The sequence below is a fragment of the Nonomuraea sp. NPDC049480 genome (genome assembly GCF_044465905.1).
Classification (GTDB): Bacteria; Actinomycetota; Actinomycetes; order Streptosporangiales; family Streptosporangiaceae; genus Nonomuraea.
In genome coordinates, this window is record NZ_JBITMD010000006.1 from 393,291 (window position 1) to 498,441 (window position 105,151).

General features: G+C 69.2%; 112 protein-coding genes and 5 pseudogenes (1 of these 117 running past the window's edge). 54 read left to right on the forward strand and 63 right to left on the reverse strand.

The window, feature by feature from the left end; translation table 11 throughout:
* On the forward strand, positions 1–719 hold the 3' portion of the coding sequence (locus ACIBX3_RS20405) for an NAD(P)/FAD-dependent oxidoreductase (protein ID WP_397119105.1). The gene continues 478 nt to the left of window position 1, outside the view; the window shows 719 of its 1,197 coding nt (coding positions 479–1,197); its start codon lies off the left edge, out of view; its stop codon occupies positions 717–719.
* 214 nt (positions 720–933) lie between these two features.
* Here ACIBX3_RS20405 and ACIBX3_RS20410 read toward each other — a convergent pair whose 3' ends face one another.
* Entirely contained in the window at positions 934–1,776 is an 843-nt protein-coding gene (locus ACIBX3_RS20410) for an LLM class flavin-dependent oxidoreductase (RefSeq protein ID WP_397119107.1), read from the reverse strand.
* A 95-nt stretch (positions 1,777–1,871) separates the two neighbouring features.
* Between ACIBX3_RS20410 and ACIBX3_RS20415 the strand changes: the two genes are divergently transcribed.
* Positions 1,872–2,351 carry a MarR family winged helix-turn-helix transcriptional regulator gene (locus ACIBX3_RS20415; protein WP_397119109.1) on the forward strand — a complete coding sequence of 160 codons (480 nt, stop codon included), beginning with the start codon at positions 1,872–1,874 and terminating at the stop codon, positions 2,349–2,351.
* On the opposite strand, the gene ACIBX3_RS20420 is transcribed toward ACIBX3_RS20415, so the two are convergent.
* Positions 2,274–2,957, reverse strand: a complete 684-nt coding sequence (locus ACIBX3_RS20420) for a hypothetical protein (RefSeq protein ID WP_397119111.1) — start codon at positions 2,955–2,957, stop codon at positions 2,274–2,276. The genes ACIBX3_RS20415 and ACIBX3_RS20420 overlap by 78 nt on opposite strands.
* 89 nt (positions 2,958–3,046) lie before the next feature.
* Between ACIBX3_RS20420 and ACIBX3_RS20425 the strand changes: the two genes are divergently transcribed.
* On the forward strand, positions 3,047–3,508 hold the full coding sequence (locus tag ACIBX3_RS20425; protein ID WP_397119334.1) for a Tn3 family transposase: 462 nt from the start codon (positions 3,047–3,049) through the stop codon (positions 3,506–3,508).
* A gap of 419 nt (positions 3,509–3,927) precedes the next feature.
* Complete coding sequence (locus ACIBX3_RS20430) at positions 3,928–4,167, forward strand: DinB family protein (RefSeq protein WP_397119113.1); 240 nt, start codon at positions 3,928–3,930, stop codon at positions 4,165–4,167.
* Positions 4,168–4,333: 166 nt separating this feature from the next.
* Here ACIBX3_RS20430 and ACIBX3_RS20435 read toward each other — a convergent pair whose 3' ends face one another.
* Both ACIBX3_RS20435 and ACIBX3_RS20440 read right to left on the reverse strand, forming a co-directional pair.
* Positions 4,334–4,981 carry a DUF4158 domain-containing protein gene (locus ACIBX3_RS20435; RefSeq protein WP_397119115.1) on the reverse strand — a complete coding sequence of 216 codons (648 nt, stop codon included), beginning with the start codon at positions 4,979–4,981 and terminating at the stop codon, positions 4,334–4,336.
* A 148-nt stretch (positions 4,982–5,129) separates the two neighbouring features.
* Complete coding sequence (locus tag ACIBX3_RS20440; protein ID WP_397119117.1) at positions 5,130–5,975, reverse strand: tyrosine-type recombinase/integrase; 846 nt, start codon at positions 5,973–5,975, stop codon at positions 5,130–5,132.
* A 242-nt stretch (positions 5,976–6,217) separates the two neighbouring features.
* Here ACIBX3_RS20440 and ACIBX3_RS20445 point away from each other — a divergent pair, with 242 nt between their 5' ends.
* The 3 genes from ACIBX3_RS20445 (at position 6,218) to ACIBX3_RS20455 (ending at position 9,547) form a co-directional block, all read left to right on the forward strand.
* Positions 6,218–7,777, forward strand: a complete 1,560-nt coding sequence (locus tag ACIBX3_RS20445) for a choice-of-anchor G family protein (protein WP_397119119.1) — start codon at positions 6,218–6,220, stop codon at positions 7,775–7,777.
* Between the two features lie 90 nt (positions 7,778–7,867).
* Positions 7,868–9,145 carry a hypothetical protein gene (locus ACIBX3_RS20450; protein WP_397119121.1) on the forward strand — a complete coding sequence of 426 codons (1,278 nt, stop codon included), beginning with the start codon at positions 7,868–7,870 and terminating at the stop codon, positions 9,143–9,145.
* A gap of 135 nt (positions 9,146–9,280) precedes the next feature.
* Positions 9,281–9,547 carry a hypothetical protein gene (locus ACIBX3_RS20455; RefSeq protein ID WP_397119123.1) on the forward strand — a complete coding sequence of 89 codons (267 nt, stop codon included), beginning with the start codon at positions 9,281–9,283 and terminating at the stop codon, positions 9,545–9,547.
* 187 nt (positions 9,548–9,734) lie between these two features.
* Here the strand turns inward: ACIBX3_RS20455 and ACIBX3_RS20460 are convergent, their stop codons facing one another.
* The 4 genes from ACIBX3_RS20460 to ACIBX3_RS20475 are packed head-to-tail and all read right to left on the reverse strand — an operon-like array spanning position 9,735 to position 11,780.
* Positions 9,735–10,718 (reverse strand): hypothetical protein, encoded by a 984-nt coding sequence (locus tag ACIBX3_RS20460; RefSeq protein WP_397119125.1) that lies wholly within the window; start codon positions 10,716–10,718, stop codon positions 9,735–9,737.
* Positions 10,688–11,089: an NAD(P)/FAD-dependent oxidoreductase gene (locus ACIBX3_RS20465; RefSeq protein ID WP_397119127.1), complete on the reverse strand. Its 402-nt coding sequence runs from the start codon at positions 11,087–11,089 to the stop codon at positions 10,688–10,690. Before ACIBX3_RS20465 ends, ACIBX3_RS20460 begins: the two co-directional genes overlap by 31 nt.
* On the reverse strand, positions 11,089–11,424 hold the full coding sequence (locus ACIBX3_RS20470) for a hypothetical protein (protein WP_397119129.1): 336 nt from the start codon (positions 11,422–11,424) through the stop codon (positions 11,089–11,091). The genes ACIBX3_RS20465 and ACIBX3_RS20470 overlap by 1 nt, the downstream gene beginning before the upstream one ends.
* Before the next feature lie 8 nt (positions 11,425–11,432).
* Complete coding sequence (locus ACIBX3_RS20475; RefSeq protein WP_397119130.1) at positions 11,433–11,780, reverse strand: LamG-like jellyroll fold domain-containing protein; 348 nt, start codon at positions 11,778–11,780, stop codon at positions 11,433–11,435.
* Between the two features lie 1,429 nt (positions 11,781–13,209).
* Here ACIBX3_RS20475 and ACIBX3_RS20480 point away from each other — a divergent pair.
* The 6 genes from ACIBX3_RS20480 (at position 13,210) to ACIBX3_RS20505 (ending at position 17,234) form a co-directional block, all read left to right on the forward strand.
* Positions 13,210–13,371, forward strand: coding sequence for a hypothetical protein (locus ACIBX3_RS20480; protein WP_397119132.1), 162 nt, complete (start codon positions 13,210–13,212; stop codon positions 13,369–13,371).
* A gap of 385 nt (positions 13,372–13,756) precedes the next feature.
* Entirely contained in the window at positions 13,757–13,960 is a 204-nt protein-coding gene (locus tag ACIBX3_RS20485; RefSeq protein WP_397119134.1) for a hypothetical protein, read from the forward strand.
* Between the two features lie 51 nt (positions 13,961–14,011).
* Positions 14,012–15,007, forward strand: coding sequence for a tyrosine-type recombinase/integrase (locus tag ACIBX3_RS20490; protein ID WP_397119136.1), 996 nt, complete (start codon positions 14,012–14,014; stop codon positions 15,005–15,007).
* Positions 15,008–15,244: 237 nt separating this feature from the next.
* Positions 15,245–15,598, forward strand: coding sequence for a hypothetical protein (locus ACIBX3_RS20495; RefSeq protein ID WP_397119138.1), 354 nt, complete (start codon positions 15,245–15,247; stop codon positions 15,596–15,598).
* Positions 15,599–15,948: 350 nt separating this feature from the next.
* Entirely contained in the window at positions 15,949–16,896 is a 948-nt protein-coding gene (locus ACIBX3_RS20500; protein ID WP_397119140.1) for an ankyrin repeat domain-containing protein, read from the forward strand.
* Between the two features lie 44 nt (positions 16,897–16,940).
* A complete protein-coding gene (locus ACIBX3_RS20505; RefSeq protein ID WP_397119142.1) occupies positions 16,941–17,234 on the forward strand; it encodes a hypothetical protein in 294 nt (97 codons plus the stop codon).
* Positions 17,235–17,477: 243 nt separating this feature from the next.
* Here the strand turns inward: ACIBX3_RS20505 and atpE are convergent, their stop codons facing one another.
* A complete protein-coding gene (atpE, locus tag ACIBX3_RS20510; RefSeq protein ID WP_397119144.1) occupies positions 17,478–17,711 on the reverse strand; it encodes an ATP synthase F0 subunit C in 234 nt (77 codons plus the stop codon).
* 503 nt (positions 17,712–18,214) lie between these two features.
* Here atpE and ACIBX3_RS20515 point away from each other — a divergent pair.
* Together ACIBX3_RS20515 and ACIBX3_RS20520 are read left to right on the forward strand one after the other, a co-directional pair.
* The gene (locus ACIBX3_RS20515; RefSeq protein ID WP_397119146.1) at positions 18,215–18,418 is read left to right on the forward strand and encodes a hypothetical protein; all 204 of its coding nucleotides are present in this window, start codon (positions 18,215–18,217) and stop codon (positions 18,416–18,418) included.
* Positions 18,419–18,565: 147 nt separating this feature from the next.
* Positions 18,566–19,063: a hypothetical protein gene (locus tag ACIBX3_RS20520; protein ID WP_397119148.1), complete on the forward strand. Its 498-nt coding sequence runs from the start codon at positions 18,566–18,568 to the stop codon at positions 19,061–19,063.
* Positions 19,064–19,243: 180 nt separating this feature from the next.
* On the opposite strand, the gene ACIBX3_RS20525 is transcribed toward ACIBX3_RS20520, so the two are convergent.
* A complete protein-coding gene (locus tag ACIBX3_RS20525; RefSeq protein ID WP_397119150.1) occupies positions 19,244–19,738 on the reverse strand; it encodes a hypothetical protein in 495 nt (164 codons plus the stop codon).
* Positions 19,739–19,840: 102 nt separating this feature from the next.
* On the opposite strand from ACIBX3_RS20525, the gene ACIBX3_RS20530 reads away from it, so the two are divergent.
* Positions 19,841–20,521 (forward strand): hypothetical protein, encoded by a 681-nt coding sequence (locus ACIBX3_RS20530; protein ID WP_397119152.1) that lies wholly within the window; start codon positions 19,841–19,843, stop codon positions 20,519–20,521.
* Between the two features lie 43 nt (positions 20,522–20,564).
* Here ACIBX3_RS20530 and ACIBX3_RS20535 read toward each other — a convergent pair whose 3' ends face one another.
* The 3 genes from ACIBX3_RS20535 to ACIBX3_RS20545 all read right to left on the reverse strand — a co-directional run bounded on the left by ACIBX3_RS20535 (position 20,565) and on the right by ACIBX3_RS20545 (position 23,285).
* Positions 20,565–21,734, reverse strand: a complete 1,170-nt coding sequence (locus tag ACIBX3_RS20535) for a sensor histidine kinase (protein WP_397119154.1) — start codon at positions 21,732–21,734, stop codon at positions 20,565–20,567.
* Between the two features lie 56 nt (positions 21,735–21,790).
* Positions 21,791–22,507: a response regulator gene (locus tag ACIBX3_RS20540; RefSeq protein WP_397119156.1), complete on the reverse strand. Its 717-nt coding sequence runs from the start codon at positions 22,505–22,507 to the stop codon at positions 21,791–21,793.
* Between the two features lie 523 nt (positions 22,508–23,030).
* Positions 23,031–23,285 (reverse strand): hypothetical protein, encoded by a 255-nt coding sequence (locus ACIBX3_RS20545; protein WP_397119158.1) that lies wholly within the window; start codon positions 23,283–23,285, stop codon positions 23,031–23,033.
* Between the two features lie 676 nt (positions 23,286–23,961).
* Between ACIBX3_RS20545 and ACIBX3_RS20550 the strand changes: the two genes are divergently transcribed.
* Positions 23,962–24,324, forward strand: a complete 363-nt coding sequence (locus tag ACIBX3_RS20550; protein WP_397119160.1) for a hypothetical protein — start codon at positions 23,962–23,964, stop codon at positions 24,322–24,324.
* A 540-nt stretch (positions 24,325–24,864) separates the two neighbouring features.
* Here ACIBX3_RS20550 and ACIBX3_RS20555 read toward each other — a convergent pair.
* From ACIBX3_RS20555 to ACIBX3_RS20610, 12 genes are all read right to left on the reverse strand, one after another.
* Positions 24,865–25,755 carry an alpha/beta hydrolase family protein gene (locus ACIBX3_RS20555; protein WP_397119162.1) on the reverse strand — a complete coding sequence of 297 codons (891 nt, stop codon included), beginning with the start codon at positions 25,753–25,755 and terminating at the stop codon, positions 24,865–24,867.
* Positions 25,756–25,854: 99 nt separating this feature from the next.
* Complete coding sequence (locus ACIBX3_RS20560; protein WP_397119164.1) at positions 25,855–28,596, reverse strand: ATP-binding protein; 2,742 nt, start codon at positions 28,594–28,596, stop codon at positions 25,855–25,857.
* 174 nt (positions 28,597–28,770) lie between these two features.
* Positions 28,771–29,466 carry a MerR family transcriptional regulator gene (locus tag ACIBX3_RS20565; protein ID WP_397119166.1) on the reverse strand — a complete coding sequence of 232 codons (696 nt, stop codon included), beginning with the start codon at positions 29,464–29,466 and terminating at the stop codon, positions 28,771–28,773.
* A 103-nt stretch (positions 29,467–29,569) separates the two neighbouring features.
* Positions 29,570–29,773, reverse strand: coding sequence for a hypothetical protein (locus ACIBX3_RS20570; protein WP_397119168.1), 204 nt, complete (start codon positions 29,771–29,773; stop codon positions 29,570–29,572).
* A 389-nt stretch (positions 29,774–30,162) separates the two neighbouring features.
* Positions 30,163–31,059 carry a LysR substrate-binding domain-containing protein gene (locus ACIBX3_RS20575; RefSeq protein ID WP_397119170.1) on the reverse strand — a complete coding sequence of 299 codons (897 nt, stop codon included), beginning with the start codon at positions 31,057–31,059 and terminating at the stop codon, positions 30,163–30,165.
* Positions 31,060–31,179: 120 nt separating this feature from the next.
* Complete coding sequence (locus tag ACIBX3_RS20580; RefSeq protein WP_397119172.1) at positions 31,180–32,175, reverse strand: ornithine cyclodeaminase family protein; 996 nt, start codon at positions 32,173–32,175, stop codon at positions 31,180–31,182.
* 482 nt (positions 32,176–32,657) lie between these two features.
* Positions 32,658–33,677 carry a protein kinase family protein gene (locus ACIBX3_RS20585; protein ID WP_397119174.1) on the reverse strand — a complete coding sequence of 340 codons (1,020 nt, stop codon included), beginning with the start codon at positions 33,675–33,677 and terminating at the stop codon, positions 32,658–32,660.
* Positions 33,678–33,920: 243 nt separating this feature from the next.
* Positions 33,921–34,301: an SDR family oxidoreductase gene (locus ACIBX3_RS20590; protein WP_397119176.1), complete on the reverse strand. Its 381-nt coding sequence runs from the start codon at positions 34,299–34,301 to the stop codon at positions 33,921–33,923.
* A 131-nt stretch (positions 34,302–34,432) separates the two neighbouring features.
* Entirely contained in the window at positions 34,433–34,588 is a 156-nt protein-coding gene (locus ACIBX3_RS20595; RefSeq protein ID WP_397119178.1) for an aldo/keto reductase, read from the reverse strand.
* Positions 34,589–34,682: 94 nt separating this feature from the next.
* Positions 34,683–35,783: a winged helix DNA-binding domain-containing protein gene (locus ACIBX3_RS20600; RefSeq protein WP_397119180.1), complete on the reverse strand. Its 1,101-nt coding sequence runs from the start codon at positions 35,781–35,783 to the stop codon at positions 34,683–34,685.
* Positions 35,780–36,085: a hypothetical protein gene (locus ACIBX3_RS20605; RefSeq protein WP_397119182.1), complete on the reverse strand. Its 306-nt coding sequence runs from the start codon at positions 36,083–36,085 to the stop codon at positions 35,780–35,782. The genes ACIBX3_RS20600 and ACIBX3_RS20605 overlap by 4 nt, the downstream gene beginning before the upstream one ends.
* 21 nt (positions 36,086–36,106) lie before the next feature.
* Positions 36,107–36,532: a VOC family protein gene (locus ACIBX3_RS20610; RefSeq protein ID WP_397119184.1), complete on the reverse strand. Its 426-nt coding sequence runs from the start codon at positions 36,530–36,532 to the stop codon at positions 36,107–36,109.
* Between the two features lie 95 nt (positions 36,533–36,627).
* Between ACIBX3_RS20610 and ACIBX3_RS20615 the strand changes: the two genes are divergently transcribed.
* Together ACIBX3_RS20615 and ACIBX3_RS20620 are read left to right on the forward strand one after the other, a co-directional pair.
* Positions 36,628–37,611: a helix-turn-helix transcriptional regulator gene (locus ACIBX3_RS20615; RefSeq protein ID WP_397119186.1), complete on the forward strand. Its 984-nt coding sequence runs from the start codon at positions 36,628–36,630 to the stop codon at positions 37,609–37,611.
* Between the two features lie 105 nt (positions 37,612–37,716).
* On the forward strand, positions 37,717–37,881 hold the full coding sequence (locus tag ACIBX3_RS20620) for a hypothetical protein (protein ID WP_397119188.1): 165 nt from the start codon (positions 37,717–37,719) through the stop codon (positions 37,879–37,881).
* A gap of 60 nt (positions 37,882–37,941) precedes the next feature.
* On the opposite strand, the gene tnpA is transcribed toward ACIBX3_RS20620, so the two are convergent.
* Positions 37,942–38,358, reverse strand: coding sequence for an IS200/IS605 family transposase (gene tnpA / locus ACIBX3_RS20625; RefSeq protein ID WP_397119190.1), 417 nt, complete (start codon positions 38,356–38,358; stop codon positions 37,942–37,944).
* A 22-nt stretch (positions 38,359–38,380) separates the two neighbouring features.
* On the opposite strand from tnpA, the gene ACIBX3_RS20630 reads away from it, so the two are divergent.
* A complete protein-coding gene (locus tag ACIBX3_RS20630; RefSeq protein ID WP_397119192.1) occupies positions 38,381–38,701 on the forward strand; it encodes a helix-turn-helix domain-containing protein in 321 nt (106 codons plus the stop codon).
* On the opposite strand, the gene ACIBX3_RS20635 is transcribed toward ACIBX3_RS20630, so the two are convergent.
* From ACIBX3_RS20635 to ACIBX3_RS20655, 5 genes are all read right to left on the reverse strand, one after another.
* Positions 38,617–39,753, reverse strand: a complete 1,137-nt coding sequence (locus ACIBX3_RS20635; protein WP_397119194.1) for a serine hydrolase domain-containing protein — start codon at positions 39,751–39,753, stop codon at positions 38,617–38,619. The two genes, ACIBX3_RS20630 and ACIBX3_RS20635, sit on opposite strands and share 85 nt — an antisense overlap.
* A gap of 270 nt (positions 39,754–40,023) precedes the next feature.
* Complete coding sequence (locus tag ACIBX3_RS20640; RefSeq protein ID WP_397119196.1) at positions 40,024–40,371, reverse strand: dihydrofolate reductase family protein; 348 nt, start codon at positions 40,369–40,371, stop codon at positions 40,024–40,026.
* A 227-nt stretch (positions 40,372–40,598) separates the two neighbouring features.
* The gene (locus tag ACIBX3_RS20645) at positions 40,599–41,426 is read right to left on the reverse strand and encodes a DUF899 family protein (protein WP_397119198.1); all 828 of its coding nucleotides are present in this window, start codon (positions 41,424–41,426) and stop codon (positions 40,599–40,601) included.
* A 210-nt stretch (positions 41,427–41,636) separates the two neighbouring features.
* Entirely contained in the window at positions 41,637–41,762 is a 126-nt protein-coding gene (locus tag ACIBX3_RS20650; RefSeq protein ID WP_397119200.1) for a hypothetical protein, read from the reverse strand.
* Between the two features lie 178 nt (positions 41,763–41,940).
* Positions 41,941–42,336 (reverse strand): hypothetical protein, encoded by a 396-nt coding sequence (locus ACIBX3_RS20655; protein WP_397119202.1) that lies wholly within the window; start codon positions 42,334–42,336, stop codon positions 41,941–41,943.
* A 494-nt stretch (positions 42,337–42,830) separates the two neighbouring features.
* Between ACIBX3_RS20655 and ACIBX3_RS20660 the strand changes: the two genes are divergently transcribed.
* The 3 genes from ACIBX3_RS20660 to ACIBX3_RS20670 all read left to right on the forward strand — a co-directional run bounded on the left by ACIBX3_RS20660 (position 42,831) and on the right by ACIBX3_RS20670 (position 45,523).
* Positions 42,831–43,085 carry a Tn3 family transposase gene (locus ACIBX3_RS20660; RefSeq protein WP_397119205.1) on the forward strand — a complete coding sequence of 85 codons (255 nt, stop codon included), beginning with the start codon at positions 42,831–42,833 and terminating at the stop codon, positions 43,083–43,085.
* A 469-nt stretch (positions 43,086–43,554) separates the two neighbouring features.
* The gene (locus ACIBX3_RS20665) at positions 43,555–44,406 is read left to right on the forward strand and encodes a phosphotransferase enzyme family protein (RefSeq protein ID WP_397119336.1); all 852 of its coding nucleotides are present in this window, start codon (positions 43,555–43,557) and stop codon (positions 44,404–44,406) included.
* Between the two features lie 250 nt (positions 44,407–44,656).
* The gene (locus ACIBX3_RS20670; protein ID WP_397119207.1) at positions 44,657–45,523 is read left to right on the forward strand and encodes an alpha/beta fold hydrolase; all 867 of its coding nucleotides are present in this window, start codon (positions 44,657–44,659) and stop codon (positions 45,521–45,523) included.
* Positions 45,524–45,648: 125 nt separating this feature from the next.
* Here the strand turns inward: ACIBX3_RS20670 and ACIBX3_RS20675 are convergent, their stop codons facing one another.
* The 3 genes from ACIBX3_RS20675 to ACIBX3_RS20685 form a co-directional block, all read right to left on the reverse strand.
* Positions 45,649–46,137: a hypothetical protein gene (locus tag ACIBX3_RS20675; protein ID WP_397119209.1), complete on the reverse strand. Its 489-nt coding sequence runs from the start codon at positions 46,135–46,137 to the stop codon at positions 45,649–45,651.
* Positions 46,138–46,384: 247 nt separating this feature from the next.
* Positions 46,385–47,191, reverse strand: coding sequence for a DUF899 domain-containing protein (locus tag ACIBX3_RS20680; RefSeq protein ID WP_397119211.1), 807 nt, complete (start codon positions 47,189–47,191; stop codon positions 46,385–46,387).
* Positions 47,188–47,619, reverse strand: coding sequence for a hypothetical protein (locus ACIBX3_RS20685; RefSeq protein WP_397119213.1), 432 nt, complete (start codon positions 47,617–47,619; stop codon positions 47,188–47,190). The genes ACIBX3_RS20680 and ACIBX3_RS20685 overlap by 4 nt, the downstream gene beginning before the upstream one ends.
* A 26-nt stretch (positions 47,620–47,645) precedes the next feature.
* Between ACIBX3_RS20685 and ACIBX3_RS20690 the strand changes: the two genes are divergently transcribed.
* The gene (locus tag ACIBX3_RS20690) at positions 47,646–47,852 is read left to right on the forward strand and encodes a hypothetical protein (protein WP_397119215.1); all 207 of its coding nucleotides are present in this window, start codon (positions 47,646–47,648) and stop codon (positions 47,850–47,852) included.
* A 276-nt stretch (positions 47,853–48,128) separates the two neighbouring features.
* On the opposite strand, the gene ACIBX3_RS20695 is transcribed toward ACIBX3_RS20690, so the two are convergent.
* The 3 genes from ACIBX3_RS20695 to ACIBX3_RS20705 all read right to left on the reverse strand — a co-directional run bounded on the left by ACIBX3_RS20695 (position 48,129) and on the right by ACIBX3_RS20705 (position 53,260).
* Complete coding sequence (locus ACIBX3_RS20695; protein WP_397119217.1) at positions 48,129–48,758, reverse strand: LysE family translocator; 630 nt, start codon at positions 48,756–48,758, stop codon at positions 48,129–48,131.
* Positions 48,759–49,335: 577 nt separating this feature from the next.
* On the reverse strand, positions 49,336–50,253 hold the full coding sequence (locus tag ACIBX3_RS20700) for an aminoglycoside phosphotransferase family protein (RefSeq protein ID WP_397119219.1): 918 nt from the start codon (positions 50,251–50,253) through the stop codon (positions 49,336–49,338).
* Between the two features lie 202 nt (positions 50,254–50,455).
* Positions 50,456–53,260 (reverse strand): ATP-binding protein, encoded by a 2,805-nt coding sequence (locus ACIBX3_RS20705; protein WP_397119221.1) that lies wholly within the window; start codon positions 53,258–53,260, stop codon positions 50,456–50,458.
* Positions 53,261–53,674: 414 nt separating this feature from the next.
* Here ACIBX3_RS20705 and ACIBX3_RS20710 point away from each other — a divergent pair, with 414 nt between their 5' ends.
* The 3 genes from ACIBX3_RS20710 (at position 53,675) to ACIBX3_RS20720 (ending at position 57,121) form a co-directional block, all read left to right on the forward strand.
* Entirely contained in the window at positions 53,675–55,297 is a 1,623-nt protein-coding gene (locus ACIBX3_RS20710) for an FAD-binding oxidoreductase (RefSeq protein WP_397119223.1), read from the forward strand.
* A gap of 772 nt (positions 55,298–56,069) precedes the next feature.
* Positions 56,070–56,426 carry a VOC family protein gene (locus tag ACIBX3_RS20715; protein ID WP_397119225.1) on the forward strand — a complete coding sequence of 119 codons (357 nt, stop codon included), beginning with the start codon at positions 56,070–56,072 and terminating at the stop codon, positions 56,424–56,426.
* Between the two features lie 83 nt (positions 56,427–56,509).
* Positions 56,510–57,121 carry a glyoxalase gene (locus ACIBX3_RS20720; RefSeq protein ID WP_397119227.1) on the forward strand — a complete coding sequence of 204 codons (612 nt, stop codon included), beginning with the start codon at positions 56,510–56,512 and terminating at the stop codon, positions 57,119–57,121.
* A 1,196-nt stretch (positions 57,122–58,317) separates the two neighbouring features.
* Here the strand turns inward: ACIBX3_RS20720 and ACIBX3_RS20725 are convergent.
* Positions 58,318–58,914 (reverse strand): helix-turn-helix domain-containing protein, encoded by a 597-nt coding sequence (locus tag ACIBX3_RS20725; protein ID WP_397119229.1) that lies wholly within the window; start codon positions 58,912–58,914, stop codon positions 58,318–58,320.
* Entirely contained in the window at positions 58,866–59,114 is a 249-nt protein-coding gene (locus tag ACIBX3_RS20730; RefSeq protein ID WP_397119231.1) for a hypothetical protein, read from the reverse strand. The genes ACIBX3_RS20725 and ACIBX3_RS20730 overlap by 49 nt, the downstream gene beginning before the upstream one ends.
* Between ACIBX3_RS20730 and ACIBX3_RS20735 the strand changes: the two genes are divergently transcribed.
* Positions 59,114–59,749, forward strand: a complete 636-nt coding sequence (locus ACIBX3_RS20735; RefSeq protein WP_397119233.1) for a class I SAM-dependent methyltransferase — start codon at positions 59,114–59,116, stop codon at positions 59,747–59,749. The two genes, ACIBX3_RS20730 and ACIBX3_RS20735, sit on opposite strands and share 1 nt — an antisense overlap.
* Positions 59,718–60,478, forward strand: a pseudogene (locus ACIBX3_RS20740) (DNA glycosylase AlkZ-like family protein). The gene ACIBX3_RS20735 and the pseudogene ACIBX3_RS20740 overlap by 32 nt, the downstream one beginning before the upstream one ends.
* An 86-nt stretch (positions 60,479–60,564) precedes the next feature.
* On the opposite strand, the gene ACIBX3_RS20745 reads toward ACIBX3_RS20740, so the two are convergent.
* Entirely contained in the window at positions 60,565–60,918 is a 354-nt protein-coding gene (locus ACIBX3_RS20745; RefSeq protein ID WP_397119235.1) for a hypothetical protein, read from the reverse strand.
* Between the two features lie 269 nt (positions 60,919–61,187).
* On the opposite strand from ACIBX3_RS20745, the gene ACIBX3_RS20750 reads away from it, so the two are divergent.
* The 4 genes from ACIBX3_RS20750 to ACIBX3_RS20765 all read left to right on the forward strand — a co-directional run bounded on the left by ACIBX3_RS20750 (position 61,188) and on the right by ACIBX3_RS20765 (position 63,035).
* Positions 61,188–61,616, forward strand: a complete 429-nt coding sequence (locus tag ACIBX3_RS20750; protein ID WP_397119237.1) for a MarR family winged helix-turn-helix transcriptional regulator — start codon at positions 61,188–61,190, stop codon at positions 61,614–61,616.
* A gap of 16 nt (positions 61,617–61,632) precedes the next feature.
* Positions 61,633–62,121, forward strand: a complete 489-nt coding sequence (locus ACIBX3_RS20755; protein WP_397119239.1) for a hypothetical protein — start codon at positions 61,633–61,635, stop codon at positions 62,119–62,121.
* Positions 62,122–62,321: 200 nt separating this feature from the next.
* A complete protein-coding gene (locus tag ACIBX3_RS20760; RefSeq protein ID WP_397119241.1) occupies positions 62,322–62,507 on the forward strand; it encodes a hypothetical protein in 186 nt (61 codons plus the stop codon).
* A 93-nt stretch (positions 62,508–62,600) separates the two neighbouring features.
* Positions 62,601–63,035: a GNAT family N-acetyltransferase gene (locus ACIBX3_RS20765; protein ID WP_397119243.1), complete on the forward strand. Its 435-nt coding sequence runs from the start codon at positions 62,601–62,603 to the stop codon at positions 63,033–63,035.
* Positions 63,036–63,069: 34 nt separating this feature from the next.
* Here the strand turns inward: ACIBX3_RS20765 and ACIBX3_RS20770 are convergent, their stop codons facing one another.
* The gene (locus ACIBX3_RS20770) at positions 63,070–64,008 is read right to left on the reverse strand and encodes an RNA polymerase sigma-70 factor (protein ID WP_397119245.1); all 939 of its coding nucleotides are present in this window, start codon (positions 64,006–64,008) and stop codon (positions 63,070–63,072) included.
* A 330-nt stretch (positions 64,009–64,338) separates the two neighbouring features.
* Entirely contained in the window at positions 64,339–64,599 is a 261-nt protein-coding gene (locus ACIBX3_RS20775) for a zinc ribbon domain-containing protein (protein WP_397119247.1), read from the reverse strand.
* Here ACIBX3_RS20775 and ACIBX3_RS20780 point away from each other — a divergent pair.
* The 3 genes and pseudogenes from ACIBX3_RS20780 to helR all read left to right on the forward strand — a co-directional run.
* A pseudogene (locus ACIBX3_RS20780) lies at positions 64,513–64,692 on the forward strand (transposase); the annotation flags it as partial. The gene ACIBX3_RS20775 and the pseudogene ACIBX3_RS20780 sit on opposite strands and share 87 nt — an antisense overlap.
* Before the next feature lie 336 nt (positions 64,693–65,028).
* Positions 65,029–65,223, forward strand: a complete 195-nt coding sequence (locus ACIBX3_RS20785) for a glycosyltransferase (protein WP_397119249.1) — start codon at positions 65,029–65,031, stop codon at positions 65,221–65,223.
* 188 nt (positions 65,224–65,411) lie between these two features.
* A complete protein-coding gene (helR, locus tag ACIBX3_RS20790) occupies positions 65,412–67,559 on the forward strand; it encodes an RNA polymerase recycling motor ATPase HelR (protein ID WP_397119251.1) in 2,148 nt (715 codons plus the stop codon).
* A gap of 137 nt (positions 67,560–67,696) precedes the next feature.
* Here helR and ACIBX3_RS20795 read toward each other — a convergent pair whose 3' ends face one another.
* On the reverse strand, positions 67,697–67,891 hold the full coding sequence (locus tag ACIBX3_RS20795) for a hypothetical protein (RefSeq protein ID WP_397119253.1): 195 nt from the start codon (positions 67,889–67,891) through the stop codon (positions 67,697–67,699).
* Positions 67,892–68,085: 194 nt separating this feature from the next.
* On the opposite strand from ACIBX3_RS20795, the gene ACIBX3_RS20800 reads away from it, so the two are divergent.
* Both ACIBX3_RS20800 and ACIBX3_RS20805 read left to right on the forward strand, forming a co-directional pair.
* On the forward strand, positions 68,086–68,442 hold the full coding sequence (locus tag ACIBX3_RS20800; protein WP_397119338.1) for an ATP-binding protein: 357 nt from the start codon (positions 68,086–68,088) through the stop codon (positions 68,440–68,442).
* Positions 68,405–68,650 (forward strand): annotated as a pseudogene (locus ACIBX3_RS20805) (response regulator transcription factor); the annotation flags it as partial. The gene ACIBX3_RS20800 and the pseudogene ACIBX3_RS20805, both read left to right, overlap by 38 nt.
* A 204-nt stretch (positions 68,651–68,854) precedes the next feature.
* On the opposite strand, the gene ACIBX3_RS20810 reads toward ACIBX3_RS20805, so the two are convergent.
* Together ACIBX3_RS20810 and ACIBX3_RS20815 are read right to left on the reverse strand one after the other, a co-directional pair.
* Positions 68,855–69,688 carry a polysaccharide lyase gene (locus tag ACIBX3_RS20810; RefSeq protein WP_397119255.1) on the reverse strand — a complete coding sequence of 278 codons (834 nt, stop codon included), beginning with the start codon at positions 69,686–69,688 and terminating at the stop codon, positions 68,855–68,857.
* Between the two features lie 116 nt (positions 69,689–69,804).
* Positions 69,805–70,287: pseudogene (locus tag ACIBX3_RS20815) on the reverse strand (IS5 family transposase); the annotation flags it as partial.
* Between the two features lie 27 nt (positions 70,288–70,314).
* Between ACIBX3_RS20815 and ACIBX3_RS20820 the strand changes: the two are divergent.
* Positions 70,315–70,440 (forward strand): annotated as a pseudogene (locus ACIBX3_RS20820) (LuxR C-terminal-related transcriptional regulator); the annotation flags it as partial.
* Between the two features lie 456 nt (positions 70,441–70,896).
* On the opposite strand, the gene ACIBX3_RS20825 reads toward ACIBX3_RS20820, so the two are convergent.
* Positions 70,897–71,718 (reverse strand): class I SAM-dependent methyltransferase, encoded by an 822-nt coding sequence (locus ACIBX3_RS20825; protein WP_397119257.1) that lies wholly within the window; start codon positions 71,716–71,718, stop codon positions 70,897–70,899.
* Between the two features lie 96 nt (positions 71,719–71,814).
* Here ACIBX3_RS20825 and ACIBX3_RS20830 point away from each other — a divergent pair, with 96 nt between their 5' ends.
* Positions 71,815–72,417, forward strand: coding sequence for a TetR/AcrR family transcriptional regulator (locus ACIBX3_RS20830; protein WP_397119259.1), 603 nt, complete (start codon positions 71,815–71,817; stop codon positions 72,415–72,417).
* Between the two features lie 151 nt (positions 72,418–72,568).
* Here the strand turns inward: ACIBX3_RS20830 and ACIBX3_RS20835 are convergent, their stop codons facing one another.
* Positions 72,569–73,021: a DNA glycosylase AlkZ-like family protein gene (locus ACIBX3_RS20835; RefSeq protein ID WP_397119261.1), complete on the reverse strand. Its 453-nt coding sequence runs from the start codon at positions 73,019–73,021 to the stop codon at positions 72,569–72,571.
* 100 nt (positions 73,022–73,121) lie between these two features.
* The gene (locus tag ACIBX3_RS20840; RefSeq protein ID WP_397119263.1) at positions 73,122–74,237 is read right to left on the reverse strand and encodes an epoxide hydrolase family protein; all 1,116 of its coding nucleotides are present in this window, start codon (positions 74,235–74,237) and stop codon (positions 73,122–73,124) included.
* Positions 74,238–74,299: 62 nt separating this feature from the next.
* On the opposite strand from ACIBX3_RS20840, the gene ACIBX3_RS20845 reads away from it, so the two are divergent.
* On the forward strand, positions 74,300–75,262 hold the full coding sequence (locus ACIBX3_RS20845; protein WP_397119265.1) for a helix-turn-helix transcriptional regulator: 963 nt from the start codon (positions 74,300–74,302) through the stop codon (positions 75,260–75,262).
* 534 nt (positions 75,263–75,796) lie between these two features.
* Positions 75,797–76,642 (forward strand): shikimate dehydrogenase, encoded by an 846-nt coding sequence (locus ACIBX3_RS20850; RefSeq protein WP_397119267.1) that lies wholly within the window; start codon positions 75,797–75,799, stop codon positions 76,640–76,642.
* 148 nt (positions 76,643–76,790) lie between these two features.
* On the opposite strand, the gene ACIBX3_RS20855 is transcribed toward ACIBX3_RS20850, so the two are convergent.
* The 7 genes from ACIBX3_RS20855 to ACIBX3_RS20885 form a co-directional block, all read right to left on the reverse strand.
* The gene (locus tag ACIBX3_RS20855) at positions 76,791–78,854 is read right to left on the reverse strand and encodes a PQQ-binding-like beta-propeller repeat protein (RefSeq protein ID WP_397119269.1); all 2,064 of its coding nucleotides are present in this window, start codon (positions 78,852–78,854) and stop codon (positions 76,791–76,793) included.
* A 100-nt stretch (positions 78,855–78,954) separates the two neighbouring features.
* Positions 78,955–79,656, reverse strand: a complete 702-nt coding sequence (locus tag ACIBX3_RS20860) for an ABC transporter ATP-binding protein (RefSeq protein WP_397119271.1) — start codon at positions 79,654–79,656, stop codon at positions 78,955–78,957.
* Positions 79,653–81,437 carry an ATP-binding cassette domain-containing protein gene (locus ACIBX3_RS20865; protein ID WP_397119273.1) on the reverse strand — a complete coding sequence of 595 codons (1,785 nt, stop codon included), beginning with the start codon at positions 81,435–81,437 and terminating at the stop codon, positions 79,653–79,655. Before ACIBX3_RS20865 ends, ACIBX3_RS20860 begins: the two co-directional genes overlap by 4 nt.
* Positions 81,434–82,303: a branched-chain amino acid ABC transporter permease gene (locus ACIBX3_RS20870; RefSeq protein ID WP_397119274.1), complete on the reverse strand. Its 870-nt coding sequence runs from the start codon at positions 82,301–82,303 to the stop codon at positions 81,434–81,436. Before ACIBX3_RS20870 ends, ACIBX3_RS20865 begins: the two co-directional genes overlap by 4 nt.
* A 2-nt stretch (positions 82,304–82,305) precedes the next feature.
* A complete protein-coding gene (locus tag ACIBX3_RS20875; RefSeq protein ID WP_397119276.1) occupies positions 82,306–83,448 on the reverse strand; it encodes an ABC transporter substrate-binding protein in 1,143 nt (380 codons plus the stop codon).
* A 98-nt stretch (positions 83,449–83,546) separates the two neighbouring features.
* A complete protein-coding gene (locus ACIBX3_RS20880; protein WP_397119278.1) occupies positions 83,547–85,358 on the reverse strand; it encodes a thiamine pyrophosphate-binding protein in 1,812 nt (603 codons plus the stop codon).
* A complete protein-coding gene (locus ACIBX3_RS20885) occupies positions 85,355–86,803 on the reverse strand; it encodes an aldehyde dehydrogenase family protein (protein WP_397119280.1) in 1,449 nt (482 codons plus the stop codon). Before ACIBX3_RS20885 ends, ACIBX3_RS20880 begins: the two co-directional genes overlap by 4 nt.
* A gap of 176 nt (positions 86,804–86,979) precedes the next feature.
* Here ACIBX3_RS20885 and ACIBX3_RS20890 point away from each other — a divergent pair, with 176 nt between their 5' ends.
* From ACIBX3_RS20890 to ACIBX3_RS20900, 3 genes are read left to right on the forward strand one after another with little or no spacing between them, the layout of a single operon-like run.
* Positions 86,980–87,756, forward strand: coding sequence for an IclR family transcriptional regulator (locus tag ACIBX3_RS20890; protein WP_397119282.1), 777 nt, complete (start codon positions 86,980–86,982; stop codon positions 87,754–87,756).
* A 9-nt stretch (positions 87,757–87,765) separates the two neighbouring features.
* Entirely contained in the window at positions 87,766–88,923 is a 1,158-nt protein-coding gene (locus ACIBX3_RS20895; RefSeq protein ID WP_397119284.1) for a CaiB/BaiF CoA transferase family protein, read from the forward strand.
* Positions 88,920–89,723, forward strand: a complete 804-nt coding sequence (locus ACIBX3_RS20900) for a citryl-CoA lyase (protein WP_397119286.1) — start codon at positions 88,920–88,922, stop codon at positions 89,721–89,723. Before ACIBX3_RS20895 ends, ACIBX3_RS20900 begins: the two co-directional genes overlap by 4 nt.
* Positions 89,724–89,890: 167 nt before the next feature.
* Here the strand turns inward: ACIBX3_RS20900 and ACIBX3_RS20905 are convergent, their stop codons facing one another.
* Positions 89,891–91,402, reverse strand: a complete 1,512-nt coding sequence (locus ACIBX3_RS20905) for an MFS transporter (RefSeq protein WP_397119288.1) — start codon at positions 91,400–91,402, stop codon at positions 89,891–89,893.
* Positions 91,403–91,912: 510 nt separating this feature from the next.
* Here ACIBX3_RS20905 and ACIBX3_RS20910 point away from each other — a divergent pair.
* The 3 genes from ACIBX3_RS20910 (at position 91,913) to ACIBX3_RS20920 (ending at position 94,595) form a co-directional block, all read left to right on the forward strand.
* Positions 91,913–92,383, forward strand: a complete 471-nt coding sequence (locus tag ACIBX3_RS20910) for a MarR family winged helix-turn-helix transcriptional regulator (protein ID WP_397119290.1) — start codon at positions 91,913–91,915, stop codon at positions 92,381–92,383.
* A gap of 97 nt (positions 92,384–92,480) precedes the next feature.
* Positions 92,481–93,572, forward strand: coding sequence for an NAD(P)/FAD-dependent oxidoreductase (locus ACIBX3_RS20915; protein WP_397119292.1), 1,092 nt, complete (start codon positions 92,481–92,483; stop codon positions 93,570–93,572).
* 108 nt (positions 93,573–93,680) lie between these two features.
* A complete protein-coding gene (locus ACIBX3_RS20920) occupies positions 93,681–94,595 on the forward strand; it encodes an LLM class flavin-dependent oxidoreductase (protein WP_397119294.1) in 915 nt (304 codons plus the stop codon).
* 132 nt (positions 94,596–94,727) lie between these two features.
* Here the strand turns inward: ACIBX3_RS20920 and ACIBX3_RS20925 are convergent, their stop codons facing one another.
* Positions 94,728–95,348: a maleylpyruvate isomerase N-terminal domain-containing protein gene (locus tag ACIBX3_RS20925; RefSeq protein ID WP_397119296.1), complete on the reverse strand. Its 621-nt coding sequence runs from the start codon at positions 95,346–95,348 to the stop codon at positions 94,728–94,730.
* 18 nt (positions 95,349–95,366) lie between these two features.
* Between ACIBX3_RS20925 and ACIBX3_RS20930 the strand changes: the two genes are divergently transcribed.
* The gene (locus ACIBX3_RS20930; RefSeq protein ID WP_397119298.1) at positions 95,367–95,504 is read left to right on the forward strand and encodes a hypothetical protein; all 138 of its coding nucleotides are present in this window, start codon (positions 95,367–95,369) and stop codon (positions 95,502–95,504) included.
* Positions 95,501–96,001: a hypothetical protein gene (locus ACIBX3_RS20935; protein WP_397119300.1), complete on the forward strand. Its 501-nt coding sequence runs from the start codon at positions 95,501–95,503 to the stop codon at positions 95,999–96,001. Before ACIBX3_RS20930 ends, ACIBX3_RS20935 begins: the two co-directional genes overlap by 4 nt.
* 68 nt (positions 96,002–96,069) lie before the next feature.
* Here the strand turns inward: ACIBX3_RS20935 and ACIBX3_RS20940 are convergent, their stop codons facing one another.
* From ACIBX3_RS20940 to ACIBX3_RS20965, 6 genes are all read right to left on the reverse strand, one after another.
* Positions 96,070–96,936 (reverse strand): sugar phosphate isomerase/epimerase family protein, encoded by an 867-nt coding sequence (locus ACIBX3_RS20940; RefSeq protein ID WP_397119302.1) that lies wholly within the window; start codon positions 96,934–96,936, stop codon positions 96,070–96,072.
* On the reverse strand, positions 96,933–97,724 hold the full coding sequence (locus tag ACIBX3_RS20945; protein ID WP_397119304.1) for an ATP-binding cassette domain-containing protein: 792 nt from the start codon (positions 97,722–97,724) through the stop codon (positions 96,933–96,935). Before ACIBX3_RS20945 ends, ACIBX3_RS20940 begins: the two co-directional genes overlap by 4 nt.
* A gap of 2 nt (positions 97,725–97,726) precedes the next feature.
* Positions 97,727–98,779 (reverse strand): ABC transporter permease, encoded by a 1,053-nt coding sequence (locus tag ACIBX3_RS20950; protein ID WP_397119306.1) that lies wholly within the window; start codon positions 98,777–98,779, stop codon positions 97,727–97,729.
* Between the two features lie 76 nt (positions 98,780–98,855).
* Positions 98,856–99,959 carry a sugar ABC transporter substrate-binding protein gene (locus ACIBX3_RS20955; protein ID WP_397119308.1) on the reverse strand — a complete coding sequence of 368 codons (1,104 nt, stop codon included), beginning with the start codon at positions 99,957–99,959 and terminating at the stop codon, positions 98,856–98,858.
* A gap of 240 nt (positions 99,960–100,199) precedes the next feature.
* The gene (locus ACIBX3_RS20960; RefSeq protein ID WP_397119310.1) at positions 100,200–101,192 is read right to left on the reverse strand and encodes a sugar phosphate isomerase/epimerase family protein; all 993 of its coding nucleotides are present in this window, start codon (positions 101,190–101,192) and stop codon (positions 100,200–100,202) included.
* A gap of 64 nt (positions 101,193–101,256) precedes the next feature.
* On the reverse strand, positions 101,257–102,456 hold the full coding sequence (locus tag ACIBX3_RS20965) for a Gfo/Idh/MocA family protein (RefSeq protein ID WP_397119312.1): 1,200 nt from the start codon (positions 102,454–102,456) through the stop codon (positions 101,257–101,259).
* Between the two features lie 168 nt (positions 102,457–102,624).
* Between ACIBX3_RS20965 and ACIBX3_RS20970 the strand changes: the two genes are divergently transcribed.
* The 4 genes from ACIBX3_RS20970 to ACIBX3_RS20985 all read left to right on the forward strand — a co-directional run.
* On the forward strand, positions 102,625–103,659 hold the full coding sequence (locus tag ACIBX3_RS20970) for a LacI family DNA-binding transcriptional regulator (protein WP_397119314.1): 1,035 nt from the start codon (positions 102,625–102,627) through the stop codon (positions 103,657–103,659).
* A 133-nt stretch (positions 103,660–103,792) separates the two neighbouring features.
* Complete coding sequence (locus tag ACIBX3_RS20975; RefSeq protein WP_397119316.1) at positions 103,793–104,233, forward strand: helix-turn-helix transcriptional regulator; 441 nt, start codon at positions 103,793–103,795, stop codon at positions 104,231–104,233.
* Between the two features lie 10 nt (positions 104,234–104,243).
* Positions 104,244–104,654: a VOC family protein gene (locus ACIBX3_RS20980; RefSeq protein ID WP_397119318.1), complete on the forward strand. Its 411-nt coding sequence runs from the start codon at positions 104,244–104,246 to the stop codon at positions 104,652–104,654.
* A gap of 222 nt (positions 104,655–104,876) precedes the next feature.
* A partial coding sequence (locus tag ACIBX3_RS20985; RefSeq protein ID WP_397119340.1) for a helix-turn-helix transcriptional regulator occupies positions 104,877–105,151 on the forward strand: 275 nt, incomplete at its 3' end.

A 105,151-nucleotide genomic window follows, 5' to 3' on the forward strand; every position in this document is an offset into this window, starting at 1 on the left:
TCGAGACCGCCACCGAGCTCGCCGAATCCCGGCCCGGCCTGTCGGTGGCGCTCATCGCCCGCGGCGAGCTGGGCGCCCGGCTCTCCGACGGAGCCCGCAGCCACTTGCGCCAGGCCTGCGACCGGCTGGGCATCACCGTCCTGGAGCACACCAGCGTCGAAGCCGTCGAAGCGACGCGGGTGCTGTGCGACGACGGCACCGCCCTGGCCTGCGACGCAACCGTGTGGACGGCCGGTTTCGCGGTCAACCCCATCGCCGCCGCCAGCGGGCTGGAGGTCACCGACAACGGTCAGATCGTCGTCGATCGCACCATGCGGTCGGTCTCGCACCCGAACGTCTACGCCGCCGGCGACAGCGCCTACGCCATCGGCGACAACGGCCGGCCGCTGCCGATGTCCTGCGCGTCGGCCGGCGCCACCGGCCGGCAGGCCACGGACGCGATCGTGGGCCGGCTTACCGGCCGCAAGATTGCGAAGAGCAAGCTGGACTACCCGGGCAACCACATCAGCCTCGGACGGCGGGACGGGATCTTGCAGATGGTCGACGACAAAGCGCAAGCGAAGCCGAAGTACGTGGGCGGCCGGAAGGCCGCGCGGATCAAGACGGGCATCCTCCAGATCTCGCTGTGGGGCATCTCGCACCCGACCTTCGGCCTGCCCAAGCGCAAGCGCCGCCTGGCCGCCGCGCCGGATGCGTCCGCCGAGAAGGCGCTCGCGTAGCCGCCTGGGGTGGTCCGCGTGGACAACACCGCCACTGATCGCTTCGACACCACCAGCCGGTAGACCAGTGAGACCAGGCCGAAGCCGGCTGGCCTCACTGGCCCCTCAGCCCTTCCTCTCAAAGGACCTCTGCCGAAGTGCGAGGAGTGTGGAGCGCATGGCAGTCGCCATGACGAGCGGAGAGCGGGCCTGGCGGCCGTGCCGTGCCCTTGAGTTATGGCGCCCGGAGGATGGGAACGACGTCCGACGCCAGGCGCTCCGCCTGCTGCCTGAAGTCCCCCACAGGCATAAGGTTCATCGAGGAGAACCCCAGGCCGGAGAACGTGAGCAGCCGCTCGGCCACCTCCTCGGCGCTCCCCGACACCACTCTTTCCGACACCTGGGACTCCCCCACGTGAACCGGAACGTTGTAGACGCAGGTCACCGTCCTTCCGCTCGCCTCGGCAGCGGCCAGGACCCGCTCTCGCAGGACTGCGGCCTGCTCCGGCGGCGCGAATCCGTACGACGGGATCCATCCGTCGGCGAGCCGCCCGGTGGCCTCCAAAGCGCGCTTGCCGTACGTCCCGAGCCAGAGGGGGATCGGCCGGTCCGGTTTGGGCTCCAGGTCGGCACGCTCGGTGTGATACCGGCTGCCGTGGAAGGTGAAGGCGGGCTCCGACCATAGCCCGTGGATGATGTGGATGCCCTCCACCATGCCGTCGACCTTCTCCGCCGGCGAGGGCACGCCGAGCCCGAAGGCCCGGAATTCGTCATCAGAATAGCCGCCGCCGAGGCCTAGGATGAGCCTGCCGCCCGAGAACCGGTGCAGGCTCTCGGCCATCTTCGCCACCATCGCGGGTGGCCGGTACGGCATGCCGAGCACCCTGGTGGCCACCTGGATGCGTGACGTCGCGGCCGCGACCCAGGTCAGCAGCGTCCACACTTCGTACGTCGGCTCGGCGCCGCAGGGATGGTCGGAAGCCGACACGAAATCGAACTCGAGCTCCTCGGCCAGCCTGGCGTCGCCCACGGGATCCGCGCCTGGCGCGGCCGAAGTGGACAAGCCCAGCCCGAACATGCGCATATCCGTCGACCCTTCGTCCCTGAATGTTTACATGTAAACCTAAGTAGCCAAGTTGGTTACATGTCAACCAAACCCGCTAAGGTAGCGGCATGGCTGAGCCGAGATGGCTGGACGACGCCGAGTTCCGTGCCTGGATCGGCTACCGGCGGATGCGATTGCTGCTGGACGCCGAGGTCGGCCGCGACCTGCTGGCCGACTCGGGACTGTCCATGCCCGACTACGACGTGCTGTCCGCGCTGACCTCGTCAGAGGGACACCGGCGACGGCTCACCGAGTTGGCCGACCGGATGCTCTGGTCCAAGAGCCGGCTCTCGCGCCACATCAGCCGGATGGAGGAGCGCGGCCTGGTCGCACGCAAGGAGTGCGAGAACGACGCCAGGGGCGCCGTCGTCGTGCTGACCCAGGACGGGCTGCGCACGATCCAGGAGGCCGCACCCTTGCACGTGGAGTCCGTCCGGCGGCATTTCATCGACCTGCTGTCCCCCGAGCAGCTAGATGCCCTCGGCACCATAGCCGAGAGCGTGCTGGCCCACCTGGTCCCTTACGGCGCGTCCGGGACGGAGCGGTAGCGACGCAAACCGCGCTGGGCGGTGGCGGGCGGCCTTCTCGCTAACCCGTTTTCGCACATGGGCGATCTTCGGCGAAGGTCTCGTAGATCGACGTCGAGGAGATCCAGGAGGTGGTGTTGGAGGTCGGTGAGTTGCGGGGATGGTTGGGGGTGACTGGCCGGTGCCCGGGATCAGGCGGATACCGGGCAGCGCGTCCAGGATGAGCCTGCCGGTGGGGATGGCGGGCCGGCCGGCATACAAGCCGTCGACCTTGGTGGTGCCCTGAGCGGCGAGTGTCTGGCGGACCTGGCGTTCGATCAGGCAGAAGATAAGCAGGGCCAGGCAGATGACGGTGATCAGCGCGTTGAGGCGGCGGTTGTTCTTCAGATACAGGTTGGTCAGCAGCGCATACCAGCCGTCGGTGGCGGCTTCGGCGTCGATCGCGCTCTGGTCAAAGTGCCAGGCCAGGGTGGGCTTGCTGGTGGCCGGGTCGGTGCCGGCCTCGGCGATTGGTGGCCACGCGCCGGGTGCGGCCGATGGCGGCGATGCGGGCCTCGACCGCGACCGTATCAGGGTAGTGGCGGCTGCCTGGCCCACGCTCCAGCCGGGCAAGATCGCCGCCGGCACGCTCGAGTTTCTGGCTCGGGCGGTGACGGCCGCCTGGGCACGAGCGGAGGAATGTACGAAGATCCGCCGCAGCGCCAGGCGAGGCGATTCTGCGCCGCTTCACCGACTCCGCCTCCCACCCGACCTACCAGGCCATGCTGGAGGTCGGGCGCGCGCAGAAGACCATCTTCGTCGCCCGCTATCTCCGACTCCGCGAGCTGCAGCGCGAGATTCAGGAGGGGCTCAACGTGGTGGAGTCCTCCAACGGCGCCAACAGCGTCATCTTCCACGGCAAGGGCGGCGACATCGCCACCAACCGGCGCGAGGAGCTGGAGATGACCGTCTTGTGCCTGCGCATCCTGCAGGCCGCGCTCCTCTACATCAACACGCTGATGCTGCAGGACGTCCTGGCCGATCCGGAGTGGGCCAAGCTGCTCAAGCCCGCTGATCGGCGAGGGCTGACCCCGCTGTTCTGGCAACATGTCCAGCCCTACGGCGAGGTACGGCTGGACGTCGCCAAGCGCCTGCCGCTCGGCGGCGCGAGCACCGCGCTGCCCGGCGCCGGGCAGTAGTTCAGGCTCGCGTCATTGTCCGATGCGCGCGGACCCGACAGGCCGTCGAGCAGTACCGGCGCCGACGTCCCGTCGCAGGCTGCCGCACGGCGAGCCCGCACTCGGGAGCCTCGCACGGCGTTTCGTTACAGGGGGTCGGCCAAGATACGACGGAAACCGGCAACCAGTGATCTTGAGTTGAACTTGCCGCAGGTGAGGTGCTGGGGCGGATCGGCGTCGGCTGCCCGGCCAGGGGCGGCGATGCGCAAACGCAGCCGGAGGCCCGATCTTGTGTCACCGTTCGCAGTGGACTTCTTCGCGTACCCGCTCAGATCGGTCAACGGCGCACCCGATAGCGCAGGTGAAGCACCCGGTTGCCCTGAATCACCACGTCAGGATCCTCCAACAGGTGCTGCGCGTGGACCGACCCGAAGTAGCGCTTGCCGGACCCGAACACCGCGGAAGAGGGCGTCCAGGCGCTCGCCGAGGACTGGGAGCACTTCATCTCCCGTATCGCAGCCCTCGGCGACAAGCGCCTGTTGGCGCCGATAGGCATGGGCCCCGGCGGTTGGGCCGATGAGACCTATCTGAAGCTCGCGCTGCACGCTCTGAAAGAGGTCACACATCACGGCGGCGAGATCGGCCTGCTGCGCGACCTGTACCTGCGCGAAGGCGTCTGATTCGGCGGTGTGCGACCTTGTCCGGCGGCCGTGTGCCGCCAGACAACGGCCGGGGTCGGCGGCTATCTCCTTCCTCCCGGTCTACTCATCGGCCGCGTCGGGGTCACGCAGGGGCCTCATACCGCCGGGCAGATCGGGCAGCCGGAAGGAGTAGCGGCCCAGCATGTTATGTGGTGCCGCACGAACGGCGAGAGACGGGCCACGTCCTCGTCACGAACGTCGAAGCCGTCCGCGGATCCTCCAGCGCGGTCACCGCCGAGACCGGCAACCGCCGCGTCGTGGTGAAGTCGAACTCCCGCTCGAACAACGCCTCGGCCGCGCCGGCCAGCCGCTCGATCTGCTTGGGCGTGGGTGGCTCGGTCCGCTCCTCCCGGCAGCGGGCCAGCAGCGCGGCGCGCAGCCGCTCCCGCGACGTCTCCACCGGGCACATCTTGTCGGCCAGCCAGAACGTCAGCTTGTCCTCATCGGCGACCGTCGGCTCACGAAAGCCCTGGAAGCGGCGGATCTGCGCCCGGTGATACTCGATCGTGCTGCCCGACCAGCGGTACTCGGCGAACAGGGCCGCATCGAACTTCACCTGGCCGGCCATATAGTCGACCGCGGCCTTCGGTACGTCCTCCCGGCGCGGAAAACGGCCCTCCAGCTCGAAGAACTTCAGCATCAGCGCGAACCCGAGACAGGTGGCACCGCTCTTGTTCGCCAGTGACTCGACCTCGGCCTCATCCAATGTCCAGCACTCGATGAGGTCTTCCAGCTCCACTCTCTGCGCATCGGCAGGGATCCTTTCTCCCTCGATCGCACTGAAGATTCGCAAACACCCTGCTCCGCACAGATGCCGCTACGGTCCGGTACCGCTCATTTGTGACCGCTACGTGGCGCTCCTCCTGAGACATTACAGAGAGCTACTTTGAGGCGTCATCTCATCGGCTGCAGCGCCGCGGTCGTAGCTGACAGAGGTGACGTCAGCGCGAGCCTCGACGGCGAGCGGCGGGGTCGTGGGTGAGCGCGCTATGGCGCAGCTGGTGCAGCGTCCACCCCTGCCGGTGCGGGTCGAGCTCGGCGGAGGCGGTCTTGAACAGGTGCTCGGCGCGGGGGTAGGACAGCCGTCCGCGTCCGGTGATGGGGCAGATGTCGGCGGCAGAGGGCGCGCCGGGTCCGGAGGTGGGGGCGCGGCGGTCGGCCAGGAAGAGCGGCCCGCTGGTGCGGCCGTTCAGCAGGCGGGGCAGCAGGCGTGCTGTGGCGGTGGCCCAGTGCACGTATTCCATGGTGCCGCCCATGCTGGTGACACGTGCGCGGCGGAACTCGGTGTCGAGGTCCTCGACGTTGAGGGACAGGATCTCCTCGGCCCGGGCGGCCGTTTCGTAGAGCATCCGCCACAGCAGCCGTTCCCGCAGGGCGTGCCGGTCGTCGGTGAACAGGGCCTCCAGTTGGGTGGCCGGGATGGCGCGGTCGCCGCGGCGGGCGGGTGTACGACGCCGCAGGCGGCGGGCGAGGTTGGTGGCCAAGAGGTCCTGGCGCTGGGCCCAGGTGGTGAAGGAGACCAGGGCGGACAGGTGCCGGTTCCAGGTGGCGGCCGCCGCGCTCGTCCAGCGGTTCATGACCGCGGCGTAGTCCTCGGGCGCGAGGCCGGCGACGGGCCGGTCTCCGGCCAGGGAAGCCAGATGGGTGAGGGTCTTAGCGTAGCTGTCGCGGGTGGTGGCGGTGTGCAGGGAGGCGAGGAAGCGTTCGACGGCGGCGGTGACGGTGACCACGTCGTCGGCGGAGTCATCGGCGGGGCCGGGCGTGCCGGGGGAGGTGGCGGCCGGCATAGCGCACCTCCCCGGGGTGGATGTGGCAGACAACGCTACCGAGTCGGCTTGCCGAAGAAGTAATGAGCTGGGCATACGCAAGCCAGGCGCGCTATGTGCGACAGGTAATGGAAATTCTGGGTCGTAGAGTCAGCGATCCCTTACTCTCACGCTACATCGCTGAACGTAACCATCCAAATACTCTGAGTGCGCATTGATGGGATGGATCAAACCGAAGGCCCATCCTCGACGGAAAGGGACCCATGTCTGAGCTCTGGAAGTCCCGTGCCGCGGCGACGGTCGTGCTGCTGAGCGTCGCACTGACCGCGGGGACCGCGCACGCGGAGGACCCCCCGCCGGCGAGTACGGCGAGCGCGGCGCCGTTGGTTCTCTCCGCCGCCGGCAAGCCGCTGCTGACGCTGGGCGGCAGCTCGGCCGCCTATCCGGGCGACCCCGGCACGAACACCGGCGCCGTGACCGACGCCCGGCTCGGCTCGACGTCGGTGCCGATCGGCGACGGCGTCCCGCTGAGCAGCATCCTGAACCTCGGCGATCTCGCCTCGACGGTCAGCAGCCGCTCCGCCGCGTCCGGGGCAACCGACACCGACGCGGCCGCCGGGACGCTGGGCGACGCCGCCAGCCCGGCCAGCCCCCTTTCGGTGAACCTGCTGGCCCTCGGCGGCGCCGCACTAGTGCCGCAGAACCTGGTCGACAACGTGACCATGAGTTTCGGGGCGTTCTCGTCCCGGACGACGTTCGCCGGCGGCAAGCTCCAGCCGGCCGAGTACCGGGTCGGCCAGGCGAGCCTGCTCATCCGCTCCCCGGCGGTGAAGGACGCCGCAGGCCAGCTCTACCAGGCCCTCGGCGGCGTCGACCGGCAGATCGAGAAGATCGTCAACGAGAAGGCCGACCTTGCCCCGCTGAAGACCCTGCTGACCCCGCTCGGCGTGCCGTCCCCGACGTTGGCCGTGCAGTCGAACACCCGGGACAAGATCTTCGGGGCGCTGCTCGCCAGGCCGCTGACCTCGCACAACAAGGTCGTCACGATCGACTTCTCCACCGGCACGGTGACTGTCCACCTGGACCAGCTCGTCGGCGGGCTGAACGACAAACCGGCCAACACCGAGCTGATCAGCTCCAAGGACTACCATCTGGTCACCCAGGCGATTCACGACGTCATGAACGACGCCGCTGACCTCGCCCTCGGCACGCTCGGCAACTCGCTGGACGCGGTGAAGCTCACCCTGCGCTGGGCGGGCCCGGTGGGCCCGGGTGGCATGGGCGGGAAGTTGGACGTCACCTGGAACTTCACCCTGCGGCAGGCCATCGACGGCTCCATGCCGCAACCGGTGAGTGCCAGCACCGGTGGGGCCGCAGCGCCGGCCGCGGCACTGCTCACCACCTTGAGCAAGAACCAGAGCGTGGTCGGCAAGGCGTTCAAGCCCGTTTCCGACCTGGTCCTGGCCTCCTCACGAGACAGCCGCCCGCACGGTGCCGCCCGCACGCGGTCCGCTCGCGGGGCAGCCCGCCTGCACCTCGCCGGCGACGGCACCAACATCGTCGCGCTGCTGGTCAACATTAAGTTCGGGTTCACCTCCACCGTCACCGACATGCTCTTGCCGGTCTTCCGGATGGCCAACCAGGTGCTCTCGGTTGAGATCAACCACCAGGAACCCCGCACGTGCATCCTGCCGACCGGCGTCCGGCTGCCGAGTGCACGGCTCACCTCGGCCGTCTCGATCAACTTCCTGAAGGCCACCGTCGCGGTCCGGCTCGACCTGGGCCTGTCCTCAGGCTCGGTGACCATCACCAACTGTGAGTAATCCCCTCCACGTCGCGGGGGTGTGTCACGGTCGCCCGTGACACACCCTGTCGCCGGATGTCGCCTGTTTTCTCCGGAAGGTGTGGGTGCCGTGCAGCGCAAGCGTGTCGTCATCGTCTCGTCCGCCGCCGTGTCGGCGCTGCTCGTCGGCGTGATCGGTGCCGGCGCGGCGATCTGGGACGATCACCAGGACACGCCATCGGCCCACACCGCCCGCGCAGTGACCTCGGCCGGGCCCACGGCCCCCGGGACCTGCGCCGGCGGCGGCACCCCCATCAGCCACCGGTTCGCCGCCGGCAGCGCCTGGCAGATGTGCTGGCGGATCGACCCGCACGCGGGGCTCGTGCTCGGCCAGATCCGCTATCTCGCACCCGGCCGCGAACCACTGCCGGTCGTGAAGGAACTGGCGCTCGGCCAGCTCGAGGTTCCCTACGACACCGGGCTGGACACCACGAGGGACATCACCGAGGCCGGGTTCGGCGGGCGCAGCATGATCGCCCGGTCCGCGGTGGACTGCGCGGGCGAGCGCATCAACGCGAGCATCCCCAACTACGGGGCCGGCGCGGTCGGCGGTGCCGAGACCCGCGCGGTGCTGTGCGCCGAGGAACGCGACACCGGGCTGGGACGGCGCAGCAGCTACCGCGGACGATACGCCGCCTCACGCGGGCACAGCTTCGACCTGAGCACCCTGTCGATCGTGGGCTGGTATGAGTACCTCACCGTCTACAGTTTCGCCGACAACGGCGCCATCACCCCGCAACTGGGCGCGACCGGCGCCCTGTCTCCCAAGGACCACTCCACCGACCCGAAATGGGGCTCGCCCGCCGCCGGCGGGGCAGTGAGCCACAGCCACAACGCGGTCTGGCGCATCCGCTGGGACCTAGGCGGCCCCCAGACCGTCCGAGAGTACAACGCCGAATTCACCGGCCGGAACGGCCCGAAGGCCCCCATCGTCACCGGTTCCTGGTCCCCCCTCACCCATGAGACCACCCGGCGCGCCGCACCGCGCCGCTTCTGGCAGGTGCTCAGCCCGCGACACAACCCCGACGGCCACCGGATCTCCTACACGATCTTCAACGACGCCACCGCGGGCCACGGCTACGACATGGCGTTCTCCCAGAACAACCCGTGCGAGCTGTACGCCTCCGACAACCTGCTCGCAGGCTGCCCCTCCGACACAGTCCGGCAATTCGTGTCCGACCGCCAGCTCTTGTCCGACGTGGTGTCCTGGGTCGCGGTCTCCTTTCACCACGTCCCCCGCCCCGAAGACCGCTCCCCCATGGAGATGCACTGGCAGGGCTTCACCACCACCCCCTTCGCAGCCTTCCCGCAAAACCCCCTCGTCCAGGCGGAGGCCGTGAACGGTTGATCGAGCCACTGCCGCATCGAGCAGTGCGCCGAGCAGCAGCGCTCGGACCGCGTCGGCGATGACGATCGTGCGGCGCTAGGGAATGCGATCCACCCATACGCCGGCGGGCAGGCCCGCGCCAGGCGTCGCCGCGCGGTGCACGACGACGAACCGCTCGGGCTGCTGTTGCGCACCACTATTTGTGACAGCGACGAGCGCCAGCGCGGGCCAGTGCTGGCGGCCACCCGCACCTTGCGCACGCTGTTGCTGTTCGGCCCGGCCCGCGGTCTGGCGGTCGCGCTGGCACGGCGCAGAAGTATGGGCGCTGCCGGTTGGCGGGAGCAGGCGCTGGAGCAGCTCGCCGGCGTAGCGCTACCGCCGACGGCGCGCCAACCGGTCGGCGAGCATGACGACAACCCTTGACCTCGCCTGGTCCCGCCGCCTGCCCATGCCTGCCGTCACCGGGGCCTGCCAATCGGCCCACCGGGGCGTCTGGGTGGTGCGCAGGACGCCTGCGCCGTCGAGGACGTCAACGCGACAGTGCAGCCCGGAACCCGGTGGAGGAACTGCTGGGACTTTGAGACCCGCTCGAGAGGCCGGGCGGGCCTGGTCATTCGGGCGCCTTTGCTGGGTCAGGGGGCAGGTGAACGCGCTGCCCTCCACGGTCTCGTTCAGCGCCGTCGCCTGGGCATGTGGGGGTGAGCGGGTTGGCGAGTGCGTCGAGGAAGGCGTGCAGGATCCGCGCTGCCGGTTTGTGCGGAATCTTTGCGAGCGTGGTGTGGGCGGCGTGCGCCGCGGTGGTGCCCGCTGCGATGGTGGCCTCGAGGGCTTGGCGGCGGCATATTGGCTGGTCGCCGAGCAGGTCGATGATCGCCGATATGCGTCCGTTCATCATGGCGGGCAGGTCGACGTCCAGCCGGGTCCGCTGGCCGCGTAAGGCCAGGGCGTCCTCGGCGTGTAAGAAGACGTGGCCGCACTGCTCGCCGTAGATGCGCAGCGCGTCGATCACCTCGGCCGGCGCGCCGCCGAGTTGACCGCCGATGCGCGCAGGAAACTCCAGAAGGGAGGCGAAGAGCGCGCTGGCCGGTGTGATGGTGTCGTGCTGCAGGCGGTGCGAGCGGTGGGCGGCCAGGTCGGCTAGCCAGTCGGCGAACGACCAGGAGATCTCGGGTGCGGAGGCGGCGACCAGTCGGGTGGCCTGCCCGAGGAGGAAGTCGCCGGCCAGGACGGCTCCTGTGATCGACCAGTCGACGAGGCGGCCGGGCTGTGGCTGGTCGGGCATCGGCCCGAGGAAGGTGAGCGCGCCCAGGGTGGCGAGTTCGATGGCCGCGGCCAGGGTGGCGCGGGTGATGTCGGGCGGGGCTCCCGCCGCCATGAGCGCGCCGAGGAACGGGGCGGCGGGTCGCAGCCGTCGGTGCGGGTCGCTGTCGTCGGCGATGAGCAGCCGGGCGAGGAATGGCCATTCCCGCGGTACGGTGCTGATGGCCACTTCGTCGCAGGCGAGCAGGAAGGGGGCCAGCAGGAGGTGGTCGCGGCTGTCTAGCCGCATCCGTTCGGTGGCGGTCAGGTTGGAGAAGCCCTCAGGTAGCAGCACGGCGCGTCTGACCTTGGCGAAGAGGGGGCGGCCAGCACGCCGCTTTGGGTGGCGTAGCTGATGCCTTCGCCGGTGAAGGGGTTGCTCAGGCCGGCTGTGTCGCCTGCCAGCAGCCGCCCGTCGTCCACGACGTGGTCAGGGGAGAAGGCGCTGTTGAGCACGCCGGCGCGCGGCGGGCCACAGGGGCGGGCGCCGGTCAGTTCCGGGTGGGCGGCCAGCAGGGCGGCATGGGCCTCTTGGAGCAGGGTGCCGGGATCGGCCGGTCCGAGCCGGGCGACGCCGAGGGTGAAGGTGCCGGCGTGGGCGGCGGGTGCCGCCCAGACGCAGGTCGGTGTTTCGGCGGGATCGATGGTGCGCGGGGCGGGCAGCATCAGCAGGAGCCAGCGGTGTCCAGGTCGGCCCGGTCGCATAGGGCGGCGGTGGCCTCCGGCAGGTGCCGGGTTGGGCTGGCGCCGAGCCGCAGTTCGACCGCGTCCAGGGGGCGTAGCGGGATGTGCCGGGCCACATTCAAGGCGGTCAGCGCGCGCAGCGCGGCCTCGCTCACGATCACGTCAGCGGGTGATCGAGCCTGTCCGGGATCGGCGATCACGACGTGCAGCCCGTGGCGTGTCGCCTCGATCGCGGCGGGGCGCAGCGGCGGGGGCAGGCTCGCGGCCAGCCCGATCAGGCGGTCGCGGACCAGCTCGAGCGGGGCATGGGTGAACATCGGTGCGCTCACCGGCCCCGCCGGGGGATTTTCAGCCGCTCCAAAAGCCGCCGCTGCGCGTCCGGCCCGGTGTGCTGGGCCCGCGGCGGTGTGGATGACCCGTCAAGGCGTGCCGGGCCGCCGGCCTGCTGGACCAGGTCGTAGATCTGTGCCGGGGTCAGTGCCTGCTGGTAGAGGCGCAGGTCGTCGATGTCGCCGTTCCAGTAGGTGGTCTGGCTGAGCAAGATCACCACGCCGATCGTCACACCGTCCGTGCTGGTGCGCGTCTGATCGCTCACTGATGAGGCCAGGCTCGTCCAGCGGCCGTCCAGGTGGAGCCGGATGGTCTTGGCCGCGGCGGTGTAGACCGCGGCCACGTGCGTCCAGTCGCCCCGTGTTGGCGGCGATGGCGGACTCGGTCGGCAGCAAGGCGCCGGGGAGGTGGAACCACCAGCGGTCGGCGTGCACGCCGAGCTGAAATCCCGCGTCGGGGTTGCTGCCCTGGGCGACGGCAGTGAAGAACGAATCGGCCGTCAGGTCCTGGGTGATGCGGAACCAGCCGGCGACGGTGAAACTCGCGTTCAGATCCACCACCGGCTCGGCCGTGATCGCGTAACCGTTGGCGCCCGTCCGCAGCGCGCCGCCCACCTGGCCGTCGCCGATCCAGGACGTGAGGCCGTGCAAGGTGGCCGTCCGGCCGTTGCCGGAAGCATCCACGGTGTCGCCGTCGAGCTTCCACCAGGCGGCCGGATCCGGCATGCGGGGCAGCTCGGCGGGGCCGAACACCTCGATTCTCGGCACCTTTTTCAGCTCGGCCAGCACCAGGTCGAACACAGCCCGGTCGTCCACGTAAGTCCTGACCTGGCTGCGGGTCATTCCTTTGATCGGAACCAGAGCCCGATCGTAGAGAGCGCGGGCGAGCTGGCCTTCATCGGAGTAGAGCACGGTTTGCCGCAAGCCTTGGATCACCTCTGCCGCATCATCCAACTGCTCTTGGGTGACGACCTCCGGCGAGTTCGGATCGTTGAGGACGTTGATCATGAAATCGCAGTACTTGTCGTAGAATTCGGCGGCCGCTATCTCCTCATCTCGACTGGCCCATTTGCCGTACAGCCTCTCGCGCAGGCTGGTCTCGTTAAGGTAGGGCAGGCGCAGCAGCAGCCGGCCGAGGTTGCTTTGGGCGAAGAACTCATCACGCACCCTGTCGGCCGTTTCCTCCTCGGCGGTGAAGGGGACCACCCAGTAGTACTCTTCGAGGACGGGCAGGATGGGGCAGGGGTAGTAATCGGGCGGGACCAGAGTGGCGCCGTCGCCGCCGCGGTAGACCACCGATCCGGAGTCGCCCGCCAGGTTGAAGTACGGGGTAAAGGCCAGGGTCGGTGTAGGTGAAGATACCGGCGGGGTTCCCACCTCTGCCTCCACTCCCACGGCCCCGATCCTGCTGGAGGTGTATCCGGTGGTCCGGCCGACCTTCTCGATGACCATCCCCGGATAGGGGGCCACCACCCCCCTCATCGGCCCGGCGGCCGAGGCGTCCAGGCCGGCGGCGGGCACCAGACTGCCGTCCGGAGCCGGAACGATCAAGTCCACATTGAGGGCGGTGAGCGCGGCGTCGATCCGGGTCAGCAGGCAGCCGCCGAACATGTCTCCGGCGGTGACGATGCCGACGACTGGATGGTTGGTCGCCAGCCGCGGCATCAGGTTCCGGGCCGGCCGCATGTCGTAGAGGGTTCGGTCGGTGAGCTGGGCGATGGCCGCATCCACGTTGGTCCGGGCGCCCGGGGGGTCGGCGCGATCCTGTACCTTGTGCTGGAACCCAGACCGTTGTGGCAAGGTCCCGGCGAAGGACTCACCCGGGACAAGCGGGTGGACGGCGGCAGCGGCTGCGTGTACTCGATCCTGCTGGCCATCGTCTCGAGACTCGCGGCGCTGGGGATCGGGCGGCTCGTTGAGTTGGCTCTGGGCTGAACCCTCTTGAGACGTCCACATTGAACCCCTGAGCGACTCGTGAGGCACTCCGCTCCTTGCGGACCAGGGTCCTCTGCGACGCGATACGCCAGGTTCGGTTCGTAGGGAGGCCTCGTCTTCGCCATCTCTGCAAGACGAACGACGAGGACGATAGACCTTCAGAATCTCTGAAGTCTTATCAATCTCGAAAGAACCAGGAATCCCCGGAAGTAGGCCCAGTTCCTGCGGCCACGATCACGCTCAACCGCCCAACGAACACAGGGGTTATCTCACAACGGCTGCTTGTACACCTAGATCTCTAAAAGAGGAACATAATTCATGTTATGTTCCATTTGTCGTGTTACGCTCGAAAGTGGATCATTCATCTCTATGAGAGAAGATCATCATGAGCGTAAGATCATTTCCGCTTACCCTGCGCGTCACCGTGAGCGAGGCGACACCGGACGAGATCAGAGAGCACGCCGTGGCGCGGGCACTCAGCTTTTTCGGTGCCGGTTCCGAGCTGGACGTCATCAGCGCGGAAGCCGAGCCGGACGTGGAGGCCGACGGCCGCTACCGCGCCACCGTCGTCTTCCGGAAGGTGGCCTGATGTTCAGGGCTCGTCGTCCGCGACACCCCGCACAGCCGTGGCGGTGAGCGAGTGACCGCTGAACTGGCCATCGTCGAGCAGGATGGCCGTCGTTCGCTGCCGCTCGACCTGCCGCCGCTGGTACTCGACCTGACGCGAGCCTGGCTGTGGTCGTATGGCGCGAACACCCGCGAGGCGTACGAGCGGGCGATCCGCCGGTGGCTGGCCTTCTGCGCGGAGACGGGCCTCGATCCGCTCCAGGCCCGCAAGGCGCACGGCGACGTGTTCGCCCGCTGGTTCGTCGAGAACGCGGCCCGGCCGCCGAGACCGAAGTCGGTCGCGCAGCTGCTCTCGGCGGTGTCGTCCTGGTACGACTACCTCGCCGGAGAGGAGTTGGTCGAGGCCAACCGGCTCAAGAACACGCGGCGGCCGAAGATTCCGCGCAAGCACTCTGAGACGATGGTGCTCACCAGGACCGAAGCGCACGCCATGGTACGGGCCGCGGACGGCTACCGGGTAGCCGACCGGGGCGGCAACGCCGAGCTGGTACGGCTGCGCGCGGCCGGTTTGATCCGGCTGCTGTTCCAGGTCGGGGTGCGGATCTCCGAGGCGATCGACGCCGACGTCGCCGATCTGGGGTTCGCGCGCGGGTATCGGACGTTGACGATCACGTACAAGGGCGGCACGAAGACGCTGGTCCGGAAGCTGCCTGCGGAGACGACGTTCGTCTTGGACGCGTACCTGGCGTACCGGGCCGAGCGTGACGGTGTTGAGCTCCAGGGGCTGAAGGGCCCGCTGTTCGCCACCGGCACCGGGCGGCGCTGGTCACGGTCGAAGGCGTATGAGCTGGTAAGGCGCATCGCGAAGCTGGCCGGCGTCGAGTCGAAGGTGACTCCGCACATGGCGCGGCGCACGTACGCGTCGCTCGCGGAGGAGGCCGGCGTGCCGATGCGGACGATTCAGCTCGACCTGGGCCACGAGGATGTGTCCGCGAGGGAGATGTACACGGCGGGCCGGGATCGGCTGGAGAAGGACGCATCGCAAATCGTGGCGTCAATGATCGAATAGAGGCGAACGCCCGGCCCCGTTGCGACCGGGACCTGGTGATCGCCGACCTCGATGCCTTCGACCGGCATCGCGGCGCGCTTATGATCGCCAGTACGCGCAAGCGGACGACCGACCCTCTGATCCCGGCCGATCAGATACCCAGGCCATCGTCGAAACCGAACCCGAACGTGAACGGCCTATCCGGCAGCAGCCACTGCTGCGCGAGATCAGCCGAACACCGAGCGCGCCGGGCTGGCGTTGCGCGGCCACAAGCGGCAGCGCGCGGACAACGGCCAGCGCAACCAGGAGACACCGCCGGTCACGATCGAGACGTTGCCCGCCATGGTGGGCGTGTGCGACCTGGCGACGGCTCGGGGGTTGCGGGATCGGGTGCTGCTCGCCGCGGGCCTCGCACTGATGGGGCGCCGCCCCGAGCTGGCGGCGTTGACGCTCGACGACGTCTGCGAGGCCGGCGACGGGCTGGAGGTGACCATCCGCACCAGCAAGACCGACAAGGAGTCGCGGGGCGAGGTGGTGGCGATCCCGCGCGGCTCTCATCCGCTGACGGACCCGGTCGAGGTGTGGCGGTCGTGGGTCGACTTTCTGGCCTGACGCGGGATCACGTCGGGTCGGCTGCTGCGCAGTGTGGACCGTCACGGCAACGTGGGGGAGTCCATCAGCGAGGACGGGATCAACAAGGCGGTACGAGAGCTCGCAGTGAACGCGGGAGTGCCGGACGCTGAGTCGTTCTGTTGTAAGACCGAGCAGCTCCCGCGGCCGTGCCCACGCTCGTCGGTGCGGTCGTTGAGGACGGCCTCATGCCAGGGCAGGGCCTTGAGTCTGTCCGCACCGTCGGCAGAACCACCACCAGGATGAACGCAACGCGCTCCCCTTAGGAGATCTGTCGGTCCCGCACGTCATCATGGCGGACATCCATCCCGCGCGAACCCCAAGGAATGAACATGACGGCCACCGGCGGCGCAGACTGGTCCGGCACCGGCTGGAACGACTGGGCGGATGCCCACCTGATCCGCGGGCGCCTCGACGCCGGCGCGGATCCCAACGCGGGTGTGCACTATCACGGACGGCCGTTACATGCCGCAGCCGAGCTCGGCTCACCCGAGGTGATAGCGGGGCTGGCCGCACGCGTTGACGACGTCGACGCCGAGCACCAGGGTCACACCGCACTCTGGAGATCCGTCTTCGCCAACCGCCCCGACAACGCCCTCGCCCTGCTCGCCGCCGGTGCCGACCCGTGGCGGCCGATGATGTCCGGCTGGACGCCCGGAAGGCTCAGCCTGGCCAGTCCCACCCCCGGCCTGTTCCCCCTCCCGCCAGGCCGGCCCGGCTTGTCCGCCGCCGAGACCGCGGCCGTCGCGGAGGCCAGACGCCTGATCGACGCGCTGGGCGAACTCGAGTACGAGGGGCTGGGCCTGGTCTGCGTCGCCGGGATCGGCATGGCCGAGGCCGTACGACGGCTGGAGGCCGAACAGGCCTACGAGGATGGCGCCGAGGATCTGTGGTCCAGCATGGACCCCGGCACCACCGTCGGCATCACCGAAGTGCCCGGCGGATGCGTCGTCAGCCAGCAATGGGGCGCCCTCCCGTGCAGCCACCGCGTCCTCGAGCGCCTGTCAGCCGGCACCGTCTGCTACGCGCTCTACGCCAACCCCAGGAGCGGCAACCAGGGGAGCGTCGCCCGCGACGGCGTCGTCGAGCACCGGGACACCCACCCCGGCGGCGGCACCGTCTCCCCCGACGCCTCCGCCGAGGACATCCTCACCACCTACCTCTATCGCAACCAGGCCGTGGCGTACTGCTGCGCCGCCGCAGGCCTGCGCATGACCAGCGGCCGGGCGATCACCGGTATGCCCGACGACTGGATGCGAATCCCCGAATACCCGCACTGAGGAACAGGGTGGGGGCCTCCACGTCCGGCGTCAGCAAAACCGACGTGCGGGACGCCGCTATCCTCGCGGTGCTCTACACCTCCGGCGTGCGCGGGGAGGATCCGGTGACGCGCACCCTGGCCGACTGGGACCCCCAGAGCGACGGCATCAGGGTGCTGGGTAAGGGCAACAAGGACATTCAGTTCACCGCACCTGTCGTACGATCTCGGGTCACACACACGGACTCTCGCGCGATCAGTGGATCGTACGCCTGCCACTCCCGGTTTGTCGTCGCCGCCAAGCGGGATGAGCAGGACGAGGGGCGGAACGTCCAGGGCGCCGCGCGAGCCGTTCACTGAGTCGGAGGCGTCGTAGATGGCATGGCGAGCGGTTCCCGCACGATGGCGGGCCGGTGGATCGCCTACGACGGGTCGGACTGGACGCTCCGCCTGGCGCCATCCACTGATCGTCTCACCGGCCCATAGCTGATTTTCGAGGCGCCTGCCTGCATGGTGGACACTTCGCATATTTCGCTGTCACCGGCATGCAGCGGCAGGTTTCCAGGCTGTTCATTCTGATCGCTTGTTCGCGGGGCGGCGCGATCACTTGATGGTCTGGAAGATGAACGGTGCGACCAGACCGATCAGGGCGAGGGCCTCGGTGAGGACGAAGCCGAGGAGCATGTTCTGGCGGATCAGCCCGTAGGCCTCGGGTTGACGGGCGATGGCCTGCACGCCCTGACCGAAGATGATGCCGACGCCGATGCCGGGGCCGATGGCGGCAAGGCCGTACCCGATGGCGGTGACGTTGCCGGAGACCTGAGCGAGAACATCCATTGCGTTTCCCTTCTGGGCGTCCGATGAAGCAGAGTTGCACCGATCAACCCCATTGCCGCACATGTCACACCGTGAAAGGAATATTTAGTCATTACAAGTTGCGCGAGATAACTCGTCGATAGGCGTGCTGGACAAACCTGATCGCAGGGTTATGCTGCTCGAACGTGGGCGAAAGCCGGCGCAAGGAATCGGATACCCTACGTGATATCCAATTCGCGCTGGAGGCCGGCGACGGCGCCCAGGTCGTCAAAGCGGTAGGCACCCGACATCGCCCTGCTCGACATCCACATGCCCGTCATGGGCGGCATCCAGGCAGGCCAGGACGATCTGCGCCGAGACCGACAGCAAGGTCGTCATCCTGACCGTCTTCGACCAAGACGAGTACGTCTACGAGGCCCTGCACGCGGGGACCGGCGGCTTCCTGCTGAAGGACATGCGCCGCGACGACCTCGTCCACGCTGTACGGATCGTCATGGCGCGGGAATCGCTGCCGGTCGGCCGTCGTGACCAGGAAGCTGATCGACGACCTCGTCCGCCGCAACACTTTCCCGCCGATCGAGGTGCCGGGAATGGACACTCTGACCGGCCGGGAGCGAGAAACCCTCGCCCTGGTCGGCCAGTGCCTGTCCAACCAGGAGATCGCCGCAACAACGCGAGCGTCCGCTGGGCCCTGGACCGCCTGGCCGGCGACGGACGTAGCCGCGTAAGCGGCAGGTGGACGCTCGTCGAGAAAGAGCACACCCCCGACGAAGCCTCAGTTCAGAGGCGGTTTGGCGGCTCATCGCATGTTCCTTGACAGCACCCCCGGCACCTCACCTCTGGAGAGGTCTCGTCGTGGATGCGAACATGACCCAATGGAAGTTCTGGAATGGCTGGATTTTGTCGGAACATTTCTTAAATGGGTAAGTGTTCTGTTCCTGATGATTCTGCTGCCGATACTTATCCACCGTAGGGCGGTGCGGAGGAGACAGGCAGCGGAACAGGCGCTTACAGCTGGTGCTGAGCCGGGCACGCTGAAGTTCGCTGCTGCCCTGCGTACACAGCAGGAGGGCGTTTGGCGGCGATGGAAGGCAGGGGTCCTCCTCTCCGAGACGGGGAGGATGTCCTGGCGTGTTTCTCGCACGGCAGTAGACATCACCGGCGCTTCCCCTGGAGTGTGGCGTACTCTTCCGCCGCGCGAGCGAAAGAAGCTGCGACCTTGGGTGGTCGAGGCCGCCATAACCTGTCGGCATCCTTCCCTCGGTGAGTTCGAGCTGGCGGCTCATGCCGAGGAACTGAAAGCGGTGAAGGGGCTGCTCTCTTCACTCAAGGACAGACCCGAAGAGGTCGGCCCATCTACTGCCGACCCCTGAGTCTAAGAGACATCAGGATCGCCCGGCGGGCGGCAGGCATCCTCACCGGCGGCGTCACCGAGGTCGGCAACGGCGGCGAACCCGCGCCGGAAACAAAGGGACCACGCACATCGCTCGCCCGGACCCGCCGCTCGATCAGCGGTTGACCATCAGCCCGATCCCTTGTCGACCAGGCCCTGCTCAGCCCGAGGTCCGAGAGGAGGATTCCAGGCCGAACGCGGCCAGCGCCCGCTCCAGTTCCCCGGCCTGGCCGAGGGCCGCCCGCAGCCCGTCGGCCTCCCCGTCCGCGAACGTCACCTCGTAGTCATTGGTGTGGGCGCCGCTGTCGAAGTGCGCCTTGCGCGTGAGGCTCATCGTCGGGCCGCGGCCAGCTGCCAGCTCCCGTACCAATCTCGACCGGTACGGCATCAGGTGCGGGATGACGACCCGCAGCATGGCGCCGGCAGGGAACCCGGAGACCAGGGCCAACAGCACGAACCCGATGATCGCTGCGACCTCTCCCTGGACTGCCGAGTTGATGGCGCCGGTCACGGAGAGGGCCGTCAGGAACCCGAACAGGAGCACGTACACGCCCAGCCGCAGACCGGCCCGCCTGTACGCGCCGCACACCACCTTCAGCGGGCCGGATTCGGCCGGGTCGAGGGGCTCGCGAGAGTCAGGCACCGGCTGGCTCATGGCGTCAGGATAGGAACCCCGAACGCCTGTCGGCCATATCTGCGGCCGTTACGTCCCCGTGCCTGAAGCGTGAATGACGATCAGGGCCGTCGTGGTGACAGGGTGGGCAGCCAGATGCGGGCCCTGGACGGCGTCGTGAGGTCATGGCCAAGGACGAGCTGCTCGATCGCCCGCCAGCCGGCCTACCGTCAGGGGCCGGTCGTGCCGGGACAGAAGCCGCTGCTGCGGCAGCCCGGCATCCCCGACCTGACCCCCCGGGCGCCGGAGCAGCAGCCGGCCAAGCCGGCGCCGGGCAAGCCGAAGAAGGGCACCGTCGGCCAGTGCGTGGGATTCGCGGGCAAACTGTTCGCGTCGTTCGGCGTGGAGGGATGCGTGGTCTTCGACAGGCAGGGCATAGGCCTGGCTGGTATCTACAAGACCGGCGCGTCCAGCTCGCTCGGTGCTGGATTCACCGTCGGCGACTTCTACGCACACACGACCATCGAGGGCCTGACCACCAAGCCGGGCACGTGGGACGCCTACGTGGGGGTCGAGGTCGAGGCCAAGGGCGTGGGTGGCAGCGCTTACGTGGTCACCGACAACAAGGGCAACATCATGGGCGGCGGCTACGTGGCTACCTTCGGAGTGTCGAAACGCATGAGCAACGCGGCCAAAGACCAGTCCCCTGTGGGTATCACCACCGAACGGGGCAGGACGAAGTCCGTGCGGCTGCGCCACCCGGTGAGCTGGTTCCAGGAGAAGACGAGCGCCTTCGTCCGGTCGTCCTATCACCCGGGATGCTGAGCGAGGGTGTCCGGCGCCCGGACGGCAACCGTCCGGGCGCCTCTCACACCCATGGCAGGGTCACCTCGACCCTGAACCCGCCCTCTGACAGCGGTGCCCCGTGCGCCGTGCCACCGAGTGCCTCGGCACGCTCGTGGATGCCGATCAGGCCGTGCCCGCCCGTGCCGGCCCACCCGCGCTCCGCGCCTCCGGTGCCGTCGTCGGTGACCTGGATGTGCAGCCCGTCCGCCGTATAGCGCAGCAACACCTCGGCATCGGCGTCCTTGCCGGCGTGCTTGAGCGTGTTCGTCAACGCCTCTTGCACGATCCTGTACGCGGCCAGGCCCATGTCAGGCGGCACCTGACGAGCTGAGCCCTCGACGCGCAATCGTACGTCAATGGGCAGCCACTCGGTCATCTCCCGGATCGCCTCGATCCCCGGTTGCGGCAGCGTCGGGCCCTCCCGCAACACGCCGAGCAGAAGCCGCAACTCGGCCAGCGCGGTACGGCCCACGTGCCCGATCGCCTCGACGGCCGCGCTCGCCCCGGCCTTGTCGTCGTTCAGCAGCGCGACGCCCGCGCTCGACGACTGGATCACCATGGCGCTCACGTTGTGCGCCACGATGTCGTGGAGTTCGCGGGCGATGCGGATGCGTTCCTCGGCCAGCGCGGTCTGGGCCTTGCTCTCTTCGGCGCGGGCCGCGGCGCGCGCCACCGCCTCGGCCTCCGACCGCCGCAGCCTGCCCAACCCCCAGGCCGCCGCGCAGGTCACGAACGACACCGCGAACAGGTCTTCCGGAGGCGCAGGGAACACCGGCCCCGCCCACATCCGCACCACCGTCACGACCGTCGGCAGCAGCGTGCCCGCGAGGAAGACGACCGGCCACCGCGAGGACGCCCACCGGCCCGCGGTGTAGAGCACGAGCATGAGTGCGGTCGGCGTGCTCAACTCCGACCACGAGGCGTTCCACTCCGCCCAGATGTCCCACCGGCCACCGGCGAACCACAGCGTCCACACCAGCGCCAGCACCTGCTCCGGGTACCTGCGCCGCAGGGCAAGGCTCGCATAGGCCAGCAGGTCGCCCCAGAACGTCACGGGCAGGCTGCCAGGACTGGCGATGGTGTGATCGCTGTAGGGCACCTCTACCAGGAGGAACGTACAGGCTGCCGCAGCCAGCAGCGCATCGGCGAGCTGAGGATGCTCGCTCCACCAGTCCAGGGCTCGCCGTATCATGATCGAACGCTACGGCCGGTTCGTGACGCGCGCCAGCGTCGTACGCCCGTCGCATGTCAGCCGGCCGGTGTCCGCCTCTCCGTAGGGGTCCAACCTCGGGTGTGTGGCGAGTCTTCCCGTCCAGGGGTGATGAGGCCGGATTCGTACGCCAGTGCCACGATCTGGGCCCGGCTGGTGAGGTTGAGCTTCGCCATGGTGCGGTTGAGGTGGGTTTTGACGGTGGCTTCGCTGACGCGGAGTCGGGTGGCGATCTCGGCGTTGGACAGCGCCCGCCCGACCAGTTTGAGCACCTCGACCTCGCGGGTGGTGAGGAGGTGCAGCGCGGGCGAGAGCAGGAGCGGGTCCCTCCGGCTGGTGTAGGTCTCGATCAGGCGCCGGGTGACGCTGGGTGCGAAGAGCATGTCACCCGATGCGACAGTGTGGATGGCGGCGATGAGTCGTTGCGGCGGGGTGTCCTTGAGGAGGAACCCCGACGCGCCGATGCGGAGGGCGTCGTAGACGTACTTGTCCAGGTCGAAGGTGGTCAGTATGAGAACGCGGGGCCGATGGTCGCTCTCCGCGGACAGGATGCGCTCGGTCGCCGCTACCCCGTTCATGCCCGGCATTCTGATGTCCATGAGGATGACGTCGGGTCGGGTGGCCGCCGCCTGGTCGACGGCTTCCTCGCCGGTCGCCGCCTCTCCGACGACGTCGAGGCCGGGGTCCGCGCGCAGCAGCGCCGCGAGGCCCGCACGGACGAGGATCTGATCATCGACGACGAGTATTTTGATCATGTGTTCGGCTTACCGTGTGACTGAGGAGGGTTGGTCGTCCGGGTGCGGGGACGACAGGGGCAGGGCGGTCACGACCTCGAATCCGCCTGACGGCTTCGAGCCGGCCGCGACCGTTCCCTTGTAGAGCTTGACGCGTTCGCGCATGACGATCAAGCCGTGGCCGTTCTCTGGAGGGACGGCGGCCGCCCCACGCCCGCCATCGGTGACGCGCAGTTCCGGCTCGGCGGCGTAATGGAGGGAAACCCGCGCCGTGGGCGGGCCGCGTGTTGGAGCACGTTGGTGAGGCATTCTTGGGCGAGCCGTCTGTTGCGCTCGGCCGGCATCCCGGGTGCTGTTGCCGGACGTTCAGGAGACGGCGACCATGATGCTCATCCGCGCGAGGTTCGGCAAGGTGAACTCGTCCGGGCCAAGGAACGCCGCGTGCCACAGGTGACGGCCGGGGGCAGGACGCATGGGACGGACACGGCGGGCCATCGCCGGCCGGCCACGGTGTAGAGCGCCAGAAGCGGGGCCACCGAGGATTTCAGGTCAGGAGACCCAGGGTTTCGGGCGTTTCCGAGGCTGTCATCTGCCGGTCAGGGCCGGCTTCCTCCTGCGCGCACTGGTTGATCAGATCGGCGAGGGCTTGCCGGTCCTGCTCGGGGAGGTCCTGCAGGAGGGCGATCACCGGCTCCAGCAACTGCATCGAGCCCTCGGCGATGGCGTCGTCGTCGCTGATGTCCAGCCTGATGACGATCTCCGTGAGGGCCTTGGCGAGGGTGCGTTCGAGCGGGGTCATGATAGGGCTCCTGGCCGCTCGTGCGGCGGACATCGCGTCGCGGGCGCTGAATCGACACTGGACTGGCCCCACTGCGCACGCTGTCTCACGAGCCCAGGTCATACCGCGACGACCGATCACCACAGCAAACCCAACGATCTTCGATTACCCCGACGTGCGGAAACGGGACCAGCCGTAGATCATCAAGCGCCTGTCTCGCGGCCGGCGGGGCGAGTGTTTCCGCCTGTCCGGGGCGGTCGCGCGCTGGAGCCGGCCCACCCATCCCTCCAGGGCCGGTGGTGGCGTCAGGTGGTGTCGGGGCTTTTGGCCTCCCACACGAGGTGCCCGTCGGCCCATATGCGGGCGATGGTGCAGTAGGTGCGGGCCGGGTGTTTTGCGGATGGAGTTCGCGGGGGGGAGGGGGGGCCTGGTAGCAGATTTGGGCTGAGGATCGGATCCGCGGACTTCGCGTCGTTGGAGGCAGAAGCGCCGGCGCGGCGGTGGGAGGCGCGGCAGCAGCGGACACGCCGCGGGTAGGTCGGGGCCGCGTTCAGGATTCGGTTTGACATCTCGTAATCTTGTCTTGACTCGCGATAATGTCACTTATCGCGAGTCGGAATCCATGATCATTTACCGTGATTCACCCCCGAAAGCGGGCCAGCATGAGCGAGCGTCATGAGAGTGGCCGGGCGGCCCGTTGAGCCGCTACTACGACATCGACGGCAATCTGATCTCCCAGGAGGAGGCGGCCCGGCTGCTCGCCGAACCTGACGGGCGGACGATCGGCGACGACTCCGTCATCACGGGTAAGGGCACGTTCCGGATCACGACGGCGCACGTGGTGCGCGACCATGCGGATGGCGGGCCGGTGCCGCTGCTGTTCGAGTCGCTGGTGTTCTTCGATCCGCTGGACGGCAGTGTCGATCCGGAGTCGTCCGGCGAAGACGTGCTGAGCTTGCACTGGTCGACCCGGCAGCAGGCCGAGGATGCGCACGCGAAGCTGGTGCAAGAGATCATCGAGCAGCAGGACATTCCGGCGTGGGCGAAAGACGAGGTTTGACGCGATCTACGGAACCGAGATCGTCAGACACGACCTGCCCGCTCCGTCCCCGCGACGCTCGCTGACCTGACTGTCAGCGAGTCCACCCGCGCCCGCATCGAGGACGGCGTCCCCGCGCACACGCGCCGCGCCTACGAACGCCAGTGGAACACCTTCCTGAAGTGGTGCGCCGGCCACAAGGCCACCCGCTCACCTACTGGCATGGCGACCCCGCGTTGTCCTCATCCGACAAGGCGAGCTCGGTGCGGGACCACGACAGCGTCGCCTGGGTCCTCTTCGACGACAAGCAATATCGCGATCGTCGTTTCTGTGCTTCCAGCGTCCAGACGTCGCCGTGTCGTCGGTGACAGGCGCGGTGTCGACCGTCGGCCGGCTCGCGACCGGCGTGACGGGGCGGCGACACCGGCGATCGGCCCCCTCGTCCTCTACTCGGTCTACGAGGGGTGGGTCACGCGCGACGACCTGTACCGATGGCTTCTGGAGCTCGGGCCGGAGCAGCGATGGCGGCCGCCGGGGAGCGGCCGCCATCAGCGGTGAGGGTCAGGAGTGCGGGCAGGTGTCGCGGTACTCCTCGATGGAGAGGCCGCTGGGCGGCGGACAGAGGAAGGGGTCGTAGCGGAGGTCGTCGTCGACCCAGCGCTTCAGCCAGGACACCATCGACTTGGCCATCGTGGTGTTGGTGGACAGCGGGAAGAGGTGGCTGGCGCCGTCCAGTTCCAGGTACGCCTTCTCCGACGAGGCCGGGATGCTCTCGTAGAACCGCTCCGCGTGCGTGGACACCGAGGCGACGCTGTCGTTCTCACCACCGATGATCATCGTCGGGACGCGGATGCCCGACCACGTCTTCGTGGCGTGCCAAGGGGCGAACGGCACGGCGGCCTGCAGGGACGGGCGGCTGTTCGCGGCCTCCAGACTGCCGCCGCCGCCCATCGAGTGACCTGCCACCGCGAGCCGGGAGGGGTCGATGCGGTTGCGGATCGTGAGTGAGCTCTCCTCGACCAGGTAGTCGAGCGCGGCCAGGAGCTGTCGGCCGCGGCTGTCGGGCTGGTCGAAGCGCGAGTTGGTGTCGATGCCGATCACGACGAAGCCGTGCGAGGCGATGCGTGGGCCGAGCCAGGACAGGGTGGACCAACTGGCCGAGTACCCGGGTGAGATGGCGATCGCGCCGAACGTGCCCTGGCTGGTGTCGGTCGGGTAGTAGATCACGCCTCCGCCGAAGTCGCTGACGCTCAGCGAGGAGACGTTCTGCTGCGCGGTCGCGAACGGGCCGCGGCTCGCTTCGAGAATGGCGTCGGTGGGGGCGGGGCCGCGCTCGTACGGGCCGGCCGCCTGGGCGGGGGAGGCGGTCGCGATGCCGGCGGCGAGTAATGCGACCGTGAGGGCGAGTTTGGTCAACGCTCGCGCGCCGCGCTGGGGGGTGGAGAGCTGCACGTCGTCATACTCCCTGCTCGTAGGGGGGTGACTGCTGTCTGTCGCCATTGTTGGGACGATCAGTCAGCCGTGCATCGGTGAAATCACCGGTCTCCGTGCTCAGGACATGAGCCTTGCCAGTTCGACTCGGGAGCGGACGCCGAGGCGGCTGAAGATGTTCCTCAGGTGGTGTTCGACGGTGCGGCGGCTGAGGAAGAGCTGCCCGGCGATCTCGTTGTTGGTGGCGCCCTCGGCCACCAGGCGGGCGATCCGCAGTTGCTGGGCCGTGAGCTGCTGGGTCGTCATGGTCGCGGGCGCGGGGCGTACCGGCTCGCCGGACGCGCGGAGCTCGGTCCTGGCCTGCTCAGTCCACAGGCGGGCGCCGTACCGTTCGAACGTCTCCAGCGCCGCGTGCAGATGGTTCCTGGCCGTGCCCGGGCGGCGGTCGCGGCGCAGCATGCTGCCGTAGAGCAGCCGGGTACGTGCCGCCTCGAACTCGCACAAACCCTGCCCGTGCAGGTCGAGCGCCTCCCGGAACAGCTCCTCGCTCTCGCCGGGCGCGGCCAGCAGCGCGCGGCAGCGGGCCACCAGCGCGCGCAGGTCCGGGCTGCGCGTGCTGCCGACCCAGCGCTCGAACACCCGCAGCGCCGACCTGGCCTGCTCATGGTCGCCGGTACGGGCGGACGCCTCAATGAGGTGCGGGGTGGCCAGCACCCGGATGACGACGTGGTTGTTGCGCCGCTCGGCCCGCAGCCGGTTGGCCGCGTCGGCGGGGCGCCCCGCGGCCAGGTCGAGGTTGGCCAGCGCCCAGTTGCCGATGGCGCCCGCGATGCCGAGGTCGTGGGCGTCGGCCAGGTCGATGGCGGCGTCGGCGCGTACCCGGCAGGTCTCCTGGTCGCCCTCCACGGCCGCCGTGATCGCGAGCCAGGCCAGGTGCTGGGCCGCCGTGTTGCGCTGCCCCGTCTCCTGAGCCAGGCGCAGTCCGTTGGCCGCGGTCTCCGCGACGGACGCGTAGCGTCCCGTCCGGATCTCTGGGTAGATCATGTACTCGAGCAGCTGCGGCATGGCCGAGGCGGCGCCGCGAGCGCGGGCGGTCTCGACGGCGCGGGCCGACAGACGGTGCGCCGTGGTGTCCTCGCCGAGCAGCATGCTGGCCACGCACGCCCACACGAGCACGGCCGGATCGTGGACCGACGCGGCCAGCCCGACGACGCGCCGGAGCGGGCCCGCGGCCTCCTGGTGCAGGCCGCTGAAGGTGGCGGCCATGCCGGCCAGATACTCGAACATGAGCTGCGTGGGCACCGTCTCGTCAGGGCGGCGCAGCGTGGCGGCCTGGCGCGCGATCGCGAGGAACGCCCGATTGTCTCCCGCGCGGTAGCTGGCGTCGGCGGCCCTGACGAGCGCGCGCACCCCCAGCATCCGGTGGTGGCCGTCGAGCAGCCGGCCCGCCGCCGCCAGCAGCTCCTCGCGGGCGTTCCCGATCTCGCCGCCCAGAAGCTCCAGGCTGCCACGGAGGAGCTGTACGTGGCCGCGCAGCTCCTCCGGAGCGGTGAGCGCGCGCAGCCGGGCCAGGAGGGAGCGGGCCACTCGGGGGTGTCCCGAGATCCACGCATGACGGGCCGCGGCGGCCAGCCGTTCTGCCTTGACCGGAGCGCGTCCCGTGAGCTCGGCCGCCCGTTCGAGCGCCAGGAACGGCTCCGGGTGGCCGCCGTCCGAACGGGTTTCGGCCGCCGCCGCGGCCAGTTCGTCCCCCAGCCGCTCGGGGGGCCCGTCGAGCGCCCAGGCGCGGTGCCAGGCCCGCCGCAGCCGCTGCGTCTCCTCCAGCAGCGTCGCCAGCAGGCGGTGGGCGCGGCGCCGCTCGGACAGGGACGCGTCGTGGTACGCCACCGCCCGCACGGCGGGGTCGCGAAACTCGTAGCGGTCCGCGACGGAGGACAGGATGCCCGAGCGTTCGGCCGGTTCCAGCACGGCCAGCGCGCACGCGGGCAGGGCGGCCCGGATCAGGGTCGCGGTGTCGAGGCCGGGGGCGGCGGCGATCAGCAGCAGAAGGCGCCGAGCCTCCTCGGGGAGCGAGGCGAGGCGGGCCGCGTGCGCGCGCCACAGCCGGCCCGTCCGGGGAAGGGTGGCAGGCGGCGCGGCCAGGCCCGAGCGCTGGTCGGCGGTGAGGGAGGCGATGAGCTCGCCCAGCGCCAGGGGGTTGCCCAGGGCGATCTGGTCGAGCGCCGCCAGGAGGTCGTCCGCGAGCCGCTCGGGCGCCAGGTCGCCGGCGAGCTCCCGGACGGCCGCCTCGTCAAGCCCGCTCAGCACCCGGATCGGCACCCCCTCCGGCGCCCGCTGCCCGTCGCGGGCCGCGAACAGCAGCGCGATCGACTCGCCCGCCATCCGTCTGGCCACGAACGCGAGCACGTCGCGGCTGGCCGGATCCAGCAGGTCCACGTCGTCCACGCAGGCCAGCACCGGATGGTCGGCGGCAACCGCGGACAGCAGGCCGAGTACGGCGGCGGGCAGCGCGAGCCCGTCGGCGCCCGCGCCGGATTCCAGCGCCGCCGTCAGCGCGCGGGCCTGTGCGTCCGGCAACGCCGAAACGAAGGCGGCGACCGGCCGCAGGAGCCCGTGCAGCCCCGCGCACGGCACCCGCGACTCCGACTCCACTCCCGAGACCCGCAGGACCCGGAGGCCGGGAGCCGCCCGAGCAGCGGCCAGGTCGAGCAGCGCCGTCTTGCCCATGCCCGGCGCGCCTGCCAGCAGCAGCGCCCCGCCGCGACCGGCGCGTGCGTCGTCGAGCAGCCGCAGCAGCGCGCTCTCCTCCTCGCCGCGGCCGCGCAGCACGGGTACGCGGGCGGGGTCCAGGGCCGGGGACACGCCATCCAGTGTTGCGCGTGCATGTCGCCGCTGAAAGAGACGTTCTGAAGGGAGCGGTGATTCCCCCTCCATACCGGCGCGAGCCCGCATGTTCGATGGCAAGCTCTTGGATCTTCTCCGGCAGCGGATCCTGCTACGGAAAGACGACGTCACAAGATCAGCGACAGATCCTAACTACTCGTACGAGGGTCTGCACAAATACCCGTACGCCGACATAGAGGAACGTTCGTTGGATTTCTCTGATTGCTGGGAACCCTCAAGGGACGGCCCGTGGATGACCTGGGAGATGTGCGCCTGGGCGAGCCGGCGCAGCGTGGCCAGGACGGTGTCACCGAGCACCACGATCTCCAGCGCACGCTCCCGGTCGGCCGGGTCGCCGACGACCCGCAGGTCGGCCTCGGCCACTCGCTCGGCGGCCACGGAGTGGTCGTCGAACACTTCCAGCATGTCCTCGCGGCCCAGCTCCGCGAGGCTGGTCACCAGCCCGATGAGGACATGCCGCCCCGGGTGCTGGTCGAGGTCCTTCCACCCCCGGCGCCGCAGCAGGTTGTCCACGATGCGCTCGGCCGCATCCCAGTCGGGGCCCGGAGGCGGGTCGTCCTGCGCGGTCACGGTGAGCGGAGCGACGCCCAGCAGGTCCGTGCCGCTGACGTCCGGGTCGTCCAGGTGCGCGATCAGGTCACGGATGACCGCGATGCTGAGATCGCCGTACTCGACGAGCGCGCACACGAGCTTGAGCCTGCGGACGTGCGCCGCGTCGTATTCGGCCTCGTCGCGGCCTACGGGCCGTCCTGGAGGCAGCAGCCCCTCCCGCAGGTAATACTTGATCGTGGGGACCGAGACCCCGGTCTGCACGCTCAGAGCAGCCATGCGCACGCTCGGGGCTCCCTCTTGTGGTCAGTGAAGACGGCTCCTTGCGACACTGGGCCGGCGCTCGCGCCGCTGTCGCGACCGGCAATGGTCGGCGAAAGTGTCAGCCGCCCGGTTGTCTGCCGCCGGTCACGATGCCGCCGAGGTCGACCAGACCCGTGCTCGACCGCCGTGAGGGAAAGGGGCAGCTCACGGATCCGGTGTCCCGCGCGATGTTGGCGGCCGCAGCGATGTCCCGGGCGTCGACCTTCGCGATCAAGCAGTTGTCCGGGTACTCGGCCTCCAGGTCGGCCACGCTTTCGGGCACGGTGCACCGCCGTCACCACGTGGTCACCCGCCGCGAGCGCCGACTCCGCCAGTGCGCGCCCGAAACCGCGGGACGCGCGGTGATGATCCAGGTCTGTGTCGTCATGGCGGGAACGCTAGGGCTTCGAGCGCGCTCGAACGCAAACTCGCGCCACTGCGAACACGGAAGATCACGACCAGTAGGCGCACCACACATGGGCGAAGCGCGCGGCATTACGCGGCGGCGTCGCAGCCACCGGAGAGCCGGTCCAGTTCCTGCCGTGGTAGCGGTCCAGCCTGAGATGTGACCAACGGTGGCCGGGCAGCATGGTAGGCGGATACCAGGCGAAGGAGAGGATCGTGAGGTGCGTCCATGGTCGCCGCACTGTAGAGCGGTGAACGCCGCTGCGATCACACGTAGGGGCTCGCGGCGATCTCGCTCATCAGCCATGCGGTGAAGAGCTTCAGCCGTCGCCCGGCCGGCCGGTCCTTCGGCCTGGTCAGGTAGTACGCGCTGCCCGGATCGATCTCGACGTCGAACGGGCGGACGAGTTGGCCGGTCCGGACGTCATCATGGATCAGACCGGAGAAGAACAGGGCGGCGCCGTGGCCGTCCAACGCGAGCCTGCGCAACGTGTGCGAGTCGTCTACCTGGTCGGCTCTGGGCGGTTCGGGGACCTTGACGCCGGAGGCTTCGAACCAGCGGATCAGTTGCTCGATGCTGAACTCGTACATGAGCCTGTGGTCGAGCAGGTCGTGGGGGTGGGGATCAGGAGGCAACTGCTTGAGGTAGCCGGGGCTGCACACGATCGTGAGCCTGCCGTGCAGCACCAGAGTGCTCTCGGCGTTGGGCCAGTCGCCCGGACACCAGTTGATTCCCGCGTCCAAATTGTCGGTGAGGAAGTCGGCCGGCTGGTAGGCGTGGTGCAGCCGTAGGTCGATGTCCGGGTGATGGGCCCAGAATCGTCCCAGCCGCGGGGTCAGCCACCTCGCCGAGAAGTACGGGGCGACGCTGACCGTGAGAGTTTCCTGCTGGTCGGTCCGTTTGACCTCTCGAACCGCGCGGCTGAGGATCTGGAGCGCCTGCGAGCACTCGGGCAGGAGCCTCATTCCGCTCGGGGTGAGCTCGATACGCCGGTGCAGGCGCGTGATGAGCGGAACTCCGAGCTCCTCCTCCAGATGTCGCACATGGTGGCTGAGCGCGGCCGGGGTGACATATAGCTCCTGAGCTGCCTTGGCGAAACTAAGATGACGCCCGACCGCCTCGAAGGCTCGAAGCTTTGTCAGTGTCCCTGAATCCAGCTCCATGGATGAACGTTACGTTAGTTGGGCTTATGTGTTATACCGCCCAGATAGGCGTCGGCCACTCTGGGTCTGCGCGGCGATTCGACGACGTGGCCCTCGAGCATGCGGGCGTCGTTCCGCTCGCTACCACGCCATGACCCCGCCGACACCGTCGCGCAGCGCGCGACGGTAGACGAGGTTGGCCGCGACCATGTCCTCCATGCCGATCCCCATGGCCTTGTACACGGTGATCTCATGGTCGTCCCGCCTGCCCGCCCGTGGGTCCAGGACGACCGCACCCAGCGTCGTGGCCTTGCTGGGATCGGCGGTGGAGAGTTCGGCGCACCCGATCGGCACCGGTTCAAAGGCGTCGAGTGACTCCACGAACAGTCGATGCCGCTGCGCCAGTTCGTGGGGCAGCTCACCCTCCGGCGGGAAGTACCCAACGGAGGACACATGCGCGCCGGCCTTCAGCCAGCCCGGATCGATCACTGGTGCGGCCGCGTGCGTCGCCAGGCAAACCACGTCCGATTCGCGCACCGCGGCCTCCAGGTCCGCCGAGGCGTGGGCGATGTCGTCGCGAGCGGCCAGCCGCTCCGCCTCGGCGACGTGGAGCGAGCACACGTTGATGTGGTCGAATTCCCGGATCAGGGGCAGCAGTCGCAGGTGCTCGCGAGCCTGGACACCCGCGCCGACGATGGTGGCGACCCGCGCGTCGCGCCGGGCCAGCAGCCGCGCGGACAGCACCGCGGACGCCGCGGTGCGAATCCCGGTGATGTAGGTCCCATCCATGACGCAAGTCGTCGCCCCGGTCTCCGGATCGAAAAGGTTGATCATGGCGAGGTGGTTGGGCAGCCCGAGATCGAGGTTTCCGTCGAAGACGTTCACCACTTTCACGCACATCTGCCAACCCGGTTGCCAGGCCGACATAGCCAGGGAAAAGCCCCTGCCCGGAACGGTCAGCTCCGGCCGGAAAGGCGACTGGACCTCGCCCAGTTCGAGCCCCCGAAATCCGTCCTCCAGGCCGTCCAGCAACTCCTGGGGATCGAGGTTCTCCTCGACCTCGGCCTCGGTGAGCGTGAGAATCTCACGAACTCCCTTGACGATCTCGAAGGCGGCCCTGCTCGCCGTCCCGGTCATGTGGATCTCCTTGCGTTCAGTCGGGGTTTCGGTTCATTCGATTCTGGGAGAGGCAGCGATTCCACTCAACCGAAAAGTTTGCGGCTCACATGAACAGAACTAATGTGACTACGCGATCAGGGTGTACTCGCGAGATCGCTAAAGCCGTGCTGGGGCTTTGGATGCCTTCTGCGTATCGTGTAGAGGACGAATTCGGTGTAGCGCGCCGCGCACCGCCCCACGCCGGCACGAGGCGACAGACGGCCAGGACAGCACTGGATGCCGAACGCCCTACGTGCTCCGTTCCTCAAACGGTGTACGAAAAACGACGGCGGTGTGAGCGGAGTTTGGAAGAAGGACGGCCCCAGCCCCAGGGCCCAGCCCGGGTGTTGAGCCGGACGGTGGCGATCCGGGTGGTGCGGTGGATCTCACCCCTCCTGCGGAGTGCACCTGCGCCGCCGCGGCCATCCGGTCATGCGACGGGTTCCGTCCTGGTGCGTCGATCAGGTGCCGTATGTGTGTGCTTGACGCGGCGAAGCGTCTGCCGTTGCTCGCTGAAGTTCGTCGACCGGATACGGCGTCCGTTTGGTCTCGGTGACAAGCCGACGGTGGAAGCCGCTCAGGATGAGGGCGGTCCTGGCGTGCCGGTCGATGATCGCGGCGATCGCGGGTGGGAGGTGCTCGCGCGTGGTGCTGCCCGCGATCCAGTCGCGTAGGAAGGCCTCGTGCTGGGCGCCATTGCGCACCTCGCCGGGCAGGTGGTGGCGGAGCAGATGGCTCGCGGTGTAGTGACGATCGTAGGCGAGGTGATCAGACAGGAAAGCTGCCTCGGCCGCAGAGAGGTCGAACCGAGAAGATAGCGCGAGCCCGAAGTCTGCGAAGTAGAGCAAGCGGCCGTCGGTCAAGACGTTACGGAAATGGGCGTCGAAGTGGACGAGCCCGTTGGAGCTCATGAAGGCGGCCCCGCGGGCAAGAGCTTGCTCTGCCCATGCGTACGGTGAGGCATCTGCGTCACTGTCCTGGTGGCCGGCCAACCAGGCGGCCAGCGTGTGGGGGATGTGTTCCAGGAAGAGGACCAAGCTGAGCGAGGAGCGGCTGATGGACTTCAGCCGTTCGCGCACCGCCGGGGAGCCCTCCCAGTGCGTGACCGCTCCGTCGATGCCTCCCAATTCGTCGGCGAAGCCCACCGGAGGCGAGTCGGGTATCACCCGCCAGTGGTACATCAGGGGGAAACCCTCATAGATGTCGCCGAGGACCCAGTTGGTGGTCATGGTGTGGGTTGCCAGTTCGCGCCAGGCCCCGAATCCGGCTGAGCCGATGCCGTACTGGTAGAAGGTGGGCAGGCCGAAGAGGTTGGCCGTTGATCGGACGTGCTCCGGTCGCGTTTCGAGGTCCGTCAGCGGAACCCGCTTGACGAACACCCGCTTCCCGTCAATGTCCAACTCTGCCGATCTGCCGCCGATACCGGAGCCGTGAGGCGTGGCCGCGGTCACGAGGTCGATGATCTGGTGGTCGCTCAGCATGGACAGGTGAGTGGAAACGGCCTGGTAGGCGGCTAGGCGTGCCGCGTGCAGCAGGTCCAGATGGCGCATTTACGGCTCCAGGCAGTCTTGCCGAGGCGTCGATGATCGCAAATATGACTGACCTTACCCGTGTCCCGCTGCATGGAAGGCCGCTGTGCGGGTGCCGGGGCGCCCCTGTTCGCCAGGTCCTCTGCCGCACCAGATCGGCTGCAGTCGGAAAAGCGGTGCGATTTCAAAGAGTCGCTACCAGAGGCCGCCGTTGACATCCAAGACGGTTCGGGTCATGTATGACGATTCGTCGCTGAGCAGGAACGCCACAGTGGTGGCCACTTCCTGAACGGCGCCGAACCGGCCGCTGGAAATCGTGCTGAGATACTGTTCACGGCGCTCCGCAGGAATCAGCCGAGCCATGTCGGTGTCGATGACTCCTGGCGCCACCGCGTTGATCCTGATGCCGTGAGATGCGTATACGCGGCCAAGGCCCTTCGTCATGGCGATCAGGCCTCCTTTGGATGCCGCATACGACGGGTCCGGGCTCCCCATTCTGCCGCTGACCGACGCCACGTTCACGATCGAAGCCTTGCTGCCGTCCGCGATATGGCTGCCGACGAATTCCCGGCACAATACGAGAGGGGCGACGAGGTTGACGGAGCGACGCCTCGCACGCCTGCCGCACGTAGGCGGCGTCGCCGCCGATCCGGACGGGCTCGCCCAAGCGGTTGGCGAAGCCGAACTTCGTGGCCAGCACCACCTCGTCAGCGGCGCCCGGCGATGGCCCGCCCGATCAGCTGCTCGTTGTGCCCGCCGCCGTAGAAGTCGGCGGTGTCCAGGAAGGTCACCCCGAGGTCAAGGGCGTGGCGCAGCGTCGCGATCGACTGCGCGTCGTCCGCGGCGCCGTACCCGTGGCTCATGCCCATGCACCCCAGGCTCTGCGCGGAGACCGCGAGTTCGCCTAGCTCATCACCGGCCTGGTGGCTCCGTACGCGGATCGCCACCGTGTGTCGCTCAGTGAGGCGATGAAGCGATCCGCACGCGGTCGCTGTCGTTGTCGGACAGGAATGACGCCAGCGCCCGTCCCTCCACGACTACGGCGGTACGGTCGGCCCGTGAGAAGGGGCGGAGCGGGGTGATGACCACGGTGTCGGCCGCGACGGTCCAGGTCGCGGCGACCCGGCCGTCCACCAGGACGACACGTTCGCCCGCGACCGACAGGCCGCGGTAGGCGTCGTCGATAATGCGGCTGCGGTCGTGGTAGCCGAGGATCGCGTTGTCGAAGGCGGGCAGGAACCGTACCGGGGCCGGTGTGCCGGGGTCGGGGCGTGGCGCGTCGGGCAGATCCAGTAGTTCCCGGCCGCGTGTGTCGCGAAAGCTGATCAGTTCTTCGCGGATTTCGGAGACCGCGACGGGCAGTCCGGCCAGTCCGCACCAGGCGCGCAGGTCGGCGGTGGCGGCGGGACCGTAGGCGGCAAGGTAGCGGCGTACCAGGGCTTGGCCGACAGGATCGGCGTCGTCGGTGGCCGGTGGGTCGATCTCGCGGCCCAGCCAGGAGGAGAGCAGGACGTTGCGCACTCCGCCCTTCGTGCGCCACAGCCCGCGCGGCGGCAGCTGCACCATCGGGATGAGGGCCGCGACCAGCATCTCGCCCAGTGGCCGCGGCCCAGGTTCCGGCCAGCGGCCGGCGACCGCCCGCGCGAGCTGGGACATCGAGCGCGGCTCGCCGTCGGCCATCACCGCGAGGCCCGCTGCCGCGAGCTCGTCGAGGTCGACCCCGTCGAGTTCGCGGCGGTAGGTACCAAGCACCCGCTGACGCAGCATGACGTCGTGGCGGGCCCGCCAGGCCAGGACATCGTCGGCGGCCATGAGGTGCACGGTTCGGCGCATGAGGTGGGTACGGACCACGCTCCGCCGTACCAGCAGGTCCGAGAGCAGAGCCGGATCGAAGGCCCGCACCCGCGCCCAGAGGCCGACGAACGGTTCCTGCGGTTCTTGGGCTTGCAGGCCGCACAGGTGCGCGACGGTGTCGAGGACCGGCAGGTCGGCGCGGTTGAGCAGCAACTGCCGGGCCAGCGTCGCGCGGTTGAGCGCCCGGATGTCCAGAACCGTCATGCCGCGGCGCGTTCCTCGGCCGACCGCCGGCGTAGCGGTTCTCGGGTGAGGGTGTAGGACACGTCGAGCGGGCCGAGGCCGGTTCCGGCCAGCGGGATGAGCTGCTCGACGGCGTCGAGTTCGCGTACGCCGGTCAGGTGGCGTGGCACCCAGTGCATCATGTTGTCTTGTGCCTTGGGCCGGCCCTTGCGGTAGCGGCCGGTGAGCAGGCCCATCGCCAGCGGGCTCCACACCAGCGTCATGGTGCCCAGGCAGTAGGGGCTGACCTGGATGCCGGTACGGCCCGGCGGTCGCATCTTCATGGCTGGCTCCTCGCCGGGTGGTCAGGACGCGTGGTGGTCGCCGGCCACGTCCACGACCCAGGTGACGCCGAAGCGGTCCGTCAGCATGCCGTACAGCGGCGCCCACTGTGCGGGGCCCAGCGGCTGCGCGATGGCCGCGCCGTTGGAGAGCTTCTCCCAGTACGCGCTGATCTCCTCGGCCGAGGCGCCGCGGAGTGAGACGAAGGACGCGTTCTCGCCCCGGTGGTACGGCAGGCGCGAGGGCACGTCGTAGGCCATGACGTGGAACCCGTTCTCGGCGGCTACCTGGCCCCACATCACCTGGTCCGCCTCCGCCGGCTCCTGGACGTTTCCGGCGTCCTTGTAGGTGACCATGGCCAGGTCCCCGCCGAAGACGGACTGGTAGAACGTGAGCGCCGCCCGGGCGTCGCCTCGGAAGTTCAGGTGGGCTACAGCCTTGACGGACATGTTTGGCTCCTTCTCTCTGTGCTCTGTTTCTCTCTGTGCTCTGTGACCACGGTCGCAGCGGAAGCGGACAGGTTGTGGCCGCTACTATGGGGATCATGCGGAAAACTTCGGCGCGGCTGCTCGCGTTGTTGTCGCTGCTGCAGGCGCGCCGCGACTGGCCGGGGGCGCTGTTGGCCGAGCGGCTGGAGATCAGCCCGCGCACGGTACGCCGCGATGTCGACCGCCTGCGCGAGCTCGGCTACCCCATTCAGGCGATCAAGGGCCCCGACGGCGGATATCGGCTGGGGGCCGGTACCCAGTTGCCCCCGTTGCTGTTCGACGACGAGCAGGCCGTCGCCCTCGCCGTCGCGCTCCAGATCGCCACCACCAGCGGGGCCGGGATCGAGGAAGCCGCGGCACGCGCACTGAACACCGTCCGCCAGGTCATGCCCGCACGACTGCGCCACCGCATCGACACCCTCCAGGTCACCGCCGTCGAACGGCCCGCGGCCGCACAGGTCGACAGCCGTGTGCTCACGACGCTCAGCGCCGCCGTCCACGCCCGCGAGGAGCTGCGCTTCGACTACAACGGCGCAGAGCCCCGCCGGGTCCAGCCCCGCCACCTCGTCACCTGGGGCGGACGCTGGTACCTCGTCGCCTGGGACCTCGACCGCGACGACTGGCGTACCTTCCGCGCCGACCGCATCACCCCGCGTATCCCCACCGGGCCTCGTTTCACCCCGCGCGAGTTGCCCGGAGGGGATGTGGCCGCCTTCGTGAGCAGCAGATTCCGCGGCTCCTCAGACGGCTCGAGCGACTGGCCTTGCCGCGGCGAGGTGATCCTCGACCTGCCCGCCGCCGTCGTGTCCCAGTACACCCGCGACGGAGTCGTCGAGGAACTCGGCCCGGAACGTTGTCGGCTCGTCCTGGGCTCGTGGTCATGGCCCGGTCTGGCCGCCGCCATCGGCAGGTTCGACGCCGACATCGAGGTCGTCGGCCCGGCCGAGCTCAAGAATGCCTTCGCGCGGCTGGCCCACCGCTACACCAGCGCCGCGACCGGCAGATCCGCCGCATTCACCACGCCGCCCTCTGACGGGTGATCGACGCCGACGCAGCGGCGTCGATGGCACACCACCGGCGTTGATTCCTACCGGCAGGAGCTGGCTGCCACCTGCCCCGACCGCCATCGTTCCAGCCTCGCCAAAGTGCTGACTCACCTCGGCGTGACCCTCTCGGAGCTCGGCAGGCCGGGCGACGCCCTGACCGCCGAGCGGGAGGCCGTCACGATCCGCAGGCAACTGGCCGCGGCCGACCCCGCTCGCTACCGGGCTCGTCGGCAGTGCTCGGGCCTTCAGGCCGGGGCCGACTAGCCCGCGTAGCGGGGGCAAGAGCAGCCGATTCGCCGCCAGGCGGACCGGCGTCCCCCGGGCTCAGACCGGTCGATTCTGCTGCTCGATGTACTGGCGCACGATCGACAACGGTGCACCGCCGACAGAGCCGGCGAAGTAGGAGCCCGACCACAGTTTGCTGGCCCGGTAGTAGTGGGCGGCCAGTTCGGGGAACTCTTGCCGCATCCGCCGGGATGACACTCCCTTGAGGCTGTTGACCAGCTTGGACAAAGTGATCTTGGGCGGGAAATTCACCAGAAGATGGACGTGGTTGTCCGCGCCGTTGAACTCTCGCAGTTCGGTTTCGAAGTCGGCGCACACGGAACTCATGATCGCTTCCATGCGGGTCAGGTGGGTGCCGGCGAAGACCCGGTGGCGGAACTTCGTCACGAAAACCAAGTGTGCGTGGAGCATGAAAACGCAGTGCCTGCCGGTTCTGATATCACTGTATTCGGCCATAGCCCAACTGTAGGATGCGGTCGTGCAGCTTCGTTACTCCTTCCGCCTGGACCCGGCCCCCGCCCAGCGCATCGCGCTGGCGCGAGCGTTCGGGTGCGCGCCTTGGCGGTCAAGGGGCTGGCACGCACGAGGCTGGCTAAGAGCGCGGAATCCCCGGGATTCATTCATCCCGAGGAGCGCGTCAAATGGCCTCGGCCCCGCGCGAGCTGTCCACGGCCGTCACCCTGCTGCCGCACGGCCGCACTCTGGTCGCCTCCATCACCGCCGTGGTCGCCGCAGCAAGCGAGCGGCAACTGCGGGGCTGCCGAACTCGATGTCGAGGATGGCCAGGAACGCCGCATAGGCTTGGGGGGACCAGTCGGTGTTCACGTGGCCGGCGACCATGTGCGTGCCGTCGCGGCTGCCCATGACGAGGGTGAACGTGCCGTAGTCCGCGCCGCCGTTGCCCCACACGTGCACGCCGCTCTCGAGCTTCTGCTCGACCCACACGCCGAGCCCGTAGCGGGTGTTGGGCAGCCAGCCGGAGCCGTCGGTGGACACGGTCGTGAACATCTCCTCCATCTGTGCCGGCTTGAGGATGCGACCGGACAACAGCGCCGAGAAGAACGTGAGCAGGTCGCCGGTCATGGAGATCATGCCTCCTGCGCTCCAGGCGGTTGTCTCGTTCGACTCGGTCGCGTCGTGCAGCGGTGCCGCCGGGTCGGGCGATTCCAGCCTGGAGTAGTGCACCGGATGCGGTCCGGGAATGACCGTCTGCGTGGTGGGCAACGATGTTCCGGTCAGGTCGAGCGGCCGCAGAATGAGCCGATCAAGCACATCGCCGTACGATTCGCCGGTGGCTTTCTCGACCATCATCGCGGCCAGGTAGTACTGCGTGTTGGAGTACCGGAACGCCTCGCCGGGCGCGTTGTAGGGCGGATGCCGTAGAGCGATCCTCACTAGTTCTTCGGGAGTGAAGACCTTGAACCGGCGTTCGTACCAAGCCTCGCCTTGGCCGCGGGCGTAGAACTCTGGGTCCATGCTGAAGTTGAAGATGCCGCTGGTCTGGTTCAGCAACTGCCGTAACGTGATCTTGCCGCCGTCATAGTGACTGTGATCGAGCAAGCCGGGCAGCCACTTTTCCACCGTATCGTCGAGGCTGAGCGCTCCTTCTCCGACTAATTTCAGTGTGGTGGCGGCGGTGAACGCCTTAGCGGCACTGCCGATACGGAACAACTCCTCCGGTTTGCGCTCGCGGCCGGTGCTGATGTCGGCTTTGCCCGCAGACGCGAACCAGCGGGAGTCGCCCTTGGCGATCTCGGTCACGATGCCCGGCGTCACGCCCGAAGACACTGCGTCGTCCAGTACGCGCTGCACCGCCTCGGGGTTGGTTCCGGTGTTGCTTGTCGTTGCCATGGTGTCTCCTTTCGACTGTCATCGGTCGCGCTTGGTCACTGCTTTGATCTGATTCAGGGTGGGAATCGGCTCCGCTTTCGGGTGACTTCTGGCTCCATTCAGCGGTCTTGGCGGCTTTGATCGCGGGTGGGTTTCGGCCCCGCCTGGGTCAACCCTGTGTGCACGTCGTCACAGTGATCCCTGCCCCGAAGTCTTCAACGGTGACCCGGTCGAAGGTGTGCGGGGTGAACCCGCCGTTGAAGAGTGGGATGCCGGCGCCGTCCTGGGCCTTCAGTCGCCGGACGAGGGCAGCGCGTGGACGGCGAGTCCGACGCCTGGACCGGCCGCAGCGAGCGTCGTGGAGACGACGAACTGGTGTAGATGCGACCATGGGCTGTCGGTGCCGCTGTTGAGGTCCATCTCGTAGGTGGCCCGGCCCATGAGGACGGTGTCGAAGCGCTTGTTGGGGGCGTTTCGGAGACCGGCGGCTCCCCGGTACGCGGTCGGGACGGTCTCGGGATGGCGCTCATTCATGGCGGTCATGAGATCGAGATTGACGGGGAAGAAGTCGGCGGCCCCGTCGGGGGCCGCGATCAAACCGTCCAGGCTGACAGCGGTGTAGTGGACGAGCTTTCGCATGATGTCCTCCGCCTCATGGCACTCTGACTGTAGTGATATGAAGGTAGTACTTCACTTGTAGTGGTGTCAAGGTCGGACCGCGGTCATGCGGGAGACGGTGCGCCGTGTCGCCAAGGACCGGTCGGGATACCTCGCGCTGATCGAGTTGCGGCCAGCCCTCGGGCGATTCCTCAGAACGCCTGCCGGCCGTGGGACGGTCCGATCCAGCAGTCCGTACGACGGTGCCATCACTTCGTCGCCGCGGCCGGTGGTCCACTGTGCAGTGAGCAGGAACACGCAGTCCATCCGTCCGGCATTGTGCCGAGGTCGTCGTCGCGCCCGGCCTGGATCCGCGACCGCTGGGCCATCGGACGGCCGTCCTCCTGCCGGAACTGGCCCCCCTGGGAACCCCAACGCTGCGGCCAGCCCTCCGGCGAATCCTCCCAGAACTCATGCCGGCCGTAGACGGTCCGATCCAGCAGTCCGTACGACGGTGCCATCACTTCGTCGCCCCGGCCGCTGGTCCAATAGGTCTCGAAGACCCGGTCACCGTCTCGGAGATAGCACGCCAGGATGCCGAAGTACCGGTCTGCGATCAACCGGTCCACGGAGTCCTGTGGCACCGAGTACCAGGGAACGGGGTAGCCCATGAACTCGCGATACCGCGAGGCCTCCTCGTACGGTCCCTCACACAAGACCGCGTAGCTGACGTCACGTGAGTGCAGGTAAGCCAGCTCGGTGACATGGGACGTGTTGAAGGTGCAGCCCTCGCACTGCTCCGCGGCGGGCCTGCCGGTGTGCCACATGTGGAAGTAGGCGATCAACTGGGACCGACCGTCGAAGATGTCGATCAGCGGCACCGATCCGCCCGCTCCGACCAGCGGAGTCTGCGGATCGACTTCGACCATCGGGAGGCGGCGTCGGGCGGCGGCGATCGCATCGCCCTCCCGAGTGTGGGCCTTTTCCCGGACCCGAAGCCGGTCCAGTTCGGTCTGGAACGCGGCCCGGTCGACGACCGGGGGCTTGGCCGCGACGCCGATCGCTGAAACGTCGGGTTCGGTGGGCTGGTTGGTCATGGTGAAATCCTTTCTCGTACATGCCCGTACAGAAACGGCCGTTTCCGCACGCTTCCGGAAGTGGTGACCAGGAAAAACGTTCAGTCATGGACCAGCATGCGAGCTCCGTCAACCCGTGCCGCATGAGCCATTCGGACGGAGCTCGCCCACCCCCGCGTCGTCAGCCCGGAAGGCGCCGATTGCAGATGCTCTTGATGCATAGCTCGGTGGTCATTTTTGGCGATCCGGCGCCTTGACCGATACCTTGTCGCCCCACCGGCGGCAGCGGGCGTCGACGTGGAGCGTCTTGCCCACCAGTTCGTCGAGGCCGTCGGCGAACGTGAACGTGCTCCGCACCCTGCCGGCCAAGGCCCGCGGAGGTCAGCGTGACAGTGGAGGTGAGCCTCATGTCCGGCTCCCAGCCGGCGTGGATCAGACGCGCAGGTCGGCCGCCGCGCCTGATCTGCCGCCGCGCCGATGGCCTCTCGGCAGGGAGGCCGTCGGCATGCGTTCGGATAGACCGATGCGCGTCGATTCAGCAACTGCGCAGGCTCCGGACCTCGTTTCTCGAGGTGGTTTCACCGCCGACGTAATCGAATATATCGAAATAGTCGGGTCCGCGGACGGTCACGCCGTACGGTTGCCAGACGCCGTCGGAGTAGTAGCAGGGGTCGGCGCAGTAGCCCGGGCCGATGTAGAAACCCCCGGCTTTTTGCCAGCCGAGGTGGGAGTCCGTGCGCCGACCGGCCGGCAGGATATGCGTCCACGGTGTTTGTCCACGGTTCTGATACACCCCGATCCCGATCTGGTTCCCGGGCTTGTTGTAGATGTAACTGCTGGGCACTGACTGAGCGTTGACGGGAATGCTCAGCGACATCACGGCGACCGCCGGCAAGGCCAGCACCGCCGGCTTTCGCAGAAACTTCATCATGCCCCTTCCCGCCAGACGCTGCGGTGGCTTGATTCACCGCCACCGTACTGTTTCTGATCAGGACCCGAAACCGCCGATCCTGCTCGCCCTCATGACAACACTTTGCGGCTTCATCGTGGCTTCACATCGGCGTCACGCGGCGGGCCCGACCTCGGCGAAAGCTTCCAGCTCACATGCGCAAGGAACCATTCCGCTCTGACTTGCAAGAAGAGGGCGGCAATCCACGACGACCATCACTTCGCTCCACGGTCGTTACCGGGATTGAAGACACTCTCTGACCTCTGGGCCACCTCAGCATGGAGGGTCGTACAGGATGCCGGGGGCGTAGCGTTCCCACTCGGCTTGGGTGATCGAGGTCCCGGCGGTGGCGCAGATGGAGGCCGTGGAGATCCTGAAGGAGCTGAACCGGGTCGGCGGCAGAAAATCCCGGCCGGGGCGCCGACGTCGTTCGTCCCGGCGCGGTACGCCGGCCCCGGCACCTACCTGATCATCGAGTGCTCACGAACGCCGTGATCACCTGGACCACCGAGTACTACGGAACGGCGATCGGCGAGCTCCGCGCCCAGGGCCGCGACGTCCCCGGCGAACTGCTGTCGTTCATCGCCCCCGGTCACCGTGAGAACATCAACTTCTTCGGGTTCATCACCGCCGACATCGAAACCGGGCTCGCCAAACTCATCGAGGGGTGGCGGCCACTGCGCCCGACCAGGGTCCACGACGCGAGCCTGCCCTTCCTGCTCAACCCGTGACCTGCTGACCCACGGACGACGAGACGATCATCGCCGTCACTCCCGCCCCACTGGCCGACCTCGACATCCTCACCCGCGTCCTGGAGCATTCGGGTGGACAGTCATCCGAGACGCGCCTCACGTCACCAGGGAAAACACCAAGAGGCAGCGACCGTCACAGACAGCTGCTTCAGGGCTTCGGGTAGCGTTCGGAGGACCACCCCCGTCTGGCGCCGCATGCCGCTTCGGCCGGCGCACCCACCCGACCCACCCGACCCACCCGACCCGGCCGGCCCGGGCGAGCGCGCCGGATGAACGCGGCATACGCCGTCGCTCTGCTGCGATGGGCCCGTGACGGGGCGGATCGCCGATGAAGTCGCGCCTCGCCGTCGCGCCACCGCTGCTCTCTATCGACAACTTGGTATGGTGCGCAGGTTGCACCGCTTGGAGAGTTACGGCAGCGCTCAAGGGGAGGAGGGGCCAGGCGATGATGCAGGCGTCAGAGGTCTCGCGTGCGGTGGCCGCAGCCCTGTCGACCGCCTCATCACTTGACCTGACAGCCGACGACGCGATCGTTCTTCATGACTCGAACAAGCTCACTCTGCGTCTCCTGCCTTGTGACGTCCTGGCCCGGGTGGCACCTGTAGCGCATCAAGTCGCACAGTTCGAAGTCGAGCTTGCTCAGCGGCTCGCCGAATCCGGGTGCCCTGTGGCTGCTCTCGAGCCTCGAGTGGAGCCACGCGTCTATGAGCGTGATGGCTTCGCGATCACGCTATGGACCTACTACGAACCCGTGACACCTCGAGAGTTCTCACCAGCCGACTACGCCAATGCGCTCGAGCGGCTGCATGCCGGCATGCGCAAGCTTGATGTCCCGACGCCGCATGTCACGGATCGAGTCGAGCAGGCTCAACAACTCGTGGCGAACCGCGACCACACTCCGGCGCTCGCCGACGCGGACCGGGAGCTGCTCGGCGACACGTTACGAAGCCTGAGACGAGTGATCGGCGAGCGCGGCGGCGCCGATCAGCTGCTGCACGGCGAGCCGCACCCGGGCAACGTGCTCACCACGAAGAACGGGCTGCTGTTCGTAGACCTTGAGACGTGTTGCCGTGGGCCTGTCGAATTCGACCTCGCCCATGCGCCCGAAGAAGTCAGCGTGCACTATCCGGGTGTCAATCAAGGCTTGCTGCGCGAGTGCCGGATCCTCGTGCTGGCGATGATCACAACGTGGCGCTGGGATCGAGGCGACCAACTCCCGAACGGGCGCCGGCTGGGCACAGAATGGCTCAGCCAGATCCGGGCAGCGCTCGATCGCAAAGGGCTGGATACCCATGGCTGATCGCGGGCCGTCGAGGCCGTAGCCGGCTGGCTGTTGATGCCGGGATCTGCCGTGATCCTGGCCTTGGCCGGTCGCGGGGTCGGGAACGACGGGACAGCCCGGCGGGATACCACGATCCGCCGGTGATTCTGCCGATGAGCGCGGGAGCCAGATGCCGGCGACCTTGGACACCATCTGAAGATCATCGGCCTGAAATGTCCATGAGTTTTGACGCCGGTACTCGAACCCCGACTGCCTTACACTCACGTCCATGACCGTGGCCATGATCGAGTTGGATGACGGTACACGGCTACGCACGTGGACCTCGGGCTCGATGAGCCCGCAGAGGTTTCCCGTGGTTATGGTGCACGGCGGTCCAGGAATACCCGACTATCTCGCCCCGGTCGCAGGCATCATCGACGACCTGTGCCTGGTCCACCGTTACGACCAGCGCGGCACCGGCGGATCGTCCTGGGAGGGAGAGCACACGATCGTCCGCCACGTTCACGACTTGGCGTTGTTGCTCGATGCGTGGGGACACGACCGGGTTGTTCTGGTGGGGCATTCGTTCGGAACCAATATGGCCTGCTACTTCTTGCTGGCCCATCCCGAACGCGTGGCCGGACTGATTCAGATCGCCGGGCCCTTCCTAGATCCATGGCGGGAAGCCAACCGAGCAACACAGCGAGCACGACGCACTGACGAGCAGCAGGCCAGGCTCGATGAACTCGATGCGATCGAATCGCGCACAGACGCCGAGGAGATCGAGTACCTCACGCTGTCGTGGCTTACCGACCACGCCGACCGAGCTCGGGCATGGGATTGGGCGCTGGCGTCAGCCCGCATGCTGCGGCCCGTCAACTACGCGATGAACACCCAGCTCAACGCAGCGAAGAAAGCCGACCCGCTCGAATCACACGTGGACGAACTCGGCGAGCACCTGCCACCCGGCGCGTTGATCATCGGCGGAGCCGGCGACAGCCGCCCTGCTGATGCCCTGCGGCGTCTCGGAACACGCCTCAACTGCGAGGTCATCATCGTCCCAAACGCGGGGCACCATCCATGGCTGGAAGCACCAGACCAGTTCGGTGCGGCGCTCCGCGCTGGAGTGGAGGGGCAGACCCGAAGGGCCGGCTGACGGGTCAGCGATTCCCCATGCCGAACACAGCCGGGGCTTGAGTCACCTGTCGGTGGTCATGCGCGCGGCCGCCACGTCCAGGCCGATGGCCGGCTCGTCCAGCAGCACCACCGGCTCTGACCCCATCAGAGGGCCAACGCAGCCATGAAGGCCATGCTGGCCGCCATTCCGGCCGAGCACACATCCTGGCTGAGCACGTTTCGATCCGCGCTCCGCTCGGGCAGGACGCGGATGAGCCGAGCGCAGGTCCAGCCCAGCCCGATGACCAGGGCCACCGCGGCCAGCGAACCGCCTCCATGCGGGTGCCCGGACGAAGCGCCGGCGAGAGGGGGCCCGCCGAACGCCGTCAGCACCAAGAGCATGGACATGACCACGAAGTCCTGGATGTGATGACCGGTCTCCGCGCGGCGGGAGGAGGAGCCGCAGAGCCAGCCGGCGGTCAGCAGCGCGAGCACCGCGACGGAGAGGAACAAGCCGCCCAGATGCCCGGCCGCCATGCCGAGCGCCATGACGACGTGCGGCCATCTCCTGGCGGGACGTGCGGAGGGCAGCAGAACCGGCGCGAGGGCCAGGACGCAGCCGACCGATACCCCCACCGTGTGGAGGAGGGACATGATGCACTCCTTGCCGTTGTCGGTCATTGCACCCTCAGACAGGACAGCTCGGCAAGCTGTGACGGAACGGAGCAGGTCGCGGCGGCGGCACCAGGACTGGCAAACCTAGACAGCCCTCTCCTGACAGGAGTCCTTCACCTTCCGGGCGAACCGCCCACCGGCCGAGTGCGCGGGCGCACCCTCGCATCGTCCGGAGAATTCCGCCCGGCACCCACCACCTTTTGCCGATGCCGTCGGCGAAGGCGCGTCAGTGGTGGTGGCCGCGCCGGCCGAGGGTCTCCACGGGGGTCGCGCCGGGGCGGGTCCACTGCGGCACGGGGCGGCTGGTCGGGCCCCAGGTGGCGTTCCCGTCCGCGTCCGAGCGCCAGCACCAGCACGCGCTGCGCCCCTCGGGCCGGCCCTCGGGGTTGTCCTCCCACGCCTCGCCGCGGCCGTAGGGCGTCATGTCGAGCAGGCCGAGGGACCCGTTGACCCGCTCGTTGCCACGGCCCGTCGTGGAGTAGGTGAGGAACACGCGGTCGCCGTCGCGGAGGAAGCAGGTGATGTAACCCATGCTGCCGCCGACCGGCGCGTTCACGTCGCGCACCGAGTACCAGGGCTGGGTGTAGCCCATGAACTCGACGTAGGAGGCCACCTCGTCCCAGCGGCCCGTGGTCACGATGGCGAACGAGACGCCGCGGGCGTTGAGGTACACGGCGTCCTTCAGGTGCCAGGCCGTGGTGGTGCAGCCCTCGCACTGCCCCTGGTGCGGTGCGCCGTCGTACCACATGTGCTTGTAGACCACGAGCTCGTCGCGGCCCTGGAACAGGTCCAGGAACGGGACCGGGCCGTCGGGCCCGATGATCTCGACCGTCCCGTCGAACTCCACCATCGGCAGCCGGCGGCGGGCCGCGGCCAGGGCGTCGCCCTCGCGGGTGTGGGCCTTCTCGCGGACCAGAAGCTCGTCACGGGCGGTCTGCCAGGTGGTCAGGTCGACGACGGGCGGGCGGCCGGGCAGCGCGGCGGTCTGGTCGTTCGGCGTGGTTGTCATGGTGTTCTCCGCGGTGTTCGTCATGGTGTTCTCCGTGGTGTCTCATGCCGGGCGGCGTCGTACGACCGTCCTACGACGGTCACCAGAACAGACTCGCCACCCGGCCGGAACTCATCGCGCCGGGGACGCCCTCGGCCGAGCCGGCACCGATCAGGTCGGGCCGACACGTTCACAGACGCGCTGTGAGTGGTCACCAGCGTGGTGCGTCGCGGCCGGCGCAGCGTCATGATGGCGACGGGAGGCCCGCCGATCACGACACCGATGGCGAATGCCGTCATCAGTGCGCCGGCGGAGGACACGCCGATCTTCATGTCGTCGGCGATCTCCGGCAGGACCCCGGCCGGAGGGAACTCCGCGCTGCCCATCGCGAACAGGCTGAACGCGAGCAGGCAGACGCCGAGCGGCAGTCTCCCGCCAGAGACCGGCACTTGCTGTGCGGTGTCGATGCTCACCGGCCATCACCCGCGACCGTGGCGCGGTGCTGTTCGACGGCGTGGTCGACCTCTTCGTCCAGCAGGTCGGTGTGATGGCGAAGGCGGCGGCGGACCCCATGCCGGCGGCGGTGATGACCTGGGCGCGCGGGTCGATGACGTTACCGGCGGCCCAGACGCCGGCGATGCTGGTGCGGCCGGTCCGGTCGGTGGGGACCCAACTGGTTCGGTACCACCGGCGAGTCTCCCGTTGAGGTCCTCAACCCGTTCGGCCGCCAAGGAGAACGCATGCACATCCGCGCCAGACCACGCCCCCGGCAGGAACCGGCGTCCTGAGCGGAGGACACCTTGTCGGGGGCCGGCATTGCCCAGCGCTCCCGTGGCCGCGCAGATGCGGCGGCCGGATCAGTACGAGGAGTCCGCAGCGGGGCTGAAGACCTTCTCCGGGAACTTCTCGCGCGTCTCACAGTCGAGTTCGCCGTCGAGAAGCCGGCAGCCGGTCGGGCTGGTGGTGTGCCGCGCCAACCCGGTCAGCGTTCGGCCGCGAGGGTGATGCCCAGGCCGATGAACAGGCTCCCAGTCGCGGCGTCGATCCGGCGGCGCACCGCTTGGCGGCCACGCAGCCAGCCGCCGATCCGCCCGGCCAGCACGCCGACTGTTGCGTCGGCCAGGAACTCCAGGACGATCAAGATGCCGCCGAGGATGGCGAACTGCAGCCAGACCGGCCCCGCCGCCGGATCGATGAACTGGGGGAGGAAAGCGACCATGAAGGTGAACGTCTGCGGATTAGCCATTGACGACACCACACCGTTGAGGAAGGCACGCCGGCCCGGCATGCCACCGGCGGCAGGATCATCGGCCTGGCTGTTCTTGCGATGGCGGATCATCTGAATGCCAAGGTAGATCAGGTATGCGGCGCCGGCGATCCGTAACACCGTGAACACAACTGGGAACGCTGTCAGCAGCACGGCGAGCCCGGCGGCTGCCGCGGCGACGTACAACGCGTCACCCGTGATCACGCCGACCGTGGCCAGCAGCCCGGCGCGGGCGCCGCCCCGCATGCCGCACCCGAGCACGAACAACATGTCGGGCCCAGGGGTGATCAGCGCGATGATGGTGGTCACCGTGAACACAGCGAGCAGGTGGGGATCGATCGGCATGCGCTGATCTTTTCACATCCCCGCAGCGGGCGGCCTCTGGTACCCGCTCAGCAGGCAGCCGCTCACCGGCCGGTGCGATCCGTCGCGCGACCGGATACCGGCGCTGGCGCCGGTATCCGGACACCTTCGGCGACGGCCCGCTGGGCCGTCCTGATCACCGCGGCTGGAATGTCCGGGCGGCCGGGCTATCGCCGCGTGAGGGGGAGGTCGGCCCGGAGTGTGGTGCCCTGGGCAGGCGGGCGGTGTTGTCGCAGGCCCATGCCTTGCCCGGCTCGAAGTCAGGGCTCGTGCTTCATCGCCCGGGGAGAAGCGTCCGGCGTCCGGGCGGCCTCTCGGAGGATCGCCTTCCGGCATTTCCACGGGTTCCGTGAGCCGACGGTCGCCGATGAGGACAAGCAGATCTTCTGGTTCGCGGCCGAGATGTGCCCCGCTGGAGCGATGGTTGTCTCGGGTCGCCGAGCGAGCTCGTGGTCAGCCGCGCCAAGGTCGTCCAGCCACATCAGGTAAGGAGACCCCAGCATGCCGAGCATGGTGGGGTCCGGCGCGAAGGCATTCGAGCGCGGGGAGAGGCGCTCGATCAGCGATGGGCCGTTGCGATGAGGCGTCGCAGTGCGGCGTGGGCGGGTGGGCCCCACGTGGCCTTGCCGCCTGGGCGGCCGCGGACGCCGGCTTCTCCGACATGAATGCCGCCGAGGGCGCGGCGTACCGCCCATCCGCGTGCGCGGCGCAGGGTCGCGGCGTCCGGGGCCGGCTGATAAGCGTCATAGAAGCGGTCGGCGGCGCCGTCCGGCAGCAGGTTCCAAGCGGCGGCGAGGTCGCCGGCCGGATCGCCCGCGAAGAGGTCGCCGAAGTCGATCACGCCGCAGATGGTGCCATCCGCGGTGAGGACGTTGGCCGGATGCAGGTCGCCGTGGAGCCATAGCGCCGGGCCTGTCCAGTCGGGCGCGGCGACGGCGTCGTCCCAGACCGCGCGGACGGCGTCCGGGTCGGGGATCAGTCCCATCTCGGTGGCCGAGGCGAGCCCCTTGACGAACCCCTCGGAGTAGGCGGCCAGCGGCCCCCCGCGGTCCCGGCCGGCGGGCGCTCCATCGGGGGCAGGTTGGTGAAGTGCGGTCAGGAAGGCGGCCAGGGCGTCGGCCGCCTCCGCACCGCGTGTGACGGGGGCGCGGTCGGCGGGCTCGCCCGGCACCCAGGTGGTGACGATCCAGGGCCGCGGAAACAGAGCGGAGGGCTCGCCGAGGCGTTGCGGGACGGGAACCGGCAGCGGCAGACGCGGGGCGAGAGCAGGCAGCCAGGTGTGCTCCTTTTGCAGCAACTCGTCCGCGTCCTGCGTCGCCCAGGGCAACCGGACGGCGAGGTCGTCGCCGAGCCGCCAGAGCTGGTTGTCCCAGCCACGCGCGCCGAGACTCACAGGGTGATCGGCCAGGTCGGGGTGCTGGTCGCGCAGCAGATCCCGCACCAGCTCCGCGGTGATCTCGATCTCGGTGTGCGTCATGCGGATCAACAGTAGCCGGACGCCGGCCCGCCTGTTCCGGCTGCTGGAGGGGGAGCCGGCTCGTGAAAGGCGCGGGCGTCTGGGCCTGGCTCAGCCGGCCGCAGAGTTCTCACTGACGCCCCGTGCAGCGGTGCCGGCCGTAGTACAGCTGACGGGGAGAGTGATAGTCGCTGAGTTCGATCTGGTGGATCCTCCTCAGCGGCTATCGCTCGGGGGTCATCATCGGCGTCGGGGCAGGGGCCATCGGGGCGAGGCCGAGGTCGGCGAGCGCCGCCGCGCCACGCTCGGCATGGTCGCCGCCGGCGAGCACCATGGTCCGCGCGGACTGGTAGCGGCAGCCGGCGGCGTCGAACGCATCTCCCGTGGCGAGCAGCGCCTCCTGGTCGCCGTCGAGCAGGGCTCCGGCTCGCTCCACCATGGCACCGGCGACCGGGTTGCCGGCCACGACGGTCCGGGCCTCGGCCAGACGGTCGCGAGCCTCAGGGCTCCCGGCGAGCACGGCGGCCTCGGCGCGCAGCGCCACATACCAGTGGTGCCAGATCCAGGTGACCCACTTCCACACCTGTCCCGGCTCGGGGGCCATCCGCTCCAGCGCCTCGGGTGTCTGCCCGTGGTGCAGCAGAAGCATCGCGTCAAAGATCGCCCCGTAGCCGTAGGTACGCTCCGGTGGGGTGCCGAGCTGGTCCAGGATCTCCTGCCATTCGCGCCGGGCTTCATGGTCGTCGCGGAGGCCGTGGATCATCGCCACAGCGGCCACCGCCGGGCCGAGGTACGAGCGGGCGGGGCTGCCTGCCCGCCGCCACACATCGAGGAGCCGGACGCTGCCGGTGAGCACCTCGTCGACGTTGCCCGCCAGCGCATCAACCATCAGCGGAGCGCGGTGACCGACCTCTGCCAGCGACGGATGGTCGGCCAGTTGGCGTGCCCATCGGCGGGCGCCCGTCAGGTCCCCCGCACCGAGACCGGCCTCGGTGACCATGCCGAGCGCGTCGATCAGCTCCTGGGTACCGGCCGGCGAGATCGGGAGGGACGACAGGAGCGTGATCCGGCGCCGGGCCATGGCGGCGGTGGCGAACGTGTCGCCGGCCCAGCTGTGAGCGCAGGTGAGCGCGTCGAGTGCGGCCGACTCGGCGAGCGGGTCGCCGGTCCGGCGGGCGAGCTCGACCGCGCGCTCGGCGCGCGCGATCGTCTCCGGTACGGCGTTGCCGGGCGGGCCCTGGGCGGCACCGAACGCGTCGGCGAGCACCGCGGCCTCGGCCAGTGCCACCGCGGCCTGCGCGGCCGGATCGTCGCCGGCCGGCTCCCGCGCCTCGGTGATCAGCGCGAGCGCCTCCTCCAGGGACGGGAGCCGCACGAACGTGGACGAGAACCGGAACGCGATAGTGGCGGCGGTGGCCAGGTCAGCGGCGGCGCCGGCGGTGTCGCCGGACCTGCGGGCGGCGTCCGCGGCCGCGCGGCGAAGGCGGTACATGTCATCACCGACCGTCCGGCAGCCGGCCACGGCCGCGGCCTGCCGGAGCATCGACGCGGTGGCGGCGGGGTCGGTCGCGAGCTCGGCCGCCTGCTCATAGCGCCGCTGGGACTCGCCGACCAGGTTGCGGGTGAAGGTCAGCTCCGCCAGGTGGCGGGCGAGCTCGTACGCGTCCGCGCGCTGCTCCGGCCGGTCGGCCGCCCACGCCAGGGCCGCGCGGAGGTCGTCCGCCACCAGGTCGAACCGGGCCCGCCAATCCTGTCGCACCACCGCCAGGCCGGCGGCCTTGGCCAGGCACCAGCGAAGGTGCCGGGACCGAGCGTCGACCAGCTCACCGGCCTCGGCGAGCCGCTCCGTGCCGTACTGGCGGATGGTCTCCAGCGCCCGGTACTCCGTACCGCCCGGTGACGCCGTCACCATCAGCAGGCTCTGTTCGGCGAGCCGGGCCAGTTCGTCGGCGACAAGGCCTTCCTCTGACCCGGCTACCTCGGCCGCCGCAGCAGCGGTGAACGGCGCCACGAACACCGACACCCGGCGCAGCAGCGCCCGGTCGGCGGGCTCCAGCAGGGCATGGCTCCAGTCCAGCGCCGCCCGCACCGAACGGTGCCGCTCATCGGCACGGGAGCCGCCGGTGAGCATCCGGAGCGGGTGGGACAGGGCGGCGGTGATGCCGTCCAGCCCGAGCGTGGGATACCGGGCGGCGGCCAGCTCGATCGCCAGCGCCATCCCATCGAGCCGCTCACAGATGGAGGCGATCTGGTCGCGCAGCGGAGGATCCAGCGGCCGGCCGACCGCCGCCGCCCGCTCCATGAACAACGCGACCGCGTCCGACTCACCATCGACGGCCAGCGACAGCGGCGGGACCGGATACACCCGTTCGTACGGCACCATCAGCCGTGCCCGGCTGGTCGCCAGCACCGTCACCCGAGGGCACGTCGCCAGCAGCCGTTCGAGAAACAGCGCCACCCCGTCCACCACTTGCTCGCAGTTGTCCAGCACCAGCAGCGCATGACGGTCTGCCAGCGCGGCGACCACGGACTCGGTCATGTCGCGGCCGGGCTGCTCACCCAGGCCGAGCGCCCCGGCGACCGCAGTGGCGATCATGCCTGGGTCGGTGACCGGGACCAGGTTGACGAACCACACCCCGTCGGAGTGCTCGCCGGCTGCTTCCGCGGCCACCGCCAACGCGAGCCGGGTCTTGCCCACTCCGCCGGGGCCGACCGCGGTCACCTGACGGTGTTCCTTGATCATCTCGGCCAGCTCGGCCCGCTCGCTCACCCGGCCGACGAACGAGGTCAGCGGGGCCGGCAGAACCGATGCCGGATGCGACGGGCCGGTGCCGGCCGGCTCGGGCGCACGCTGGGCGAGCGCCCGCCGATCCGGCACCTCCAGCTTGCGCAGCAGCGAGGAGACGTGACTCTCCACCGTACGCACCGAGATGCACAGCCGTGCCGCGATCTCGGCGTTGCTGAGATGGGCCCCGACCAGTCCCAGTACCTCGGCTTCACGAGGCGAGATCTCCATTCCTGTCACCACTGTCCCAGTTTGCCGTATCCCCTCCGCACCCCTCCGCAAACGGCCACCATGCGAAGAGGTCCCGGACTGGTGGCACTACCGAAGCTGTCACCAGGTACGCGCACTGGCGTTAGTGCAGGCCAGAGCTTCGGGTCCGGTGTCTGTGAGAATCCCGCGGAGGTCAGCGGGGCCGGCGGCGGCCAGGCCCCGGCCCCAGCCCCGGCCGGACGTTCGCTGCCGATCCGCCTGGTCGCCGGCGTCGGCGAGCTGCGCGACGATCGCCGGGCGGTCAGCCGATCGGTGGTTCCGGCTCAGCCGTCCGGTGGGGCCGCGGTTCAGCCCCCGTTTCAGGAGATCGGCTGATGTGCACCCGGTCGCGGTGCTGGGACGGTGAGGACACCCGGTCAGCAGGGAACCGGCGCCGGAAGGATGGGGATGAGTCAGTCAGAGGGCAACCAGGTGAGTCGTCGTGTGCTGCTCGCCAGTGCGGGGGCCGTGGCGGGTGGCACGCTGGCGGCAGGGGTGGCCGGCTCGGCGGAGGCGGCCGCCCAGCCGGAGGCGTTCGGGCCGGTGAAGATCCGTCCGGGCGACCCGCGGTACGACAGCCTGCTGCGCGGCAACAACTTCCGCTTCGCGGGGCGGCCGGAAGAGATTCGTGTGGTCGGCTCGACCGATCAGGTGGTGCGCGCGGTGACGGAGGCGGTGCGCGCCGGGCGGCGGGTTGCGGTGCGCAGCGGCGGCCACTGCTTCGAGAACTTCACCGCCGACCCGGCGGTGCGCACGCTGCTCGACCTGTCCGCCATGGACGCGGTCGGCTACGACGCCGGCAAGAGGGCGTTCGCGGTGCAGCCGGGAGCCACACTCGGGCAGGTGTACCGGACGCTGTTCAAGGGCTGGGGAGTGACGATCCCCGGGGGCAGCTGCCCGGCGGTGGGCGCCGGCGGGCACTTCGCGGGCGGCGGGTACGGGGCGCTGTCACGCCGGTACGGCTCGGTGGTGGACCACTTGTACGGCGTGGAGGTCGTGGTGGTCGACCGGGACGGCACCGCCCGCGTGGTGGTCGCCACCCGCGAGCAGGACGACCCGCACCGCGACCTGTGGTGGGCGCACACCGGCGGTGGCGGCGGCAATTTCGGGGTGGTCACCAAGTACTGGCTGCGCTCGCCCGGCGCCACCGGCACCGACCCGTCCAAGCTGTTGCCGGCCTCGCCGGCAGAGATGCTCGAATGCGTGCTCGCCTGGTCCTGGGAGGGCATGACCGAGCAGGCCTTCACCAGGCTGACGCGCAACTTCGGCACCTGGCACGAGCACAACAGCGCGCCCGGCTCGCGGTCCGCCGGCCTGTATGCGATCTTCCTCCTGTCGCACCGCGGCGCCGGGTACTTCTCGCTGGCCGTGCAGATCGACGCGGGCCTGCCCGGCGCGGACGGCCTCGTGACCGAGTTCGTGTCCGCGGTGACCGCCGGCACCGGCGTCGAACCGGTGGTCAACACCCGGCGGACGATGCCCTGGCTCCACAAGATGACCTGGCCGGGCACGGGTGAGGCCGGCGACGCGACCGCCCGCCGGTACAAGAACAAGGCCGCGTACCTGCGCCGGTCGCTGACCGATGAGCAACTCGCCGCCGTCCACCGCAACCTGACCGACTCCAGCGGGAACGCGAGCTCCGGCATGCTGCTCATCGGCTATGGCGGTCAGGTGCGCGCGGTGGCGCCGGAGGCCACCGCGGTCGCCCAGCGCGACGTGGTCATGAAGGCGGTCTACTACACGACCTGGACCGACGCGGCCGACGACGCGGCCAACCTCTCCTGGGTCCGCGCCTTCTACCGAGACGTGTACGCCGGCACCGGAGGCGTGCCGGTGCCCGACGAGGTCAACGACGGCTCCTACATCAACTATCCCGACGTCGACCTGGTCGACCCGAAGTGGAACACCTCCGGCGTGCCGGGGCGCACGCTGTACTACAAGGACAACTACCCCCGCCTTCAGCGGGCCAAGGCCCGCTGGGACCCGCGCGGCGTCTTCCGGCACGCCCTGGGGGTCGAACCGCCCGCCTGACCAGGCGGCGGGAGCGCGCCGGTCGCCGCCAGATTGTCAATGGGGGAGCAGGAATCATGGAGGAGCGCGCGGTCGAACGGCCGGTCCCCGGTCATCGACCTGGCCCTGTGCGCGCCGGCGGCGGTGTGGATGTCGGGGGCTTCACGCTGCATCCCGCCCGCCGGTGATGGCGGTGTTCTTCGCCGTGCTGCTCGGATCATGGCGGTCCTGGTGGTCAGGGCCCCGTGGTTCGGGTTCTTCACGCCCGCGGGCTACGTCTACGCGTTCCGGGTCCTGCCCTGGCCGTGGCGGCAGGCCGGCGTCGCCGCGGCTCGGGGAAGGTGCCGCTCACCTCGGGTTCGGGCTGGTCGCGATGCGGCAGCGGTGCTCACCACGTACGACACCGACAGCCACGTGCTGCCGCGACCGAGGCCGGCGCCACCGGCTACCTGCTCAAGGACGCGCCCCGCGACGAGCTCCTGGGGGCGGTCCGGGCCACGGCGCGGGGCGAGGCGGTGCTCGCACCGTCGGCGGCGGCCCTGCTGATGAGCCGGGTACGCCGGTCCGTCAGAGCCGCCGTTCTCAGCCTCAAGTGGACGAGCGCCGGATCGCTTGCGGTTGGTCGCGGCGGCGGCTTCTTCCGCGATTGCCACCGGGACCCCTGCGAGATCCGTGCCGTCGATCCGTGGCCGGTTCCGTGGTCACCACGGATGCGGGCCGGCCAGGCCGGGAGAAAAGCTGTGCGTACGCAAACAGCGGGGTCGAGGTGACCCACGACTGCACAGGAGTGACCATGACCGGCTCTGCCACCCAGGGAATCAAGACCGTGCTGCACCCCGTGTCCGACCTGGCGAAGGCGAAGGCGGTGTATGCGGCCCTGCTCGGTATCCCGCCGCAGACCGAATCGTCCTACTACGTCGGCTTCGAGGCCGAGGGTCAGCACATCGGACTGGTGCCGGGCGGCGGACCGCAGGGCATGACCTCGCCGGTGGCCTACTGGCACGTGCCGGACATCGAGGCGAAGCTGGCCGAGGTGATCGCCGCGGGGGCCACCGTGAAGGAGGCCGCGCACGACGTCGGCGGCGGCCGCCTGGTGGCCACCGTCATCGACCCCGATGACAACATCCTGGGCCTCCTGCAGGACCGGTGAGCGCCGGCCTGCCCCCTGCCATGTCCGCGGCGTAGCGGCCGCCGGCAAGACGACGAACCCACCTCACTCAAAGGACCTCTGCCATGACCTCCTTCGAATCCGTCACCCTGGAAGTTCCCGACCCCACGGCCGCGGACGCCTTCTACAAAGCCTTCGGTTTGGGGCCATACGTGAACGTACGTGCCTCGGACGCGCCAACGACCGGCTTCCGCGGGTTCGCGCTGTCCCTCGTGGTGTCCCAGCCGGGCAACGTCGACGCCTTCATCGGCGCCGCCCTCGACGCCGGCGCCACGACGCTGAAGCCGGCCACGAAGGGGTTCTGGGGCTACGGCGGCGTCGTACGCGCCCCGGACGGGACGATCTGCAAGATCGCGTCGTCGAAGAAGAAGGACACCGGCCCTGCCGTCCGGCACATCGACCAGGTCGCGCTCCTGCTGGGAGCGGTGGACGTCAAGGCGAGCAAGCAGTTCTACGTCGACCGCGGCCTGGCCGTGGCGAAGAGCTTCGGCGGCAAGTACGTCGAGTTCGACACCCCGTCGTCGCCCGTCACGCTGGCGCTCTACCCGCGCCGCGCCCTCGCCAAGGACACCGGCGTCTCCCAGGAGGGCACCGGATCACACCGGATCGTGATCGGCGGCGATGCGGGGGCCTTCACCGACCCCGACGGGTTCGTATGGGAGGCCGCATCCGTCTGAGGCAGGCGGCCGGCTCGGCGACCTGCGCGCCACCGTCGGCCACCTGACCGTCCACCCGGACCTGACCGACATCGTCCCGGCCGCCGGATTCCGCAGACTCCCGGAGGGCCGTAGCCGACCCGACGAAGGCGCGGACCGCAGCGGGCGCGCGGGGACGTCACGTAACGGACGTGAACCGAAGCGGCCGCCCCGCCGGAGGTCGCGCTGGAAGTGTCGCTACCGGACAGCGGTGCCGTTCGCCCGGCGGCTTCGTCGCGAACCTCGCCCCGGCGCAGTCCGCCTTCGATCAACTCGGTGGCCAACTCCTCCAGGCGCTGCTTGGCCGCGACCAGTTCCTCGGAGGCGGTGGAATCGTACGTGAACGCGACCTGGCCGACCTCGCCTCGGCCCGCAAGTTCGCCACCGCCTGGCAGGGCGCCCTCGACCGGCTGATCAACAACGCCGGCCGCTGCCGCACATCACCGACCGCGTGGGGGTCGTCGCCTCCAACGCGCACAAGCTCCCGGGCAGTCGCATTCACTTCGAGAGCGTCTTCGGTTCCCTGTGTTACCTCAGTAAAACGGACATCGGCGTAGTCTCGTCGCACGCCGGCCGAGGCTGGGCGGCGATCCGATGGAAGCCGAAGCCGCGTCCGTCCGGCAGGGCCGGGCGGACCGTGGCTGAGAACCGCGCTGCCGGGGCCTGACTCCGCGCTCTTGGGGGGGGTGGGGCTCTTGGGCCACCGCCCCGCCGGACGCTGTTCCACAGGCGTGACACACCGATGGAGGCGGGGACCGGGCGCCAGTCAGGCACCCGGCTGGGAACAGAAAGCTCGCATGGCGAGTGCCGGCAACTGTTCATGCCCTGGACCTGACGGGCTCGCCCTGGGCGTGGGCCGGCGGATCTACATGCAGGACAGCAAGGCAGAGGCACTGCCGACGCCGTACGCGGCGGTCATACGGCGCTGCTCGACGGCCGCCGGGCCGTGTCCTGCCTGCGACTCGCGGTGGCCGCCGAAGGCCGCGCCGTCACCGCCGACGTTCGCCCGGAGGCGGGACCTCCGCTGCCGGCCCCGAGGAAATCGGGAGCGTATGAGCGGCAACCTGTGGCGCTGCGGCCCCTGGCGCCAGAAGACGGTGGCCTCGCCGGTGGAGAACCGTCGTGCCCGAGCGGGCAGTTCCCAGGATCACTGCTTCTCGTGAGGTCCCTGAGCTTTCTTACTCGGCCGGGCCAGGTCTCGGCGCTGCACGGACATGCGCGCGTTCGCCTTGTTTCCCGATGAGACTCAGGAACTCGACGGGGCCGGCGCTGGTGGCCCCGAACCAGTGCGGGGTGCGCGTGTCGAACTCCGCGGCCTCCCCGGGCTTGAGGATGAGGTCGTGTTCCCCGAGTACAAGGCGGAGCGTTCCGTTGAGGACATAGGCCCAGTCGTAGCCCTCGTGGGTACGCAGGTCGGGCTCGGCGTCGTCGCTTCCGGCCGGGAGGACGAACTTGTAGGCCTGGATTCCTCCGGGCCTACGGGTCAGCGGCACGATGATCGAGCCGTCGCCGCAGGGGATGGGGCGCAGATTGATGCGGGGGTCGCCGGTCGCCGGCGCGTCGACGAGCTCGTCGAGTGTGACCCCGTAGGCGCGGGCAAGCGGAAGCAGCTGCTCGAGCGTGGGACGTCGCAGGCCCGCCTCGAGCCGGGACAAGGTGCTGGTGGAGATGCCGGTCTCCGCCGCGAGGTCGGCGAGCGTGACGTCTCGATGCAGCCGAAGGCGTTTCAACCTCGGTCCGACGGCGTCAAGAGTGCGGTCGATGGCTTCATCCATCCGTTCATTTTGCCATTCGGCAACAACGTTTGCACATCCGCCTTCTCCGTCATCACGATGAAGAACGAACCGAGGAACGCGCCCGCAGAGGGGTGCACGATCCGTCGGCGCGGGTGAGCCCGGCGGAGCTGTTGGCGCGTGGCCGCGACGAGGTCGCCGGCCACGGCGGAGAGATCATCGCGAACGAGGAGAACGATCAATGACGCACGGATTCGACAAGGACTTCTGGGAGCGGCACTGGCAACAGAGGGGAGCTGGGGATCCCGGATCCATGGGCGGCAACCCGCCGAACCCGTACCTCGCTCGTGAGGCCGGCGGCCTGACACCGGGCACGGCACTGGATGCGGGGTGCGGCGGTGGTGCCGAGGCGATCTGGCTTGCCTCCCACGGCTGGCACGTCACCGCGGCCGACATCTCGTCCGAGGCCCTTGCTCGCGCTGCCGAGCGCGCGGCTACGAGCGGGGCCCCCGAGCGCTTGCGGTGGGTTGAGGCGGATCTGAGCGTCTGGAGCCCGGACGCCCAGTTCGACCTGGTCATGACCCACTACGCCCACCCGGCGATGTCCCAGCTGGAGTTCTACGACCGCATCGCCGGATGGGTGGCTCCCGGCGGCACGCTGCTCATCGTGGGGCATCTGAACACCCCGGGCTCTGCCGGCCACGGGCACCACCCTCCTGCCGAAGCGTCGGTCACGTCCGCGGCCATCACCACGCGCATGGACGGCGTGGAGTGGGAGATCGTCACCGCCGAAGAGCACCTCCGCACGCTCACCGGCCACGGGGGCCGGGCGGTCCTTCTCCACGATGTCGTCGTGCGCGCCATCCGACGCCGGTGATCACACCATCCGACAGCGCCGGGGGCCGCGGCTCCGGCGCCGATTCCCCTTGCCTTGTCGAAAGGAATCCCATGAGCATGAACCGGCCCTCAGACGCGGGAGCCCCCGACCCGACCATCCAAGACCCACGACGACGACGTACGATCTTGGCCGGGGTGAACGGCACACGTACGCGCTGCTCGACGAGCGGGCCCCGCGGGCGGCGAGCCTGGAGCGCGAAGCGGCGCTGGCCGAGCTGGTCCGCCGGTTCTTCACCAGCCACGGACCGGCGACGGCCAAGGACCTGGCGTGGTGGTCCAGCCTCACGCGCGCCGACATCGCCACCGGGCTGTCATTCGCCGGCGACGCGCTGGAGAGCGCCGACGTCGACGGCGTCACCTACTGGTCCGCGCCGGGGAACGCCCCCCGCCGGCCCCGCCGCCGTCGGTGCGGCTGCTGCAGGCGTACGAGGAATACATCGTCGGCTACAGGCAGAGCAAGCACCTGCTCGACCTCGACGGCCTGGCGGCAGCGGCACCGGACAAGCTCGCCCTGCCGAACGGCGTCATCGTGGTCGACACACAGGTGGCAGGCCGCTGGAAGCGCACCGTCCGGGCCGACGCCGTCGTGCTCGAGGTGGCGCTGTACCGGCCGTTCGGCGCCGCCGAGACCGCCGCGCTGCAGGCCGCGGCCGACGAGCTGGGCGTTTTCCTGGGCACACGCGCTGTCGTCTCGGTGACCCTGCTGTGAGCCCAGCCCGGTCACGGCAGTGGAGGTCGCGTCTTCCCGTTCACCACAACGATGTCCCGGCCTAGTGGGTTGGTCATCGCCGGGGCCTAGGGTCGCTCGACGCGGGCCGCTTCGTCGCTCAGGCAGGCGAGGCAGTGGCGATAGAGCTCCACCCGGGTGAGCGTGCCGGCCGGGTTGTACCGCTGTTTGCAGTAGGCGCGCCAGTTGCCGGTGGCCTCGAGTCTGGCGCCCGCCTCCTGGCACTTGCGGCACGCGTTGGGGTTGGAATATGAGGAGTCGTAGTAGTAGCCGCCGCTGTACGGGCCGTCCCCGCAGGGGACCGCGAGCGCCGCGCCCGATCCCGCCTGGCCGGCGCCGGCGCTCGCCGTCCCGCCCGTCAGCAGCACGACAGCCGTGCCCAGCACGACAGCCGTGCCCAGCACGACGCTTGGCTTCTTCAAACGCGATCCCGTGGATGCCATGTCCGCCTCTTCCTGTTTCCGGCACTCATTCTCGGCGCGGGGAACTGGGCTGAGACAGGGCGGCGGCAGGGCATTACGCGGACTCTTGCCGGTTGGGTTTGTCGTGGCATGTGACAGCGTTCGCCGGTCTGCTGCGACAGCGATCGTTCCTTCAGGTGTAGCTTCGCCGTTCGTGCCGTACGCGGGCTGACGATGATCACGCCGCCATCTGGTTGCAGCTTGCAACAACATAGTTGTATGGTCGAACCATGGCGGATGAGCGCGAACTCCAGGAAGCGGTGGCGGGCTTCGTCAGGGCCTTCGGGCTCCATCGGCCCGATCAGACGCCCTGCGGCCAGCCCATCCCGGTGTCGGAGGCCCATGCGCTGGGGGAGCTGGCCAGGGACGGCGCCCTGCGGCAGAGCGACCTGGCTCAGCGACTCCGTCTGGAAAAGAGCAGCACCAGCCGCCTTGTCACCCAGCTCATCAATCGCGGCTGGGCCGAACGCACGCCGGCCCCGGATGACGGGCGAGGCGTGCTGGTCCAGCTCACTCCCGCCGGGACCAACGCCGCGAAGCGCCTGGCCGCGGCCAGGGCGGCACGCTTCTCGGCGGCGCTGGACCGTGTCCCTGCGGGTGAACGCACCAATGTGCTGCGCGCCCTCGAAATCCTCACGGAGGCAATGGATGAAAATTAAGAATCGACGTGTCCTGTTGCTCATCGCCGCGCTCGCGGTCATCGCCATCGCCATCGCCGGCTATGCGCTCATCAGCCGGAACGGGCAACCCGCCTTGGCGGACCGCCAGGCGGAGGTCGCGGACAAGGGCAAACAGGTGATGCCCTTCGACCTCGAGCGCACCACTCACCGCTTCACCAAGGCGGCCACGGGCGGCCTTCAAACCGTCACCGCAGATGACCCGGCTGACGAGCAGCAGGTCAAGCTCATCCGTGAGCACCTCACCATGGAAGCCGCGAACTTCAGGCAGGGGGACTTCGGCGATCCGGCCTCCATCCACGGCGCCGGGATGCCGGGCCTGCGTGAACTCGAACAAGGTCACAGCCGGATCGACATCAGCTACGCGCAAACCCCTGCCGGAGCGCAGGTCGCCTACACCACCTCCGACCCGTCCCTGCTCAAGGCCCTACATGCCTGGTTCGACGCCCAGGTCACCGATCACGGGCGGCACGCCGAACACGGATAGACCCCGGCTCGAAGTCGCTTTTTTCGTCGGACACCTGCATCTCCTTTATACCCAGCCGGGGTAGGGTTCTGTTCCAACAGTACCTAACGGGGGTACGGTTCTCGCCTCGCGTGCAGGGTGTACCCGGCGCGCGAGGCCATCCATCTGAAGATCCCGGGACGCCTGCGGTCGCCGGGCACCTAGAGATCGATCTTGAAGGGATGTCCCCTTGTCGTCTGCGGGTCGACGCCGCATCCATGGCGCTGACCACCAACCTGGTCGTCGGCTCGGCGCCGCCGCACAAAGCCGCAACCGCCACCCGCGACAGCCTCGGCGGCGCGGCGGTGCCGGCGCTGCGGCGGCTCGGCCACGTCCCGCCCACCGGTCGCAGCACCCCGGGCGAATGACCGCCGGGCCCATCCGGCTCATTCACAAGCATGCGAGGCCGGCAGCCGCCCTCAACAACATCCAGTCCCTGACCCCGTCCTGAGAGGACCACCGTGATATCGATTCGTCGCGCCACACCCGATGACGCCTCCACCGTGCATGGCCTCATCCGCGAGCTGGCCGAGCACCAAGACCAGGCATCAGCCATCACTGTCAGCGTCCCCGGCCTCGAACGGATGCTGACCCGTTCGGAGATCGCCTATCTGATCGCCGAGCGGGACGGCAAGGCCATCGGGTACGCCTCCTGGCTGGAGCGGATCAGCTTCTGGTCCGGCGAGGACTACCTCGCGCTGGACGACCTGTACGTCTCCGGCGCCGAACGCGGCTGCGGAGTGGGAGAGCAGCTGATGCGCGCGGTCGCCGAAGCCGCAAAGGGCAAGCTGATCCGCTGGGAAGTGGCCGAGACCAACGAGGCGGCTCAGCGGTTCTACACGCGCATCGGCGCCACTCTCATCTCCAAGAAGATCGGCCGCTGGCATCCGAGGTAACCCGCGGATCGGTGCCGATCGAGCACCCTGAGAGTCAACGGCCCATTGCCGTCTCCTGCTCCACACGCGACAGCTTCTCAGGATTGCGCACGTAGTAGAGCCCGGTCACCAAGCCGTCCTCGACCCGCACCGCCATGACGCCGTCGATCTCCCCGTTGAGCCGGACGAGCAGCGCCGGGCCGCCGTTGACCTGCACCGGCTTGAGCGACATCTCGGCGCCGACCTTGTTCAAACCGGCGGCGAACACGCGAGCGACCCTGTCGGCTCCCACGATGGGCCGCAGCAGGGCCTGCTTGATTCCGCCACCGTCACTCAGGGCGACGACATCCGGCGCGAGGATGTCGAGCAGGTTCTGCAGATCACCCGTTTCGACCGCCCGTTGGAACGCCTCGAGCACGCCTCGGGTCTCGGCCGGGGAGACGACCCCGCGCGGCCGGCGCGCGGCGACGTGTGCCCGCGCCCGGTGGGCGATCTGGCGGACCGCGGCCGGGCTCTTGTCGACGGCTTCGGCGATCTCGTCGTAGGCCAGATCGAAGACCTCGCGCAGCACGAACACCGCCCGCTCGGTCGGCGTGAGCGTCTCCAGCACCAGCAGCATCGCCATCGAGACGCTCTCGGCCAGCTCGACGTCCTCGGCCACGTCGGGCGAGGTCAGCAGCGGCTCGGGCAGCCAGGGGCCGACGTAGGACTCCTTGCGCCGCCCGAGCGCGCGCAGTCTGGTGAGCGCCTGCCGGGTGGCGATCTTGACCAGGTACGCGCGCTGGTCCAGCACCGTGCCGAGATCGACGTCCGCCCACCGCAGCCAGGTCTCCTGAAGGACGTCCTCGGCGTCGGCGGCCGAGCCGAGCATCTCGTAGGCGACCGTGAAGAGCAGGTTGCGGTGGGTGACGAACGCCTCGGTGGCGGGGTCGGGGCGGTCGTTCCCGCTTCTGTCCCCGCCGCGACCTCCGGCGTGGTCCGCAACGCTGGCCATGGGTGGCTCCTGTCTGTTCGCACTCGACTGTGTCACCCACAAGATGCCGGGCACTGCAGTTTTGTGACACCACGACGGCAAAGAGCGTAGCGCCAACATGATCAACGCTATGCGTCGCCATCTCTGGAGGAACAGACGGCGGCCCTTCGGTACATCCAGGCAGATGCCACGGCCGCGGGTGCGCGAGGCGCCAACGCCCCATGTTCATACGGAGCATACGGAGCGACGTCCAGGGGCTACGCCGTATCCGCTGTCAGCTTCTCGGCCGTAAACGTAAACGACCGAGCTTGCACCTCCTCGCCGTCGATTGCGTCGACGGTCCGGTCCGCGTCAGGCAGCGTGACTCACTGCCCAGCCCGCCGCACCGCGTGAGGCGATGTTGCGGGCCGCGTTGACGTCGGCGTGCTCAGCGAAGCCGCACGACGTGCAGGTGAAGGTTTCCTGATCGGGCCGGTTGTTCTTGTCCACGTGCCCGCAGTGCGAGCATTGCTGGGAGGTGCGGCCCTGGTCAACAGCCTCAAGGGCGTTTCGGCCCGGTTCCTGCGCAGGGAGTATCCTGCCCATATCCTCAGGTATCTGTGGGGCGGTCATTTCTGGTCGCCGTCCTACTTTGCCGCCTCCTGCGGGGGAGCACCTCTACCGATCATCAAGGAGTACATCGAGAACCAGAAGCGTCCGGACTGACGTCCGGAGGCAAGCTCAGGTCAGGGAAGCGATTCCTCCCGGGCGTAAACGTAAACGCCCGGGGTTCCTCGCTAGATGAGGCTGAAGAGAGTGAAGAACTTCTCGTTCCGCGGCTGCATCCGGTAGGCCTATGGGGACCCTCTTGGGCCGACGGCACCGGCGTACGCGGCGCGGCTTCGCGAGGAGGACGTCCACGGCGGACGTTGAAGGGAAAGGGGAGCATCCCGCTCCTTTCCACTCTCAACGTATAGCGCACCGGGGGGCTTGCGGCAAGACCCGGGTCGTGCTGCAGAATCGTCGGCCGGGGCCAGAACCTGCGTAAATGGGGGACGCGAAGTGCGCGTGTTGTTGTCGACGTATGGGTCGCGCGGGGACGTCGAACCGCTGGCGGCACTCGCGGTGCGCTTGCGGGAACTCGGCGTGGAGGTGCGGGTGCACGCGCCGCCGGACGAGGAGTTCGCGCAGCGGCTGGCCGGTGTCGGCGTGCCGCTCGACGTGGTCAGCCGGGAAAGGCCGCCCGTGTCCGCGTGAACCACGCGGGATCGCCGAGCCGGGACCCGGAAACACGAGAACCTGCAAACCCTGGCGACCTGAACCGGCAACGGCCACGGCGTCCACCTCAGACGGAGCGCCGCTCGTCCTGGCCGCTACGTTTGTCACGCCGGTTCAGACCTTGTTACGCGTAATGGTCGCAAGCGACTCAGATCGGAGCTAATGACGTGAACCCGCTGACTACCAGCGCGTTCGACCTTCCCGACCGCCTCTCCCGCAAGGCCGACCCGACGCTGATCGCCGGCGATGAGCAGCACTTCGCGGCCATCGCGAAAAGCCTCGAGCAGTCGATCGCCGACCTGTCCGACCGCCTCGATGCCGAGCGCAAGGCGCCCGGCGGCATAGGCCGGCAGGCGATGGACCGGGACTTGGAGATCCACCGGCTGACCGCTCGCCTGCGCGCGCTGCGTCGTTTCGGTTTGGACCTGTGCCTCGGACACATGGTGACTGCAGACGACCCCGAGCCGGTGTACGTCGGACGACTCGGCCTTACGGACAGCGCGGGTCGTCGGCTGCTGCTCGACTGGCGCTCACCCGCCGCCGAGCCGTTCTTCGGAGCCACCCACGCCAACCCGATGGGTCTGGCAAGCCGCCGCAGGTATCGCTGGACCCGCGGCCGGATCAGCGACTACTGGGACGAGGTGTTCACCTCGGACGGGTTCGCCGGGCACGCCGCGCTCGACGACCAGTCCGCCTTCATCGCCAGCCTGGGCAGCAACCGGTCGGCACGCATGCGAGACGTGCTCGGCACCATCCAGGCCGACCAGGACGCCATCATCCGGGCGGGATCCCGCGGCGCTCTCGTCGTCGACGGCGGTCCGGGCACGGGGAAGACCGTCGTCGCCCTGCACCGCTCCGCCTACCTCGTCTACTCCGACCCTCGCCTCGGTCACCGCCGCGGCGGCGTGCTGTTCGTCGGTCCGCACAAGCCCTACCTGGCCTACGTCGCCGACGTCCTCCCCAGCCTCGGAGAGGAGGGCGTGCAGACCTGCACCCTGCGGGACCTCGTCGCCGAGGGAGCCGCAGCGGCGATCGAGGCCGACCCGGACGTGGCCCTCCTGAAGTCGTCCGCGAACCTGGTGAAGGCGATCGAGCCGGCCGTCAGGTTCTACGAGAACCCGCCCACCAAGGGGATGACGGTCACGACCCACTGGTCCGACATCTGGCTGAGCGCCGACGATTGGGCCGAGGCGTTCGAAGCACCAGAACCCGGTACCCCGCACAACGAGGCCCGCGACCAGATCTGGAAGGAACTGCTCACGATCCTGGTGGACAAGCACGACGGCGAGGCCCCGGCCGACCTGCTGCGCAAGTCGCTGCTGCGGAACCGGGAGTTGCTCACGACCTTCAACCGCGCGTGGCCGCTGATCGAAGCGGCTGACCTCGTCGGAGACCTGTGGTCGGTACCCGCCTACCTGCGGATGTGCGCTCCCTGGCTCAGCCCCGACGACGTTCGGCGGTTGCAGCGCGAAGACGCCCAGGCCTGGACGGTGTCCGACCTGCCGCTCCTGGACGCGGCACGGCAGCGGCTCGGCGACCCGGAGGCGTCGCGACGTAAGCGTCGGCATGACGCCTCCGTCGCGGCCCAACGCGAGCGCATGGCGCGGGTCGTCGACAACCTCCTCGAGGCCGATGACGACGGTGAAGGGTTGGTGACGATGCTGCGGGGACAGGACATGCAGAACACCCTGGTCGACGACACCGAGCTGCCCGGCAGCGACCCGGATCTGCTCGCCGGCCCGTTCGCGCACGTCGTCGTGGACGAGGCTCAGGAACTGACCGACGCGGAGTGGCAGATGTTGCTGATCCGGTGCCCGTCCCGGAGCTTCACCATCGTCGGGGATCGTGCTCAGGCCCGGCACGGGTTCACGGAGTCGTGGCAGGAACGGCTCGAGCGGATCGGGCTCGACCGGATCAGCCTGGCCTCCCTGAGCATCAACTACCGGACGCCGGAAGAAATCATGGCGGAAGCCGAGCCGGTCATCCGGGCCGTGCTCCCGGACGCCAACGTGCCGACCTCCATCCGCAGCAACGGCGTCCCCGTCGTCCACGGGTCCGCTTCGGATCTGGGCTCGATCCTGGACACCTGGCTCGCCGAGCATGACGACGGGATCGCGTGCGTCATCGGCGATCCCACGTTCCAGGAGACGTCCCGCGTCCGGTCGCTGACCCCGGAGCTGTCGAAAGGGCTCGAGTTCGACCTGGTCGTCCTCATCGACCCAGAGGCGTTCGGCCAGGGCATCGAAGGAGCGGTCGACCGTTATGTCGCCATGACCCGAGCGACCCAGCAACTCGTCATCCTCACGAGCTCCTGACGCCGGCCGGGGCGAACACCTGCTCCGGCCGTTCACCACCTACCGCCGCCACCTGCTCGCCGGCGTCGCGGGATCTGTGAGGACCTGTGGCACCGCGAGCTCGATGGAGCGACAGGGCGCTGAGGGAGCGGTTGTGCTCAGGCGTCGCGGCGGTTGATGGCCAGGGCTGCCGTGAGGAGGGAGATCACGACATAACCGGCCAGGATCGCGATGGCTGAGGAGGGGCCGAAGGCACCGGAGCCGGGAACGCCGGTCAACTGCCTCGTCAGTGATGGGACCGTCAGGGAGCCCATCCAGTCGTTCCAGGGAGCGGGGAGGAAGCGCTCGATCACGGTGGGGGCGCGGCCTCGACCCCGACGGCATCCGCTGGCTCAGGCGCCATTTTCTCGGCGCACTGCGTTCACCCGGCGGCGCACCCGAGCGCGCGCCGCTCCCCGGCCTCGCCGACCTGCCCTCCCTGGCGGACCGGGCGGCGGAGGCCGGCGTGCAGGTCGACCTCTCGGTGAGCGGAACCGTGCCCGACAGCATGGGGTTATCCGTCTATCGCATCGTTCAGGAGGCGATCACCAACGTCGTCAGGCACGCCGCTCCCGCCCATTGCCAGGCCAGCGTGTCGGTCGTCGACAGGACTGTGAGGATCTCCGTGGTCGACGACGGGCCGGGGCAGCGCGTGCTGCCGGGCCAGACGGGCGGACACGGTCTTGCGGGGATGCGTGAACGGGCCATGATGTACGGCGGCGCCTTCGAGGCCGGGCCTCGGCCGGGGAGCGGGTTCGGCGTGTACGCGTCATGGGAGATCCCTGACCGGCCTGGCTCACGCCGAGTCTGCTCGCGGTGGGCGCGTTATGGGAGATCTCTTGATTCGGGTGCTCATCGCCGATGATCAGGCACTGCTGCGGGGCAGCTTCCGTTTGCTGATCAACTCGGAGGACGATCTCACCGTGGTCGGGGAAACGGCCGACGGACAGCAGGCGGTGGCGCTCGCCCGGACGGAGTCACCCGATGTGGTGCTCATGGACGTCAGGATGCCGGACATGGACGGCATCACCGCGACCCAGCAGATCGCCGGGGATACCCGGGTTCTCATGTTGACCACGTTCGACCTCGATCGGAGATCTAGGGGGTGTTTCAAAAGCCATGTCCTACTGCGCGACGCCCAGCGCGGCATCTCGCGGCGTTGCTCTGCCCCGCGAGTCATCGTCAGTCGCCGGCAACCCCACGCTGATTCCTCCTCCGCCTCGCAATGCACCACTCTGGACCGCTGCTCGCTACCGACAGCCGCTTTGCAACATCCCTTAGTTCTTCGCAGGGTCGACGGCGTTGAACGACGTGCCCACGGCGACGTTGTCGTGGAAGATCACCCGGTTCTGGACGAGAGTCGGTGCGGTGTTCCACGCGGGCTTGTAGAGCCCCCACTTCAGATAGCCCTCGGTCCCGGCGTCGTCGTTGAAGGTGTTGGCCCCGGTGGCGCTCACGACCTTTTTCCAGCCGGGCGTCTTGTGAGTCTGATGCCAGCCGGTGAGGGCGCCGTCGCTGCCGTGGCTCCACTTGATGTGGAACACAAAGTCGTGCCACCGCCCCGGCTGCACGTCAGCCAGGTTGTAGCTGGCCTTCTGGAAGGACGCGGACGTCGAGCAGCGGTTGCCGTCAGAGTTGACGCGCAGTTGAAACTTACCGGTGGGCTGCACGGCGAGGAACGCGCTGGGCCACTTCTGCTCCTCGCACTTGTCGCGCCACGGCTTCCACTGGAAGACGATCTCCTCCCTGGAGTCCTTCTCCCACGTGCTCGGGATGTAGATGCTGAACCCGTAGTAGGCCGTGGTGCCCGACCTGAAGTGGCTGGCCTTGTTGTGGAGCGTGTGCGATTCCGCCCTGACTCCGCCCTCGACCTCCGGATCGCCGTATTTCAGCTGGCTCATGACCGCGCGCTGACCGGTCCGTGCGAGGGAACTGATCCTGAGCGAGTGTGTGCAGCATTTGTTGACCTCGAGTTCGGTACCCGAGGAGATCTCGCCGTTCTCGTAGGTGAACCTAAGAGTGCCCGTCGCAGCGCTCGTCGCAGTCGCGGTGCCCGCCGCCGTGGCCGGTTGCGTGGCCGGCAGCGCGACGCAGCCGACAACCACTGCCACGCAGGCAGCATTCAGCCGGTAGTTCCGGGGTGTCACTTTCGTCGCCTTCCGTCGCGTCGTAATGGAGCGCGATCATAAAGACGGTTGGTATGTTCCGGGTATGCCGAATATGTTGATCACAGCCACTCGTTGATGGCGGCGATGGTCACGGTGGCTTCATAGCGGACGGCGAGCTTGTCGTACCTGGTCGCGACGGCCCGGTGGCGTTTGAGCCGGTTGATGCCGCATTCCACGGCATGACGCTCACGGTAGTCGATCTTGCAGAACGTGGGCGGCCGACCGCCTCGGCTGCCCCGGTTCTTGCGGTGACGGATCTGATCGGCCTTCTCCGGGATCGTGCACGCGATGCCGCGCCTCCGCAGATAGGCGCGATTGGCGCGCGAGCCGTACGCCTTATCGGCACGGACCCTGTCCGGACGCTTACGCGGGCGTCCCGGCCCCAGCCGGGGCACACTGATCCGCTCCAGCACGGGCTGGAACTGAGGAGAATCCCCGCGTTGACCAGCAGTGATGATCAGCGATAACAGCTTCTGCCCCTGCTCGACGGCCAGATGCAGCTTGGTGGTCAGCCCACCCCGAGAGCGGCCCAGCCCGTGGTCGGCGGGCTCGACATCGACGCCACCGGACGGCTCCAAGTGAGCCCCGGGACCGTGAAGACGCATATCAGCCGCCTGCTGGCCAAGCTGCAGGCCCGGGACCGCGCCCAACTCGTCATCGCCGCCTACGAAGCGCGCCTGGTCACACCGCGTTAGCGCAGGCGCCGGACGGCCTGGGGGCATCGCCGCCCGGCCCGCCGCCGGGCCGATCAACTACATGTGCGACGCGGTCTCCATGAACCCCGGCATCGGGGTCGATGGCTACAACGGCAACCCCTCATCGGACCGCTGGATGGCGGTGGCTCCGCCCGCCTGGCTCACCAGGGACTCTTCGGAAGCGGATCTCTCAGGTGGTCCACTTCTAAGATGATCTCTGAGTGGGCCGTGGCGATCTGACTGCCGCTCAGTGGGTGGTACTGGAGCCGTTCCTGCCACTCCATGGACCAGATCGGCCTTACCGGTGGGCGGCCCAGCCGACCGCATCGTCGACATCGTCCCCGTGCCGGGCACGACGCGACTCTGGGTCCAGGACGAGCGACGTGAGAGCGGGTACAGGTGACGTCGCCGGTGAACGAGTTCTCCTGAACCAGCGCCCTCGCAGTGGCGGACGGCTCAGGTGTTCAGTGACGCGGTGATCATCATCGTGGTGTAGGCCATGGTGAAGCCGCCCCCGATCGCGTCGATGGCGGCTCCGACGCCCTCCAGCACCTCGGCCAGCTTGTCCGGTGGAAGCCGGGTGAGCGCGCCGGTGGTGGGCAGCAGGTCGAGCCAATCGTCGCGGCTGTAGTACTGCTCCCAGTCGAATCTCCGCTGCTCCGGCTCGCCGAATCCGGCCGCCTTCCGGATGCCGTCGGCGAACGTGGCGAACATGGCCTGGTAGATGTCCTGGGCCGGCCTCGGCGGTCCGGCGTTGAGTGGCGAGTCGGGTGCCACCTTCCGGAAGACGGTGGCGAACGCCTCCGCGACGAAGGGCGGCGGGTCGTACGCGTGTGCGAACACCGCGAGCAGGCCGCCGGGACGCAGCACCTGCGCCGCCTTGGCTGCGCCCGCGACCGGGTCCACCCAGTGCCAGGACTGCCCGGCGACGACCGCGTCGAAGGTACGACCGGCGGCGTCCCAGTCCTCGAACGTCACCACCTCGACCTCGACCCCGGTACGGCGGGCGAACTCGGCCATCCGTACGTCCGGCTCGACACCCAGCACCTTGCACCCGGCCGCCAGGAGCTGACGGGCTTCTATGCCGGTGCCGCATCCGACGTCGACGATGTCGGGGCCGGGGCTGGCGGCGATGATCTGCTGGACCAGGGCGTCGGGATAGTGGGGCCGGGCCCGGTCGTAGCGTTCGGCGTCGACCCCGAACGACTCCGCCATCTGCCTGGCCTTATGAGGCTCGTTCCGCGGAGGCTCTGGCTGCTCCTGCGCTATAGTGGGCATGCGCCCACCATAGTGGGCACGCGCCCACTCGGCAACCGGACCGCAGTTCGCGGTGAGCGAAGGGCGGGCGCAAGGCGTGTGAAGGAGGAGCGGGCGATGCCCACTGGAGTGGCCCTCCGGGATGTGCGGGAGCAGCTGTTCGACGCGGCCGAGCGCGTCCTGCTCCGGGACGGGGCGAGCGGCTTGACCAGCCGGGCCGTCACGGCGGAGGCGGGCGTCGCCAAGGGTGTCCTGCACCGGCACTTCGAGGACTTCGACGCCTTCCTCGGCGAGCTCGTGCAGGGCCGCATCGCCCGGCTCGAGGGCCAGGCCTCAGCCCTGCGCGGCTCCGCCGGGACCGGCACCGTCGCCGGCAACCTGACCGGGGCGCTGATTGCCGTGTTCGACTCGGTCGCCGTGGCGATCGTCGGTCTTGTCATCTTCCGGGACGAGTTGCGCGCCCGGCTGCGCCAGGCCCGGCCGGGTCCCGGCGTCCCGGTCCTGACGGATGCCGCGGCCATGATCGCCGCTTACCTCAACGAGGAGTGCGAGCTGGGCCGCATCGCGGCGGACGCCGACGTGGACGCGCTGGCGCTCTCCCTGATCGGGGCCGGGCACATGCTGTTCGCCGGCCGGGAGGGGGTCCCTCCGGAGCCTGGGGAAGTCAGCAAGGTCGTGGACGCCGTCATCGCCGATGTCGTGCAAAGACGACTGCTGTGAGCTGAGGTCCTGCGAGGACGGCTGTTGCTGTGACCGGAGGTAGGACGCCTTGTTGCTGCCGGGGCCCCTTCGACGGACACCTTCGACGGACGACCACTACCGCGTCGTGAGGGTCCTCATCGGTCCGGTCCATCAGCCCTGCCCTCGACGGTCAACGCGTCGCGGTCGGACGCGGACAGCGGCGCGAACGGGGCGCACGGTCGGCGTCGCCGCGCCCCGCGCCGTGGCGAACGTCCAGGTCCCCGCCGTGAAGCCGTCGAGGAACACCGGACGGGGAACCGGTCCGTGCGGCTCGAAGTTCTGCCGGCGAAAGTCCGGCGCCCCACATCCCACGTGGCGGGGCCTGCACCACAGGCGGCAGGTTGCGCACCGCGTAGGCGAGGCTCGCCGGGTCGCGGTCCGGCCACCGCTGGGCCGGCAGCCGGCCGAGCTCGCCCGGGGTGCAGGGCCGCTCATCGAGCAGCTCCCGACCCGCTGCCACCACCTCGTCGGTGTCCAGCGCCGCTCGGTGAACGGCTCCGCGACATCCTCGGGGCCGGCACTCGGTGAGTCGGGTCCACAGTCCTGCATGCCAGGTGTGCGGAGGCTGCGCCTGCAAGCCCACAAGACGCTCGATGGCCTGCAGTGGGGTGAGGTCGGCGCGGCGGGTCAGAACAGGGGTACGGGTGGCGGGCGCTCGCCACCCGTTCCCGGGCCGGCCGAGGTCAGCGGAGCCGGCGGAAGAAGCCGCGGATGTCGTCGACCAGCAGGTCGGGCGCGTCGTGCGCGGCGAAGTGGCTGCCCGTGTCGTACACGTTCCAGGACAGGATGTTCTTGTGGTCGCGTTCGGCGAACGGGCGGATCGACTGGAAGTCCGAGGCGAAGTTCGCCAGCCCGAGCGGCACGGTGGTGGGTTCGGTCGGCCTGTCGGTGGCGTGAAAGTCCTCGTAGTAGAAGCGCGCGGATGACGCGGCGGTGTTGGTGAGCCAGTAGATCATCGTGTTGGTCAGCACGTAGTCCGGGTCGAGGTTCGGGCCGAGCAGCTGCGCGTTCCAGCCCAGCTGCCCCACCGGCGAGTCGGCCAGCGCGTGTGCCAGGGTCTGCGGTGCGGTGGACTGCAGCTTGTCGTACGCGCCGCCGTTCTCCACCCACCACTGCAGGAACTGGACCTTCTTCTGGTCCTCTTCGGACAGGCCGGCCAGCTCGGCCGGGTCGCCGGAGGGGAAGGAGAAGACCTGGGTGACGTGCACGCCGATGACGTGCCCGGGATCGCAGCGGCCCACTTCGGGCGAGATGAGCGAGCCGCCGTCGTTACCGTGCGCGCCGTAGCGCTCGTAGCCGAGGCGGCGCATCAGCTCGGCCCACGCCTTCGCGATCCGGTACCGGTTCCAGCCCGGCTCGGTGGTCGGGCCGGAGAAGCCGAAACCGGGCACCGAGGGGATCACCAGGTGGAAGGCGTCGGCCGGGTCGCCGCCGTGGGCTCGCGGGTCGCTCAGCGGGCCGATCACATCCAGGTACTCGACGATGGTGGTCGGCCAGCCGTGTGTGAGCAGCAGTGGCGTGGCGTCCGGCTCGGGTGAGCGGACGTGCAGGAAGTGCACGTTCTGCCCGTCGATGACCGTGGTGAACTGCGGGTACTCGTTGAGCTTCGCCTCCCACGCGCGCCAGTCGTACCCGTCGCGCCACCGCTGGACGAGGCTCTGCAGGTACTGCAGCGAGACGCCGTAGCCGGTGCCGGCGTCGGGCAGCTCGTTGGCCCAGCGGACCCGGGCCAGACGCTCGGTCAGCTCGTCGAGGTCGGCCTGCGGGATGTCGATGCGGAATTCGCGGATCTCGGTCATGTCATCGACTCTGTCGGACTATTAGGACGACTCTGATCCTAATTGTCTGGAATCCTTGAACAATGTTGGAAACCTCCGCCCGCCTCCTGCGGCTGCTCTCCCTCCTGCAAACGTCACGCGACTGGACCGGCGCCGAACTCGCCGAGCGCCTCGGGGTGAGCGGACGGACCGTGCGCACCGACGTGGAGCGCCTGCGCAGCCTCGGTTACCCCGTAATGGCCACGCGCGGCGCCACCGGCGGCTACCGTCTCGGCGCCGGCGCCGCGCTGCCGCCGCTGCTGCTCGACGACGAGGAAGCGGTCGCCGTCACGGTCGGCCTCGGGACCGCGACCAATGGCGCCATCGCGGGGATTGAGGAGGCGTCCTTGCGGGCGCTGACGAAGCTGGAGCAGGTGCTGCCGTCCCGGCTGCGGCGCCGGGTCAACACCCTGCAGGCCTACATGGTGCCGGTTTCCCGCGACGGCGACGCCGGTCCCAGTGTCGACCCGTCAATCCTGACCACCCTGACCGCGGTCTGCCGTGACCGGGAACGGCTCCGGTTCGACTACCACGACCATGCCGGTGCGGCCACTGTGCGCACCGTCGAGCCGTACCGGCTGGTCAACTGGGGCCGCCGCTGGTACCTGCTGGCATGGGACGTCGAGCGGGGCGACTGGCGTACCTTCCGCGTCGACCGGATACGACCTCGCACCCCGACCGGCCCCCGTTTCACACCGCGCGACCTGCCCGACGGAGACGTCGCCGCGTACGTGTCACGCCGGGTATCCGCCGCCGCCTGGCGCTACCGGGTGAAGGTCACCGTGCACGCGCCGGCCGACGTCGTCGCCGATCGGATCAACCCGGCGGTCGGAACAGTCGAACGCGTCGACGAACGCACCTGCGTCCTGCACACCGGCGCGGATACGGTCGAGACCCTCGGCGTCTACCTCGGCCTGCTCGGCGCGGACTTCGACGTCACCGGGCCGCCGGAACTCCTCGCGCACCTGCGCCGTCTCGCCGACCGGTACACACGAGCGACCGCCTGACAACCTGTTCCATGAGCCGGTCGATGTCACTCCTTGGCCGGCGGGCCTTCGACCGCAGCGGCCTGGGAGCCCCCATCGGCACCGCAGGCCCTCCAAGACGAGCTGGAGACCCGGTCCCCGGCCTCGTCGTTCGCCCCGGCGGGGGTACACCCACCACGGCGAGTGGCTCAAGCCCCTCGGCTACGCCGCCTTCGTCCTGCAGTACGCGGTGGGCCCGGACGCTGACATGCGTCCCGGCCCTGCACACGAACCCCGACACCTTCAAGTGCAACGCGCGCCCTCCGAGCTCGCGCGCCCCTGTGGTCGTCGAGGGCGTGGGGGAGCTGGACGCTGGACGAAGGCCGTGAGATCCAGCACCACCCATGACCTGCCGGCCACCATGTTCAGCAGGCGCGGCCGAGGTGAGCACCATTCCGGCCCCCGCATGAGCTTGGCATCTAGTCACCTAACTCACTAGTACGTACATTAGGGAATCATGTCCCGCGTACGGTCCTCAACGGGCCCGGTCTCGCACGTGCTGGAGAGGAAGAACTGATGGCCTCGTTCCTGATCGGGTTGATCGGCTCGGGCATCGGTCCCTCGCTCAGTCCTCCGCTCCACGAGCGGGAGGCCGCCCACCACGGGCTGCACTACGTCTACCGCCTGCTCGACACCGACCGCCTGGGCCTCGACGTCGGAGAGCTCGTGCGTACGGCCCGCCGGTTCGGCTATGACGCGCTCAACATCACCCACCCCTGTAAGCAGACGGTCATCCCGTACCTGGACGAGCTCTCCCCAGACGCCCGCACCTTGGGCGCGGTCAACACCGTGGTCTTCGACAGCGAACGCGCCATCGGGCACAACACCGACTGGACGGGCTTCGCCGAGTCGTTCGCCCGCGGCCTGCCGGACGCGCCGACACGGCAGATCGTGCAGCTCGGCGCCGGAGGCGCGGGCGCGGCGGTCGCGCATGCGTTGCTCACCATGGGCGCCGACCATGTCATCGTCGTCGACGCCGAGCCGGAACGCGCTTACGCTCTTGCCGACGAGCTGGCCGCGCGCTTCGGCCCCGAGCGGGCGCGCCCGGCCGACCGGCGGGAGCTGCCGGAGCTGCTGGCGCGGGCGGACGGGCTGGTGCATGCGACCCCCACCGGGATGGCACACCACCCGGGCACGCCGTTGGATGCGTCGTTGCTGCATCCGAGCCTGTGGGTGGCCGACATCGTCTACCGGCCGCTGGAGACCGAGCTGCTCAAGCAGGCTCGCGCGCTGGGCTGCCGGACGCTGGACGGCGGCGGCATGGTCGTCTTCCAGGCCGCGCACGCCTTCCGCCTGTTCACCGGCCGTACTCCGGACACAGAGCGCATGCTCACCCACCTGACCGAACTGGCCGCCATCTGAAGGAGGAACCGTGCGGACGGCTCGGTACGCATGGTTCTCGGCATGCCCGGCGTGTACGGCGCCTTCGACCGGATCAGGGAGCCGGCCGCCGGCCACGATCCGCGGGTCCTGGAGCGGTTCGCGCTGCTGCGGCCGAGCGTCGCCGTGATCAGTGAGTGACTTCGATCTTGCCGGTGGGCCGCGGGCTGTGGCTGTCGTTGAAGAAGTACTCGCCCGGCTTGGTGAAGGTGTACTGGAATGATTCGCCCGGCTTGAGCCGCACGTCGAAGAGGCCCTCGAAGAACTGGGTGGCCCCGTGGACGTGGACGTTGTCCGCGGGGTTGACGAACGTGACGGTGGTCCCGACCGGCACCCGCAGGTGGGTCGGGGCCATGGCGTTCACCGCCGCGGACTCGACCGTGCCGACCTGTCCGTTCTCGTAGGTGCGGGCGAGCACGACGGTGTTGTTCACAGCGGCGCCGTCCACCGGGCCTCCGGAGACCGGGCGGCGGACCGCGGGAGGAGGCGGGGTCGCGGCCGGAGGCACGGTTCCCTCCAGCTTGAAGGTCCACAGGTGGTCGCCGCGCGGGGCTGAGTTGCCGTACGGGATGCCGGTGCCGCCTGCGTACACCGCGATGTACTGCTCGCCGTCGATCTCGTACGAGATGGGGGAGCTGCTGACGGCGGCACCCGTCTGCCAGCGCCATAGCTCCCGCCCGTCGCGGGCGTCCAGGCAGAGCAGGTTGCCGTCCGGCTGGCCGATGAACAGCAGGTCGGTGGCGGTGGTGAGGATGCCGTTGCCGTGGGCCAGCGAGTAGGGCATGTTCTTCTTCCACCGGATCCGGTTCGTGCTCGGATCCACGGCCACGACGCCGCCCGTCATGTACTCGCCCGGTGGCCGCAGCCCGTTGGACGCCTCCGTCAGGGAGTGGGCGGCGGCCACGTAGCCGAAGCCGGTGTACACCAGGCGGGTGCTGTGGCTGTAGGACTGGTGGTTCCAGTCGGCGCCGCCGCCGTGCCCGGGGATGGTGAGGATCGGCTCGTCCCAGTGGGGCGTGTAGAGCGAGCCGATCTTGTAGTTGGGGACGGCCCGGTGCGGGAGACCGGGGATCTCGGTGCCGAGCGGCTGCCACACCGGCGTGAGCTCGGTCCAGCCGCCCTGGCGTGGGAAAGGCTGGGTGGGCCAGGTCTTCTGCCGGGGCTCCTGCGGCACGGGCAGTTCGTCGATGCCCAGCGGGGCGGAGCCGTCGGATCGGTCGAGGATGTAGTACATGCCGGTCTTGCTGCCGTACACGACCAGCTTGCGCATCCGGCCGTGCACGCGGACGTCGACCAGGACCGGTGCCATGACGTTGTCCATGTCCCAGATGTCGTGATGGATCGACTGGAAGTGCCAGCGGTAGGCGCCGGTCTTCAGATCCATCGCCACGATCGAGTTGGCGAACAGGTTCTGGCCGCCGCGCTGCGAGCCGTCCTGGGAGGAGCGGCTGCCCCGGGCGTTGCCGAACGTCCAGTAGACCAGGCCCAGCTCGGGATCGATGGCGCAGTGCATCCACGGCGTGGCCCCGCCGGTCTGCCAGGAGTCGCCCTCCCAGGTGTCGTTGCCGAACTCGCCGGCCCCCGGCGTGCCCCAGAAGTGCCAGACCAGGTCGCCGTCGTCGGCGTCGAAAGCGAGCGCGGCACCGCGCGGACCGTCGTTGGTGCCGCAGTAGAGCATGCCGTCGTGGTAGACGACGGCGACCTTCTCCAGGTTGCCGTAGCCGTTGTGCTGCCGCTCCCAGACCACCTGGCCGGTCTTCTGGTCCAGGGCGACGATCCAGTTGTCGTTGGCGCAGGTGAAGACCTTGCCGGCGCCGACCGCCACCCCGCGCCTGGTGACGGCGCCGCGGGTCTGCTCGTACTTCCACTTGGTGGCGCCGGTACGACCGTCCACCGCGACGACGTTGCCCAGCGCCGACTCGACGTACAGGACGCCGTCCACCGCCACGGCCGTGCTCTGGCTGTTGCCCGCCATGAGCCCGCCCTCGATGTGGTTGACCCACGCCCCCCGCAGCCGCCTGATGTTGCCACGGTGCAGCCCGCGCAGCCCGCTGTAGTTCTGGTTCGCCAGATTCCCGCCGACCTTGGGGAAGTTCTTGTGAGAGCGGCCGGTGGCGGCGGCCTCTCCGGCGCCGGCGCCCGCGAGCGCGACGGCGGCGACGGTGCCCATGAGTAATTCTCTGCGACGGACCATGACGACTCCTTGCTGGTCCACCAAGTGGACCAATCGATCCGATTTTCCGGAAAAGAACGGCAGCCCGAAGGCCGCCCAGGCGGCGGCCCGGGCGGGCCGGTTACAGGCCGAGGTAGATGCGCCGGACTTGGGGATCGTCGCGGAGCTCGGCCGAGGTGCCGGTGGCGGCGATCTCGCCGTTCTCCATGACCAGGCAGGTGGTGGTGACGTCGAACGTCAGCTTGGCGTTCTGCTCGACGAGCAGGATCGCGAGCCCGTCGGCGTTGAGCCGTTTGAGCACCGCGGCGATCTCGGCGACGAGGATCGGCGACAGCCCCATCGACGGCTCGTCCAGCAGCATCACCTTGGGACGGCACATCAGCGCGCGGCCGACCGCCAGCATCTGCTGCTGGCCGCCGGACAGTGCCCCGGCCAGGCGATGGCGCATCTCGCGCAGCACCGGGAAGATGTCGTACACCTCGTCGATGGGCGTGCGTTTCCAGCTGCCGGCGTAGGCGCCGAGCAGGAGGTTCTTCTCGACGCTGAGACCGGGGAAGACGTGGCGTCCTTCCGGCACGTACCCGATGCCGTGCCGCACCAGGGTGTGCGCGGGCGCGCGGGCGAGGTCGTGTCCGCCGAAGCGGATGGCGGTGGCCTGCCGCGGGGCGAGACCCATGACGGCCTTGAGGGTGGAGGTCTTGCCGGCGCCGTTGGCGCCGATGATCCCGAGCGACTGGCCGGGCTCGACGGTGAAGGAGACGTCGTGGGCGGCGCGGACGCCGCCGTACCGGACCGAGAGGTTCTCGACGGTGAGTGTGCTCATCGGGTCGCCTCCTCGGCGGTGGCTTCGGTGGGGGCGGCCATCGAGTCGCCGAGGTAGGCGGTGACCACGTCCGGGTGCACGGCGACCTCGGCCGGTGGGCCGTCGGCGATGACGCGGCCGCCGGACAGGACGGTGACATGTTCGCACAGCGACATGACCAGGCCCATGTTGTGCTCGATGATCACGACGGTGACGCCGGAGTCCCTGATGGAGCGGACGATCTCGGCGAGCCGGCGCACCTCCTCGCCGTTCATTCCGGCGGCGGGCTCGTCCAGCAGGAGCAGACCCGGGGACATGGCCATGGCGCGGGCCAGCTCGATGCGGCGCTGGATCCCGTACGGCAGCGAGCGCGGCTCGGCCTCGGCGACCTCGGTGAGCCCGAACCGCTCGATGAGCTCCTCGGCCCGCGCGCGCAGTGCCCGTTCGTATCCCAGCACCTTCCACGGCAGGCCCGGGTAGCGCCAGATCCAGGTGGTCGGTGTGCGGTCCAGGCCGAGGAGGATGTTCTCGCGCACGCTGAGATCTTCGAAAAGGCGCAGGTTCTGGAAGGTCCGCGCGACGCCCCGCTGCGACAGCCGGTACGGCGCGATCCCCGTCACGTCACGCCCGCGCAGGAGGATCGACCCTTGGGTGGGGGTGTAGAAGCCGCTGATCACATTGAACAGCGTGGTCTTGCCCGAGCCGTTGGGGCCGACGATGCCGCGGATCTGCCCTGTGGGCACGGTGAGGGACACCTCGTCGAGCGCGACCAGGCCCTTGAAGCGCTTGGTCACGTCCCGGACTTCCAGCACGTCACCCGGTGCGGCAGGAGGCCCGGGCTCGTACGGCCGGAACGGGCCGAGCTGGGCGCGCGAGCCGTTGCCGCGCCGGCGCAGGAGCTGCCGGGGCAGGCCCGCGAGCCCCTTGGGCGCGAACACCACCACGAGCACGACCACGAGGCCGTAGCCGAGCTGGGCGTAGGCGGAGGCGTCCAGCAGCGCCTCCCTGACCAGTGAGAGCGCGACGGCCCCGACGACGCAGCCCAGGATGCTGCTGCGGCCGCCGATGATCACCATGGCCAGGAGCAGGAACATGTTGGCGATGTTGAACGACTCGGGCGCGACGAAGCGGATGAGCCCCGCGTACAGCACACCCGCGACGCCGCCGTAAAGGCCGGACAGGACGAAGGCGGTCATGCGCAGCAGCGGGATCTCCGCGCCGAGCGCGCCGGCCGCCAGGTCGTCGTCACGCATCGCCCGCAGCCGCCGGCCCAGCGGAGAGTGCGTGACCAGCAGGGCGAAGGCGAGGGCGAGGGCGAAGACGATCAGCTCGACGTAATAGAAGAGGTAGCCGCTGGACAGGTCGATACCGAACATCGGCGGGACCGGAATGTCGCTGATGCCTTCTGCCCGGCCGGCGACGTGGGCGTTCGTGACCCAGTTGGTGAAGGCCAGGGCCAGGCCCAGCGTGACGATCCCCAGATAGTGGGACTGCATCCGCAATGCGGGGATCCCCACGAGTGCGCCGAACACCAGGGCGGCGACCACCGCCAGCACGGCCGCGGTCCAGAAGCCGAAGCCCGCCTGCGTGGTGAGGATGGCCACCGTGTACGCGCCGACGCCGAAGAAGGCGACCTGAGCCAGGTTGATCTGCCCGGCCACGCCCATGGTGAGGCCGAGGCCGATGGCCAGAATCGCGAAGATGATGGCGACGTCGGCGACGTGCATCGAGTAGCCGCCCAGACCGTAGGGCAACAGCCAGGCGGCGACCGCCACAGGGACGAGCCAGGCCAGACGTCTCATGCGCGGTTCACCGTCGCCTCTCCGAAGATGCCCATGGGCCGGATCATGACCACGACGGCGAAGACCAGGAACGTGACCAGCTCGGAGTACTCCTGGAAGTTGCCGGCGGCGAAGGAGTCGAGCAGCCCGAAGGCCAGCCCGCCGACGATCGCGCCCGGCATGCTGCCGAAGCCGCCCAGCATGGCGGCGGCGAAGCCCTTGATGCCGAGCGTGCCGCCCATCGTCGGATTGACGTACAGCATCGGTCCGACGAGGCTGCCCGCCAGTGCCGCCAGGCCCGCGCCGATGGCGAAGGCCAGCGCGTTGCTGCGGCCGACGTGGATGCCGACCGCGGTGGCGGCCTGGTGGTCCATGGCGACCGCCTGCATGGCCGCGCCGCGCTTGGTGCGCTGCAGGAACAGCGCCAGCAGTCCGGTGGCCGCCGCGGCCACGGCGATGACGAGCAGGTTGTACGTGGGGATGCGGATGCCGCCGAGGTCGATCGGCTCGGTCGCCACAGGGGAGGGGACGGCGTGGCCCGTCGCTCCCCAGATGAGCACCGCGCCCGCCTCCAGGACGGCGCCGAAGCCGATCGTGCCGATCAGCATCAGCGTGAAGTCCTTGTTCTCCAGCGGGCGCAGGAAGCGCTCGATCACCAGGCCGATCAGGCCGGTGACCGCGATGGCCACGACGGTCGCGACGGCGAACGGCAGCTGGGTGGCCAGGTAGAACGTGGAGGCGGCGTACGCGCCGATCATCACCACGCTGCCGTGGGCGAAGTTGACCAGGCCCATGGTGCGGTAGACGATCGAGAACCCCATGGCCACCAGCGCGTACACCGCTCCGAAGGTGATCCCGCCGATCAGGGTCTGGAGGAATACCTGCACGTTCAGCTCGCGGCCTCGGGAACGACCTTGCCGTCCTTGACCAGCCCGATCTTGGTTTCGTGGATGCCGACGCCGTTGGCGTCGAAGTTGTAGGTGCCGAGGAGCCCGGCGCGCTTGACGCCGCGGATGGCGTCGGCCAGCTTCTGGCCGCCTTCGCCGTTGGTCTGCTTGAGCGCCTCGATGAGGATGGACGCGCCGTCGTAGGCCTTGGCGACGTGCATGCGGGCGTCCTCGTTGTAGGCGGCCTTGTACTTGGCCGCGAACTGCTTGATCTGATCGGTGGCGTCGTTGCTGAGGTAGGGCGAGCTGACGATGGAGTCCTCGGCGTTCTTCAGGCCGGCCGTGGTGGCGTACACGTCGGTGCCCATTGGGGCGCCGCCGGCGAAGGCCGCCTTGATGCCGAGCTCGCGCGCCTGCTTGGCGATCAGCCCTGACTGGACCTCCTCGGCGCCGATGAACAGCACTTCCGGGTCCTGCTCGCGGATCTTGGCGAGGTTGGAGTTGAAGTCCTTCTGGTCGGGGGTGACGACCTCGTCGGCGAGCGGGGTGACGTTCCTGGTCTTGAGGGCGGCCAGGAAGGCGTCGTGCTCGCCGCTGCCGTAGGCGCCGTTGTTGCTGATCAGTGCGATCTTCTTGCGGTCCTTGTCGTCGACGAGGTATTCGGCGAGCGTCTCGTCGAAGGTGACGCTCGTGGGCGCGTTGAGGAACAGGAACGGGCTCTTCAGCTCGGCCAGCTTGGGCGACTGACCCGAGGTGATGTTCGGGACCTTGGCATCCTTCAGGATGGGGGCCATGGCCAGGGTGACCGCGCTCTCGGCGGTGCCGAGCATCGCGACGTAGCCCTCGCTGACGATCTTCCTGGCCACGTTGGTGCCGACGGTCGGGTCCCCCTGGCTGTCGAACAGGTCGAGCTGGATCTGCCTGCCGTTGATCCCGCCGGCCTTGTTCACCTCGTCGATGGCCAGCTTGACGCCCTTGTGCTCCCACTGGCCGAGCGAGCTGAGCTGGCCGCTCTGGGCGTTGGCGTTGGCGATCTTGATGGGGCCGGTCGCGCCGGCTCCGGACTCGGACGACTGGCCGGGCGGAGCGCAGGCGGCGAGTGCTATGAGCGCCGCCGCGGCGATGGAGAATCTCGCGAAGGACACGGTTCACCTCGGGGGATGCGTGAGTGTTAATTCACGGACTAGTACGTTCGTTATAGGCCGATGGGGCACGGTTTGGGAATATCGAACGTGCAACGGTTTCAGTTGCCGAAAAGTCCTTGGTAGATGTCCTTGATGTTCCAGTGACCAGGGGTAGGCACCGGTTCGTTCACCATCGGAACGTCGATCACGGCGGGACGCCGGTTCGCGACAGCCGCGCGGAGAGCCGGGCCGAACTCGGCCGGAGTGGAAACGGTGTGGCCGTCGGCACCGCACGCCACGGCGAGCGCGGCGAAGTCAGGGCTGTAGGGCCGTCCGGCGGCGTCGGTGAAGTCGCAGCCGTGGCTGCGCCCGAAGTGGGCCGACTGCAGGTCGGAAATCGTCCCGTGCGACCGGTTGTTCATCACGACGAAGACGACAGGCGCGCCTTGCTCCACCGCGAGGGGCAGAGCCGGCAACTGCGCGCTCATGCCGCCGTCGCCGACGAGCGCCACCACCGTCCTGTCCGGCTGCGCGAGCTGCACCCCCACGGCGGCGGCCGGGCCGAATCCCATCGTGGAGGCGCCGCCGGGAGTGATGAAACGCCCTTCGGCCGGGAGCTCGTAGCACTGGGCCACGCCGTTCTTGTTCCAGCCGACGTCGGTGACCAGGACCGCGTCGGCCGGGATCGAGGAGCGCAGATCGGCCAGGATGCGCTCGGGCCTCAGCGGGAAGTCCCCGCTGAGGCCACGCTCCCTGCTCGCGACGAACAAACCGGACCTGGCTTCGTGGATCTGCTTCCGCAGCACCGGTCGGCTACGGGCCGCGTGCGATTTGGCGGCGTCCGCCAGCGCCTTGACCGCGAGCCCCACGTCGGCCACCGCGCCGATCTCCGCCGGGTAGTTGCGGCCGATCTCGGCGGGATCGATGTCGATCTGGATGAGCCTCCCGCTCTCGCCGAGTCGCCACGTGTAGCGAGGGTCCCACGAGCTCGCGTCAGTCTCGGCGAACCGGGTGGCCAGGGCGAGCACCACGTCGGCCTCCCGGGCATAAGCGTTCGTCAGCTCCAGTCCCCAGAACCCGGGCATGCCCAGCACCAGCGGATGGGCATCCGGGACGGTGCCCTTGGCCATGAGTGAGTGGACGATCGGGATGTCGAGGTGCTCGGCGAGCGCGAGCAGCGCCGCAGTGCTCGACGTCGCCGGGTCCGCGACGGTGTTTGATGTCGCCGGGTCCGCGACGGTGCTCGATGTCGCCGGGTCCGCGACGGTGTCCTCGCGCAGGCCGCCGCCGAGGTAGATGAGGGGCCGGTCCGCGGTGGCCAGCGTCGCGGCGATCAGCTCCGCGGTCGCCTCCGGCAGGTCAGGGGGCGCCGCGTGGCTGATCGGCGGGTACGGCGCCGCGGGCCGGGAGAAGACGTCCATCGGCACGTTGACGAGCACGGCTCCGGGGCGTCCCGCCATCGCCGTCCAGAAGGCCCGCTCTACGGCCCTGCCCAGGTCCTCGGCCCGGTGCACATTCCAGGCCCGCTTGACGAACGGGCGGAAGATCGACGCCTGGTCGGCGTCGGCGTGCAGGTTGATCTCCTGGTGAGGATGGCGGCCGTGGTAGTAGGAGGGGACGTCCCCGGAGATCACCACCACGGGCACCGAGTCGAGCGCGGCGGTCATGACGCCGGTGGTGGCGTTGGTCAGGCCGGGTCCGACGTGCACCAGCAGCACGCCCGGCTTGCCGCAGGCGCGGGCGTAGCCGTCGGCGGCGTGCGCGGCGGCCTGCTCATGGCGGGCGATGACGAATCGGATCGAGCTGTCGGCCAGCGCGTCGAGCACGGCGATGTTGGTGTGGCCGCAAGTGCCGAAGATGTATTCGACACCGAGTTCCTCAAGCTGTGCGACGAGCGCGTGGGCGGCCGTGCCGGATGGTGTCGGCGTCACTGTTCTCCCCAGATGGTCAGCCCGCGCAGGAGCAAGGTCTTGGTGACGGTGAAGTCCTCGATCATCCAGCGGGGCGATTCGCGGCCGATGCCCGAATCCTTCACGCCGCCGAACGGGACGTGGTCGAGGCGGAAATTGGAGGAGCCGTTGACCACCAGACCGCCGACCTCCAGCTCGCGCCAGGCGGCGACGATGCGGCGCACGTCGTGGGTGAACAACCCGGCCTGCAGGCCGTACGTGCTGCGGTTGCACTCCTCGAGCACCTCGTCGAAGCCGTCGTAGGGCAGCACGGCGACCAGCGCGCCGAACACCTCCTCGCGGACGACCCTGGCGTCGCGGGGCGGGGCGACCACGACGGTGGGGGCCATCACCGCGCCGGTACGGGTGCCGCCCGCAGTGACCGTCGCCCCCGCCCTGGCCGCCTCGGCCGTCCATCGCACGACGCGTTCGGCGGCGTCGTCGTCCACCATCGAACCGACGTCGGTCGCCGCGTCGAGAGGGTCGCCCACGGCCAGCGCCTTGACCTCGCCGGTCAGCGCGTCGGCGAACTCGTCGAATCGGCTGCGCTGAACGTAGACGCGCTGGACCGAGATGCAGCTCTGCCCGGAGTTGCTGTAGCCGGTGCGGGCGCAGATCCGCGCCGCCTCCGCGATGTCGGCGTCCTCGCAGACGATGGTCGCGGCGTTGCCGCCGAGTTCCAGGAGGACCCGCTTCGGCCCGGCGGCGTGCGCGACAGCGCGTCCGGCCGCGAGGCCGCCAGTGAAGCTCACCACGGCGATCTCCGGCGCCGCGCACAACCGCGCCCCCACGTCGCCGCCGCCGTGCAGAACCTGCACGGCCTCGACCGGCATCCCCGCCTCCAGCAGCAGCTCCACCAGTGCAGTGGAGACGGCCGGGGCCTGCGGCGGCGGCTTGACGATGGTGGTGTTGCCCGCGGCGAAGGACGCGGCGAGCTTGTGCGCCAGCAGGTTCGCGGGCGCGTTGAACGGCGTGATCGCCAGTACGGGTCCCGCGGGGGCGCGCTGGGTGAGCGCAGTGTTGCCGACCCCGCGCCCCCAGCCCGCAACCGGCAGCACCTCGCCGCCGATCATCCTGGCCTCGGCGGCGGCCACGGACAAGGTGTCGGCCACCCGGACGATCTCGCCACGCCCGTCCTTGAGCGGCTTGCCCAGTTCGAGCGCCAGCAGCCGGGCCAACTCCTCCCCGTGCACGGTGACCGCGGCGGCGGCGCCTTCCAAGATGTCGGCCCGCGTGGCGGGGGCCAGCCGCGCGACGTGCTTGGCCGCCCGCCTGGCGTAGGCGAGAGCTGCCGCGATGTCGTCGTCCTGAGCGGTACGCGCGCGGCTGACGGTCTGCCGGAGGTAGGGACCGACGCGGTCGGCATGCGGACCATCGGTCAGCCATTCGCCGGCGACCAGACAGCCGGTCTCGGGGATTGTCTTCATCACGGCTCCGCTGTGTGGTTCGTGTGAACCGCAGTGTGGAACGCCGCATGGCATTCTGGCAAGAGGCAAATCCGTACAGTGGAGCATATGGACCGCTAAACGGACTCAGTGTTAGCGTGCGGACCACATGAGATGGTGAACACCGAGTTCGCCTTCGATCCACTAGCGAGGACCCCGTGCCTTCGAACATTCCCGCAGCGTCAGGCGAGAGCGGCGGCGTGCGCAGCGTCCAGCGGGCATTCGACATCCTGTCACTGCTCACCGAGGAGCGGCGGACGCTGACCATCCGCGAGGTCGTCGACGAGACGGGGCTCGCCAAGACGACGGCGCTGCGCCTGCTGCAGACCCTGGAGCAGATGGGACTGCTGTGGAACACACCGAAGGGCTACGCGGCCGGCCCCGCCCTGTGGCGGTGGGCGCACCTGGCCCGCTCGGCTTGGGAGCTGCCGCCGGAGACCGTGCAGCTCATGCGTGAGCTGGGCGCCCGGCAACGGGAGACCGTCAACCTCTACGTGCTGCGCGACATCCACCGCGTGTGCATCGCCCAGCAGGAGAGCCCGCAGTCGCTGCGTCACGTGGTGCGGGTCGGCGACGAGCTGCCGCTGTGGGCGGGCGCCTCGTCGAAGGTCCTGCTCAAGGACGCTTCCCCGCGGCTGCTCGCCCGCGTCGCGCGTTCCTCTCCTCATGGCGAGACCCACGTGGCGACGCTGCGGGCGTGGATCGAGCAGGCGGAGCATGACGGGCACGCGGTCAGTCACGGCGAACGTGAGCCCGGCCTGTCCGCGGTGGCCGTGCCCGTGACGAGCGGCTCTGGGACGACCCTGGCGGCGCTGACGCTGAGCGGCCCGACCGTGCGCTTCGGCGAGGACCGCGTCCAGGAGTTCGTCGCGGACCTGCGGGAGGCGGCCAAGCGCATGTCGGAGCGCGGGTTCGACCATCCCCTGACCTCTTGAGGAGAGTGAATGCGGCAGTTGCCACTGGAGGGCGTCAAGGTCGTCGACCTGACCAACGTGCTGGCCGGGCCGTACTGCAGTTACCAGCTGATGCTGTTCGGCGCGCAGGTGGTCAAGGTCGAGATGCCCGGTCACGGGGACCTGGCCCGCCGCCTCGGCCCCGACCCCGAGCTCAACCAGGAGCAGATGGGTGCATCCTTTCTGGCGCAGAACGCCGGGAAGAAGTCGGTCGAGCTCAATCTGAAGAGCCCGGAGGGCCGGGCCGCCTTCGAGTCGATGGTCGCCGGCGCCGACGTCCTCCTGGAGAACTTCCGGGCCGGAGTGCTGGCCAGGCTCGGCTACGACTGGGACCGGCTGCGGGCACTGAACCCCGGCTTGGTCTACTGCGCGATCTCCGGGTTCGGCCAGAGCGGGCCGATGAGCGCGGCCCCCGCCTACGACCAGATCATCCAAGGACTGTCCGGCATGATGAGCGTCACCGGCACCCCCGAGACGGTCCCGCTGCGCGTCGGATTCCCCCTTTGCGACACGATCGGCGGCCTGATGGCCGCCCTGGCGGTCTCCGCCGCGCTGGCCGGCCGGCACCGCAGCGGGCAAGGCTGCTTCCTGGACCTGTCCATGCTGGAGGCGTCCATTTCCGCCATGGGCTGGACGGTCTCCAATTATTTGGTCAGCGGCGTCGAGCCGGAGCCGATGGGCGACCAGAACGCCACCGCCGCTCCCTCGGGCACGTTCGAGACCGCCGACGGGCCGCTCAACATCGCCGCCAACCAGCAGGCCCAGTTCGAGACGCTGTGCCGGCTCATCGGGCGACCGGATCTGCCCGCCGATCCCCGGTTCGCCGGCAGAGAGTCTCGCAAGCGGCACCGTCAGACGCTCAACCAGGAGCTCAACCAGGCACTGCGCGGCAAGACGGCACGGGAGTGGGAGGAGATCCTCGCCCGCGAAGGCGTACCCGCCGCCCGCATCCTCACCGTCCCGCAGGCCCTGGCCTTGGAGCAGGTGCGGCAGCGTGGCTTCCTGACAGACGTGCCGCTCGCCGGCGCCGGGGAGCGCCACGTCACCGTCACGGGCAACGGTGTCGTCGTCGACGGCGTGCCGCTGCGCCCGCACGGGCCTCCGCCCCTGCTCGGCCAGCACAACGAGGAGTTCGGGGCGGCGCCGTGAGCGAGGGAAGTGAGCGGACCGACAGCCACAGCAGCGATGTGGCGCCTCCGCAGGGGAGCGCCATGAGCGAGGTGGCCGACTGGTGGGCGACAGCGGTGTCCCGCATCGAGCCCGACCTCATCGAACTGCGGGGCGAGCCGGTCCAGAACCTCATCGGGCGGATCAGCCTCGCCGAGATGATCTGGCTCATGCTCCGCGGCGAGCGGCCTGACCCGCGCCAGGCCGCGCTGCTTGAGGCGGCGCTGGTCTCGTCGGTCGACCATGGCCCCCATGCGCCGTCCATCGCCGCCGCGCGGATGGCGATCACCTGCGGGGTGGGGCTCAACAACGCCGTCGCCACCGGCGTCAACCTGCTCGGCGACGTGCACGGCGGCGCGGGAGAGCAGTGCGTGGAACTGCTCGAGGAGGTCGTACGAGACGGCGACGCGGCCGCCGTGGTGGCCCGGTGGCGGGCCCGCGACAGATACCTGCCCGGCTTCGGGCACCGCTTCCACACCCGCGACCCACGCCGCGACCCACTGCTCCGCCTGGTGACGGACGCGACCGTGGAGGGCGTGGTCGCGGGCACGCACCTGCGTGCCGCGCTGGAGGTGGAAGAGCTGATCGCGCCGGTGCCGATGAACATCGACGGCGCGACCGCTGTCGTCTACGCAGAGCTGGGCTTTCCACCTCCGCTGGCGCGCGGGCTCTTCGTGCTCAGCAGGAGCGTCGGAATCCTGGCCCACGCCTGGGAGGAATCCGGCCAGGGCCGGCGGAACAAGGGCCCGATCCCGCCGGCCATCCTGCCGACCTGGTTGTAGGGCGAGGGAGCCCTGACGCTACGGCGGCGGCCTTGGCGTCGTCGTGTTTCTGCGGCTGCCTGTGCGATGGGCCATTGGATCGCAAGACGACCCACTATGAGCCGGCGTGCACCTGTGCGCCTTGATCAAGGCGGACAAAAGAGGCGAAGAGGTCGATCAGGTAACGGTCATGCCGAGGCATCCTCTCTTCGGTGATCTTCCAACTGGCGGGTCGTGGCATGGGGGTGGATTGCTCGTCCATCCGGGGCGGAGAGCGAATCACGGTCATCGCTCTGCTCGGGCTGTGGTGGCGGGCTGGTCCGGCGCAGGACGGTGAGGGCGATGAGGACGGCGGCGACCAGGAGTGCGGCGCTGAGGGTCAGGCCGAGCGCGTATCCGTCGTTGAGCGCCTCGGGCGTGGCGGTCTGGCCCGTGCGGTGGTGGGCCGCGCTGCCGAGGGTGGCCAGCCCGAGTGAGGCGCCGATCTGGCGTGAGCTGTTGAGCAGGCCCGAGGCGGTGCCGGTCTCGTGGGGCGCGACGCCGGCGGTGGCGGTGGAGACGACCGGTGCGAGGCAGAGCCCGAAGCCGACGCTGGCGACGATCGAGGGCCCCAGGACGTCGGTGGCGAAAGCGCCGTCTGGGCTGATCAGGCCGAACCAGGCCAACCCGGTCGCGGTCAGCAGCCCGCCGATGACCAGAAGGGTCCGCGGCGGGAGACGGTAGCCGAGTTTGACGGCGAGCACGGAGCCGGCGACCACGCCGAGGGCGAACGGCAGGAACTCCATCCCGGCCAGGGCCGGCCCGATCCCGAGCACTCGTTGCAGGTAGAGAGACAGGAAATAGAAGGCCGAGGCCATGGCTGCCCCGACCAGCAGGGTGTAGGCGTTTGCCCCGATGACCGAGCGGTTGGCGAACAGGCCGAGCCGGATCAGCGGTTCGCGGGCGGTGGTCCGCTCGACGTAGATGAAGGCGGCCAGCAGCGCGGCGGCGATCGCCAGAGTCGTCACGGTGATCGGCGAGGCCCACGAATACTGCTCGGTGCGGACGAGGCCGAACACCAGCAGGGTCATGCCCGCCGTGGCCAGGACGGCGCCGAGGACGTCCGGACGGCCGCTGCGAACGGGGGGCGGGCCGGCGACGATACCCCGCCAGGCCGGGGCCAGCGCGCAAGCGGCCATCGGCACGTTCACGAACATCACCCAGCGCCAGCCGGCGTACTCGGTCAGCAGGCCGCCCATCAGGACGCCGAGGGCGCCCCCGGCGGCGTTCATCGCGCTCCATACTCCGAAGGCCCGAATACGGGCTTTGCCCGTGGGGAACGTCGCGGTCAGCAGCGCCAGCGCGGCCGGAGCCAGTGCGGCGGCCCCGATGCCCTGTACGGCACGGGCGGCGACGAGATGGCCGGGTTCCTGGGCGAAGCCGCCGATGAGCGAGGCGAGGCCGAACAGGCCGAGCCCGAACAGCAGGACCCGCTTGCGCCCGTACCGGTCGGCGGCCTTGCCGCCCAGGAGGAGCAGCCCGCCGAAGGTGAGCGCGTAGGCGTGGATCACCCAGGTCAGGCCCACTGTGCTGAAGCCGAGGCCGGCAGCGATCTGCGGGAGTCCGACGTTCACGACCGACAGGTCCAGCGACACCATGAACTGCACGATGGCCACCACGGCAAGGGTGATCCCCGGCCGAGGACCCGACTCGATGCCCACGCTTGCGCCTGCTGAGTCCCTGCTTGTCAACGCGACTCAGTCCTCTGCGCTGTTCTCGTAGCCGCGGACCCGCTCGTGCCGGGGTTCGGGGTGAGGGGTGATGGCCGGCAGTTCTCCGGGCTCACGTAGCGGAACGCGCCCTTGACTCGGATCGTGTGCATGCCGGACATCGTGGTATCCGGGCCGGTCGGCGGTCATCATGCCCGGGGAGACTGCTCCGCCTGGCACCTGGGTAGTAGGATCGGCCGCGCTGCATCGCGGGGAGTAGTGATTCATTGCGACATCCTGCGGAGGACCCCCGGCGGAGAAGACCCTGATCTGCACAAATGAGGTCTATGGACCGGTGGCGGCCGCTCGCCGCGGTGGTGGCCATGCCGCTGTTGGTCATCGTGGTCGACACGCCGGGTTCCCGGCTCCAAGCCGGGTGCCGGCGGCCCGGACGATGGCGAGAGCCGAGCAGAGGTAGTTCGTCATGCGAATTGTATGATATTTGAATGCTACCCTGAACGCGTGGCAAAGCATGATGAGGGCCAGATCGGGGTGGTGGCCGCGCTGGTGCGGTCCACGTTCCTGGTGAACGCCGTGTACGCCGAGTCTGCCAGGGAATATGGTCTCACCTCGCAGCAGGGGCAGTTGTTGTGCGTGCTGATGGCGCAGCCGTACGGCATGAGCGAGCTGGGCGCGATGCTGGGGCTGGCCAAGTCGAGCCTCACCGGCCTGGTCGACCGCACCGAGCGCAACGGCCTGGTCCAGCGCAAACCGGATCCGCAGGACTCGCGTGCGGTGCGGATCGCGCTCACCAGGAAGGGCTCCAGGATCGCGGAGGAGTTCTATGTGGAGGCCTGCAAGCGCATCGAGAACCTGACGACGGGACTGGCCGGCGCCGACCGCGACACGCTCGCCGGTCTGCTCGGCCGCGTCGTGCAGGACAACAAGGTCCCCGTGGTCTTCCTGGAGCCCGGCGAAGGAGCCCGCCCGTGACCGGGCATTGAAACCGTCCCGAGTTGCAGTTCGCATCACGAACTACTATTGTTCGTGGCACGAACTCAATCTCTTTTGTTGATCGGGGCGTACAATCATGAGTCGTACAGTGGTGGTCATCGGCGGGGGTTACGGGGGTTCGGCACTCGCCAAGGCGCTGGCTGCCGAGGCCGAGGTCATCCTCATCGATCCCCGGGACGCGTTCATCAACACGGCGGGGTCGCTGCGGACGCTGACACAGCCCGACTGGGGGAGCAACATGTTCTTTCCCTACACCGAGTTCCTGACGCCGGGCACGGTGATCCGCGACCGTGCGGTTTCCGTGGATCCCGGCGGCGTCACCCTGGCCTCAGGCCAACGGGTCGAGGCCGGCTACCTGGTCCTGGCCACGGGCTCCAGCTACGCCTACCCGGCCAAGCCCGTCGCCGACTCCACCGAGCAGGTCCTGGACGATCTTCGCAAGACCCACAAGGAGCTGGCCGGCGCCGAACGGGTGCTGATCCTGGGCGCCGGGCCGGTCGGGCTGGAGCTGGCCGGGGAGATCAAGGAGGTCTGGGCGCACAAGCACGTGACCGTCGTCGACCCGGCTGAGCAGCTGCTGCCCGCGTTCGAGCCGGAGCTGCGCCATGAGATGGAGCGCCAGCTCGGCGAGCTCGACATCCGCCTGCGGCTGGGCACCGATCTGACCGCGCCGCCGGCGACCGAGCCCGGCCAGGCCGAGACCTTCTCCGTCACCACCACCGGCGGAGAGGAGATCACCGCCGACATCTGGTTCCGCGCCTACGGCGTGCGCGTCAACAGCGACTACCTCGCCGACGGCCGGCTCACCACCCGCACCCCGCAGGGGCAGGTCCCGGTCACCGAGACGCTCAACGTCCGCGGGTACGACCACGTCTACGCGATCGGCGACCTCACCGACGTCCCCGAGGCCAAGATGGCCGGGTACGCGATGCAGCACGCCGAGGTGGTGGCGCGCAACATCACCGCCCAACTGCGCGGCGAGCGGCCCGCGGCCACCTACCAGCCCTTGCCCCACCCCATGATCCTGCTCCCGCTCGGACCGCATGGCGGCGCCGGCCAGCTGCCCACCCCCGACGGCCCGGCCGTCGTCCCGGCCGGGACGGTCTCCGCGTACAAGGGCGCCGACCTGTTCACCGGCCGCTTCACCGAACAGTTCGGCTCCGCCTGAAGGGGCCAGACTGGCGATCATGCTCGACCACAGCACGCCGAACGGGGCCGAACCCGCGCCCGAGGCGTACGCCTGGTGATCAGGAAATTCGAAAGGAAAGGCAGAACCTTGTCTGGACACGACGTCATCTTCGGCTTCGGCGCGCACAGCAGCATCGACGAGGCGCCGGAGCTGCTGCGCATGGCCCAGCAGGCCGACCGTGACGGGCTCGACCTCTTCTCGCTGTCGGACCATCCCTACATCGGCGGGCGGCTGGACGCCTACGCCGCGCTCGGCTTCATCCTCGGACGCACCGAGCACATCGCCGGCCTCGTCAACGTCACCAACCTGCCGACCCGGCCCGCGCCCATGCTGGCCCGGACGGTGACGTCGTTGTCGGCGCTGTCGGACGGCCGCGTCGTGCTCGGCATGGGTGCGGGCGGGCTGTGGGACCGGATCGCCGACATGGGCGTGCCGCGGTTGTCGCCGGGCGATGCCGTGGACGCCTTCGAGGAGGCGATCGTCCTGGTCAAACTGCTGTCGGGCGGTGGCCCGCCGGTCACCTACCAGGGCCGCCACTACCAGGTGCGCCAGATCGAGCCGGCCCCCGTGGCCGCGCCGCCGGTGTGGACGGGATCGAACGGGCCGAAATCCCTGGCCGCCACCGGCCGGGTGGCCGACGGCTGGATCCCCGGCCACGCGGCGGACTGGCGCAGCGAGCGCTACCGGACCTCGCGGCCGATCATCGACGAGGCGGCGGCCTCCGTAGGCCGCGACCCGCGCGAGATCCGCACGATCTACAACTTCCCCGGCCGCGTCACCGACCGGCCGCTGCCCTCCACCCGTGACCGCGACGGCCGCTGGATCGGAGGCTCGGCCGGCCAGTGGGTCGAGGAACTGACCGAGGCCGTGCTGGAGCACGACGCGTCGGGCTTCATCCTCTTCTCGGCCGGTCATGGCGCCTCGGACTCCGTCACCTTCGGCCGCTGGGCCAGGGAGATCGTCCCAGCCGTACGCGAAGCGATCGCGAAGGAAAACAGCTAGGGCCGGCTTCTCGTCACCCCGCTGTTGTCATCCTGATCACCGCCGACATGCGCCCCATGCCAGTGGAAAGAGCCGGGGACAACCGGCAGGTGACGCGCTCCAGTCAAGGCTGCGGCGCCGAGGAGCAGACGATCATCCGAGGACGAGCGGGAGTTTCGCGGCCAGCTCGCCCAGCTCGGCCTTCTCCGCGTCGGCCGGGGCGCGCCGTCCGGTGCCGACCAGCAGGGCGTCCTTGTCGGAGAACGACGCGGGGAACGTTGTCCCGGCGATCTTCTCCAGCATCTCGCGGGACCGGGCGAGCCCCTCCGCGGGCGGTTCCGCCGCGTCCGGGAGATACGCGATCAGGTCGAGGTGGTGCAGCGTCCACTCCAAAACGTACGCGGAGAGGTAGTCGCCCGCGGTGAGGACCTCGTCGCGGGTGCCGACCCGGAGGTCCGGGTCGGCGAGTCCGGCGGCGCGGCCGGCGGCGGAGCCGACGTCGTCGAGATGGAACTTGAGCAGCCAAGGTTCCTCGTATGCGGCGGCCAGCCGGACGATCAGCGCGTCGAGCGGGTCGTCGCCGGTCGGCGGCGTTTCGGCGACGTTCCAGTAGGTCACCGCGTCGCGGGTCGGTTCCGTTTCCGAGGGGGTCACGAGGGTGATCAGGACGTCCTGGGCGTCGATGACCAGGTGGCACACCAGATCCCGCACGAGCCAGCCGCTACAGCCGGACGGCTGTGCGAAGTCCTCGTCCGGGAGTTCGGCGACCGCCATGCGCAATGCCGTCCAAGAATGGGAGAAGAGATCCACATCGGCAAGGTAATGCGGTGCACAATGGCGGACAAGCGCATGTGGACGGCCGGCTCGCGCCCGGTGCACACCGTCCGTTCGGACGGATACGTCGTGGCCAAGGACATCTACAAGAAATGAATCCCCCGAACCCGTCCCTCCTGTGGCGCGTCGGCCTGCTGATGGCATTGACGGCCTTGATCTCCGTGGCGTTGTGCGTGCGGGAGCAGCAGCCGCCGAAACCACCCTTCAACGGAGGCGTCGACATCGTCGAGGTGGAGGGACGGGTTCTCCTCGTGCACGCGTACGCCGAGGCTGATCGCGTGCGGTGCACCGTGACGGACAAGGTTGAGGTTGCCGAATCACCCGCCACCGTGAAGATCCGAGTGAGCCTTCGCGATCTGTGCCCGGAGCCTGAGCGCAGGCTGATCGACACATGGTGGGAGGAGGTCATGCTCAGGTTCTGGCCTCGCTTCGGCATCGGCGAACCCCTGTCGACCGTGCTGGCGCCCGTCACCCTCGACAAGCCTTTGGGCAGCCGGAAGGTCGTCAACCAGGAAGGTGGTGAGGTGCGAGTCTGCCCCATCACAGGCTCGCCTCAGGCGACCACGCAGCGGTGTCCGGAGCGGGGTCGCTGATTCGGCCCAGCGAGGAACCTCGGGAAACTCGCCGCGTCCTGCGGCTCTGCCTGGAGGGTGTCACGGTGTCACCAGGATCCGGTGTACTTGTCGACGGTCTCGCGCATGAAGGTCGCGGACTCACGCGCGCGCTCCTCCCAGGCGAACACGCACGAGGTCATGATGGTGTCCTCACCGCCGGCGAACCCGAGCCGGTTCAGGGTCGCGAAGAAGGTGTCCCAGTCGACCTCTCCCTGCCCGATGTCCAGGTGCTGGTGCACCCGGGCCGTGGAGCCCGGCGGGTTGACGATGTAGCGCAGCCCCGAGGATGCGGTGTGGTCGAAGGCGTCGGCCAGGTGGAGGTGGGTCATCAGCGGCCCCGCGTACTCCATGATCTCGACCATGTTGCCGCCCATGTGGAAGGTGTGGGGGGCGCAGTACAGGAACGACACGAGCGGGGAGTCGATCCCGCGGACCATGTCGACGGCGATCTTGCCGTCCTCGACGAAGTCGTCGGGGTGCGGTTCGAGTCGCAGCCGCACACCCTCCCGCTCGAAGATCGGCAGCAGTTCCTCCATGGACTTCCAGAACTTCGCCTCCGACAGGCTCGCCTGCTCCGGGCGGCCGTTGAACTCGCTGTTCATGATGGTGCAGCCGAGGTCGACGGTGATCTGGACGGCGCGCTTCCAGTACCGTACGGCGGCCTCGCGCTCGTCCTCGTCCGGGCCGGACCACCGGTAGAGCGGCAGGACCGAGGCGATCTTCACGCCGGCGCCGTCGAGGGCCTTCTTGAAGGCCTTGACCTTGGCGTCGTCCGCCCGCGGGTGCAGGAAGAACGGCATGAAGTCCTCGCGCGGCGACAACTCGATGTACTCGTAGCCGAGATCGGCGACCACGCCGGGGAGCTCCGGCAGCGGGGTGGAGCGCAGCATGTACGGGTCGAGGGCGAGCTTCATGCCGACGCCTCCAAGTCCGCGAGCTCCGCTTCGAGGTCGGCCATGGCCTCGCCACCCGCCATCAGGTCCGTGATCTGCTCGCGGGTCCGTTCGCCCTTGCGGAAGTCGTCGGCCTTCTGGCCGTGGATCAGGACCGCGAAGTGGTCGCCGACCATCATGGCGTGCAGGACGTTGTGGGTGACGAAGACGACGGCGACGCCCTTGGCGCGAGCCTGCATGATGATCCGCAGGACGTGGGTGGCCTCCTTGACGCCGAGCGCGGCGGTCGGTTCATCGAGAATGAGAACGTTGGCTCCGAAGTGGACGGCACGGGCGATGGCCAGGGCCTGCCGCTCGCCGCCGGACAGGCTGCCGACCAGGCGCTTGCCGTCGGTCACCCGGGTGATGCCGAGCGACCGCATCTCCCGGACGGCGATCTCGCCGGCCAGGTGCTTGTCGAAGCGCTTGAACGGGCCCCAGCCCTTGGTGAGCTCGACCCCCACGAAGAACGACCGGCCGACGCTCATCAGCGGAAAGGTGCCGCCGAACTGGTGGACCGTGGCGATTCCGTACGTGCTCGCGTCGCGGGGGCTCTTGAAGGCGACGGATTGTCCGCTCACCTCGATGGTGCCGCTGGTGGGGGAGTGGAAGCCCGAGAGGATTTTGATCAGGGTGGACTTGCCGGCGCCGTTGTCGCCGAGCAGGCACAGCACCTTTCCGGCATGGACCTCCAGGGAGATGTCCTGCAGCGCGTTCGTGCCGACGAACGACTTGCTCACGTCCGTGAGGCGGAGGAGTGGCTCGGTCATGGTCAGGCCCTCTTTCCGGTGCGCGGCGCGTACGACAGCGCCAACCGGCGGAATGTGTTGTTCATGAGGACGGCGGCGAGGATGAGGACGCCGAGGATGAAACTCGCCCAGTCCGAGTTCCAGCCTGTGTAGTAGATGCCCTGGTTGACGATCGCGAAGGTGAGTGTGCCGAGGACGACGCCGACGACGGATCCGTAGCCACCGGTCAGCAGGACGCCGCCGACGACGACCGCGATGATGGAGTTGAAGACGAACGACTGTCCGTTGGCGACCTGGGCGCCGTTGTAGAGAATGGTCTGGATCACGCCGACCAGGGAGGCGCCGAATCCGCTTCCGACGTACAAGGAGATCTTGAGCCGGTCGGTCGGGATGCCGGCCGCGCGGGCGCTCTCCTTGTCGCCGCCCACGGCCATGATCCAGTTGCCGTACTTGGTCATCTGGAGCATCCAGCCGACGCCGAGCGCGACCACGATCCACCAGAGGATCGCCACCTCGAACTGGCCGGCGATGAGGGTGCCGAAGGCCGCCTTCGACGCCGGGTCGGGGTTGAGGGCGACGCTGGTGGTCCCGGTGATCACCCGGGAGAGGCCCAGGGTCAGCCCGGCCGTCCCGAAGAGGGTCGCCAGGGTGACGACGAAGGACGGCACGTTGGTCCGCGTCACGATGAGCCCGTTGAGCAGCCCGGCCGCCACGCCGACGCCGAGGGCGAGCACGATGCCGAGGATCATCGGACCGCCCCAGTAGCCGGAGACGATGGCCAGGGTCATCGAGCTCGCCGCGAGCACGGAGCCGACGGACAGGTCGAGCTCGCCGGCGATCATGAGGAGGCCGACCGGGACGGCGATGATGCCGAGTTCCGCTGCGACGTTCAGCCAGGCCGCGGTTCCGGAGGCCGCGAGGAAGTTGGCGCCGCCGAAGACGGCGAAGAAGACGAAGACGCCCAAGGTCCCGATGAGGGCGCCCGCTTCGGGGCGGTAAGTCAGATTGCGTAGGGAACGTACGGAGGACGTCGCGGCCGCTGCGGGGCGGGCCGCGTCGGAGATCTGGACGGTCATTGCTCGTACCACCTCGAGTCTGATCGGAGTGCCGGGCCCGGCGTACGAGACCCCGGACCCGGCACCTTCGGCGGGATCAGCGGACGCCCGCCTTGACACCGGAGATCGCGGCGTCGACGTTGCCGGCGTGGATGATGGCGGGCCCGGTCATCAGCGAGTTCTGGGCGATGAGGAGCCCGTAGGCGTTGTACGCGTAGGCCTGTGACACGGCGAGGTAGCCCTGCAGGTAGGGCTGCTGGTCGATGCAGAAGAGCTGCTTGCCGGCCTTGATGCGGTCGAGCTGGGCCTGGTTCATGTCGAACGTACCGAGCTTGATCTTGCCTGCGGCGCCGGCCTGCTCGATGGCGGCGGCCGCGCTGTCGGCGTCCTGGGTGCTGATGGTGACGACGCCGTCGATGCTGTCGTCCTTGAGCAGGGCAGCCTTGATCGCCTGGGTCACGGCGGTCGGGTTGCCGAAGTTGGACGAGGGCAACGGCAGCTGGGTGGATGTGCCGCCGCTGCTCATGCCCTCGGCGACGCCCTTGCACCGGGCCTCGGTGTTCACGGCGCCGGGCAGGGTGTTGACGCACAGGACGTTCTTCGCGCCGTCCTTGGCGAAGAACTCGCCGCCGGCCTTGCCCGCCGTCTGCTCCTCGGAGCCGGTGTAGGTCAGCGCGCCGACGTTCTCGGCCTGCTCGGTGCCGCCGGCGTTGAAGAGGAAGACCGGGACGCCGCCGCTGGAGGCGGTCTTGAAGGCGTCGTTCTGCGCCTCGGGGACCCAGTCGGCGCCGACGATGGCGGTGGCGCCCTGGCTCTTCGCGCTGAGGACGAGTTTCGCGGCGTCGGGGCCGAGGTTGTCGTAGTTCTGCGGGCCGAGCCACGTCACCTTGCCGCCGCCTGCCTGGACGACCTTGGCGGCGTCGTCCACGCCTCGCTTGACCGTGGACCAGAACGGGTCGTCGGACTTGCCGCCGATCACGAAGATGGAGACCTTTCCGCCGCCGGATCCGGCGGTGTCCGCGGCCGCGCTGGAGGCGCCCGCGGCGGGCTGGCTCGAGCCGTTGCCCGCCGTGCCGGTGCCGGTGCCGGCCTTGCCGCTGGCGCAGGCGGCCAGGGCCACGGCGGCGAAGAGGCTGATCGCCGTGAGCGAGAGGCGGTTGGGGCGGCCAAGTGGGCGCCGCCGGGTTCGTGTGCCTTCCATTTCTGCGGTACTCCTTCGGGTGATGCGCCGGCGCGACAGATGTCGTCGGTCGGAGCGCGCGGTGTGTCGGGGGTGTCGGTGGCCGGCCCGGGCGGGGCCGATCACGGGCCTGCGTGCGCGCTCACGTGCTCACAGCGGGTTGCGCCGATTCACGCGAAGCGGTCGGGGGAAGTGGACCTCGTGGTACCGATGCGGCGGACGGTGTGAGCCCCCCGGCGTTCCCGCGAGAGTTCGTGCCTGTCAGCGACCGGCGGCCTGGAGAAGGGTCTTGGCCGCGGTGGTCAGACCTTCGAGCTGGTCGAGTTCCTGGTCTTCGTGCTCGATGTTCACGGCCATGTCCGGATCCACCTTCTCCAGCGCCTGGAGGAAGGCGGCCCACCAGGTGACGTCGTGGCCGCGGCCGACGGCGACGAAGTCCCAGGAGGAGGTCTGCGGCCAGCGGGACAGGGTGTACGGCCCGCCGAGACCGACGGCCCCGGGCTCGTCGGGGTGAACCCGGCCGAAGCGGTCGTCGAGGACGCCGTTCACCCGCGCCGCCGGGTTGATCCGGGTGTCTTTGGCCGCGGCGTTGTACACCAGCGAGCCGAGGTGGCCGATCGCCTCCACGGGCTCGATGCCCTGCCAGAACAGGTGGCTGGGGTCCATCTCGGCGCCGACGTGCGTCGCGTCGATCTTCTCGACGAGCCGCTCCAGCGTCGCCGGGTTGTAGACGATGTTGTGCGGGTGCATCTCGATCGCGACCTTGACGTCGAAGTGGGCCGCGTGTTCCTGGACCGTCCTCCAGAACGGGATCGCGACCTCGTTCCACTGGTAGTCCTGGACGTCGAGGTAGGCGCTGTCCCAGGGCAGAACGTTCCACGCGGGGTTGGTCCCGGCGGCGCTCGCGGCCGGCGTGCCCGACATCGCGACGACGCGCTGGACGCCCAGGAGGGCGGCCAGTTCCAGCGATCGCAGGAGGTCGGCGGCGTGCTTCTCCCGCACCACGGGGTTCGGGTGCAGGGGGTTGCCGTTGCAGTTGAGCGCGGTGAGCGTGATGCCCTGCTCGTCGAAGAGTCCGAGGTAGTCCTGGCGGGCCTGCTCGCCGGCGAGGATGTCGTCGATCGGGAGGTGGGGCTCCGGGATGAATCCACCGGAGTTGATCTCCGCGCTGTCCAGTCCCATTCCCCTGAGAATGGCCAGAGCCTCGGGCAGCGGCTTGTCGTGCAGGCAGGCGGTGTAGGCGCCGAGCTTCATCAGTTCTCGTTACTTCCTCTGAGCTGGTGTGCGGGAGTACGGCGGGTGGGGGATCGGTTTCTCGTCAGAGGGCGGGCATGTGCGACGAGATCTTGACCTCGGCGCCGCCGTTGCGGCCCGACTCGGTGATGGCGGCGAGGAGCCGGAGGTTGTGCAGGCCGTGCTCGAACGAGGGAACCCGGGGCAGCCGGTCGAGACCGGCCACCTGCTCCAGAAATGCCCTGGCCTGGAAGACGAACAGGTCGTTCTGGCCGTATCCGACCCCGGGGAAGTCCATGGGGAGGCCGCCGGTGAGGTAGGGGTGGTCCGGGCCGACGGCCACCTGCCGGTAACCCTTCGTGGGCCCGTCCACCGCGCGGTCCACGTAGCCGAACTCGCCCGCCCGCAGCAGGTCGAAGGTCGCCGCGGCGTTCTCGGCGAACAGCTCGAAGCCGAGGGAGTTGGCCAGGCCGAGCGCGACGCGGGAGGCGGACATGGTAGCCGTGGCGCCGGAGTCGAACGTCGCGGTGAAGGTGACCAGGTCCTCGTTCTCGACCGGCTCCCGCTCGTTGCTCAGCGTCGCCGCGGCGTGCCCGACCGCCGCGCCGAGCGGCAACGCGCGCTCGGTGATGAACGTCGACAGGGTCGCCCCGCGCACGGATCGGATCGGGCCGCAGAGGAATTCGGCGAGGTCCACGAGGTGGCTGCCGATGTCGGCGAGCGCACCCGAACCGGGGCCGCCCTTGTACCGCCAGCTCATCGGCCCCGACGCGTCGGCACCGTAGTCGCACCAGTAGTGGCCGTTGAAGTGGATCGGCCGCCCCATCGACCCGTCGGCGACGAGCCTCTTCACCGCCGCGATCGCGGGGGAGCGGCGGAAGGTGAAGCCGACTCCCGCCTGCCGGTCCGGCCTCGCCCGGGCCGCGCCGACCATCGCCTCGGCCTCCGCGACGGTCGGCGCGAAAGGCTTCTCGCACAGAACGTGCTTTCCCGCCGCCAAAAGTCCCTCGACGACTTCACGGTGCAAATGATTGGCGACCACGACGCTCACCACGTCGATGTCGGGGGCCTCCGCGACGGCCTGCCAGGACGTCTCCGCCCGCGCATATCCGAACCGGCGGGCGGTCTCCTGCGCGAAGTGCTCGTTCACGTCGGCGATCGCCACCAGCCGCACGTCAGGCAGGCCTGAGTCGTAGGTCGTCGTGGCGCTTCGATAGCCGGCGGCGTGCGATCTGCCGGCCATCCCGGCGCCGATGACGGCGACGCCGATGTGGTCGTCGGGCATGCCGGATCCTCCCATTGTCAGCATTACTCGATAGGGGCGTCCGCGCAGTGGAGAACACCCTCACATCCGGTCTTGAAACCGGTTTAAAAGGATGCGCCGAGCATGCGTCGTGTTACGGGCATATGTCAAGAGTTTGTGCTGACAAAGGCGTGGCCGTATCGTGATCGCATGGCCGACCACACCCCGCCGTCATCGCCTCGGCCAGAACGCCGCCGCCCGACGATTCTCGATGTCGCCGCCGCCGCGGGCGTGTCCAAAGGGCTGGTCTCCAGGGTGCTCAGCGGCGCGGCGGGACCGAGCGCGGCCACGGCCCAACGCGTGCTGGCCGTCGCCGAGCGCATGGGATATCGGAAGGACAGAACCGCCACGCTCCTCGCCCAGCGAAGGACGCGGCTCATCGGCGTGACGATCATCCCCAGCAACGTGTACCACGGGGAACTCGCCGAAGAGATCCAGGCGATGGTCGACGCCGCGGGATACGACACGGTTCTGGGCGCTGTGACCGCCACCCACGACGAGCAGCGCTCCATCGAGACCCTCATCGACTTCCGGTGCGAGGCGCTCCTGCTGCTGGGACCGACGATGCCCGAAGCCAGGCTGGCCACCCTCATCGAGGACATCCCGACCGTCTGCGTGGGACGCCCGCTCAACCTGCCGAACGTGGATGTCGTCCGCGCCGATGACAAGCAGGGCATCACCGACGTGGTCGACCATCTGGTCTCACTCGGCCACCGACGCATCGCGCATATCGACGGCGGAACGGGACACATCGCCGCCGTCCGGCGGCGCGCCTACCGAACAGCCATGCGACAGCACGGGCTCGAGGCCGTCGTCCTTCCCGGAGGTCTCACCGAGCAGCAGGGGGCGGCGGCTCTCAAGCACCTCGAATCCGGCACAGAGGTCACGGCCATCGTCGCGTTCAACGACCGCACGGCGGTGGGGGTGCTCGAGGCGCTGGAGGGCATGGGGGTCAGTGTGCCGGCCGGCATGTCCGTGACCGGCTTCGACGACAGCCTCATGGCGCGGCACCCGCGCATCGCCCTCACGACGGTCAGCCAGTCACCGCTGGAGCAGGCCCGGCTCGCCGTCCAAGCGGCCATAGACCGGCTGAGCGGCGAAAATCAGGAACGCCGCGAGATCGTGCTTCCGACGCGCCTCGTGGTCCGTGGCAGTACCGGTGTCTCGCCGGGGACCGCCGGATAGCGCAGACGACGACGGCGGTGGCAGTACGCCGCCTCCGCCTTGGCCGTCTCGCAGGCGACGCCGTCACCCGCCGTCCCAAGTCCCGTTCATGCAGGTAAACGGCTATGTCAGTGGCAGATGATAGCGTCGTCCCATGAGCCCGGAAGACCTGGCCAATCTTGCCCACCTGCGCCGAGCGCGAGATCTGATCGACCGGGAGTACGCACAGCCGCTCGATGTGCCGACGATGGCCCGCCGCGCTCTCATGTCGCCGGCGCACTTCTCGCGACGGTTCCGGGCGGCCTATGGCGAGACGCCGTACAGCTATCTCATGACCCGCCGGATCGAGCGGGCGATGGCGCTGCTGCGCGGGGGCATGAGCGTGACCGATGCGTGCATGGCGGTCGGCTGCACCTCGCTCGGCTCGTTCAGCTCGCGGTTCACCGAGCTCGTGGGGGAGACGCCGAGCGCGTACCGCGGCCGGGAGCACCGCGCCGTGGCGGCGATGCCCGCGTGCGTGGCCAAGGTGCACACCCGCCCGACGAGAAAACCGCCGAGCAGGATCGGAGAAGCGGGCCGCGCAGCCGCCGCCTAACGTTGGCGACATGACCATCGCACTCAAGTACTGCCACATCACCGTCAACGACCTGGACGAGTCGCTCGCCTTCTACCGCGACGCGCTCGGCCTCGAAGTCCGCAATAACGTCGCGTCCGGCGAATACCGCTGGGTCACCCTCGGCAGCCCGGCTCGGCCGGATCCCGAATTCGTGCTCTCGCAGCCGCACGCCGGCCGTCCCCAGGCGGACGGCGACGCCCTGCAAGAACTGCTCACCAAGGGCGTCCTACCCATGATCGTCTTCAGCACGGACGATCTCGACGCGACGTTCGACCGGGTACGGGAATCCGGCGCCGAGGTTCTGCAGGAGCCCATCGATCAGCCCTGGGGGCCGCGCGACTGCGCATTCCGTGACCCCTCGGGCAACATGGTGCGGATCCAGCAGGTGGCCAAGGCGTGACGCTCGGCCGCCCGACCCCAGGGCGTCGGCGACTGCGGCGAAGCAGGTACTCACCCTGATCCGCTCCGAACGGACCGAACACCCAGATCACAGGTTGAATGTGAAGCTCAGAGGCCTGAGCAGGTCGAGGACGTAGCAGAGCAGGCCGGGGCAGAGCCGACACGGAGGTGGAGCGAGGTGGGACGCCGGCGGCGCTGGGCAACTCCGGCGCGACGTGGCACGATCGCGCAGGTGACCGGCAGACCCGCCGCGGCGCAGCACCTGCGCGATCTCGCGCTGCTGCGCCGGGTTCGCGATCGGATCGACCGGGAGTACGCGCAGCCGCTGGACGTCGAGGCGCTCGCCCGCGGTGTGAACATGTCGGCCGGGCACCTCAGCCGCGAGTTCCGGCGTGCCTACGGAGAGTCGCCGTACGCCTATCTGATGACCCGCCGGATCGAGCGCGCGATGGCGCTGCTGCGTCGTGGCGACCTCAGCGTCACCGAGGTCTGTTTCGC

What these genes read in the sequence shown, in the direction of transcription:
- ACIBX3_RS20410 (WP_397119107.1), bottom strand. Translation starts at nt 1,776, where the DNA reads ATGTTCGGGCTGGGCTTGTCCACTTCGGCCGCGCCAGGCGCGGATCCC.
- ACIBX3_RS20415 (WP_397119109.1), top strand. Translation starts at nt 1,872, where the DNA reads ATGGCTGAGCCGAGATGGCTGGACGACGCCGAGTTCCGTGCCTGGATC.
- ACIBX3_RS20440 (WP_397119117.1), bottom strand. Translation starts at nt 5,975, where the DNA reads ATGCCGGCCGCCACCTCCCCCGGCACGCCCGGCCCCGCCGATGACTCC.
- ACIBX3_RS20445 (WP_397119119.1), top strand. Translation starts at nt 6,218, where the DNA reads ATGTCTGAGCTCTGGAAGTCCCGTGCCGCGGCGACGGTCGTGCTGCTG.
- ACIBX3_RS20465 (WP_397119127.1), bottom strand. Translation starts at nt 11,089, where the DNA reads ATGCTGCCCGCCCCGCGCACCATCGATCCCGCCGAAACACCGACCTGC.
- ACIBX3_RS20470 (WP_397119129.1), bottom strand. Translation starts at nt 11,424, where the DNA reads ATGTTCACCCATGCCCCGCTCGAGCTGGTCCGCGACCGCCTGATCGGG.
- ACIBX3_RS20485 (WP_397119134.1), top strand. Translation starts at nt 13,757, where the DNA reads ATGAGCGTAAGATCATTTCCGCTTACCCTGCGCGTCACCGTGAGCGAG.
- ACIBX3_RS20500 (WP_397119140.1), top strand. Translation starts at nt 15,949, where the DNA reads ATGACGGCCACCGGCGGCGCAGACTGGTCCGGCACCGGCTGGAACGAC.
- atpE (WP_397119144.1), bottom strand. Translation starts at nt 17,711, where the DNA reads ATGGATGTTCTCGCTCAGGTCTCCGGCAACGTCACCGCCATCGGGTAC.
- ACIBX3_RS20520 (WP_397119148.1), top strand. Translation starts at nt 18,566, where the DNA reads ATGGAAGTTCTGGAATGGCTGGATTTTGTCGGAACATTTCTTAAATGG.
- ACIBX3_RS20525 (WP_397119150.1), bottom strand. Translation starts at nt 19,738, where the DNA reads ATGAGCCAGCCGGTGCCTGACTCTCGCGAGCCCCTCGACCCGGCCGAA.
- ACIBX3_RS20535 (WP_397119154.1), bottom strand. Translation starts at nt 21,734, where the DNA reads ATGATACGGCGAGCCCTGGACTGGTGGAGCGAGCATCCTCAGCTCGCC.
- ACIBX3_RS20540 (WP_397119156.1), bottom strand. Translation starts at nt 22,507, where the DNA reads ATGATCAAAATACTCGTCGTCGATGATCAGATCCTCGTCCGTGCGGGC.
- ACIBX3_RS20545 (WP_397119158.1), bottom strand. Translation starts at nt 23,285, where the DNA reads ATGACCCCGCTCGAACGCACCCTCGCCAAGGCCCTCACGGAGATCGTC.
- ACIBX3_RS20565 (WP_397119166.1), bottom strand. Translation starts at nt 29,466, where the DNA reads ATGGCTGCTCTGAGCGTGCAGACCGGGGTCTCGGTCCCCACGATCAAG.
- ACIBX3_RS20575 (WP_397119170.1), bottom strand. Translation starts at nt 31,059, where the DNA reads ATGGAGCTGGATTCAGGGACACTGACAAAGCTTCGAGCCTTCGAGGCG.
- ACIBX3_RS20580 (WP_397119172.1), bottom strand. Translation starts at nt 32,175, where the DNA reads ATGACCGGGACGGCGAGCAGGGCCGCCTTCGAGATCGTCAAGGGAGTT.
- ACIBX3_RS20585 (WP_397119174.1), bottom strand. Translation starts at nt 33,677, where the DNA reads ATGCTGAGCGACCACCAGATCATCGACCTCGTGACCGCGGCCACGCCT.
- ACIBX3_RS20595 (WP_397119178.1), bottom strand. Translation starts at nt 34,588, where the DNA reads ATGAGCCACGGGTACGGCGCCGCGGACGACGCGCAGTCGATCGCGACG.
- ACIBX3_RS20600 (WP_397119180.1), bottom strand. Translation starts at nt 35,783, where the DNA reads ATGACGGTTCTGGACATCCGGGCGCTCAACCGCGCGACGCTGGCCCGG.
- ACIBX3_RS20605 (WP_397119182.1), bottom strand. Translation starts at nt 36,085, where the DNA reads ATGAAGATGCGACCGCCGGGCCGTACCGGCATCCAGGTCAGCCCCTAC.
- ACIBX3_RS20610 (WP_397119184.1), bottom strand. Translation starts at nt 36,532, where the DNA reads ATGTCCGTCAAGGCTGTAGCCCACCTGAACTTCCGAGGCGACGCCCGG.
- ACIBX3_RS20615 (WP_397119186.1), top strand. Translation starts at nt 36,628, where the DNA reads ATGCGGAAAACTTCGGCGCGGCTGCTCGCGTTGTTGTCGCTGCTGCAG.
- tnpA (WP_397119190.1), bottom strand. Translation starts at nt 38,358, where the DNA reads ATGGCCGAATACAGTGATATCAGAACCGGCAGGCACTGCGTTTTCATG.
- ACIBX3_RS20635 (WP_397119194.1), bottom strand. Translation starts at nt 39,753, where the DNA reads ATGGCAACGACAAGCAACACCGGAACCAACCCCGAGGCGGTGCAGCGC.
- ACIBX3_RS20640 (WP_397119196.1), bottom strand. Translation starts at nt 40,371, where the DNA reads ATGCGAAAGCTCGTCCACTACACCGCTGTCAGCCTGGACGGTTTGATC.
- ACIBX3_RS20645 (WP_397119198.1), bottom strand. Translation starts at nt 41,426, where the DNA reads ATGACCAACCAGCCCACCGAACCCGACGTTTCAGCGATCGGCGTCGCG.
- ACIBX3_RS20655 (WP_397119202.1), bottom strand. Translation starts at nt 42,336, where the DNA reads ATGATGAAGTTTCTGCGAAAGCCGGCGGTGCTGGCCTTGCCGGCGGTC.
- ACIBX3_RS20665 (WP_397119336.1), top strand. Translation starts at nt 43,555, where the DNA reads ATGCAGGCGTCAGAGGTCTCGCGTGCGGTGGCCGCAGCCCTGTCGACC.
- ACIBX3_RS20670 (WP_397119207.1), top strand. Translation starts at nt 44,657, where the DNA reads ATGACCGTGGCCATGATCGAGTTGGATGACGGTACACGGCTACGCACG.
- ACIBX3_RS20675 (WP_397119209.1), bottom strand. Translation starts at nt 46,137, where the DNA reads ATGTCCCTCCTCCACACGGTGGGGGTATCGGTCGGCTGCGTCCTGGCC.
- ACIBX3_RS20680 (WP_397119211.1), bottom strand. Translation starts at nt 47,191, where the DNA reads ATGACGAACACCGCGGAGAACACCATGACAACCACGCCGAACGACCAG.
- ACIBX3_RS20695 (WP_397119217.1), bottom strand. Translation starts at nt 48,758, where the DNA reads ATGCCGATCGATCCCCACCTGCTCGCTGTGTTCACGGTGACCACCATC.
- ACIBX3_RS20700 (WP_397119219.1), bottom strand. Translation starts at nt 50,253, where the DNA reads ATGACGCACACCGAGATCGAGATCACCGCGGAGCTGGTGCGGGATCTG.
- ACIBX3_RS20710 (WP_397119223.1), top strand. Translation starts at nt 53,675, where the DNA reads ATGAGTCAGTCAGAGGGCAACCAGGTGAGTCGTCGTGTGCTGCTCGCC.
- ACIBX3_RS20715 (WP_397119225.1), top strand. Translation starts at nt 56,070, where the DNA reads ATGACCGGCTCTGCCACCCAGGGAATCAAGACCGTGCTGCACCCCGTG.
- ACIBX3_RS20720 (WP_397119227.1), top strand. Translation starts at nt 56,510, where the DNA reads ATGACCTCCTTCGAATCCGTCACCCTGGAAGTTCCCGACCCCACGGCC.
- ACIBX3_RS20725 (WP_397119229.1), bottom strand. Translation starts at nt 58,914, where the DNA reads ATGGATGAAGCCATCGACCGCACTCTTGACGCCGTCGGACCGAGGTTG.
- ACIBX3_RS20735 (WP_397119233.1), top strand. Translation starts at nt 59,114, where the DNA reads ATGACGCACGGATTCGACAAGGACTTCTGGGAGCGGCACTGGCAACAG.
- ACIBX3_RS20750 (WP_397119237.1), top strand. Translation starts at nt 61,188, where the DNA reads ATGGCGGATGAGCGCGAACTCCAGGAAGCGGTGGCGGGCTTCGTCAGG.
- ACIBX3_RS20760 (WP_397119241.1), top strand. Translation starts at nt 62,322, where the DNA reads ATGTCCCCTTGTCGTCTGCGGGTCGACGCCGCATCCATGGCGCTGACC.
- ACIBX3_RS20770 (WP_397119245.1), bottom strand. Translation starts at nt 64,008, where the DNA reads ATGGCCAGCGTTGCGGACCACGCCGGAGGTCGCGGCGGGGACAGAAGC.
- ACIBX3_RS20775 (WP_397119247.1), bottom strand. Translation starts at nt 64,599, where the DNA reads ATGACCGCCCCACAGATACCTGAGGATATGGGCAGGATACTCCCTGCG.
- ACIBX3_RS20800 (WP_397119338.1), top strand. Translation starts at nt 68,086, where the DNA reads ATGGGGTTATCCGTCTATCGCATCGTTCAGGAGGCGATCACCAACGTC.
- ACIBX3_RS20825 (WP_397119257.1), bottom strand. Translation starts at nt 71,718, where the DNA reads ATGCCCACTATAGCGCAGGAGCAGCCAGAGCCTCCGCGGAACGAGCCT.
- ACIBX3_RS20830 (WP_397119259.1), top strand. Translation starts at nt 71,815, where the DNA reads ATGCCCACTGGAGTGGCCCTCCGGGATGTGCGGGAGCAGCTGTTCGAC.
- ACIBX3_RS20840 (WP_397119263.1), bottom strand. Translation starts at nt 74,237, where the DNA reads ATGACCGAGATCCGCGAATTCCGCATCGACATCCCGCAGGCCGACCTC.
- ACIBX3_RS20845 (WP_397119265.1), top strand. Translation starts at nt 74,300, where the DNA reads ATGTTGGAAACCTCCGCCCGCCTCCTGCGGCTGCTCTCCCTCCTGCAA.
- ACIBX3_RS20850 (WP_397119267.1), top strand. Translation starts at nt 75,797, where the DNA reads ATGGCCTCGTTCCTGATCGGGTTGATCGGCTCGGGCATCGGTCCCTCG.
- ACIBX3_RS20855 (WP_397119269.1), bottom strand. Translation starts at nt 78,854, where the DNA reads ATGGTCCGTCGCAGAGAATTACTCATGGGCACCGTCGCCGCCGTCGCG.
- ACIBX3_RS20860 (WP_397119271.1), bottom strand. Translation starts at nt 79,656, where the DNA reads ATGAGCACACTCACCGTCGAGAACCTCTCGGTCCGGTACGGCGGCGTC.
- ACIBX3_RS20865 (WP_397119273.1), bottom strand. Translation starts at nt 81,437, where the DNA reads ATGAGACGTCTGGCCTGGCTCGTCCCTGTGGCGGTCGCCGCCTGGCTG.
- ACIBX3_RS20885 (WP_397119280.1), bottom strand. Translation starts at nt 86,803, where the DNA reads ATGAAGACAATCCCCGAGACCGGCTGTCTGGTCGCCGGCGAATGGCTG.
- ACIBX3_RS20895 (WP_397119284.1), top strand. Translation starts at nt 87,766, where the DNA reads ATGCGGCAGTTGCCACTGGAGGGCGTCAAGGTCGTCGACCTGACCAAC.
- ACIBX3_RS20915 (WP_397119292.1), top strand. Translation starts at nt 92,481, where the DNA reads ATGAGTCGTACAGTGGTGGTCATCGGCGGGGGTTACGGGGGTTCGGCA.
- ACIBX3_RS20925 (WP_397119296.1), bottom strand. Translation starts at nt 95,348, where the DNA reads ATGGCGGTCGCCGAACTCCCGGACGAGGACTTCGCACAGCCGTCCGGC.
- ACIBX3_RS20930 (WP_397119298.1), top strand. Translation starts at nt 95,367, where the DNA reads ATGGGAGAAGAGATCCACATCGGCAAGGTAATGCGGTGCACAATGGCG.
- ACIBX3_RS20935 (WP_397119300.1), top strand. Translation starts at nt 95,501, where the DNA reads ATGAATCCCCCGAACCCGTCCCTCCTGTGGCGCGTCGGCCTGCTGATG.
- ACIBX3_RS20940 (WP_397119302.1), bottom strand. Translation starts at nt 96,936, where the DNA reads ATGAAGCTCGCCCTCGACCCGTACATGCTGCGCTCCACCCCGCTGCCG.
- ACIBX3_RS20945 (WP_397119304.1), bottom strand. Translation starts at nt 97,724, where the DNA reads ATGACCGAGCCACTCCTCCGCCTCACGGACGTGAGCAAGTCGTTCGTC.
- ACIBX3_RS20950 (WP_397119306.1), bottom strand. Translation starts at nt 98,779, where the DNA reads ATGACCGTCCAGATCTCCGACGCGGCCCGCCCCGCAGCGGCCGCGACG.
- ACIBX3_RS20955 (WP_397119308.1), bottom strand. Translation starts at nt 99,959, where the DNA reads ATGGAAGGCACACGAACCCGGCGGCGCCCACTTGGCCGCCCCAACCGC.
- ACIBX3_RS20960 (WP_397119310.1), bottom strand. Translation starts at nt 101,192, where the DNA reads ATGAAGCTCGGCGCCTACACCGCCTGCCTGCACGACAAGCCGCTGCCC.
- ACIBX3_RS20965 (WP_397119312.1), bottom strand. Translation starts at nt 102,456, where the DNA reads ATGCCCGACGACCACATCGGCGTCGCCGTCATCGGCGCCGGGATGGCC.
- ACIBX3_RS20970 (WP_397119314.1), top strand. Translation starts at nt 102,625, where the DNA reads ATGGCCGACCACACCCCGCCGTCATCGCCTCGGCCAGAACGCCGCCGC.
- ACIBX3_RS20975 (WP_397119316.1), top strand. Translation starts at nt 103,793, where the DNA reads ATGAGCCCGGAAGACCTGGCCAATCTTGCCCACCTGCGCCGAGCGCGA.
- ACIBX3_RS20980 (WP_397119318.1), top strand. Translation starts at nt 104,244, where the DNA reads ATGACCATCGCACTCAAGTACTGCCACATCACCGTCAACGACCTGGAC.